The organism is Streptosporangium jomthongense (assembly GCF_042650425.1).
Taxonomy (GTDB): domain Bacteria; phylum Actinomycetota; class Actinomycetes; order Streptosporangiales; family Streptosporangiaceae; genus Streptosporangium.
This window is the reverse complement of sequence record NZ_JBHSBC010000014.1, coordinates 380375-491584: the sequence shown is the minus strand read 5'-3', so window position 1 is coordinate 491584 and position 111210 is coordinate 380375. Positions and strand designations below refer to the sequence as shown.

Below are 111210 nucleotides of genomic sequence, written 5' to 3'. Positions count from 1 at the left end.
ACGAGCGGATCAACGGCGCCTTGCCACCCGCCGTCCTGAGGGGAACCGCGGGGGGCGCGTCCTTGCCGACGAGTCTTTCGGGGACGGCCCGCCGGTCGTCGCCGCGAAACCTCGCCCGGCCCGCGCCCCGCGGACCGGCCGGTCGCGGGCACGCCGAAGCAGCCCGCATGATCGGGGGTCACAGGGTACGGGCGCCGGAACCGCCCGCGCGCTTGAACCCTACCGCGCCCGGGACGCCCCCGCGTGAGGCAGGTGGGGTACGGCCCCCTGCCGCACCCCGGAGACCGTCACAGCACCGGAAGGTAACGGCCGAGTTCGAACTCGGTGACCTGGCGGCGGTACTCGCTCCACTCGGCGCGCTTGTTGCGCAGGAAGTAGTCGAAGACGTGCTCGCCCAGGGTCTCGGCGACCAGTTCGCTGCGCTCCATCACAGCGATGGCCTCGTCGAGCGACTGCGGCAGCGGCTGGATGCCCAGCGCCCGGCGCTCGGCCGAGGTCAGCGCCCAGACGTCGTCCTCGGCGCCGGGAGGCATCTCGTATCCCTGCTCGATGCCCTTCAGGCCCGCCGCGAGGATCACCGCGAAGGCGAGGTAGGGGTTGCAGGCCGAGTCGAGCGAGCGGAACTCGATGCGGGTCGAGCCGCTCTTGTGGGGCTTGTACATCGGCACCCTGACCAGGGCGGAGCGGTTGTTGTGCCCCCAGGAGATGTAGCTCGGCGCCTCGCCGCCCGCCCCGGCGATGGCCTCGGCTCCGCCCCACAGCCGCTTGTAGGAGTTGACCCACTGGTTGCAGACGGCGGTGATCTCGGCGGCGTGCGCGAGCAGCCCGCCGATGAAGGACCGGCCGACCTTGGAGAGCTGGTAGTCGGCCCCCGGCTCGTAGAAGGCGTTGCGGTCTCCCTCGAACAGCGACATGTGGGTGTGCATGCCGGAGCCGGGGTGCTCGGTGAACGGCTTGGGCATGAAGCTCGCCCAGATGCCCTGCTCCAGCGCGACCTCCTTCATGACCAGCCGGAAGGTCATGATGTTGTCGGCCGTGGTGAGCGCGTCGGCGTAGCGCAGGTCGATCTCCTGCTGACCGGGGGCGCCCTCGTGGTGGCTGTACTCGACCGAGATGCCCATCGACTCCAGCATCATGATCGCGCTGCGCCGGAAGTCGTGTCCCGAACTGTGCGGGGTGTGGTCGAAGTAACCGCCGTCGTCGATCGGCTCGGGCCGCCTGCCCGCCTCCGGCCTGTCCTTCAGCAGGAAGAACTCGACCTCGGGGTGGGTGTAGAAGCTGAAGCCCATGTCGGAGGCCTTCGCCAGGGTCCGCTTGAGCACCCAGCGCGGGTCGGCGTGCGACGGTGAGCCGTCCGGCATGAGGATGTCGCAGAACATCCTGGCCACACCGGGTGTCTCGCTGCGCCAGGGCAGGATCTGGAAGGTCGAGGGGTCGGGCTTGGCGAGCATGTCCGACTCGTAGACGCGGGCGAAGCCCTCGATCGCCGAACCGTCGAAGCCGATGCCCTCCGCGAAGGCCCCCTCAAGCTCGGCGGGGGCGATGGCGACCGACTTCAGGAACCCGAGCACGTCGGTGAACCACAACCGGATGAACCGGATGTCGCGCTCCTCAAGGGTACGGAGAACGAACTCCTGCTGGCGGTCCAAAGCCTCTCTCCTCCACTGCCGAGGCCGACACGGTGCACGTCTGCGGGCACACGCCTGGCCTTCTACCAGTCTGCCCGCTCAGTGTTTCGGACACGTTACGGAGAAGGCGGCGAGACGCCGTTTCGCCCCTTTCCTGCCCTTCCTGTGTCACCCGTTGTGTCCCTTCGTGTCCCCGCCCCCGCCGTACGGCCCCGCAGAGGCGGCGAGAGGTCGCCGCGAGAGCGGGACACGCCCGGCGCGAGAGGTACTGGAACCTGCGGTGACCAGGCGAAACAATGCGGGCCACCGGCCCGCGCGCACCGGCGGGCCGGGATCGGGGACACCGTACGGCCGATCATCCGAACGGCCGTCCCGATGGCCCGCGGCGGCCGCGCCACGGCGAGGTGGGACACCCCGGGCCGTGACGGGCTCCCGGCTCCGCCCTCCGGCGGCCCTGCCCTCGCACACCACGTCCCGCCGACGTCCTTCTGGGGGAGAACGATGCGTACCCGGCTCAACGCGCCACGGGGGGCGGTCCCGCCCGGAGTCCCGCTCAGAGAACGGCTGGCGGCGCTGTCCGCGCCCTGCCCCATGCACCCGTCCGCGCACCGGATCGAGGCGGCGGTCATCGACTGGGCGCGCAGGACCGGCCTGGACGCCGACCCCGCGGAGGAGGTCCACCGGCTGGCCGGGCGGGCGTTCGCCCGGCACGACACCGGCACGGCCACGCTGTTCGCCCGCTGGCTGACCCTGCTGACCCGGCTGCGCCGCCAACCCGCGGCTCTTCCCGGGGTGCTCGCGGTCGCCGGGGGCGGCGAGCCGGGGCACGCTCCGGTCGAACGGGCCTTCGCCGACCTGTGGGGGTCCTGCGCTCCCGGGATGAGCCGGAGGTGGCGCGAGCGGTTCGTCTCGGGGCTCGCCGTACCGGCCGGGGCGGGGTTCGGGCGGCAGCTGCTGGACCTGGCCGAACCGTGTCTCGGGGTCGAGGTGCCCGCCACGCTCCAGGAGAGCCGCCGATGGCGCGCGGCGACCGAGGCGGGCGGTGACGTGGTGACCTGGTGTGACGCCCTGCTGACTGGCCGCCTGCCGGTCGTGGCCGCCCCGCCCTCCCCGCCCGTTCCTCCGGTTCCCGCCGCGCGGGCGGAGGCCTTCCCGCAGGGCGCCCAGGCCCGGGCGGTCGACCGCGTGGTCGAGCGCATGGAGGAGTTGTGGGCCGCCGCCCGCGTCCTGCCCCCGCTCGTCGGACGCCACGGCCTCGGCCTGGACGCCTCCCGTGAGGTGATCCAGGTGGCCTGTGCCTTCTTGACGATTCCAAGGGCTTACCTGGAGGGACTTCTGGAATCCCGTCGCTATCGTCACCTAGAGTAACCGCCTGTGTCCCACAAGTAACGTGGAGGTGTAGGATGAGCACAGAGCTTCTCAAGAGCAGGTTGGATCATGCCTTCGGGCAACTGGACGCCGATGGCAACGGGCGGGTCGAGCGTGACGACCTACTCGGCCTGGGTGCCCTGATCCTGGTCGGTTTCGGCGAGTCGCCGACCTCGGCCGCGGGCAGCAAACTGGTCGACGGGTTCGAGTCGGTCTGGCGAGCCCTCTCCGGTGAGGTCGGCGACGGCGCCATCTCCCCGGAGGAGTTCAGAACCGGCATGTCCTCGGTCCTCTCCGAGGACGCGCGGTTCGACGCGGTGCTCCGCCCCGCCGCGGAGGCGGTCGCGGAGATGTGCGACACCGACGGCGACGGTGTCGTCGAGGCAGCCGAGCTCCGGCTTCTGCTGAGCGCGTTCGGCGCCCCGTGCGGTGAGGCGGAAACCGCCTTCGAGCGGCTGGAGCACGAGCGCGGGGTCTCGGTCGGCGAGCTGGTCGAGGCGACCAGGGCCTACTACACGCTCCCCTCCCGGCCCGGCGGTTCGCTGTAGTGTCCGTCATCGACACGGCGACCAGGACCGGTGGACGGGCCTCCTCGGTCGCCGCGGCTCTGCTGCTGCCCCTCGTCGACCGGGTTCCGGTCATGGCCGCCCCGTGCCGCATGCACGCCTCGATCGACCGGATCACGGCCTCACTGGCGGACTGGACCCGCGAGATCGGGCTTGAGACTCCCGTGCTCGCGCGCTTCGACCGGATGGCGGGCCGCGCCTTCGCCGGGTTCGGCACCGATTCGACACTCCTGTTCGCCAAATGGCTGACCTGGCTGTTCCACTTCGACGACGAGTGGGACGAGAAACCCGCCGGGCGGGCGGCCGGGATCGTGGAGGCCACCTTCTCCCGTCTGGTCCGCCACACCGCGGAGGCCGTTCACGGTGAGACGCAGGCGGCCAGAACGGCCATGACGGCGTCGCTCACCGCCGCACGGCCGAGGCCTTCGGCACCGGTCATGACGCGGATCCCGTCCCCGCTCCCGGTCAGGACGCCGAGGCCGGAGGGGGTCTCCCCGGTCGAGGCGGCCTTCCGCGACCTGTGGGGGGCGACCGCCCCCAGGATGAGCCGCCGCTGGCGGGAACGTTTCGCCCACGGGCTGGCGGCCCAGGGAGTGGCGTGCCGTACCGAGGCGGAGAACCGGTGCGCGGGGCGGGTGCCCTCGATCACGGAGTACCCCGTGCTGCGCAGGGGAACGGTCGGCCCCTACCTGTTCGACCTGGTCGAACCGTGCCTGGGGGTCGAGGTCCCGGCCGAGCTGCGGGAGTGCCGGACCTGGCGGACGCTGGTCGACGCCTGCAACGACGTCACCGCCTGGTGCAACGACGTCGCCTCGCACCACAAGGAGCGGGCCAACGGTGACGTGCACAACTACGTGATGGTCGCCGCGCACGCCTTCGGCCTGTCCGACGCCGAGGCCGTGGCCTGGGTGAACGACCGGATCGCCGAGCGCTCCGAGGACCTGCGGGCCGCCGCGCGCCGGCTGCCCGGACTGTTCGACGAGTTCGGGCTCACACCCGTCGAGGCGAGGAACGCCAGCAAGGTCGCCTGCGCCTTCCTCACCGCGCCCAGGGCCCAGCTCGAATGGCTCCTTGAGTCAGAGAGATACGACGTCACGGCGTGAGGTTCGCGCCGCCCTCGCCCGCGTCCGCACCCGCGTGGCGAAAGGCGGCCTTCCCCTCACCCGGCGCGCCGGGGCGTGAAGGTGAGGTTCTCACGTTGATCATTGGTTGATTCTTTTGTGGTTCGTGCCGGTTAAGGTCCTTTTGAGCACGACATGGAAGGGCCGAGGCGATGCGCGGGCTGAGCCGGGTTTTCCCGACGGTGACGCCCGTCAGGGCGCGGATCTCGGCGGTACTGATCGCCGCCGTCTCCGTGGCCATGGAATGGGGCAACATCTGGGTGACGGCGCAACTGCCGCAGCCCTCCTACACGCCACTGCCGTTCGCGCCCGAGGACGTCACGGGCAGTGCCTTCCCGATCTTCGGGGCGCTGCTGGTGTTCCAGCGGCCCCGGCTGATGATCGGCTGGCTGCTGTGCCTGGGCGGGCTGTGCTCGGCGCTGAACAGCCTGACGACGAACCTCGCGCTGCTGAACGCGGTCGGGCACCTCGGCCTTCCCGAGCAGATCTGGACGGTCGCCGGTGTGAGCGGGAAGCTCACGATCCTGCAGCTGGGTGTGCTGCTGCCGCTGCTGTACCCGGACGGGCGTCTGCCCTCCCGCCGCTGGCGGCCGCTGATCTGGTTCACCGTCGTCGTGCTGACCGTCGACACGCTGCGCGCCGAGTTCCTGATCCCTCAGACACGGGACCGTTCCACCTTCCCCTGGCAGGCCCATCTGCTGATGGAGTACCTCGGCAACGTGGCGATGGTCCTGGCCTTCGTCTCGCTGGCCGTACGGTTCCGGCGGGCGGGGCTGGAGGAGCGCAGGCAGATCCTGTGGCCGCTGCTGGCGATGGCCACCGTGATCATCCCCTGGGTGGTCGGCAACCCCCTGTGGTGGCTGACCTCGTTCACGGTCCTGCTCATCCCCGCCGCGATCACCTTCTCCGTGCTGCGCCACCGGCTCTACGGCATCGACACACTGGTCACCCGGACGCTGGTCGGCGCGGGACTGGTCGGTGTGATCGGCGGCGTCTACATGGCGGCGGGCGCGGCCTCCAGCCTGTTCCTGTCCGACGTCTACCCGGTCGGCGGACTGCTCGCCGCGCTCTGCGCCGGGGCGTTCTTCCATCCGCTGCGCCGTCTGCTGCAACGCGGCGCGGACAACCTGCTCTACGGCAGCAGGGGCGACCCGGTGGCGCTGGCCGAGGGGCTACGGCGGCGCCTGCAGCGTGTCGATCCCGCCGGCGGGCTGGTCGCCGCGCTGGAGGTGCTCCGGGAGGGCCTGGCGGTGACCGGGGTCGCGGTGCGCTTCCCGGGCGGCGGGCCCGCGGAGGTGACGGTCGGCGAGCTGCGGGAGGTGGTGCGCGACGTCGAGCTGGTCTGGCACGGCGGGCACGTCGGCGACCTGCTGATCGGACCGCCCGGGGCCAGGCGGCTGCCCGCCGCGCACAACGGACGGGTGATCGCCGCGCTCACGCCGTACGTGGCCGACGCCGCCCACGCGGTCAGGCTGGTCGGCGCGCTGCGGCGCTCCCGCGAGCGGATCGTCGCCACCCGGGAGGAGGAGCGCCGCCGCCTGCGGCGGGACCTGCACGACGGGCTCGGCCAGTCGCTCAGCGGGATGGCCATGTCCATCACCATGGCCAGGCATTCGCTGCGCACCTCCCCCGAGGCCGCCGAACGCGTGCTCAGCGACCTTCGCTCCGGCATGGACGCGGTGACCAGCGACATCAGGCACCTGGTCTACGGCCTGCGCCCGCCCGCCCTGGACGACCTCGGGCTCGCCGGGGCCGTCAGGCAGATGGCGGGCCCCGGGGTCGAGGTGAGCGGGGAACCGGCCGGGCTGCCCGCCGCGGTCGAGGTCGCCGCCTACCGGATCGTCCAGGAGGCGCTCACCAACGTCCGCAAGCACGCCGGGGCCCAGGTGGTGCGGGTCGTCCTCGAACGGGTCGCACCGGACCGGGACGGGCAAGAGCACCTGAACGTCAGGGTGAGCGACGACGGCATCGGCCTGCCCGCGAGCAGGCGCTCCGGGGTCGGACTCTCGTCGATGCGGGAGAGGGCCGCCGAACTCGGCGGCACCTGCGTGATCACCTCACCACCGGAGGGCGGGACGGTGGTCGAGGCGGTGCTCCCGTTGAACGCGAACGCGGAGACCTGATCTTTGGTGATTTCTCACAGGATGCGAACGATGGTGGGTATTACCGTATGACGTTAGCCCTGCTAGCCCTACGCTTACCCTGCGATGCTGATATTTCGTGCTCTCGGACCGTTCCAGGCTCGCCACGGCGACACGGTGATCGATCTAGGCGGCCAACGCCAGATGGCCGTGCTGGCCCGCCTCCTCGTCGCGGGCGGTCGCGCCGTGCCCGTAAGCATGCTCATCGACGAGCTCTGGCCGGGCGAACCCCCCACTCAGGCCCTGTCAACCGTACAGGGATACGTCTCGCGGCTGCGGCGCGCCCTCGAACCGGGCCGCGCCCCCAGGGAGGAGGCGGAGGTGCTGGTCTCGGCGCCGCCGGGGTACGCGCTGCGCGCCGACGCCCAGCAGGTGGACGCCTGGATGTTCGAGGACGCCGTCAAGACCGAGGGCGACCCCGCGACGGTGTGGAAACGGCTGGGAGAGGCCCTGTCGCTGTGGCGGGGACCGGCGCTGGCCGAGTTCTCCGACCTGCCCTGGGCGATGACCGAGGCGGGCCGCCTTGAGGAACTGCGGCTGATCGCGTTCGAACGCCGCGCGGACGCGGGGCTGGCGCTCGGCCGCTCCGGCGCGCTGGTCGCCGACCTGGAGGCGCACGTCTCGGCGCACCCGCTGCGGGAGGAGGCCTGGCGGCTGCTGGCGCTCGCGCTCTACCGGGGCGGCAGGCAGGGCGACGCCCTGGGAGCGCTCCGGCGCGCCAGGACGACGCTCCGCGAGGAGCTCGGCCTCGATCTCGGCGCGACCCTGCAACGGCTCGAATCGGACATGCTCTCGCAGGCCGCCCACCTGGATCCGCACGGGGACGCGCCGTCCGTCAGGGAGACCGTCACCGTACGGCCCGCCGCCCCCGTCCTTCCCGCCGCCCCCACGCTGCGCGTGGTCGTGGCCGACGACCAGGCCCTGGTCCGCACGGGTCTGCGCGTCGTGCTCGACAGCGAGCCCGGTTTCCACCTCGTCGGTGAGGCGGAGAACGGCGAACAGGCCATCACGGTCGTCCGTGAGACCCACCCGGACCTGGTGCTGATGGACATCCAGATGCCCCGTCTCGACGGCCTGACCGCCGCGCGGCGCATCCTGTCCGACGAGGCCCCGCCGAAGGTGATCATGATGACCACGTTCGGCACGGACGACAACCTCTACGCGGCGCTACGGGCCGGGGTGAGCGGGTTCGTGCTCAAGACCTCCGCGCCGGAGCAGCTCATCAGCGCGATGCGCGCCGCGCAGGCCGGTGACGCGCTGATCGACCCCGCCGTCACGACCCGCCTGATCGCGGGCTTCGCCGGGCGGGCCAACCCCTCGGCTCCTCCCGGCCTCGCCGGTCTCGGCGACGCCGACCTCGACCTGATGAAGCTGATCGCCAGGGGGCTCACCAACCGGCAGATCGCGGCGACCCTGGCCGTCCAGGAACGGTCGGTCGCCCAGTCGGTGGCCAGGCTCCTCGACCACCTGGGACTGTTCGACCGCGCCCAGCTCGTCGTCGCCGCATACGAGTCGGGCCTGGTCAACCCGGGTGACGTGGGCAGGTGACGATGCCGGTCGAGACACCTCCCGGCCGCCCCCCCGACGTCCCCGGAACGGCCCCCGCCGTGGACGTGCCCGGGCGGGCGGCGCGGGGGCGGCGGGCCATCTCCCGGCCGCGCCTGGTGGTCATCGCGCTCTCGGCCGCCGCCTCCGCGCTGACGGTGGCCGCGCTGGTGGTCACCTGGGACCTGCCGTCCGAGTGGGGCGTCGGGCTGCTCGTCTCCCCCGACCTGTCGTGTGCCCTGACCTTCCCGCTGGTCGGCGCCTTCCTGCTGGCCCACCGGTCCCGCCCGCCCGCGGCGTGGCTGATGTGCGTAGGCGGGATCGCCTGCGCCGTCAACGTCCTGGGCACCGCCCTGATGCTGCGCTCGGGGGCCCAGGGCGACCTGATGGCGGCCGGGACATACCGCTACGCCGCCGGGATCGGCTGGGCCGTCGGCGGGCTGACGCTGGCGGTCCTGCTGCCGCTCTACTCCCCCGACGGCAGGCTGCCCTCCCGGCGCTGGCGTCCTGTCGTGGTCCTGACGGGCGTGGTGATGGCCGTCGAGGCGTTCCGCCTGGTCGTACGGCCCACACCGCCCCTGGACGGCTACCCGCTGCCCGCCCGGCTGCCCAACCCGCTGGCGATCGAGGCGCTGAGGCCGTACAACGCGGCGCTGCAGAACGTCATGCTGGGGATGATCATGGGCATGGCGGTGCTGGCGATGCTCTCCCTGGTGCTGCGCCTGCGCCGGGCCGACCCGGTGATGCGCCGCCAGATCGCCTGGCCGCTGGGCGCGTTCGCCGTCTACATCGTCTGCATGCTCGCCGGGAAGGACTGGGTCCTGACGGCCACCGTGTGGACCGGGCTGATCCCGATCGCCATCACCTTCTCCGTATTGCGTCACCGCCTGTACGGCATCGACACCGTGATCAGCCGTGCCTTCGTGGCCGCCGGGCTGATCGCCGCGGTCAGCGTGGTCTACTTCGGGGCCGGGGCCATCGCCGGGTTCGCCCTGTCCGGCTACGACCGGATCGGCGGCCTGGCCGCCGCCCTGCTCGCCGGGGTGTTCTTCCACCCGCTGCGCGGGATGCTCAGGCGCTGGGCCGACCGTCTCATGTACGGCACGCACGGAGATCCGGCGGCCCTGGCCGCCCGGCTGACCAGGGAGGTCGGCCAGGCCGAGCCCGCCAACGCGCTGGCCGCCGTGGCCGCGGCCGTCAAGGACGGCCTGAGCGTCACCGGTGTGGCGGTCGAGGCGCGGGCCCCGGGAAGCAGGAGGGTCGAGATCGGCCTGCTGGGACCCGCCCCCCGCGTGGTACCGCTGGTCTGGCACGGCGAGCCCGTCGGACGGCTGCTGCTGGGCGCGCCCGGCCCCCGCAGGTTCGCCGCGGCCCACAACGACCGGCTGATCGCCGTGGTCACGCCGTACGTGGCGGACGTGGTGCACGCCGTGACGATGACCGCCGACCTGCGGCGCTCCCGCGAGCGCATCCTCACCGCCCGTGAGGAGGAGCGCAGGCGCCTGCGGCGGGACCTGCACGACGGGCTCGGCCACGCGCTGACCGACATGGCGATGTCGATCAACATGGCCAGGATCAGCCTGCGCTCCGCCCCGGCCTCGGCCGACCGGCTCCTGGCCGAGTTGCGCGAGGGCATGGACACGGTCGGTCAGGAGATCAGGGAGCTGGTCTACGGCCTGCGCCCGCCGACCCTCGACGAGCTCGGCCTGGCCGGGGCCGTACGGGCGCTGGCCGCCGACGGCGGGCCCGAGGTGGCCGTGGAGACCGAGGGCGACCTGTCCGACCTGCCCGCGGCCACCGAGGTCGCCGCCTACCGGATCGCGCAGGAGGGGCTCACCAACGTCCGCAAGCACGCGGGCGCCAGCTCCGCCGTGGTCTCGCTGCGCCGGGGCGAGTCGCTGGTCGTCCGCGTCCAGGACGACGGAGGCGGGCTGCCCGAGGGGCGCCGTGCGGGCGTCGGCCTGCTGTCGATGCGTGAGCGCGCCGCGGAGCTGGGCGGGACGTGCGTGATCGGCGCCGCGCCGGGAGGCGGTACGGTCGTCGAGGCCGTGCTGCCGATCTCCGCCGCCTGAGTGTGAACTTTCCGGTGCTCCCGCGTGTCTGACATGGCGTTGCTGAAATTATCCGAGGAGTTTCGCGTGAAGCACCTGGCCCTGGCCGTCGGCGCCGTACTCGCCGCGTCCACCGTCGTGTCCGTCGCCGCCGTCCCCGCCCCCGCCCGGGCCGCCACCACTCCGGGGGCCGTCTTCTTCGGCTACAAGGGCGCGGGGGTCGAGGTGGTCACCCAGCAGGGGGGCCTGAGCAAGCTGGCCGTCGGCGGCTCCTCCTTCGCCGGGCAGTTCGCCGCGGCGCCCGGCGGCGGGAAGGTCGCCTGGATCGACGGCAAGGGGCGCCTGCACGTCAAGAGCGCGGCCGGCGACAAGGTGGTCGCCACGAACGCCGCCTACGTGGGGCCGTGCCTGACCCCCGCCTGGAGCGCGGACGGCAAGCGGATCGCCTACGTGACCAGGGGCGGTTCGGACAAGGCGACCGTCGCGCTGGTCGGCGCCGGCGGCGGCAGGCCGGTGATCGCGGGCAAGACCGCGGGCGTGTGCCACCTGGCCTGGTCGGCCGACGGCAGGACGCTCGCCGGATACGCCGGGAACACCGACGGCGTCTACCTGCTGAACACCGTCTCGCACGTCTCGACCAGGGTCCCCGGGATCCGGCTCGCCAACCACGTCGACGGTCTGTCCCCCAACGGCGACCGGGTCGTGGTGAACACGATCGGCAAGAACGCCCCCGGCGGGGACGGCTCCTGGCCGCTGTCCTACACCCCGTCGCTCTACGACACCAGGACCGGCAGGAAGATCCCCATCCCGGTGCGGGGCACACTGATCGGCGCCAGGTTCCTGACCGACGGCACCCTCGTGGTCCGGGTCAAGGGCAAGAGCGCCAACACCTGGGTCGTGCTCGACCCCGACACCTACAAGGTGAGCCAGCGCGTGGGCGAGATCCCGCAGGCCAAGAACCTCGGCCTGCTCAGCGTCATCGGCTGACCCACCCGTACGGCCCCCGCCGCGCCGGAGGGCGGGGCCCCAATAGGGTGGGACACGTGGCTCAACTGCGCATCGCCCTTGCCCAGACCAACCCCGAGGTCGGCGACCTGGCGGCCAACGCCGACAGGATCGTCGAGTGGACCAGGCGCGCCACCGAGCGTGGCGCGCATCTGACGGTCTTCACCGAGATGTCCCTGGTCGGATACCCGGTCGAGGACCTGGTGCTGCGGGCGTCCTTCGTCGACGCCTCGCTCGCCGCCGTCGAGGCCCTCGCGACGCGGCTGGCCGAGGAGGGGCTCGGCGAGATGCCGGTCGTGGTCGGCTACGTGGACCGGGCGAACCTCTCCCCGAGGCTCGGCCTGCCGAAGGGGGCCCCGCTGGACGCCGCGGCCCTCATCCACCGGGGCCGGGTCGTGGTCAGGACCGCCAAGCACCACCTGCCCAACTACGGGGTCTTCGACGAGTACCGCTACTTCGTGCGCGGTGACCGGCTGCCGATCTTCCGGCTGCACGGGGTGGACGTGGCCATCGCCGTCTGTGAGGACCTGTGGCAGGAGGGCGGGCCGGTCGCCGTGGTCGCCGAGGCGGGCGCCGGGCTGCTGATCACGCCGAACGCCTCGCCGTACGAGCGGGAGAAGGACGACGTGCGGCTTGAGCTCGTCGCACGGCGGGCCAGGGAGGCGGGCTGCGCCCTCCTCTACGTCAACCAGGTCGGCGGCCAGGACGAGCTGGTCTTCGACGGTGACTCGCTGGTCGTCTCGGCCTCGGGTGAGCTGGTCGCGCGGGGCGCGAAGTTCGCCGAGGAGCTGCTGGTCGTCGATCTCGACCTGCCCGAGGCGCGGTTCGGCGGCCTGGGGACCTTCGAGACCGAGGCGGGCGACGGGACGGTCATCACGGTCGAGCGGATCGAGCTGTCCGCCCGCTCGCTCGAACCGTACGAGCCGCTGGCGCCCTCGGTCGCCGAGCCCATGGAGGACACCGCGGAGGTCTACTCGGCACTGGTTCTCGCGGTGCGCGACTACGTGCGCAAGAACGGCTTCCAGTCGGTCATCCTCGGCCTGTCCGGGGGGATCGACTCGGCGCTGACCGCGACGATCGCCTCAGACGCGATCGGCCCCGAGCGGGTGCACGCGGTGCTGATGCCCTCCCGCTACTCCTCGGACCACTCCCTGAGCGACGCCAGGGAGCTGGTCGAACGGCAGGGCATCAACTCCAGGGTCGTCCCGATCTCCGGTGTGGTCGACGCCTTCGAGAAGGAGATCGAGCTGTCCGGGCTGGCCGCGGAGAACCTCCAGGCCAGGGTACGCGGCATGATCCTGATGGGCCTGTCCAACCAGCACGGTCACCTGGTGCTGACGACCGGCAACAAGAGCGAGCTCGCGGTCGGATACTCCACCCTCTACGGCGACTCCGCCGGTGGCTTCGCGCCCATCAAGGACGTGCTCAAGACCCTGGTCTGGGAGCTGTCGCGCTGGCGGAACGCCCAGGCGGGCAGGTCGGGCGAGTTCCTGTACGGCTTCGCGCGCCCGCCCATCCCGGAGAACTCCATCGAGAAGGAGCCGAGCGCGGAGCTGCGCCCCGGCCAGCGTGACACCGACTCCCTGCCCGAGTACGACGTGCTCGACCCCCTCCTGCACGACTACGTCGAGGAGGACATGGGATCGGCCGAGCTGGTCGCCGCCGGTCACGACCCCGCTCTGGTCGCCAGGATCATCCGCCTGGTCGACCTGGCCGAGTACAAGCGCCGCCAGTATCCCCCGGGTCCCAAGATCACGGCCAAGAACTTCGGCCGCGACCGTCGTCTGCCGATCACCAACCGCTGGCGCGAGACTCCCCTCTGACCTGCCTGAACGACTCCGGTGGGGCCGTGCATGAGCTTTGCGGGGTGGGTATCACCGCAGGGAGGGTCACCGGCGGCCGGGGAGGGGGCTGAGATCGGCCGCGGTGGTCCGGCGGGCGGCGAGCGGGCGCCGTCGACTCCCCTCCACCCGTCCGCCCGCGCTCGGCGGCCCGCCGGAATCCAGGAGACAGGGGGAGATCAGATGAAGGCAAAGGTAGGTGACAGGCTCGTCGTCGAGGGCACCCGGCACGGGGAGACCCGGCGGATCGGTGTGGTCGTGGGGCTTGTCCACGAGGACGGCTCCCCGCCCTACATGGTGCACTGGGAGCACGACGAGCACGAGACCATGGTGTTCCCCGGCCCGGACGCCCACGTGGTCTCCGAGGACCGGAAGGAGACCCCGCTCACCACCTCGTGACGTGAGGGGGGTCGTTCGCCGTCGTCCCGGCCCGGGGCGGCGGCGAACTCGTCTCCGCATCCCGGGCAGCAACTCTTTACGGCATAAGCTATTCTTGCGCCCATCAACTCCTTACGGCGTACGGAATTCCCGCGCCGCTGGAAGAACCGGAGAGACGCCCATGCCCACGGTGACCCTGCACGACGCGAGTCCCATCGAGGTGGAGGTCCACGGCGAGGGACCCGTCCTGCTGCTGCCCGTCAACCCCCTCCCCGCCGAGGGGCCCCAGGCCGAGGCGATGCGCGCCTGGGGCACGGACCCCGCGCTCGGCCGCTCCCTCGTCGAGGGCCTGCGCGACGCCTTCACGGTGGTCGCCTTCGACTACGAGAACCATGTCCTGGCCAACCCCAAGCCCGGCACCCTGACCCCCGCCAACATCGCCCGCGACCTGCTCGCCGTCGCCGACGCCGCGGGGGCCGACCGCTTCGCCTACTACGGCTACTCCTGGCTCGCGTTGAGCGGACTCCAGCTCGCGCTCAGGACCGACCGGCTGTCCGCCCTGGTCATGGGTGGTTTCCCGCCACTCGGCGGGCCGTACGCGGAGATGCTGCGGGTGACCATGGCGACCCATGAGATGGCGCTCGCCGGGGCCTCGAAAAAAGCCGTGGAAAAAGCCACCGGAGAGGCCGCCGAGAAGCCCTCCGGGCCGCCGGAGAAGGACGACTGGTCGTCGGTCGAGGTGACGTTGTCGCCGGACCAGACCAGGCAGTTCGTCACGCTGTACGAGGAACTGCGGGGGTTCGACGACCTGGCCGCCCAGGCCCGGATCACCTGCCCCAGGCTCTGTTTCGTCGGATCGGCCGACGACATCGAGTACGGCGAGCGCTGGGGCGGGGTGCGTGTGGGCATCGCGAGCGCGGTCGTCGGGCGGCGGGCCGAGATCGAGGCCCTCGGCTGGGACGTGACGGTCCTGGACGGCCTCGACCACATGGGGGCCATGCAGCCTCCCACGGTCCTGCCCCTGGTGCGCCCGTGGCTGCGGGCACGGATCGGCGCCCTGCCCGCCGGGTGAGGCCTGAGCGGTGAGGCGGGGATCAGCGAGGGGACATGCCGACGAGCAGATGGTCGATGACCCGCTCGGCGGTCCCCTCGGGAAGATCCTCCTGATCGGGGCCGAAACCCCTGACGTACCAGACCACGGTCCCGATCAGCGAGGCGATGGAGACCGGCACGTCGAGGTCGGCCCTCAGCTCGCCGGTCGCGATGCCACGCTGCAGCAGCGCGGTCAGCACGGCCCTGCGCGGCGCGATGGTCGCCTGGTGGATGCGCTGCACGAGGCGGGGATGCCGTTCGGTCTCGTTCATCGCGATGTTCATCACGCACCGCGACCGCGCGTTGCGCGCCTCCTGCAGGAAGACCTCGGCGCAGGCGACCAGGTCCTCGCGCAGCGACCTGCCCGCCAGCGCGGGCAGTGGCGCCTTGAGGGCGGCGAGGGCGTCAACGAGCAGATCTTCCTTGTTGGACCATCGGCGGTAGATCGTCGTCTTGCCGACGCCCGCGCGGGCGGCGATCGCCTCGATCGACAGCTCACCGAGGCCGCTGCTCTCGCTGATCAGATCGAGGGTCGCCTCAATGATCGCCTTCTCTGCCCTGGCGCTGCGGGGGCGGCCCGCGGGACGGGCCGCCTGAGTCTCATCCGTCGTGGTCATCGTATGTCCACATTACCTACACGCCGGCCGGTTCCTTATCGAGATCGTGCTGTTCCGCGACCGTCACCGGGGCGTTCTTTCCCGGCAGCCACCTGAGCACCACCAGAGCGCCGAGGAGCGCGATGGCGGCGGAGACCAGCGAGGTGACGTGCATGCCGTCGAGGAAGGCGTGCTTGGCGGGCTCTATCAGCGCGGCACCGCGCTCGCCGAGGGCCTTGGCCGCGCCGATCGTGGCCGTCAGGGACTCACCCGCCACGTGCTGGAGCTCGGCGGGCAGACCGGTCAGGCTGGGGGCGATCTCGTCGCGGTAGGTCGCCGAGAGCAGCGAGCCGAGCAGGGCGACGCCGAGCGCGCCCGCGACCTGGCGGATGGTGTTGCTCATGGCCGAGCCGACGCCCGCCTTCTCCCTGGGCAGCGCCTCCATGATCGTGGTGGTCGCGGGCGGCATGATGTTGGCCATCGCCGCGCCCTGGACGAAGAAGACGATCTCGATCAGCAGGACGGGGGTGTTCTGGTCCATCAGCGCGTACGAACCGAGGGCCGCGGCCACCACGACCATGCTCACGGTCGCGCTCACCTTGCTGCCGAAGCGCCTGACCATCTGCTGGCTGAGCGGGGCGAAGATGATCTGCGCCGCGGCGAACGGGATCATCAGCGCGCCCGACTCCATCGGGGTGAAGCCGAGGACGATCTGCAGGTAGAAGATCAAGAAGAACATCGCGCCCATCATCGCGAAGAACACGATGCCGATCATGCCGACCGCGGTGGAGAAACGGACGTTGGAGAAGTAGCGGACGTCGAAGGCCGGGTGGTCGATGCGGCGCTCGTACCAGACGAAGGCCGCGAGCACGGCCACACCGAGGATCGTCGGGACCAGCACCTCGGCGCTGGCGACCGTGGCCAGCTCACCGCCCCTGATGATGCCGTAGGTGATCGCCACGAGGCCGATGATGGACAGCAGCACGCCGACCGGGTCGAGCCTGGAGGGCTTGGGGTCACGCGACTCGGGCACGACGAGGGCGATGAGCACCATGCTGACCAGCACGATCGGCAGGTTGACCAGGAAGACCGAACCCCACCAGAAGTGCTCGATGAGCAGGCCACCGGTGATCGGGCCGATCGCCACGGCGATGCCGACGCCTCCCGCCCAGACGCCGATCGCCTTGCCGCGTTCCTGCGGGGGGAAGACGTTGGAGATGATCGCGAGGGTGGCCGGCATGATCGCGGCGCCCCCGACGCCCATGAAGGCGCGCGCGACGATCAGCTGGGTCGGGTCCTGGGCGTAGGCGCTGGCCAGCGACGCCAGGCCGAAGAGCACCATGCCGATGAACAGCATGCGCTTACGGCCGGTACGGTCGCCGATCACACCGAAGGTGAACAGCAGACCGGCGAAGACGAGCGTGTAGGAGTTGATCGCCCACTCAAGCTGGCTCTGCGTGGCCCCCAGACCCTCCTGAGGGTCGGCGATCGTCTTCAGCGCGACGTTGAGGATCGTGTTGTCCAGCACGACCGCCAGGAGGCTGAAGACCAGCACCCCCAGGATCTGCCACCGTCTCGGGTGGCCGGTTTGGTGTTCCATGGATGCCCCGTTTCGATACACAAAAGTTTCGAAACAGTACCGTATCGGTAGATCATACGATACGCAACCGTTGCGTTTCGTATTTGCCGGATATTTCCGGCAGATTCACGCGGAAACCGGCACAGATTCCTCAACCTGGACACCGGTTCGTCGCCAGAACGGCAGGGCGAGCAGCACCATCGCCACCCCCACGAGGCCCGCTACGGCGAAGGCCCAGCCCGGCCCCCAGGAGTCGATGAGCGCCCCGCCCATCGGCGCCGACACGGCGCCGCCGATCAGCAGTGCCGTACCGTGCAGGCCCATCGCCTCACCGCGTGCCCCCGCGGGAACCCAGCGGCTCAAGGTATCGACCGTGGCCGACAATCCCGGCGCGCACAGCACCCCGGCCGGGACGAGCGCCACCATCAGCCAGCGCCAGTCGTCGCCGACCAGCCCGACGGGGATGGTGAGCGCGCCCATGGCGCCGATCAGCAGCAGCGGGGAGAAGCCCCGCGGCAGGCCACCGTACACGAAGCCACCGAGCAGGGAGTAAGCGCACCAGACGCCGATCGCCAGGCCCGTCCAGGCGGTGTCGCCCGCCTGCTTCATGACCGCGACCAGCGAGAGCTCGGTCGTGGTGAGCACGAAGGTCGCGGCGCACACGGTGCCGAGCAGGCCGACGAACGCCGGGGTCAGCCAGGCTCGCCTGGACACCCGCTCCCCGGCCTCCGCCATCTCCCGCGCCTCCTCCGCCGAGCGCACGGGCGGGTTCAGCGCGAACAACGTCGCACCCGCCCCGACGAGCCCGACACCGACCACGCACATCGTCCACGTGCTGCCCATCAGGGTGACGCCGAGGACGCCGAGCGCGGGACCCGTCATGTAGGACAGTTCGATGATCATCGAGTCGAGGGAGAAGCCGAGCCTGCGCTGTTCGAGAGGGACCATCGCCGCGACGCACTGCCTGATCACGCTGAACAGCGGCAGGCTGAGCAGCCCGGCCAGCACCGTCGCGGCCAGCAGCGCGGGGAACGGCAGCGCCCAGGCCGTCGCCCAGAACGCCAGCTGCGCCAGCGAGGTCACCAGGATCACGGGCCGCAGCCCCCTGCGGTCGACGAACCGTCCCGCGAGCGGTGAGCCGACGGCCGTGCCGACGGCGCTCGCCATCGCGGCCAGTCCCGCCTGGGCGAATCCGAGTCCCAGCCCGTTGACCACGTGCAGGGTCAGAGTGATCCCGGTCGCGGTCGCCGGAATCCGGGCGACCATCCCCACCAGCAACAACGACCGCACACCGGGAACGGACAGCAGACGACGGTAAGGCTCCAATGCCATTTGATTGCTTACCTCCCCACGTATTGTGTCGTATGGCACTGACACGCTCCGCACCGGATTACGGTCGGGGCCGGGGGTGTTTATCAAGACGTCCGCGTGCAATCATCGGAAGCAGTCCGGGGACGTCACAGGGACGCCTCGAGACTTCACTGGAGGCTTTCCATGCCCTCTTCTGTGTCTTCGTCCATGCCCTCCTCCGGGCCCTCCTCCGCGCCCTCCACGGCCGGCCAGCCGACCGCCCTCTACGGCGGCAAGGCCGGGCGAAGGGTCACCGTCCGCGACATCGCCGCGGCCAAGGAACGGGGCGAGAGGTGGCCGATGGTCACCGCCTACGACGCCATGACGGCGAGGGTCTTCGACGAGGCAGGCATCCCGGTGCTGCTCGTCGGCGACTCAGCCGCCATGGTCGTCTACGGCCACGACTCCACGTTGCCGGTCTCGGTCGACGAGCTCCTCCCGCTCACCTCGGCCGTGGTGCGCGGCTCCTCCCGCGCGATGGTGGTCGCCGACCTGCCGTTCGGCTCCTACCAGGCCTCTCCCCAGCAGGCGCTGGAGACGGCCGCCCGCTTCATGAAGGAGGCCGGCGCCCACGCGATCAAGCTCGAAGGCGGGCGCCGGGTCCTCCCCCAGGTCGAGACCCTGGTCTCGGCGGGCATCCCGGTGATGGCCCACCTGGGCCTGACCCCGCAGTCGGTCAACGCCTTCGGCGGCTACCGGGTGCAGGGGCGCGGCCAGTCGGGTGACGAGCTGATGGCCGACGCCAAGGACCTGGAGTACGCCGGGGCCTTCGCCGTGGTCCTGGAGTGCGTCCCCGGCGACCTCGCCGAGCGGGTCACCGCCTCCCTGTCGATCCCGACGGTCGGCATCGGCGCCGGTCCCGCGACCGACGCCCAGGTCCTCGTCTGGCAGGACCTGATGGGGCTGACCCCCAACCCGCCGAAGTTCGTCAAGCGGTACGCCGACCTCGCGGGCGAGATGGACCGGGCGGTACGCGCCTTCGCCGACGAGGTGACCGGCGGCGCCTTCCCCACCGTCGAGCACAGCTACCGCTGACCCGCTGCTAGTCCACCGCTGACCCACTGTGTACGGCCCGGTGTTCGCCGGGCCGTACACCCCTCAGCGGATCGTCATGAGAGCGCCTGGGAGAAGTCGTCCCACAGGTCCTCGATGTGCTCGATGCCGACCGCGACCCGGACCGTGCCCTCGCCGATCCCGTGCCGGGCCAGTTCCTCCGGCGTCAGCGACCGGTGCGAGGTGGTCGCCGGGTGCAGGACGAGGGTCTCGACGCCGCCGAGTGACGGGGCCAGCAGCGCCAGCCGTACCGAGCTCATGAACTTCTCGCCCGCCGCCCGCCCGCCGACGAGGTCGAAGGAGAAGACCCCGCCGAAGTCGGGCAGCAGCTTCCTGGCCAGGGCGTGCGAGGGGTGGGAGGGCAGGCCGGGCCAGTGCACCGCGACGACCGCGGGGTGGTTGTCCAGGCGCAGGGCCAGCTCCCGGGTGTTGGCGCAGTGGCGTTCCATGCGCAGCGGCAGCGTCTGCATGCCGCGCAGGGTGAGCCAGGCCGCGAACGGGTCGGCGGTTGCGCCCAGTTCGACCGCGAAGTGCCACACCTTGCGGTACAGCTCCTCCGAGGCGAAGACCGCGACGCCGCCGAGCACGTCGGTGTGCCCGCTCAGGTACTTGGTCGTCGAGTGGACCACGATGTCGGCCCCGTGCTCGATCGGACGGCACAGCACCGGTGAGGCGAAGGTGTTGTCCACCACGGAGACCAGCCCCGCCTCACGGGCGGCGGCGCACATCCCCGGCAGGTCGGCCACCTGGGTCACCGGGTTGGCGATGGTCTCCAGATAGACCAGCCTGCTCTGCGGCCGTACGGCGGCGCGCAACGCCTGCGGGTCGTCCTCCGAGACGTAGGAGACCTCGATGCCGAAGCGCGAGGCCAGGTCGTTGAGCATCGCCGCGGTGCCGCCGTACAGGGGCTTCTGCGCGATCAGGTGGTCGCCGGGCTTGAGCAGCCCGAGCAGCACCGAGTTGATCGCCCCCATGCCCGAGGCGGTCGCGACCGCCCCGACGCCGCCTTCCAGCCCGGCGACGGCCTCCTCTAGGGAGCGGACGGTCGGGTTGGACAGCCTGCCGTACACGAAGGCCCCGTCGGGACGGTTCATCCCGTCGGCGAAGACGGCCGGGTCCTCGAAGGAGAAGCCCGAGGTCTGGTAGATCGGCACGGCGATGGGGCGGCTGCCGTTCAGCGACGGCCTGGGCAGGTGGACGGTGCGCGTCTCCGGGCGAAGTTCAGTCATGTGTCAAGGATGTCCACCACGCCGTGGACCTAGTCGAGGAGGGTCCGAGGACTTTGCCCTGATGCGCCAGACATGTGAATTCCTCACTGCCGCGGCGGCAGCCGGAACCGCATGCTTTGAGCTGTGACAGCGATTCAGGTGGACGGGCTCAGGAAGAGCTACGGGGAATTCACGGCCGTCAGGGACGTCTCGTTCGAGGTGGCGCAGGGAGAGATCTTCGCCCTGCTCGGGCGCAACGGCGCCGGGAAGACCACCACGGTCGAGGTGCTGGCCGGGTTCCAGGAGGCCGACGAGGGCACGGTCCGGGTGCTCGGCCTCGACCCGGTCAAGGACCGGGTCAAGATGCGCCGCAGCAGCGGCATCATGCTCCAGGAGGCGGGGTTCTTCCCCGACCTGACCGTGGCGCAGACGGTGGACGCCTGGCGGGACTTCGTGGCCGCCCCGAGGCCCAGGGACGAGGCGCTCGGGCTGGCGGGGCTCGACGCGAAGGCGGGCACCAGGGTGCGCCAGCTCTCCGGCGGGGAGAAGCGCCGTCTCGACCTCGCTCTGGCCATTCTGAGCAGGCCGGACGTGCTCTTCCTCGACGAGCCGACCACCGGGATGGATCCGAGGGCCCGCCGGGACACCTGGGAGATCATCCTGGAGCTGGCCGGGCAGGGCACGACCATCCTGCTCACCACGCACTACCTGGAGGAGGCGCAGCGCCTGGCCTCCAGCATGGTGATCATGGACCGTGGGACGGTCGTCGCGGGCGGCGGGATGGCCGAGACCCTGGCCGCCCAGACGGGCCGGGTCGCCTTCGAGCTGCCCCCCTCGACCCGCCTGGAGGACCTGCCCGTCCCCGGCGCGACGGCGGAGGGCGACCTCGCCGTCTACCGCGTCCCCGACCCCGACCTCACCGCCCACGCCCTGCTGAACTGGGCGGCCGGTCACGGCCTGCGCCTGCGCGGCTTCGAGGTCCGTACGGCGACGCTCGAAGACCTGTTCCTCGACCTCGCGACCGGCGAGAAGACCGACGAGACGAAGAAGAAGGAGGTGGTGTGACCGTGTCCGCACGCGACCTGGCGGTCGTCGCCCGCTTCAACGGCCGCCTGTTCTGGCGGGACCGTACGGCGCTGAGCACGTCCGTGGCGTTGTTCCTCCTGCTCGGCACCGGGATGCCGCTGCTGATGGACCGGCTGGGGGCCGGCAGCCAGGAGCTCCTGGTCAACATGCACCTGGGGATGCTGACCACGGTCCTCGTCATCTCGACGTTCCAGCAGACCACGGTCACCCTGTGCGTCCGGCGCGACCAGCTCCTGCTCAAGCGCCTGCGGGCCACCGGCCTCAGCGACCGCGACATCCTCGGCGGGGAGATCGCCAACCTCGTCCTGCAGAGCACGGCGCTGACCGTGCTGGTCTCGGTCGCGCTGTACGGGCTGACGAGCCTGCCGGTGCCACGTGATCCGCTGCTGTACCTGTTCGCCGTGGTCGCGGGCGCCCTCGTACTGTGCCTGCTGGGCGCGGCCTTCACCGTGGCCGTGCCGCGCAGCGAGCTGGCCGCCCCGATGGCGATGCCGTTCTTCCTGCTGGCGGGACTCGGCGCGGGCGGCTTCGGCCCCATCATGCAGGTGCTGCCCGGCTGGGTGGGCACGGTCCTCGGCCTGTTGCCGACCGACGCCATCGTGGACATGGCCCGCACCGCCTACGCGGCGCGCGGCAGCCTGGGCGGAGACCTGCGGGCGGCCGCCGTACCGACGCTGAAGCTGGCGGTCTGGGCGGCGATCGGGGCGCTCGTCATCGTCCGCAGGTTCCGCTGGGAGAGCAGGAAATCGTAGGTTGGTAGGTTCCTGACATGCGGATCACCCCCCAGCACGTGGCCGTGGGCACCGTCTACGTCATAGCCGTCGGCTTCACCCTGGTCATCTTCTCTCTGGTCACGACCCCCCTGGAGGCCGTGATCCTGACGGTGGCCGCCCTCGCCTTCCTGGTTCCGCATCACCTGGTGGTACGGCGGGCACTGCGGGGGCGGGAGCCGCGCGGCGTGCCGGTCGCCCTGATCGTCGAGATCGCCGTCACCTACGGGACGATCCCCGTGCTGTTCTCGCTCTCGCCCTTCCTCGGCTACAACTGGGCGTCGAGCATGCAGACGATCCTGGCCTCCGCGGTGCTCCTCAGGCTGCGGCTCGGAGCGGCGATCCCCGTGATGGCCGTGATCGGGGTGATCGACCTGGGGATGGGGTTCGTCGTCTCCGGCGGCAGCGTGCCGCTCGCCCTGTACAACCTGGTCACCGTCGTCGTGACGAGCGGGGTGACCTACGGGGCGGTGCGGCTGGCCGTCGTCAGCGAGCAGCTCGCCAAGGCCAGGACGGAGCTGGCCGAGGCCGCGGTGCTGCGGGAACGGCTGCGGATCTCCCGTGACCTGCACGACGGCCTGGGCAGCAGCCTGACCGCCATCGCCCTCAAGGGCGACCTCGCCCACCGGCTCGTGGACGCCGACCCCGGGGCGGCCAAGACGGAGCTGGCCGAGCTGGCGGCCGTGGCCAGGGACGCCGCGCAGGAGGTGCGGCAGGTGGCCAGGGGATACCGGGAGATGTCACTGGCGCAGGAGGTCCACCGGGCGGTCGCGCTGCTTGAGGCCTCCGGCGTGAGCTGCCGGACCGACCTGGCCGAACTGGCGGTCCCCCGCCCGGTGGACGAGGCCCTCGCCTGGGCCGTGCGCGAGGGGGTCACCAACGTCGTACGGCACAGCCAGGCCACGACCTGTTCGATCAGCACCTCGGCGGACGAGGGCGCGGTGCGCCTTGAACTGGTCAACGACCGCGCCCGCAGAGGGGCCGGGCGCGGCAACGGGCTGACCGGCCTGCGGGAGCGGGCGGAGGGACTCGGCGGCTCGGTCAGCGCAGGCCGGACCGAGGGCGGCGGGTTCCGGCTCGCGATGGAGGTGCCCGCGTGATCAGGGTGCTGCTGGCCGAGGACATGCACATGATCAGGGCGGCGCTGGTCGCGCTGCTGCGGCTCGAACCGGACATCGAGGTGGTCGCCGAGGTCACCGGGGGCGACGAGATCGTGCCCGCCGCGCTGCGGACCCGTCCTGACGTCGCGGTGCTGGACATCGAGCTTCCCGTCGTCGACGGCATCACCGCCTCCGTCGAGTTGCGGGAACGGCTGCCCGGCTGCCGGGTGCTCGTCCTCACCGCGATGGGTCAGCCGGGGCAGGTGCGCAGGGCGCTGGCCGAGGGCATCGAGGCGTTCCTGGTCAAGGACGCCCCCGGCGACCGGCTGGCGGACGCGATCCGCCGGACCGCCCAGGGCCTGCGGGTACTCGACCCCGAACTGGTCGCCACCGCCCTCGCCTACGGCGCCAGCCCGCTGACCCCGCGGGAGACGACCGTGCTGAGGGAGGCCGCGCTCGGCGCCCCCGCCGAGGAGATCGCCGCGAGGCTGCACCTGTCGGCGGGGACGGTCCGCAACTATCTGACCGGGGCGATCGCCAAGACCGGCGCCAGGAACAAGGTCGAGGCCATCAGGATCGCCCAGGACGTCGGCTGGATCTGAAGCCTGTCCGTGGATCTCCACGCCTGCCGCGGTCGCCCGGGGGCGCCCCCGGGCGACAGGACCCGGCCGGTGACGAGACTCAGACGTCGGTGACGCGCAACCCGGCGTGGGCCTTGTAGCGGCGGTTGATCGAGATGAGGTTGGCGGTCAGCGCCTCGATCTGGTGCGCGTTGCGCAGGCGGCCGCCGTACACGCCGCGCACACCGTTGATCCGGGAGGCCAGCGCCTGCACGGTGTCGGTCGCCTCGCGGTCGTCACCCAGGACGAGCACGTCCAGGTCGATCTCCTCGACCTCCGGGTCGAGCAGCAGGACGGCGGAGACGTGGTGGAAGGCGGCGACGACCCGGCTGTCGGGGAGCACGGCGGCGGCCTGCTGGGCGGCGCTGCCCTCCTCCACGGGCAGCGCGTAGGCCCCCTGCTTGTCGAAGCCGAGCGGGTTGACGCAGTCGACGACGATCTTCCCCGCCAGCTCGGCGCGCAGGGACTCAAGGGTGGAACGGTGGCCGTCCCAGGGGATGGCCACGATCACCACGTCGGCCTGGGCCGCCACGGTCGCGTTGTCCGCGCCGCTCACCTGGCCGCCGAGACCCGCCGCGGCCTCCTGGGCGCGTTCGGCGCTGCGCGAGCCGATCAGCACCGGATTGCCCGCCAGGGCGAACCGCCTGGCCAGTCCCTTGCCCTGGTCACCGGTGCCGCCAAGGATTCCGATGGAGATGCCGCTCACGTCTGGAAGATCGGTGCTCACTGGTCGCTCCCCGCTCACTGTCTGCCCTCACGGCAGCCCTGCCCGGCGTTGTCTGTCCAGATCATGCCAGGGTCGTGTTCCTCGGGCCGTACCGGGGCGACGGGGGGCACCATGGAGGGATGGACTCTCGGTCAGCGGAAATCCTACGTGAGATCCTTTCCTCCTCCGGCTGGGTCGAGCGCACCCGCGAGTTCGGTCTCACGCTGCGCGCGACGCGCTCACCCGGCGGACTGCTGGTCGTCGGCACGCCCGGCGAGGAGCCCTGGCACCTGGCCGCGCACCTGGGTGACGAGGCCAGGCTCGCCGGGCTTCCCCAGCTCGCTCCGACCCTGGTGCGCTGGGCCCCCGCCCCCGACGCCCCCGAGCACCTGCGTGTGGGGCTCGACCGGATCGAGCGGGCGAGGCGGGGCGAGACGCTGTTCGTCGTGGCCGAGGAGCGGGCCCCGGCGCCCCTGCTCGAACGGGTCAGCGACGCCCGGCGTGTCGGGGCGACCGTCCTGGCGCTCGACGGCGGCGACCCCGAGCTTGAGGGCCTCGCCCACGACGCGCTGGCCGTCACCGAGCGGGCACCGCTCTCCTTCGACGGCGCCCAGCACCTCATCAGCCTGGCCGCGGGTGAGACCGGGAGGCGGCCCGGCCTGCGCGACAGGCTGGCCAGGCTGCTCGAACGGGTCAGCGGCCCCCGGGTCCCCTCCTACTGACCGCCCCTGCCCCTCCACCGACCGCGCCCCAGGTGAAGCGCCGTCGTCGCGGCGTCCCGTAGCGCTTGCCGACCCGGGCGCCGAGAGCCTGCGCCGCCTCCCTGAGCGCGGCGATGACCACCGCCTGCACCGGTCCCGGCTCTCCCGAGCGGGCGCGGCTGATCCGGGTCACGACGCTGAGACTGCGGGCTCCCACGTTGGAGATGCCGGTCACCACGACCTCCCCCGCGGGGACCTCCAGCAGGGCCAGCGAGGGGACGATCGCCACCCCGTGCCCCGCCGCGACCATGGAGAGGGTGGGCGGGAACTCCTCGATGACGTGCGCCCTGCGCGGGGTGAACCCGTGCAGGGCGGCCAGCCGTTCGAGCGCCTGCCCGCAGGCCTGGTCGGCCGGTCCGGCGATCCACGGCATCCCGCCCAGGTCCGTGACGGCACGGGGGATCTCCGCCCAGCCGGGAGGCGCCACGATGCGGTACTCATCCACGTAGAGCGGGTGCGAGACGAGCGCGGAGTGCGTGGGGACGGGCTCGTCGGCGTCCTGCTCGGTGATGGCCAGGTCGATCCCGCCGAGCCTGAGCTCCCGCAGGGCGGGCGCGCCGTACAGCTCGTGGACGCGGGGGGCGACCTGGGGGTGGCGCTCGGCGAGGGTGACCAGGGCGGGCAGCACCAGGTGCCGGATGACCGTGGGGAAGGCGGCGATCGAGACGGGACCGGCCAGCAGTTCGGTGAAGCGGGTCAGCTCCCGCCTGGCCTCGCTGAGCTCCTCCTCGATCCGCCCGGCGTATCCGGCCAGCACCCGGCCCGCCGGGGTGAGGGCGACCCGGCGCTGCGAACGGTCGATGAGCGCGAGACCGACCTCCCGTTCGAGCTGGGCGAGTTGCTGGGAGACCGCGGAGGCGGTCAGGTGCAGCGCCTCGGCCGCCCGCATGACACCGCCGCGGACCGCCACCTCGTGGAGCACCAGCAGCCGCCGCGGATCGATTTCCATGCAGCTCAGCTTACGCTCCTGTTTAGAAGACTTTATTTGCGCTTCAACAAGGGAGGCCGGGACCATGGAGGCATGAGCACCCTCCCCACCGGGGCGTGATCCGGTGCCCCTCCTCGTCGACGTCCTCGGCTGGTCCGGCGCCGCCGTCATGCTGTACGGCTACGCCATGGTGTCCTCGTCCCGGATGGCCGGGGACGGCCTGCCGTACCAGGTGATCAACCTCGCCGGGTCGGCCGCCCTGATGGTCAACGCGGCCTGGCACTCCGCGTGGCCCTCGGCGATCCTCAACGTCGTCTGGGCCGCGATCGGGCTGACCGCCGTGCTCAGAAACGCCCGAAACGACAGAAAGACGATGAGTCTCCCATGACACGGCTGATCGAGCTGAGCCACCGCATCACCGACGGCATGCTCACCTACCCGGGCGTCCCCGGACCCCGGCTCGGTGTGCACCTGAGCAGGGAGGCCTCACGCGAGGTCTACGCCCCGGGCACCGAGTTCCACATCGGCACCGTCGAGCTGGCCGCCAACACCGGCACCTACCTCGACACCCCCCACCACCGTTACCCGGACGGCCCCGACCTGTCGGGGGTGCCGCTGGAGGCGGTCGCCGACCTTCCCGGACTGGTCGTCAGGGCCGAGGGGGAACGGTCCGTCGGAGCCGACCGGTTCACCGGTCTTGAGGTGCGCGGCAGGGCCGTGCTCGTCCACACCGGCTGGGACCGGCACTTCGGCACCGAGGCCTACTTCCACGGCCACCCCTACCTCGAACCGGAGGCGGCGCGGTGGCTGCAGGAGCAGGGGGCGGCCCTCGTCGGGATCGACTCGCTGAACATCGACGACACCCCGCCGAGGGGCGAGCGCCCGGCTCACACGCTTCTGCTCGGCGCGGGCGTCCCGATCGTCGAGCACATGACCGGCCTGTCCGCGCTTCCCGACACCGGGTTCCGCCTCCACGCCGCTCCCCCGATGGTCGTGGGCCTGGGCACCTTCCCGGTCCGCGCCTACGCCGTCGTCGAGGAGCGGTAGCGTCCGCTCAGTCGTCGTCCCAGGCCTTGTCCTGCGCACGCCAGGACTCGTTGCGCTCGGCCGCGGTCTTCAGGGCGTTGGCCGCGGCCTCCCGGGTCTCGTAGGGACCCATGCGGTCCTTGTTCGGGCAGCCCTCGTCGGGCTCGACCGCCATGTGCGTGAGACAGAACCACCATCGATCGCTCATACGATCAATCCTGCCCAGTGAGAACCGCAACTAGACTGGGGGACCATGACGACACTGCTCCAGCCCGGGCGGATCTCGCCCACCCGAAAGGTTCCCGCCCACATCGAACGGCCGGAGTACGTAGGGAAGAAATCCCCCAAGACCGGGGAGCCCGACGTCAAGACCCCCGAGATCATCGAGCGGATGCGGGTCGCGGGCAAGCTGGCCGCCCAGGCGCTCGAAGAGGTCGGCAGGCACGTGGCGCCCGGCGTCACGACCGACGAGCTCGACCGGATCGGCCACGAGTTCCTCTGCGACCACGGCGCCTACCCCAGCACTCTCGGCTACCGCGGCTACCCCAAGTCGCTGTGCACCTCGATCAACGAGGTGATCTGTCACGGCATCCCCGACGACACCGTGCTGCGCGACGGCGACATCGTCAACGTCGACATCACCGCGTTCATCGGCGGCGTGCACGGCGACACCGACGCGACCTTCCTGGTCGGCGAGGTCGACGAGGAGTCCCGGCTGCTGGTCGAGCGCACCCGCGAGGCGACCAACCGGGCCATCAAGGCCGTCGCCCCCGGACGCCAGCTCAACGTGGCGGGCCGTGTGATCGAGGCCTACGCCAAGCGGTTCGGCTACGGCGTGGTGCGCGACTTCACCGGGCACGGCATCGGCACGACCTTCCACTCCGGGCTGATCGTCCCGCACTACGACGACCCGTCGCTGGCGGTCACCCTCGAACCCGGCATGACGTTCACCATCGAGCCCATGCTGACGCTCGGCACGATCGACTACGAGATCTGGCCCGACGGGTGGACCGCGGTGACCCGGGACCGTAAGCGGACCGCCCAATTCGAGCACACCATCCTGGTCACCGAGAGCGGCCACGAGATCCTCACGCTTCCCTGACGGCCGCGCCCGGCGTCTCCCGGGCGGCCCGCTCAGCGTCCCAGGCGTCCGATGGGAACGGTCCCGGTGACGGTGGTTCCCCCGCCCGGGACGCCCTTGACGCTGAGCGTCCCGCCGACGCCGGCGAAGTGCCCGCGCATGGCGGCGACCCCCCTGCCGACGGCGGAGCCGTACAATCCGGCCCCGTTGTCGCTGACCGTCATGCGCAGGCCCGCCTGCCCCAGGGTCACCGCGACGGAGACGACGTCGGCCCCGCTGTGCCGCAGGACGTTGGACAGCGCCTCCTCAAGGGTGGCCAGGAGGGCGCCGGTGACCTCGGCCGGCACGTCGCGGGCGGGCAGCGCCCAGATCTCGACGGTGACGTCGTTGTCGCGCGCCCACCCGGTCAGGTGTTCCTCAAGGACCCGGGCAAGGGTTCGGTCCGCGTGCATGCTCAGTTCCTTGGCCACTGCTCACCCCTTCCGCCGCGTACGGCGGTCACCGGCCTCCCTGTCGGACACGTGGACCCCCGTATGTGTCCGGGTACGGCGCGTGGCGATCGGTGTGCCGTCGCGGTGGTGCTGATCCCCGTTTCCTCCAGGTTACTTGCCGGAGCCGCCAATGGCCTTGGTGGACAGGATCACCTGACGTCCGGGCGACCGGACTCGGCCGCCGTGAGGCATACCGCGGAGCGGGCCGTGGAGACGGCCGCGGTTCACTGGGAGCTGTCGCGCTGGTTGAGCTTGGCCAGATAGTCGTTGTAGGCGTCGAGTTGCGCGTCGCCGGTGCCCCCGGTGCGGGCCGCGGCCGCGTCGGCCCTGCGGTCGGCTCTGCGGGCCTTGCGGTCGTCGTCGCGCCACCACTGGAAGGCCAGCGCGATCAGCACGATCAGCGTCGGGATCTCCCCGAAGCCCCAGGCGATGGCGCCGCCGGTCTGCTGGTCGGCCACCGAGGAGGCGCCCCACGTACGGCCGAGCTGGTCGTACCACTCGGCGGCGATGACCGTCCCCATGCTCATCAGCGCGATACCGAAGAACGCGTGGAACGGCATCGTGACGAACAGGACGATCAGCCGGGCCACGTGGGGCAGCGTGTGGGGTGAGGGATCGATCCCGATGATCACCCAGAAGAACAGGCAGCCGCTCAGCAGGAAGTGCGCCGTCATGGCCATGTGGCCGAGGTGCTCCTCCATCGCGGCGGTGAACAGCGGGGTGAAGTACAGCGCGTAGGTCGAGACCACGAAGATCGCGGTGGCGATCGCCGGATGGGTGACGAACCGGACGAACCTACTGTGCAGGATCGTGGTCAGCCACTCGCGGGGACCCCGGTCGCCCCTGCGGGCGGCGGGCTTGAGGGCGCGCAGCGCCAGCGTGACGGGAGCCCCGAGGACGAGGAAGATCGGCACCAGCATGGCCAGCGTCATGTGCTCGGCCATGTGCGCGCTGAACAGCACCTTGGCGTAGCGGGCGACCCCGGTCTGGGTGGCCAGGACCAGGATCAGCAGGCCGACGAACCAGGCGGCCGTACGGCCCGCGGGCCAGTGGTCGCCGCGCCTGGACAGCCGTACGACCCCGGCGAGGTAGAAGCCGCCGAGCAGGGCGATCATGGTGCCGGTGAACAGGTCGAACCACCACAGCGACGCCAGGTTCGCCACCGAGATCTCCGGCGGCAGGGGGTAGCCGAGCAGGTCGACGACCGGGTCGGTCCGCAGGACCTCCTCGGGCGGGGCGGTGCGGGCGAGCACGACGGCCACGCCGACGGTCGCGAACATGATGAGCAGTTCGACGGAGGCGAACCGGGCGAACACCCTGGGCGTCCCCGCGGAGAGCTGCGGCAGCGTGTGCTTCCTGTGCCACCAGCCGAACACGCCGAGCACCGCGAACGCCGCGGTCTTGGCCAGCAGCATCAGGCCGTAGGCGGAGGTGAACAGCTCCTCGACCGAGGTGAGCCTGGCCACCGTGCTGAACAGGCCGGACAGGCCGACGGCGACGAAGCACCACAGTGCCAGCGTGGAGAAGCGCGTGGCCGCGGTCTCCAGGAGCGGCTGCCGCCGCAGCGCGTGCAAGCACAGCACCGCCAGGCCGCCGACCCACAGGGCCAGGGCGAGCAGGTGCGCGGCCACCCCGGTGGTCGCGAGGTCGTGGTTGGGGGCCGAGGAGGAGTGCCCGGTCAGCGCCGGGGGCAGCAGCGTGGCCATGGCCAGCACCAGCAGCCCTCCGCAGGCCCCCACGGTGATCGTCCCCCGGGCGAACAGCGCGATCGCTATCGAGAACAGCACCACGAGGGTGAGCGCGATGCCCTGGGAGATCTGGCTGGCGTAGCTGGTCAGCTCGTCGCCGCCGAGCACGTCGGCGACGGGGACCCTGAGCGCCTCGGACAGGCTGAAGATCATCGTCGCGGCGGCCGAGGCCGCCCAGGCGAGCGCGAGCCACGAGGCGCCCTTGACGTAGGCGAGGGCCGGCTTGCCGAGCAGTCCCTTGTCGCTGGGCAGGAAGACCGTCGCGGCCAGCAGCACGCCGACGGTGAGCACCCCCGACACGTCCATCAGCATCTTCGACAGCGGCAGGCCCCAGCGGGTGAACGCGCCCTCGTCCGGCAGACCGGGGATGACGCGCGGGGTCGCGGCGCCTCCGGCGATCATGGCGATCACCAGTGCGACGACGGCGACACCCGCGCTCGCGAGGGCGATCCTGACGACCTTCCCGTTGTCCGCCGTCTCCTCCACGGCGGGCACGGCCCGCTCCCGCCTGCTCATGACCGCCTCTTCCCGCGCAGGCTGAACATCAGCCCGATGCCGATTCCGACGAGACCGCCGACGACGATCCACACCCAGCCGGGGATGCCCCTCGAAGGCTCCTGCGCCGCCTGGGCGACGGGGGCGGCCTCCTGTGACGAGGGAGCGGCCTCGGCGGCCGGCGCGGCACTCGGCTCGGTGCCGGGGTCGGCGGCCGGGGCGCTCCGCGAGGGCGACGGATCACCGGAGCCGCTCAGCGTGAAGGGGATCTCCCCGTCGATCGGGTGCCCGTCCGAGGAGACCACCTGGTAGGCGATGACGTACTCCCCGGGCGGCAGGCCCGGCTTGAGCCGCTGGGTGACGACCGGCCCGTCGATGACGGGCTTGCCCTCCTGGTAGGCGGCGCCTTCCTTGGCGTGCACCACGACGATCGGGAAGTTGACCTTGGAGGTGAAGGTCAGCTTCACCCGGTCCAGGCCGTCCACCGTGGCGCCCTTGGCGGGGTCGCTGCTCTTCAGCGAGTCGTGCGCCAGGGCGGGTGAGGCGAGAGCCGTACCGAGGAGGAGAGCGGCCAGGAGCGTGAGGGCTGCCGCGGCAGGGGAAGTCTTCATGGCACCCCCAAGGCTACCGACGCCCTCATGCGGTCCCTACCTCCGTGTCTGCACGCGCCGGCGACCCGCCTCTGCGGCCGTCCGTAAAACGTCCGAGGCCATGCCCGGCAATCCCCGGGCATGGCCTTTCGGATGTCACCTTTTCCATTCCGCTCCGCCGAACCCGTGAGCCCGGCGGAACGGAGCGGTTCCTACAGCCCCACGCAGGCCAGCGCCCTCTTGTAGGCGTCCACGCTGCGGACGGGCTCGTCGATGCGCTCCAGGACCCGCGCCGCCGTCAGCCAGGCGTGGGCGGTGTAGCGGGTCGCGGGCAGCTTGTCGAGCGCCTCGGCCGCGGCCTGCAGCTCGTGCAGGGCCCGCTGCTGACCGTCCAGCTCGGCGGAGGTCTGGCCGTGCAGCAGGCGTGCCTCCATCTGCAGCGGCCTGGGCATCCCGTCGAGCATGTCGCAGACGGCCTTGATGTGCTCTCCGGCCCGCTGGGGGTTAGCGAGCAGCAGCTCGGCGCGGGCGAGGTTCATCGCGCAGCGCATCTTGTCCATGGGGTTGGCCGAGCTCTCCGAGAGCTCCTTCTCGACCTTGGCCAGCAGCTCACGCCAGGCGCCCGCCTGCATGGGCCGTACGGTCAGCATGACCTGGGCGTAGTCGTTGCGGAGACGGGCCAGTCTGCGGGGGTCGCCGTACTCGGACTGGATGGCCAGGGCGCGCTCGACGTGGGTGACGGCCTCGTCGCCGCGCCCGCTCTCGACCGCGACGATGGCCGCGCCCCAGTGCGCCAGGGTGAGCGCCTGCGGGGTGCCGAGGACCTCGGCCGCGGCGAGCACCTCGGCGGAGAACTGCCTGGCCCGCAGCAGGTCGCCCCGCTCGACGTAGGCGGCCAGCAGCTGGCCGCCCAGTCTCATCAGGCCGTCGGTCCAGGCGGGCCTGACCGCGCCGCCGAGGATCTCCTCGACGACGTTCACCGCCTGGGCCAGGTCTCCCTGCTCGCGGTAGCAGCGCGACAGGGCGACGGCCACGGCGATGTGGCGTTCGGGGCTCATCGTGGCGGGGTCGTTCTCGCGCAGGCCGTTGAGCAGGGCGATCGCGCCGTCGAGGTCGCCGCAGGCCTCCGTGGCCAGGGCCAGGCCGTACTCGGCGTCCTGTCTGTGCTGGGGCAGGCCCGCCAGGCCGCTGTCGGCGAGAAGCTCGGCGTAACGCGTGCGCGCCTCGCCGACCTCGCCGTTCTCCATGGCCAGCCGGGCGTAGCCGAGGCCCAGCTCGATCTCCTGCATCTGCTCGGCGGTCACGCCGTTGATCAGGTAGGTGAGGGAGCAGTCGAGCTTCTCGGCCAGCAGCTCAAGGACCGCCGGAGTGGGCGTACGCTTGCCGCTCTCGATCAGCGACACATAACTGTCGGATAGTTCCGGATGGGCGAGTTGCGCCTGGGAAAGACCACGTTGACGTCGGACGGTCTTGATGCGTTGCCCCACCAAGTCTTGACCAGCCACGTTACCCCTTGAAAGATATCGTTCGAGCAGCAGAACCCACGACAGGAGCCTCCCCCGTGCGCCGACGCCTCGCTTTGTCTGCCCTCGCCGTCCTATTTACGGCCACATTTGCAGCCATGAGCAATGCTACGACTGCAAGTGCTGATTCGTCTTCCCCCTCGCAGAGCACCAGTCAGTATTCTTTGCAGCTCAACCAGGAGAACAAGACGAGCTGGAGCTATCCCGACTAGCAGCGGGTCAGCCCGCCTGTAAAGCCGGTACCAGACCGGCACGGCCCGTCACCGTGGAGAGATCCCGACCGGTGAGCATCGCGATCCGGCGGATACGGCGGCGGGCCGTTCCGGTTCCCGGAAGAGGAACGCCCGGCCGAGGCCCCGTCGTATGTCGCACGGCGAAGGAACGCTCCAGCGCCTGGAATCGGTGCGCCGATCCTAACCCACCCGAACCCCCCTGCACAGGGCGAATCATCTCCGCACGTCACCTTCCGTCCATCCCCGCTTCCCGCCCGGACCGTACGGCTCCGCGATGAAATGGAACGGTCCAGGCCGTGGCCCATGACATCGCGCCGGAACCGCGGGGGTAGGAACCCGATCGTCCTTCAGGGCGATGGGAGGCTCATGGACCGGTTCTTCGAACTGTCGGCGCGTGGTTCGACGGTCGGCCGCGAGGTCAGGGGTGGGATCACCACCTTCATGGCCATGGCCTACATCATCCTGCTCAACCCGATCATCCTGGGCGGGGCGACGGACGTCACCGGCGCGAAGCTGACGATCACGCAGCTGACCACCTCGACGGTCCTCGCGGCGGCGGTGAGCACGCTGCTGATGGGAGTGGTCGGCAACGCCCCCTTCGGCCTGGCTGCCGGGCTCGGGCTGAACGCCGTCGTCGCCTACCAGGCCGCCCCGCACATGACCTGGGCCCAGGCGATGGGTCTGGTCGTGCTGGAGGGCCTGGTCATCGTGCTCCTCGCGGTCTCCGGGTTGCGCAGGCTCATCATGAACTCCATCCCGCTGGCCCTGAAGCACGCGATCAGCGTGGGCATCGGAATGTTCATCGCGCTGATCGGGCTGGTCGACGCCGGGTTCGTGGCACGCGGCACGGGAACGCCGGTGCAGCTGGGCAGGACGGGACACCTGACGGGCTGGCCGGTCACGGTCTTCTGCTTCGGCCTGCTGCTGATGATCGTGCTCTACGTGCGCAGGACCAGGGGCGCCATCCTGATCGGCATCGCGATCACCGCCGTGCTGGCGATCGTCGTCAACTCCGTCGCCAGGATCGACCCGGCGAGCTGGGGCGTCGTGGTGCCCCGGGTGCCCGAGGGCGTGGTCGCGGCGCCGGACTTCGGACTGGTCGGGCAGTTCGACCTCTTCGGTGGCTTCTCCCAGGCGGGGCCGGTGACCGCGACGGTCGTGCTGTTCACGTTGGTCCTGTCCGGGTTCTTCGACGCGATGGGCACGATCATCGGGGTGAGCGACGAGGCGGGACTGGTCGACGAGCAGGGCCGGGTGCCCCGCCTCGGCGCGATCCTGACCGTGGACGGCGTGGCCGGGGCCGTCGGCGGCCTGTCCAGCGCCTCGGCCAACACGGTGTTCGTCGAGTCGGCGGCCGGGGTCGGCGAGGGCGCGAAGACCGGCCTGGCGGCGCTGGTGACCGGTGCCCTGTTCACGCTGAGCCTGTTCTTCACCCCGATCGCCTCCGTCGTGCCCGCCGCGGCGGCGGCCCCGGCGCTGGTGCTCGTCGGCGCGCTGATGATGACCCAGGCCAGGAACATCCCCTGGGAGGACCTGACGCTGGCCGTACCGGCGTTCCTGACGATCGCGCTGATGCCCTTCACCTACAGCATCACCAACGGCGTGGGCGCCGGGGTGATCTCCTACACGGTCGTCCAGGCGGCCGTCGGGCGGGCCGGGCGGATTCCGTGGCTGCTGTGGGCGGTCACCCTGGTCTTCGCCCTCTACTTCGCGATAGAGGCCGTCCAGGGATTGCTCTAGCGGGCCTGGAGGTATCCCTCCTCACAGGCCACGCCGTCGCCGTCCTTGTCGGGGTACCAGTGGTACTCCTTGTGGGTCTCCTTGAAGTAGGGGCCGCGTCCCGCCCTGGCCACGCTCGCGCAGTCCGGATAGCGGGGATCGGTCCCCCGCGCCCCGGCGGCGGGCGCCGCGGCTCCCGTCGTGGGCCCCGTCGTGGGCCCGGTGGTGGTTCCCGTGGTGGCGGCCGGGGTCTGTGGTGCCTGACCGGTGGGCGCGTTCGTGGCCGGTGGGGTGATGGGCGCCGTCGTGGGAGGCGTCGTGGTTCCCGGGGTCGCCGAGGGCTGCGCGTTCGCGGCACCGAGCAGCCGGGCGACCATGGCGTCGGCCTGCTCCTTGGTGAAGGAGCCCGCGATGCTCAGACTGTCCTCGGTGATCACCTGGGCGACCCTGGGGGCCGCGACCACCCGTTCCCCGACGACGATCGCCATCTGCTGCGTGACCGTCTCCTGGGTCAGGTCGTTGATCTGGTCGCGGAAGGTGGGCGCGAACACGATCTTCACCGAGTAGGAGCCGCCCCGGTCCTGGACCGCCTCGATCCTGCGCACCGCGTCCACGCTGACCCCGGCGGCCAGTGTGTAGCAGACCTGCCCGAGGTCGTCGGGCCTGGCGTCGGGGTCGGTGCACGGCCCCTGCTGGGCGCCCGTCACCGGCGCGAAGTGGATGGGTACGGCCAGCCGCCGGGGCGGCGTCGCGCCCAGCGGCAGGTCGGGGTTGCGGGTCATCAGCACCGCGAGGGTACCGAGCACGCCCGCGGTCAGCACGACGATGACCAGGGCGACGACCAGGGCGATCGTGGTGATCCTGGTGGCGCGGGGCGGCTGCGGGGCGTATCCGGCCGCTCGGGGGTCGCGGGGCCCTCCGGGGGGCGTGGGACGGCCTCGGCCGCCCGGCGGGCCGGACCTGGCCCCGTTCCCGCGCCCCGGTCCCGTCGGGTCAGGCCGGACGCCCTGGTGACGGCCCTGGTGATGGCCGTGACGGGCGGGTGGAGGCCCCTGCGGCACCGGCGGGTCGCCCGTGCCGCCAGGACCGGTGCGCATCTCCATCGTCTTCGTCCCCGTATCGTCGCGTCCCTCGCGAACGAGCCTACCGATCACTCAAAATCCCCGGTAATCGGACGGTCAATCGGGCATCCAGAAAGATGACGACTTCCGCAGTTTGACAGCGTGTTATCAACGATGAGCGATTCATTGCACCTTGCGCGTAGTGCCCTCTTTCTCGGGAACGCAGAGTGAAGGTGACATAGGTGCACGAATCTGGAGGAGCCGTGAAGATCGCTGTTCCCCGCGAGGTCAAGAACCACGAGTACCGTGTGGCCCTGACCCCAGCCGGCGCCCAGGAGCTGGTCCGGCATGGTCATCAGGTGTTCATCGAGAAGGACGCCGGAGCGGGGTCGTCGATTCCCGACTCCGACTTCCAGAGCGTCGGCGCCGTCATCATCGACTCGGCCGACGACGTGTGGGCCGAGGGGGACCTCGTCCTGAAGGTCAAGGAGCCCGTCGCCGAGGAGTACCACCGGATGAGCAAGGGGCAGGTGCTCTTCACCTACCTGCACCTGGCCGCCTCCGAGGCCTGCACCCGGGCCATGCTGGAGTCCGGGGTCACCGGCATCGCCTACGAGACCGTGCAGAACGCCAACGGCTCCCTGCCACTGCTCGCCCCGATGTCCGAGGTCGCCGGGCGCCTCGCCCCCCAGGTCGGGGCCTACCACCTGATGCGGCCCGAGGGCGGCCGCGGGGTGCTGATGGGCGGCGTCTCCGGCGTGCACGCCGCGAGCGTGGTCGTGATCGGTGCCGGGGTCTCCGGCATGAACGCCGCGGTGATCGCGCTCGGCATGCAGGCCGAGGTGGTCCTGCTGGACAAGAACATCGACAGGCTCCGCCAGGCCGACGTCATCTACCAGGGCCACTGCCAGACGGTCGCCTCCAACAGCTTCGAGGTCGAGCGCGCGGTCCTCAACGCCGACCTGGTCATCGGCGCGGTGCTGGTGCCGGGCGCCAAGGCCCCGAAACTGGTCAGCAACGAACTGGTCTCACGGATGAGGCCGGGCTCGGTCCTGGTGGACATCGCCATCGACCAGGGCGGCTGCTTCGAGGACTCCCGGCCGACGACCCACGCCGACCCGACCTACCGGGTGCACGACTCGATCTTCTACTGCGTGGCCAACATGCCGGGCGCCGTCCCGCACACCTCGACCTACGCGCTGACCAACGTGACCCTGCCCTACGTCCTGGCCATCGCCGACCTCGGCTGGCGCCAGGCGCTGCGCGAGGACCCCGTACTGGCTCCCGGCCTCAACACACACGCGGGGCACCTGACCAACCAGCCGGTGGCCGAGGCCCACGGCCTGGAGGCGGTTCCGCTGGAGCGGGTACTCCGATAGTCCGGTGGTTCAGGACCACCCCCGGCACGCCGTGCGGGGCTGTTCGGCGCCCTGTCAGCCCCGCCGTCCCGGAAACCGGCACCGCGTTACCCCCTCCCAAAGCGGTCAATCTGTGAACCATTTCACATTGCACAAATGCTTGACCGACCCGCCCATTCATCGGACAATGCGCTCACATAAAGTAATGATTTCCATACGGAAATGCTTTCCAAGCTATTCACAGAAACGTCACAGAAATGGCACGTCCGGTGACACTCCGCCCATCCGTCAAACGGGCAGAGAAAACAGCAGGAAGTGATGCCCCAAAAGGGCGGAACAGTCCGAATCGGCGGGCCGAAAAGCTGGAAAAACGCGACCGGTTCGGACGGCCGGGTCACACCCCGGGGAGGGCGGGAGCCCGTCATGACACGGAAAGGCCACGGAAAGGCCGTGCTCGCCACGCGGGGCACCCCGGGAGGCGAGCGAATGTTCGCAGCTCACGACCCCCGGCCAGGCCGGACGAAGGCCTCCTGCGGGGCCCCCCGCGGCCCCGAGGCTCACGTCCGCCCAGGTTACCCGACAGGAGAGTCGGGAATTCGAAACCATACCCTTCCAAATCAATGAATAACCGGCCTCCCGGAATTGCAATTGCCATTCTTCGGCAAGAATCTATTGTTTTGCCGATAAGCGGCGGTTAGCGTGAACAACGTGCCGCCCCGGAGACCACTCCGGCCGCATATTAATCTCTCACGCGCGGAACCGGCGGCCGGAGGAAGGGTCTGCGACATGCTTAACAAATTGGGAATCCTTGGGGACCGGCTGCTGAGCCGGTTCGTGCCCGCGTCGAGCGCGGCCGCGAGCTGCCCCTGTGGCTCCTACCCCTACACGGGGCCGTGTCTCTATGAGATTCCCTGCGGAGGTGGCCTGACCAAGCTGTGCCTCTGCGAGGACAGCGCCCGCCGTATCACGTGCAGCGTCTGCTCCTAGTCCCCGCCTAAACGACCAATGGCACTCGTCACCCTGGGCTGCCAGGTGCTCGTGGCGAGCACTTTCGCCGTAGCGGCGATCAGCAAACGGCCCGGTAAGGCGTTTGCCGAATTCACGAGATCGACCGGCCGGCTGTTGCCTCCCCGCGTGGGCAGGTGGCGGCGGCCGGTCGCCCTCGGAGTGTTCGCCGCCGAACTGGCCGTCGTCGTCCTGACCCTCCTTCCCGCGACCGCCGCGGCGGGATTCGCCCTCGCCACCGTGACGACCACCGGGTTCACGATCGCGATCGCCGCGGCGCTGCGCCGGGGTGAACGTGCCCCGTGCCGCTGTTTCGGGGCCGGAGGCACACCGCTGGGACCGGTGCACCTGGCGCGCAACCTCGTCCTGATCGTGGTGGCGGTGGCCGGCCTGCTGACGGCCCTGCTCTCCCCCGCCGGGCCGATGGAGCCGGCCCTCGCCGTGGTCACGGTGATCGCCGCCCTCACCGTCGCGTCCCTGGTGATCCGCCTGGACGATCTGGTCGCCCTGTTCGCCTCGTCTCCGTACCACCCGAACAAATCGAAGTGAAGAAAGCAGTGGACATGTTTGTTGCCGCAGCCGTGATTCTCTGTGTCGTCGTCACCGTCTTGAATCTGGTCCTCACGCTGGGCGTGATCCGCCGGCTACGGGACCACACAGAACGTCTCGACGGCCTGACCCACCCGAAGTCCATGATCGAGCCGATCACCGGTCCCGGGACCCGCCCCGGTCCCTTCACCGCCCGCACCGTGGACGCCGAGGCGGTCACCGGGGCACAGCTGGCCGGTGGGCTGGTGGGGTTCTTCTCCCCGACCTGCGACGCGTGCCACGAGTGGCTTCCCAGGTTCGCCGCGGCGGCGCGGGCGCTGCCCGAGGGCCGTCGGCAGGCGCTGGCCGTGATCGTGGCGCCGACGGACGAGGTCGCCGCCGACATGGTGTCGCAGCTCCGGGAGAACGTCATGGTCGTCATCGAACGGGATCGCGGGCCGCTGGCCGCCGCCTTCAAGACCTCCGCCTACCCCGCCATGTGCCGTCTCGGCGCGGACGGCGCGGTGACCCACACCGGGCGAGGTGCCGTGGCCGTACCGGCGGAGATGTGAGGCAGGCCGGAGCGACGGCCGGGCTCACCCCCAAAGCGGCGTTCGGCCACACCCTCATGGCGGCGCGGCTGACGCTGGCGGCCGCTCCGGCGGCGCTGGGCGTGCTGGTGCTGCTCTCGGCCGCCGCAGGGCTCGCGCCGGTGGCGGTCGCCTGGCTCACCCGGCTGACGTTGGACGGCCTGGTCGGCGGCGTCTCCGGAACGGCCCTGGTCTGGGCCGCCGTGGCGCTCGCCCTCGCGGGGGTCTGCGCCGTGGTCGTGCCACGGCTGTCCCAGTACACCGAGGCCGAGGTGGGGAGGCGGGTGCGGACGGTCGCGGTCGACCGGCTCTACACCGCGATGAACGACCGGTTGCGGGGGCTGGCGACCCTGGAGAACCCGGACTTCCACAATCGGATCAGCCTGGCGCAGCAGGCGGGCAGCACCGGCCCCGTGCACCTGCTGAACAGCGCCACCGGCATCGGAAGAAGTCTGCTGACCCTGACCGGTTTCCTGGTCACCCTGCTGTTGATCAACCCCTGGCTGGTGCTGGCCGTCTCGGTCACCGCGATCCCCACCACGCGGGCGGAGGTCCTGCTGGGCCGGCGCCGGGTGGGGGCGATGTGGCGGACCGGCTACGCCGAGCGGCGGCAGTACTTCTACGCGAACCTGCTCAGCGCCCCGCGGGAGGCCAAGGAGGTCCGTCTCTTCGGACTGGGGGACTTCTTCAGGAACCGGATGCTCTCCGAGCTGCGCTCGACCAACGCCGTCAACCGCGCCCTGGACCGGCGCGAGCTGGGAGTGCAGATCCTCCTGGCCATCCTGGGGGCCGGAGTCGCGGGCGGCGGGCTGATCTGGGCCGTCCTGGCCTCCCGGGCCGGACGACTCACCGTGGGCGACGTGACGGTGCTCGTGGCCGCGGTCGCCGGGGTCCAGAGCTCCCTGTCCGCGATCATCAGTCAGCTGGGAGCCTCCTACCAGGCGCTGCTCATGCTGGACCACTACCACGTGGCGACCACGGTCGAACCCGACCTGCCGGTCCCGGCCTCTCCCCGCCCGGTACCGGCGCTGACGGGAGGGGTCGAGTTCCGGGACGTCTGGTTCCGCTACGGTCCCGACCAGCCGTGGGTGCTGCGTGGTGTGAACCTCACCATTCCCGCGGGCCGGGCCACCGCGCTGGTCGGGCTGAACGGCGCGGGCAAGAGCACACTGGTGAAGCTGCTCTGCAGGCTCTACGACCCCACCCGCGGCCAGGTCCGCTGGGACGGAGTCGACCTGCGGGACACCGACCCCGCCCAGCTGCGGGAACGGATCGGCACGGTGTTCCAGGACTACGTGGAGTACGAGCTCTCCGCGGCGGAGAACATCGGCCTCGGTGACCTCGCCCGGCTGGAGGACCGAGATCGGATCGAGGCCGCCGCGCGGCGCGCCGGGGTGCACGAGGTGCTGGCCGCGCTGCCGAACGGCTACGACACCATGCTGACCCGGATGTTCCTGGCCGGGATCGACGAGGAGCACCCCGAGATGGGCATGCTGCTGTCCGGCGGGCAGGGGCAGCGGCTGGCGCTGGCGAGGGCGCTGCTTCGGGACGACCGGGACATGCTCGTCCTCGACGAGCCCAGCTCCGGTCTCGACGCGGAGGCCGAGGCCGAGGTTCACGCCCGGCTCCGCGAGCACCGCGGCGGCCGTACCAGCCTGCTGATCTCCCATCGCCTCAACACGGTCCGCGACGCGGACCAGATCGCGGTCCTCTCCGACGGGGAGATCATCGAGTGCGGCGACCACGCCCGGCTCGTCGCCGAGGGCGGCGTCTACTCCCGGCTCTTCTCCCTGCAGGCCCGCGGCTACGAGACGACGCTCACATGATCCGGACCGCGCTGGCCCTTGTCGCGCTGGCCTGCCTCGCGGGCTGGCTGAACCGGCTTCGCCGGGGATACCTGGTGGTCACGGTGCGGGGCCCCAGCATGACGCCCACCTACCGTCACGGCGACCGGCTACTGGTACGGCGCCGCCGGGGAGGCCGGATCCGGGCGGGTGAGGTGGCCGTCGTCGACCTGCCTGAGTGGATACGGCCCGTTCCCGGAGAGCTGGGTCCCCGGGAGGCACTGCGCGCCCGGCGGGTCATCAAACGGGTCGCGGCGATCCCCGGAGATCCGGTGCCCTTTCCCTTCGAAGGGGCCGGGGCGGTGGTCCCCCCGGCCAGTCTGGTGCTCCTGGGAGACAATCCCGACGGCAGCGGAGACTCGCGACAGTACGGTTACGTACCCGCCGACGCCGTGGTGGGAGTGGTCCTGCGCCCCCTGAGAGACCACTCGTGACCCTCGGCGCCCGCGTGGCGGGAGGGCGGCGAGGTCGCCGCCCTCCCTGTCGTCAGGAGGCGCTTGAGGAGGGAGCGGGCGTGGCGTCGGGAATGGGGTTCTGCGACGCGGGCTTGTCGACGCTGTTCGGACCCTCGCAGGAGGCGCCGAGCTCGGGGGTCTCAGGACTGTTCTTGTACTTCGCGACGAACTTGGCCAGTCGCGGATCGTCCGCGCTGTCGAGCTGCAGCTGCTTGTTCCAGGAGCTCAGCACGACGGGCTTGGGGAGACCCGGGTAGGGGCTGAGAAGCATGTAGTCGCTCGATGCGGCCTTCTTCAACGTCTCGACCTGGTCCTTGGGAAGGTCGGGCCGATAGGTGATCCACACCGCGCCGTGCTCCAGGGAGTGCACGGCGTTCTCGTTGTTCACGGGCTCGTCGTAGATGCCACAGCGCTGCCATACGGAGTTGTGCTCCCCGCCCATCGGGGGGTTCTCCGCATATTTGATCTTGGTTTCCTTGTGCGATCCGCCCGCGTATTTGGCGCTTGTCACCGAATCCAGTGAGGTCTGCGCCCGCTCGTTGACGAGGTAGAAGCCGACCACTCCGACGAGCAGCAGAACGACCAGGCCTCCGGCCCCCCACATGATGATCCCGGCACGGCGCTCACGGCGCTTCTGCTGTTCACGCATCTGGTTGAGACGCTCACGTCTCGACCGTGCCTCTTCCTTGATCATCAATCCTCCAGGGGGCAAACCATGTCCGAGTCACCTTATGCGCTACCTACGTATAGCGGGAATAAGTACCGCACTCCCTCCCCACAGCTGGTAACCGGTAGGCTGACTAGGCGATGGAGACCCCCGTAGAACGCCCCAGATCACGTCGACCGTGGACGATCCTTGCGATAGTCATCGTTTTCGCGCTCGTCGGCTCCGTGCTGTTCCTGGGGGGTAGGCAGTCCCCCACCGACTCCTCTGCCGAAGCCGGCTATGCCCGTGACATGGCCACGCACCACTCGCAGGCCGTCGAGATGGCCTTCATCATGCGGGACGACACGACGAACGATCCCCTGCGGGTGCTCACCTACGACATCATCGTCACGCAGACCGCCCAGCGCGGGATGTTCGGCGGCTGGCTCCAGCAGTGGGGGCTCAACCAGTCGACCGAGCGCCCGCCGATGGCCTGGATGTCCGGTCACGGCCACGGCGTAACGGCGGCGGCCCCGGGTGCGATGCCCGGTATGGCCAGCCAGGAGGAGCTCAAGAGGCTCCGCGAGGCCACGGGCAAGGAGCAGGAGATCCTCTTCCTTCAGCTCATGATCCGCCACCACGAGGGCGGCGTGCAGATGAGCGAGGGGCTGCTGAAACTGTCGGACCGCGACGAGGTGGCCACCCTGGCGCGGCACATCGTCGCGGGCCAGACGGGAGAGATCAAGCTGATGACCGACATGCTGGCCCAGCGCGGGGCCAGGCCACTGCCCTCGATCCTCTAGCTCTCCCCGGTCGTTCCCGGGCCCACCCCCTGTACGGCGTCCGCCTCGACGAGGTCGGCGCGCCCCTGCGCCGCCCGTTCCCCCGGCCAGGGCAGCATTGAGCAACCTGGCCGGAGGAGATAGAACAGAAATGGTGAACGACGAACCGGAGAACCGCCTGGAGGTGAGCATCTCCGCCGAGGTCGAGGCCGGGCAGTACGCCAACTTCGCATCGGTGTGGCACACCGAGGATGGCTTCGTCCTGGACTTCGCGGTGATCACCAGGCCGCCCCAGCTCGCCAACGACCCCTCGTCGGGCCAGCACTTCGTCAGTGTGCCGACCAGGATCGTCAGCCGGATCCGCATCCCCCCGAGCCAGGTGTTCGAACTCATGAAGGCTCTGGAACAGCAGCTGACCGCATACGAGAAGGAGACGGGCAGGAAGTCCTGACCCGTCCCCGCGCGGCTCTCCCCCCGGCGTCAGCCGTACGGGACCGGGCCGCGTGTCCTCACGCCTGCGCGCTCATCTCCTCGGCCACGGCGGCGGCGAAGGCGTCCACATCCGCCTCCGTGGTGTCGAAGGCGGTCATCCAGCGGACCTCCCCGGCGGCCTCGTTCCAGGTGTAGAAGCGGAAACGCTTCTGCAGCCGCTGCGTCACCTCGGCGGGCAGGACCGCGAAGACGGCGTTGGCCTGCACGGGCCTGGGCACCTCGACCCCGGGGATCTCCCGTACGGCGTCGGCCAGTCTGCGGGCCATGGCGTTGGCGTTGCGCGCGTTGCGCAGCCACAGGTCACCGGCGAGCAGCGCCTCGAACTGCACCGAGACGAATCTCATCTTGGAGGCGAGCTGCATCGCGCTCTTGCGCAGGTAGCGCAGCCCCCTGACGGCGTCGGGGTTGAGAACCACGATCGCCTCGCCGAACATCAGCCCGGCCTTGGTGCCGCCGAAGGACAGCACGTCCACCCCGGCGTCCGTGGTGAAGGCGCGCAGCGGCACCCCGAGCGCGGCGGCCGCGTTGGCCGCGCGGGCGCCGTCGAGGTGGACGAGCATGCCGAGCTGGTGGGCGTGCTCGCAGATCGCCCTGACCTCGTCGGGGGTGTAGAGGGTGCCCAGCTCCGTCGCCTGGGTGATCGAGACGACTCTGGGCTGGGCGCGGTGCTCGTCGCCGAAACCCCAGGCCTGGGTGTCGACCAGCTCGGGGGTGAGCTTGCCGTCCGGGGTGGCGACGGTGAGCAGCTTGAGGCCGGCCGACCGTTCCGGGGCCCCGCCCTCGTCGGTGTGGATGTGCGCGGACTCCGCGCAGACGACCGCCTCCCAGGGGGCGGTCATCGCGCGCAGCGCGACCACGTTGGCCCCGGTGCCGTTGAAGACCGGCCACGCCTGCGCCAGGGGGCCGAAGTGGCCGCGGAAGACCTCCTGGAGGGCCTCGGTGTAGACGTCCTCGCCGTAGGAGATCTGGTGCCCCTCGTTGGCCAGGGCGAGGGCCTGGAGGATCTCCGGGTGCACTCCGGCGTAGTTGTCGCTGGCGAATCCCTTGACCAGCGGGTCGTGTCTGCGGATGGCGTCTGTCACTTCTTCCCCTTGGTCGGGCGGCCGCCTTTCGGTGTCCGGCCGCCCGCGTCGTTCTCGCCGTCCCGCCTCACGGGGCCAGGACGATCCTTTCGCCGTTCCTGTCGGTGTCCCACAGGCCGTCGATCGCCTCGGCGAGGTCGTCGACGTCGGTGAACCCGGGGAAGGTCCGCTCGGGGGCGGCCTCCCGCATGGCCTGGTTCACCAGGGCCTTGACGACCAGGACGTTCGCCGTCGAGCCCGAGCCCTCAAGGGCGTCGGCGAAGGCCAGGGTCCAGGCCTCGGCCGCGGCCTTGGCGGCGCCGTAGGCGGCGTTGCCCTGGGTCGGCCGTTCGGCGGCCAGCGCGGAGACGATGGCGAACCTGCCCCGTCCGCTCGCCCTCAGCAGCGGCTCGAAGGCGAGGGTGACGTGCTGCAGGGTGCGGACCAGCAGGTCGTGCAGCAGGTCCCAGTCCTCAAGCCTGGTCTCGGCGAAAGTCTTCGAGCCGCGCCAGCCGCCGACCAGGTGCACGACGCCGTCCAGCCGGCCGTGCTCGGCCTGGACGTCGGCGGCCAGCCGCCTGACCGCCTCGGCGTCGAGCAGGTCGACCGGGAGGGTGCCCTCCGCGCCTGACCTGTCGACACCGATGACGGTGTGTCCCTTGTCCGTGAAGCGGCGTACGACCGCCCTGCCCGCGGGCCCGGCCGCGCCCGTCACCAGAATGATCATGCCCGGATTCCCCTCGTGGACTCGACGACATCGCCGAGCTTACGGCGCAGGGCCTCGTAGAACATGCTCAGGGGGAACTCGTCGGGCAGCACCGCGTCCACCACGGCCTTGGGGAAGCCCTCGACCGGCAGCGCGTCCACCCCCCGGTGCCAGACGGAGGCCGGGTGCGGCTCCACGTAGGCGGCGACGAGCTGGTGGGCGGCCAGCCAGTGGGCGAGCTTGGAGCGGTCGATTCCGTCCCGGTAGAGCTTCTCCACCTCGCCCCGCAGGTCGGCGACGCCGTCGGCGACCCGGTCCCAGGCGACGCTGAGCCGGTTGTCCGTCCACCTGACGATGTCGTTGCGGTGCAGGTAGGCGAAGAGCAGCTGCCCGCCGAGACCGTCGTAGTTGCGGACCCGGTCACCGGTGATCGGGAAGCGGAACAGCCGGTCGAACAGGATGGCGATCTGGACGTAGCGGGCGTGCGGGACGCCCTCCCGCTCCAGTTTCACGGCCTCGCCGAACGCGGTCAGGTCGCAGCGCAGCTCCTCAAGGGAGTAGAGCCAGTACGGCATGCGCTGCTTGATCATGAACGGGTCGAACGGCAGGTCGCCGTGGCTGTGCGTGCGGTCGTGGATCAGGTCCCAGAGCACGAAGGTGTCCTGGGCCAGTTCCTGCGAGGCGACCAGCCGCGCCGCGTCCGGCGGCAGCGCGAGTTTGAGCGTCTCGGCGGCGGCCCCGCTGACCGCGCGGAAGCGGGCGGCCTCCCGGTCGCAGAAGATGCCGCCCCAGGTGAAACGGGCCGGGGTCTGGCGCACCGCGACGGTCTCGGGGAACAGGACGGCGGAGTTGGTGTCGTAGCCGGAGGTGAAGTCCTCGAAGGCGATCGGCACGAAGAGCGGGTTGTCGTAGCGCTCGTTCTCCAGGTTCGCCAGCCACTCGGGCCAGACCGTGCGGATCAGCACGGCCTCCAGGTGGCGGCGGACGCTTCCGTTCTGGGTGTACATCGGGAAGACGACCAGGTGTTCGAGGCCGTCGATCCGCTGGGTGTCAGGGTGGAAGGCGTCGAGGGAGTCCAGGAAGTCGGGGACGCCCAGGCCCTGCTCGACCCACTTGCGCAGGTCGGCGACCACCGCGGTGAGGTAGGCCTCGTCGTGGGGGAAGCACGGGGCGAGCCGTGCGACGTGTTCGACGATCTCGGCGATCAGCTCGACCGCCCTGTCCCGGTCGCCCTCGACGGAGCCGTCCTTGGCCTGCAGCGGCTGGAGCGCCTCGACGGCCGCCTTGAGTGCCTGGAAGGACTCGCGGACCACGGAGACCTCCTGGACCTCCTGGATCTCCCGGCGCCCGGCGGGGACGGGCACCCGGGCGGCCCAGGTGACGAGGTTGCCCCAGAGCACGGCGTGGTCGTAGTCGCCGATCGAGTCGTCACCGAACAGGTCGGAGTCGGCGACGACCACGACCCTGCCCTCGCCGTGCCGTACGGCCAGCGCCAGGGGCGCGTCGGCGGGGTCGGCGGTCCGCGAGGTCCGGAACAGCACGTTCGCGTGCTCGGGGCCGGTCAGGGCACCCGCCCGGTAGAAGCACGCCCTGCGCGCCCCGGCCAGCGGGTCCTCCCGCTGCGAGGGGTCGCCGGGGACGCCGAGGACCCAGGAGGCCACGCCGTTGTGGGAGTTCCCGGGGTCCTGGACGGTGGTGTGCTCGACGGTGACGCCGAAGCGGCCGAGCAGTTCGGCGAGGTTGCTGCCGTACTTCTCCTGCTCGCACTCGGCGAGCACGACCAGGCCGCCTCCGGCCGTGACGTGGTCCTCGATCGCGTCGAGTTCCTCGACCGGCAGGACGGGGCTGCCCAGGCCCGTGGTGCGCTCCCAGCGGTCGGCGGAGGGGTGGGCGATCACGAGGACGTCCTGCCCGGCGAGGAGGGCCGGGGTGATCGGTCCGCCGGTGTGCGCGGCCACGGTGTGCCCGAGGCGGCGCAGCGTCTCGGCGGCGCGGGCGTAGCTGTTGTCGTCGGGATGCCCCGGATTCATCGTTTCGGCCACGTCCCTGCGGATGGTCCATGACTCGTTGTGCGCCTCGTCGAAGAGCACCCGTGGGAACGCTCGCACGATAAATCCTCCCTCAGATGTGAGCCAATGACGGAAAATATACACAAGATGCCCGAATATTGACACACCTCTTACGGCAGGAGCGGTGTGGATCACCCGGGCAAGGGCACGGCGAGGCCCCCGGGGAGGAGGTTTCGGACGGACCAATACACGTGGCCGTACGGGATGGGGGGCGGGCCCGACGCGGCGGGCCCGCCCCGGGAGGTCACCTAGCGGCGAAGTAGTCCGCCACGACCCTGGTGTGCAGCGGGAAGGCCAGCTCGCGTGGCCCGTCGATCGTCAGCCACTCCGTCGTCTCATCGGTCGGCACGACCGGCGGGAGCGCGGCGGAGGAGGTCTCCGGCCCCATGGCGAAGATCAGCACGGTGCCGTCGGGGGCGCTGAGCACGTCGAGGAGCCGGACGTCGTCCGCGCCGACGACGACCCCCGTCTCCTCGCGGAGCTCCCTGACCGCCGCCTGCTGCCAGGACTCCCCCACGTCGACGAAGCCGCCCGGCAGGGCGAGGCCGCCCCGGTGCGGTTCGACGCCGCGGCGGATCACCAGCACACCGTCGTCGACGGGCAACAGCATCACGGCGACCGGCAGCGGGTTGAGGTAGGCGGTGTTGCCGCAGAAGGAGCAGGTGCGCGGCCACGCCTGGTCGAGGGCGTATGCACTGCCGCAGAAGGAGCAGTGCGAGTTCCTGGTCATCACGCCGCGAGACTACGGCTCACAACCGCTTCAGCGGCCCGTGCCTTTCCAGCCAGTTCCGGTAGGCGGGAGCCCGTTGCGACTCCGTCCAGTAGGTGGTGGTCAGCGCCCGCACCAGGGCGTCGGCGTGCGCGGTGATCGGCCCGGGAGCGGTCCATCCGATGAGGTGCCGGAAGCGCAGGGGCGAGCCGGCCAGCGGGCGGATCGCGATGCCCTCCCTGGCCGGGACGGTCGCCTGGAACAGGCTGACGCAGCGTCCCTCCGCGACCAGGTCGACCCCGACCTCCAGGTTGACGCCGTAGGCCACGCGCGGGGCGAAGCCGTGCGCGGCACAGGTGTTCCAGAAGTACTCCCTGGGCCCCGACTCAAGCGGGGTCGGCAGCGCCCAGTCCTCCTCGGCGAGGTCGCGCAGCTCGACCTCCTCGTGCTCGGCCAGCGGGTGGCCCGCGGGCAGGCCGACGAAGAGCGGCTCCACCGCGATGGCGGTGTACACCGCGCCGGGCGGCGCGCAGAGCCGGTGGTCCGGATAGTCGTCGAGGGTCGCCAGCTCGATCCGCTCCGATTCGAGCAGGCCGGGCAACGTGTCGATCGTCTGCTCGGTGAGCAGCCTGATCTCCGCGCCGGGCAGCAGCCTGCGGAGGGTCTTGGCCAGGTAGATCCGCAGCCGGGTCGGGGCGCAGCCGACCCGGATCGGCGCCGTCTCCACCTGCGGGGGCGCGTAACGCCTGGCCGTCCGCTCCAACTCGTCGACGGCCGAGACCAGGGAGCGGGAGCGGACGAGCAGCCACTCGCCGAGCATGGTCGGGCGGGCGCCCTCGGGGCCCCTGTCGAACAGGGGGTCGCCGAACATCTGCTCGATACGGCGCAGCTGAGCGGTGAGCGCGGGCTGGGACATCTTCAGGGTCACGGCCGCCCTGGAGATGCTCCCGCTGTCCGCGATCGCACACAGCACCCTCAGATGACGAACCTGGAGATCCACGCATCGAGAGTAAAAGCAAAGAAGCTTTCCAGTAAGACCTAATCGGCGAAGAGCCCGGGGCACGTGCGGTTGACACCCTCCCGCTCCGCGCCCCATCATGAACGAACGTTCATGAACGTTCGTTCATATCAGTTCGGGAGGAAGCATGGGCTCCGTCGTCAACGTCCGCCAGTCCGAGGCCTGGAACGGCTACGAGGGCAACCACTGGGCCGACCACCAGGACCGCTACGACGCCGTGAACGACGCCTTCAACGAACCCCTGCTCGCGGCGGCGGCCGTCGGGGAGCGGGACACGGTGCTGGACGTCGGCTGCGGCAACGGGCGGGTGACCAGGCTGGCCGCCCGGCTGGCCCGGCACGGCCACGCGACCGGCCTCGACCTGTCGGCCCCCATGCTCGCGCGGGCCCGCGCGAGCGCGGACGCCGAGGGCGTCGCCAACGTGACCTTCGAGCGGGGCGACGCCCAGGTCCACCCGCTGCCCTCCGGCCGGTTCGACGTGGCGACGAGCCGGTTCGGGATCATGTTCTTCGCCGACCCTGTCGCCGCGTTCGCCAACATCGGCCGCGCGCTGCGCCCCGGCGGGCGCCTGGCCATGCTGTCGCTGCGGAACCTGGACGACCAGGACCTGGGCCGCGTCCTCGCCGCGATGACCCCGCACCTGCCGCGTCGCCCCGCCACGACAGAACCCGGCGGGCCCGGCCCCGAGTCACTGGCCGACCCCGTCCGCGTCCACGAGGTGCTCACCGCCGCGGGCTTCGAGAACGTGGCCGCGACCCCCGTGGACGCTCCCCAGACATGGGGGGCGGACACCGAGGACGCGGCGGCCTTCCTGGGAGCCTGGGGTCCCGTCCGTTTCATGCTCGGCCAGGTCGATCAGGAGTCGGCCTCCCGCGCCCTCGACGCCCTCACCGAGGCGATGCGCCCCTTCGAACGGGCCGGTGCCGTACGGCTGCGCGGCGCCGCCTGGCTGATCACCGCCACCCGGCCGTGACCCACCCGGCTCACTAGGATGCGGGGTGATGTCACCGAGAAAAGCGGCCGCCCTGCGTGACGGCACCGACGGCCTGAGCCTGCGCGAACACCTCGTCGCCACCGCCGGACGGCTCATCGCCGAACGCGGCACCACCGGACTCACCGTCCGCGACATCGCCCGTGCGGCACGGGTCGCGGACGGCGTGCTGTACAACCACTTCGAGGGCAAGGAGGAGTTGCTGGCGCTGGCGCTGCACGCCCACGTCCGCTCGGTCGAGCGCGACCTCGGCCCGCTGCCCGCCAGGCCGGGTGAGGGCACCGTCGCCGGCAACCTGCGCGCCTGCCTCACCTACGGTCTCGCCCTGCACAGGGCCTTCCTGCCCGCCTTCGCGGGCCTGCTCCCCCAGCCCGAGGTGCTCGCCCGCTTCGACGCGCTGCCCAACCCCCTCGGCGAGGGCAGGGGGCTGCAGGCGATGCTCGCCGGCTATCTGCGCGCGGAACGCGACCTCGGCCGCCTGACCCCCTCGGCCGACCCCGAGGCCGCCGCCACGCTACTCGTCGGCGTCTGCCACGAACTGGTCCTCCCCCGCCTCCTGCGCGGCGCCCCCGTCCCCGCCGACGTTCCCCCCGCCACGGCCGACGCCCTGATAGCCACCCTGATGAACGGCCTCGCCCCCTCCGGGGTGGCATGCACGTCGTGAACGAGGCCAGGAGCGGCGCCCCGGCCCTTCCTCCGCTCCCTCCGGCCGGCGACACCGGCTCGGGCAACGCGGGATACGTCATCCGGGCACGTTCCGGACAGGTGAGCGACGGAGGCGGGAACCAGGGCCCCTGTCTGCCGGGCAGCGCTCCGACCTGTTTCTAAGGAACGGCGTCGCGGGATGATACGCCGCCGGGTGGAGAGTGGGTCCCTCCCCCGGCGGACGACCCGGCGCCGGGGACGGGCCTACCTTCCTTGCATTGGTTCCGCACAGCAAGGCACAGCAAGGAATTCCCGATGTTCAAGGACTCAGCCGACTTCAGGCGTATCGCGTCCGGCACACTGCTGATCGTCGCGCCCCTCCTGCAGACGATCGCCGTCATCATCGACCCCGGCACCTGGGGCGACGACCGGGAGGCCGTCAGCTACGGCGACAACCCGGCCCTGGCCCAGGCCCAGTCGGCTCTGTACCACTGGTCCTACCTGCTCATGGCCCTGGCCGCCATCGCCCTGTTGCATGTGATGCGCCGCAGGGCCGTGGTCTTCGGCCACATCGTGGGCCCACTCACCGCGCTCGGCTACATCAACCTGTCGGGCATGCTCATGATCGATCCGGTGGAGTGGTGGCTGGGGCAGCGCAACACCCCCGAACAGGCCGCCAAGATCCTCGACGAGATGCTGAACCTGCCCGGCGTCGTCTTCGGCTTCCAGATGCCCTGGCTCTTCTTCGCCATCTTCGGCATGCCGGTCCTGCTGGCCGGCGTGTGGCGGGCCGGGTTCGCGCACTGGTGGGTGCCGCTCGTCGTCGCGATCGGCTACGGCACCTCCCTGGTCGTTCCGTACGGCCCCGCCTCGGTCGCGCTGTGGGGCGCCAGCGCGGTCGCGATCGGCTCGCTCGGCGTCAAGATGCTCAGGATGAGCCGCACGGAGTGGGTCTCCCACTACCCCACGGACGCGCCCGGCCGTACCACGCCCGACTCGTACGCGAACACCACGGCCTGAGCCCGATCCCGCAGATGAAGCTTCATGAGCACCCGCGCGACGTGCGTCTTGACCGTGGCCTCACCGACGAAGAGCTCCCCGGCGATCTCGGCGTTGGTCATGCCTCTGGCCAGGAAGCGCAGCACCTCAAGTTCGCGCGGGGTCAGCTCGGCCAGCTGCGGCGGGGGCGCCGGGTCGTGGCGGCCCGCGAAGGAGGCGATGACCCGGGTGGTGACCGCCGGATCGAGCAGCGCGTCACCGCCGACGACGACCCGGATGGCCTCGACGAGCTGCTCGGGGGGCGAGACCTTCAGCAGGAACCCGCTGGTCCCGGCGCGCAGCGCGGCGTAGAGGTTCTCGTCGGTGTCGAAGGTGGTCAGCATCACCACCTTCGGCGGGGCGGGCTGGCCGAGGAGCTGCCTGGCCGCGGTGAGGCCGTCCATGCGCGGCATGGAGATGTCCATCAGCACGATGTCAGGCCGGGTACGGCGGGCGACGGAGACGGCTTCGAGCCCGTCCGCCGCCTCCCCGACGACCTCCATGCCCGCCTCGCTCTCCACGACGAGCTTCAGCCCGGCGCGGACCATGGCCTGGTCGTCGGCGATCACGACACGAATGCTCGTCTCAGTTGATCCGTTCATCGGCGAACACCTCCTGGTGGGAGATAGGCAGGGATGCGTGGACACGGAAACCGCCCTCCGGGCGGGGGCCCGCTTCGAAGCGGCCGCCGAAGAGCGCGGCGCGCTCGCGCATGCCGACGAGGCCGTTGCCCGTCGACAGCTCGGACGGGGCTCCGCCGCCGCCGTCCAGGACCTCAAGTTCGATGTGGTCACCGTGGTAGGTGATGGTGATCGTGATCTCGGACTCGCCGCCGTGCTTGACCGCGTTGGTCAGGGCCTCCTGCGCGATGCGGTAGGCCGACAGGTCGAGGCCGGGGGGCAGCCGTACCGGATCGCCGACCACGTCGAGGCTGATCCGCAGCCCGGAGGAGGCCAGCGAGGTGACCGTGCCGGCCAGCAGGTCGAGTCCCGGCTGCGGGATGGCCTCGTCGAGCGGCATGCGCAGCGCGCCGAGCATGACGCGCAGTTCGTCCACCGCCTCCCGGCCCATCCGCTCGATGCCGAGCAGCATGTCCTCGTGCGGGCTTCCCATCCGGCGCATCACCCCGGCCTGCATGACCATCATGCTGACGCTGTGGGCGACCACGTCGTGCAGCTCGCGGGCGATGCGGGTGCGTTCCTGGGCGACGGCCTCGGCGGCCTGGCGTTCCCTGTCACGTTCCAGTTGTACGGCGTGGGCGGCCAGACGGTGCGCCCTGGTGGCGTAGGCGCGCACGGCCAGGCCGGTGAGGTAGGCGGCACCGAAGACGACGGTGAGGAAGATGACCTCGTCGAAGGGCAGCAGGCGGTGGTCGACGGCACCGGAGTCGAAGACCAGGATGCCGGTCACGGCCCAGGCCAGGCCCGGCTTGACGGGCAGCTCGGCGGCGACCGTGTGGAAGACGATCAGCAGGGAGGCCAGCTGCCAGGTCTGGCAGCCTTCGTAGCCCTGCCGGTGCCAGGCGTACTGGGCGAGGATCATCAGGATGAAGACCGCGACCGGCGCCTTGCGCCGGAACCACACCAGTACCCCGGTGACGAGCGCCTGACCGATCCACCACAGTTCGGGGGTCTGCGCCGCGCCGTGGTCGGCGGCGACGGTGAAGGCCTCCAGCGTGCCGAGTGCGATGACGGCCAGGCCGATCAGCAGATCAGCCCTGGGCACCGTGCGGAGGTGCCGGGCGAGGAAAGCGGCGCCGGAGCGTCGCAGGAGGGGAGAGGGAACCGCCATGCGGGGAGACTAATCCCTTCCGCCCTCCGTGCATACAGGACAAAACGCCCAGGCAAGTGGCTTACAAGTGGGCCACAAGTCAGGAGGTCCCGAAGGACACGCTCCGCACGAACCGATTGGCCAGCGAGCTGTCACAGGTGCCCGGCGCGCAGAAGTAAATCATGAGGGCGGGTTTGCCCGGTCGTTCCACGGCCCATCCGGTGAAGTCCAGTCTGCCGCCGCGCTGCGGGTCGGTGATCGAGCCTTCGAGCCGTACGGCCGGCTTGCCGCCCACCAGCACCTGGACGACCTCGGAGGAGACGTTGACCGTGCCCGGCAGCGAGGACTGCAGGGTCTCCTGGAGCTGCTGGGCCCCGCTCCGCGGGTCGAGGGTGTCGAGGGTCTGCGCGTAGATCCCGGTCGCCTCCGCCGGGGAGGCCTTGATGATCTCGTTGACCGCCGCCCAGTCGGCGGTGACCGGCGTGCCGAACAGCGCGTCGAACTCCCCGGCCTTCGGGGAGGTGACCACGAAGACGTCGGCGTGCGCGCGGGGGGTCCAGCTCGGCGGATGCTCAAAGGCGACCGGCACCGCGGACGATCCCGCGTACGGCGTCCACTCGCCGCCGCCCCTCAGGACGGTGGCGAGCACCGCGACCAGCGCGACGACGGCCGCCACGGCGACGCCCGCGCCGACGACGATCCCCCGCCCCTTCCCGCGTTTGCGCGGGGAGGCCTTCCGCGAGGCTTCCGGCGCGGGCCTCCTCGTGGGTGCCTCCGGCTCGGCCTGGGAGGTCCGGGAGGCCTGAAGGTCCTGGGGGGCCGCCTCCGCGAGCCGGTAGGACTGGCCGCTGATCGCGTCCCGCAGCTCGGTGACGAACTGCGTGCAGGTGTCGTAGCGCTGCTCGGGTGACTTGGCCAGCGCCCGCGCCATGACGCCGTCCACCTCCATCGGCAGCTCGGGCCGCAGCGAGCTGAGCGGGGTCGGCGTCTCGGCCAGGTGTGCCCACAGCAGCGCGATCTCGTTGTCCCGCCGGAACGGCAGCCGCCCGGCCAGCGCCTCGTAGACCACGCACGCCAGGCCGTACTGGTCGCAGCGGCCGTCGACGCGCTCCTTGTTGATCTGCTCGGGGGACATGTAGCGGGGCGTGCCGATGAACTGGTCGGTCTGGGTCAGCCCGGAGAGCGAGGTGAGGTGCTTGGTGATGCCGAAGTCGGTGAGGTAGGCGTGGTCGCCCTCGGTGTGGCCCGCGATCAGGATGTTGGCCGGTTTGACGTCGCGGTGGATGAGGTCGTGCGCGTGCGCGGTGTCCAGCGCCGCCGCCACCTGGGCGAAGATCCTGTTGGCCTGGCCGACCGGCATCAGCCCCCGGTCGTAGAACAGGCGCCGCAGGTCGGGGCCGTCCACGTAGCGCATCGCGATGTAGAGCGTGCCGTCCTCGGCCGCGTCGGCCTCGTAGACCGGGATGATGTTGGGGTGGTCGATGCTCGCGACCGTCCGCGACTCCAGCACGAAGCGCTGGCGGAAGCGCTCGTCCTCGCCCAGCAGCGGGTTGAGGACCTTCAGCGCCACCTTGCGGTTCAGCCGGGAGTCGATGGCGAGGTAGACCACCGCCATGCCGCCCTTGCCGATCAGGTCCTCGACGCGGTATCCGGCCACCTCCTGGCCGATCAGGGCTCTGTCGTTCTGGGCCATCACGCCTCCGTGGGGTGGCCGCAGTAGCCACAGAAGCGGTGCGCGGGCCCCAGCCGCATCCCGCAGGCGGTGCAGTACTTCTGTTTGACGGGGACGGTGTCCGGCCTGGTCGCGGTCTCCCTGGTGCCGGGCCCGCCGCCCGGGTCCCGCGCGACCAGCACGGGAGTGCCCGGCGCGGTGGTCGTCCTGGGCAGCGCGGGGAAGGAACGGCCGACCACGACGGTGGCGTCGGCCGTCTCGTCCGGTGCCCCGTGCCTGTCCGCCTGTGCCCCGGGGCGAGGCTCAGGGCGGGGTGCGGGCCGCGGTCCGGGGGGCGGCGGCGTGTTCCGTACCGGCTCCTCCTCGGCCTCCTCCTCTTCGTTCCCCCTCCGGCGCCACAGCAGGAAGGCCCCGGCCAGCACGGCCAGCACCAGCACGCCTCCCACGACGAGGAAGGGCCACAGGGGAGGTCCGGCGGCGCTGTCACCGGCGGCGGCCGCGGCCCGTCTGGCCCCCTCGTCCTCGGCGGTCCCGCGTTTCTGCTGGGACGTCTTCAGGTGCGCCGCCGCCAGGACGTGCCCCGGGTAGAGGTCGAGGACACGCTGGAAGGCGGGGACCGCGTCACCGTAGTAGTGGGTGTGGAAGCGGGTCAGCGCCTGCTCGAAGGCCGCGTCGATCGGCCCTCTCCTGGGAATGACCCTGGCCTCGGCCAGGGCCTTGGTGACCTCCCGGACCCCGATCATGCGGCCGTCCTCGCCTCCTCCGACGAGCAGGCCGACGACCTCCCCCTTCTTGTCCTCGATCACCGGGCCGCCGCGCAGGCCCCGGTCGACGAGCGCCCCCAGTTTGCGTGGCTCGTCCACCTTGTTCTCCGGGTCCCGGAACCCTCTGCCGCCCTCGCCCGCGCCTCCGGCGCTCAGGTGGGCGATGTCCACGGTCTCCGGCAGGCCCGCCGCGGGCCGTCTGGTGAATCCGGCGACCGCGACCGGCCAGGAGTCCTTGTCCGGCACCTGGGCCGCCAGCGGCGCCGTCGGCAGGCCCGCGCTGGCGTCCGCGCGTCCGACCGGCACGAGCACGGCGGGACTGTCCGGCTTGTCCCCCACACGGGTGATCTCAGCCTTGAAGCCCTCGTCGTCCGGCCTGGAGATGTTGGGGAAGACACGGATCTCGGTGGTGACGTCGACGATGCAGGTGGCCGTCGGCAGCTTCGGCGGGTAGCACTCCTGCAGGTGGTGGTTGAGCAGTTTGTCCTTCAGGGTGTGCCGCTTGAAGTCGTCAGGGATCTTGACCTTGTGGTGCTCGGCGAAGATCTTGTTGGCGGCGTGGACCGCCACGTCCTTGTCCGTCCTGACCACCCTGGTGAGGGTGACGACGGCGCCCTCGGGGTTGACCACGGTGCCGGTGCCCTCACCGATCGGCACGTCGTAGGAGCGTTCGACGTGGACCAGTTCGCCGATGTGGTCGAGCAGGGTGATGTCGACGCGTGCCTTGGCCTCGACCCTGACGACCGCCGGGGTCACCAGGTCGGTGATGCCACTCGGATGTTCGTGCGCGAACGCGGGGACCGTCGCGGCGGCCACGGGGACGACGACGCCGAGGAGCGCGAGAGCCAAGACGAATCGCCGCATAGCCACTCCATAGGGGGGATTAGGACAAGCGTGGCAACCGTAGTGCAGAAGTCAATAGAACATCACCCGGATAAGTATTCAGTAGACAAACAATCACCGTTCGACCAGGACACATCCCGCCAGACCCCCGAAAACAGCGCCTAGATCAACTACCAATCCCTACATTTCGGACAGCCCTGAAGATGGTTCCCGAGCCGCCTGGCCGTTCCTGCCCATCCAGTCACGGGCGCCCTGCCGTACGGCGGCGTGCACCGCGCGGGCGACGCGGGCGCCCCAGGTCGAGCGCGGGCCGCCGAACAGCTCGGCCCGCCCCTCTTCCCGTACGGCGACGCAGACCGCGTCCGAGGCGGTGCCCGTGCCCGGGAAGCCCTCCTCGGCCAGCGCCTGGGACTTGGCCTCGGTGACCGTCATGACGGCGTTGACCAGGGCGGCGTCGGTCATCGCCACCGGGACGGCGACGACGATGTTGATCGTCCCCGGCAGGTACATCGGCGCCAGCTCGGGGTCGGGGGTTCCCTCGGGGGCCGCCGCCCAGGTCGGCACGCGCAGGCCGACGGTCGCCGCGACCTCGACTCCCCCGTCTGCGGCCGTGGTGAACCGGTCCACGGCCGCCGCGGTCAGCATGCCGACCCCGGGCCCCGGCGGGGCCATCTCCAGCAGGTGCGCCACCGGGTCCATCCGCGAGTAGCCCCCGGCCACCTGGGCGTTGAGCACCCACCCGACCGGCCCGATGCCGCCGCCCAGCATCGCCGAGGAGATCGCCCGCCAGCCGGGGCCGCACTCCCACAGCAGCGAGGCCAGCCTGGCCCCGTCCTCCTCACGACGGCTCAGTCCGAGTCTCACGGGCGCTCCAGGTGGACCTGTGGTCTGCCGCCCGCGTCGGCCACCACACGGACCCGGGCGTCGAAGTGCTCACCGATCAGCTCCTCGGTGAGGACGTGCGCGGGAGTGCCCGCCGCTGCGGCCCCACCGCCGGCGACCAGCGTCATCGTGTCGGCGTACTGCCCGGCGACGCTCAGGTCGTGCAGCGTCGTGACCACGGTCAGGCCGTCGGCCAGCCTGAGCCGGTCGAGGAGTTCGAGGACCTGCTGCTGGTGTCCCAGGTCCAGGGCCGTGGTCGGCTCGTCGAGCAGCAGCACCGACGCCCGCTGGGTCAGCGCCCTGGCGAGCACGACCCGCTGGCGCTCCCCGCCCGACAGGTGGCCGAGCGCGCGGGCGGCCAGCGGGGACAGGTCGAGCCGGTCGAGCACCGAGGCGGTCACCTCCCGGTCCTCCCGGCTCTCCCTGCCCAGGTGCGGGATGTACGGCGTGCGGCCGAGCATCGCGTAGTCGAAGACCGTCATGTCCCCGGGGAGCGCCGGGGTCTGCGGGGCGTAGGCCAGCAGTCGCGCCCGTTCCCTCGGCTTGAGCCCGCGCACCGGCGCGCCGTCCACGAGCACCTCACCCGAGTGGGGCAGCAGCCCGGCCAACGCCCTGAGCAGGGTGGACTTGCCCGCGCCGTTGGCCCCGATGACGGCGAGCCACTCCCCCGCGCCCGCCCGCAGGTCCACACCGGACAGCACGGCCCGCCCGCCGAGGACGACGCCGAGCCCCCTGGCCTCGACGCGGCTCATGTCTCCACCCGCCGGGTGAGGCGGAGCACGGCCACGAAGAACGGCGCCCCCGCGAAGGCGGTGACCACCCCGATGGGCAGCTCGGCCGGGGCGATCACGGTCCTGGCGGCCAGGTCGGCCAGGACCAGGAAGACGGCCCCGCCGACCAGGGACAACGGCAGCACCACCCGGTAGGACCCCCCGGCCAGGCGACGGACCACATGTGGGACGACGATGCCGACGAAGCCGATGAGCCCGCTGACCGCCACGGCGGAGGCGGTGGCCAGCGAGGCGGCCAGCAGCACCACGAGCCTGACCCTGGCGACGTTCACGCCGAGGCTGGCCGCCTCGTCGTCGCCGACCGACAGTACGTCGAGCAGCCTGCCGTACAGCAGCATGACCACGACGGAGACCGCCGCGTACGGCAGGATCAGCCTGACCTGCTCCCAGCCGCCGCCGACGTTGCCGAGGATCCAGCCGTAGACGCGCTGGAGCTCCTCCACGTCGAGCTGCTGGAGGAACGTCTGGACCGCGGTGAGGAAGGAGGTCACGGCGACCCCGGCCAGGACCAGCGTCGCGGTGCCGCCGCCCCTCCCCGCGACGTTGCCCAGCGCGTAGGCGAGCAGGACACCGCCGATCGCCCCGGCGAACGCCGCGCCGGGCACCAGGAGCGTGTCCCCCTCGCCGGTCGTGAACACGATCACCGCCGTCGTCGTCAGGCCCGCCCCGGCGGCGGCCCCCAGCAGGTAGGGGTCGGCCAGTGGATTGCGGAACACGCCCTGGTATCCGGCGCCCGCACAGGCCAGCAGTCCGCCGACGATCGCGGCGAGCAGGACCCTGGGCAGCCTGAGTTCCAGCAGCAACGCCCGCTCGACCGGCGCGAGCCCGGAGTCGGCGGAGACGAACGGCAGCCAGTCGAGCAACTGCAGCGCGGCGCCGCGCGGCGCGATGTCCGCCGCGCCGACCAGCAGGGCGGCGAGCATGCTCGCCAGCAGCAGCAGGCAGGCCGCCAGTGTGACGAACGGGCGCGGTCCCGCGGTCCGGTGGGGAAGCCGCTTGCCCGCCGTCCGGAGAAGGCCGGGGGCCACCTCGGGCGAGGACGAGCCCGTTGAGGGACGGGAGAGATCGGTCACCTAACTGGTCGCGGTCTTCCGGACGGCCTCGCCGACCTGCTTGACGAGGTCGACGACGCGGGGACCCCAGCGGGAGGCGAGGTCGTCGTCGAGGGCGACGACCCGGTCCTTCTTGATCGCCGAGAGCCCGGACCAGCCGGGACGCTTGGCGAGGGTCTCCCGCGACTGGCCGCAGCACTTGGTGTCGGCGAGGAAGACGATGTCCGGGTCGGCCTTGACGACGAACTCGGCGGAGAGCTTGGGGTAGCCGCCCGCCGCGTCGGGGGCCTTGTCCGCGATGTTGGTCAGCCCGAACAGCCCGTAGATCTGGCCGATGAAGGTGGTCGAGGTCGCCGAGTACGGCGTGCTGTCCAGTTCGTGGTAGTAGGTCAGTTTCTTGTCCTTGGGAGCCTCGGCGGCGAGGGCCTCGATCTGCTTCCTCATGCCGTCGGCGACCTCCTCGGCCCGGTCCACGTTGCCGGTGGCCAGGCCCAGGTCGGTGATCTGGTCGTAGGCGTCGTCGAGTTTGGCCGCCGCGGGCTCGACCAGCACGGGGACGCCGAGCGCGCCCAGCTTGCCGACGACGCCGTCGATGTCGTTGGCGAGCACGACCAGGTCGGGCTTCTTGGCGACGATCGCCTCGACGTTCGGCTTGAACCCGGACAAGGTGGTCTTCGGCGCCTGCGCGGGGTGGTTCGACTGGTCGTCCACCGCGACGACCTGGGGGCCGGCGCCGACGGCGAAGAGGTTCTCGGTCGCGGTCGGCGACAGCGAGACGATGCGCTCCGGGCGCTTCTGGACGACGACCGGGCCGTTGCCCGCCTGAACGGTGACGGGGAAGGCCGCCCCCTGCGGCGACTGCGCCGTCGTCGCGGACGGGTCGGCCGTGCTCCCGGTGTTTCCGGCGCCTTCGGTGTTCCCGGCGCATCCGGACAGGGCAAGCACACCGGACAGCGCGCCGACGAGGGCGATACGTACGGGCCTCACTCGGGGGGATCCTTTCGGTCATCGGAACAGGAGAGACCCGTGAAGGGACGGGGTCACCCTTTCCACGAGGGCAGACAGCGTCGGCACAGCGGAAGGCGACCTGGCTCGATCAGGGAGAACGCTCCCCTGACCATGACAGTTGCGGGACAGCGCCGGGCTCGCACCGGACTTCGCTACACGCTGTGCAACAAACCAACGCTATCAATCCCCCCGATCCTCTCCTCCGTCAAGCCCGCCCTCCCAACCTCCGCGAACCCGGTGCCGTGCGTGAGGGGTGTCGGCTTGGGCGCGTCGGTGTCTGGACTGAGGAACGCAGGAGCGAAGCGACGGAGTGACGAGGGAAGACGCCGACCCGAAGCGCCCAAGCCCGCGACGCCGCCAGGCGGAGCAAAGAGACACAGCCTGGACGCGTCGGTGCTTGGACCGAGGAGCGAAGGAGCGCAGCGGATGAGTGACGAGGGAAAGCACCGACCCGAAGCGCCCAAGCCCGCGACGCCGCCAGGCGGAGCAAAGAGACACAGTCAAGCCTGGTCCTCCAGCTCCCGTTCGGCCTCGGCGATCACCTCCTGGAGGCGTAGGCCGTGTGCCGCGTCAAGGGGATGGCCGCCGCCGCGGGCGACGGTCTCGGCGAACTCGGAGAGCATGACGGCGAACGAGTCGGAGCCGAGGCGGTTCCCGTCGAGGTGCTCGCTGCCGAGCCTGCCGTACACGTCGACCCTGGAGGGCGACGTCTCGCCGGGGACGCTCATGCACAGCGACGCCTCGCTGACCGCGCCCGTCTCGTGTTCGAGCAGCAGGCCGACCCAGCCGCGCGGGTTGCCGTGGGCGCGCACGCCGGTGATCCGGCCGAGCGCGGCGTCCAACATGTCGATCATGTGCGGGCCGATGTCGAGGATCGCGCCTCGTTCGAGTCGCCAGGGGGTGGCGAAGTCGCCGCCCAGCATGGAGCCGGAGACGCTGACCGCGTTGCCGCCGAAGGGCTCGATGGCCGAGACCCTGGCCAGGAAGGCCCTGGTCGCCGCGGAGTAACGCCAGGTCAGGACCATCTGGGAGGGCACGCCTGCCTCGGCGACCGCCTCGGCGAGCCGTCTGGCACCGTCGAGGTCGGCGGCGAGTGGCTTCTCCAGCAGCAGCGCCTTGCCCGCCCGCGCAGCGAGCACCCCCAGTTCGGCCTGTACGGCGGGCGGCACGGAGAAGGCGACCGCCTCGCAGTTGTCGAACAGTTCCTCGATCCGCTCGTAGACCGGGACCCCGAACCGGGCCGCGGCCTCGGGGCGCCGCGCCCACACACCGACCAGGCGCGTGTCCGGTCCGGCCGCGAGAACCGGTGCGTGCACCATCTCCGCCCACGGCCCCGCGCCCACCAAACCCACAGATATCGTCACGGCCCCAGCTTCTCACGACCCCTTCCGCCGGTCGCGCGCTCATCAGGGACCCACCCCACCAGAACCAGGAGGCCGTACCGGCATGATGGATCACATATGGACGAGATGATTCTGCTGCGGCACGGTGAGACCGAGTGGAGCAGGGACGGGCGTCACACGGGACGTACCGACCTGCCGCTGACCCCCAAAGGTGAGGAGCAGGCGCGGGCGCTCGCGCCGCTGGTCGGGGGCAGGTCCTTCGGGCTGGCCCTGGTCAGCCCCGCGTCGCGGGCCCGCCGTACGGCGGAGCTGGCCGGACTGACGGATTACGAGGTCGACCCGGACCTGTGGGAGTGGGACTACGGCGGCTACGAGGGCATCACGACCGTGGACATCCGGCGCACGCGCCCCGGCTGGTACCTGTGGCGCGACGGGGTCGTCCCCGGGGACGCCGAGCATCCCGGTGAGAGCGCGCAGGAGGTCGCGGAGCGCGCCGACCGGGTGATCTCCCGGGCCCGTGCCGCGGACGGCACGGTCGCCGTGGTGGCGCACGGTCACCTGCTGCGGGTGCTGTGCGCCCGCTGGCTGGGACTTCCCGCGCGGGACGGCCGCCTGTTCCGCCTGGACACCGGGACCTACTCCCGGCTGGGCTTCGAACACGGCGAACCGGTGGCGCTCACCTGGAACGCCCCCGTCTGAGAGCCGGGCCGCGGTCCACGGCCCGTCAACCACATCAGCACTTCCTGGTGGCCCGCGCGGGCCTCCTCGCAGTGCCTCCATCTCCAGTGGCAGGGCTGGTCGCGTACTCCGGTGACCCATGTGCGGTAGGACACCGGAGTGGTCGCACCGTCGCCTGTGGCCTGCGAGGCGACACCATATGTGCGGATCACGACGCGACCGCCTGGTGCGAACAGCACGTCGTCGGCCACGGGATACAGGGTCATCCGGTCGAGCATGGCTTGAGCCCCCATTCGCTGTTGGCTCACACTCTTCCCCGCCGACCCGCTCCCCGGGTTACGTCATCGACACGGCGAGGTTAACCACTCGCCCCGATGTGAAAACGGCGTTACACCGTAAGGCTGTCGAACTCCCCGTCTTTCACCCCGAGCACCAGCGCACGGATCTCGTCGCGGGTGTAAATCAGTGCCGGACCCCCGGGAAAGCGGGAGTTCCGGACCGCGATACTGCCGTCGGGCAGTTCCGCCAGCTCGACGCAGTTGCCCGTCGAGTTGCTGTGACGACTCTTACGCCAACTCGCCCCGGCCAGGTCCGTGGCGGGCATGCCGTTGTAGGTGTGGTTCATTTAGATCTCTCTGAGAAGGTCGCCGAGGATCTCGGCGGTGCCCCCAGGCGTGGTGCTTTCCACGCACAGCTGCTCCATGGCCGTGAGGTATGGATCAATGTCCTCACGTTTGTCCAGGTAGAGGGCACCCCAGAGCTGCTCGACATAAACGACGTCCGACAGGTCGGACTCGGGAAACCGCAAGATGCTGAACGCACCACCCTCGGCCGCGTGCATGCCGAAGCGGAAGGGCATCACCTGGATGGTGATGTTGGTCAGCGCGGCCACCTCCAGCAGGTGCTGGAGCTGTTCGCGCATGATCTCCCGTCCTCCGATAGGGCGCTTCAGGGCCGCCTCGTCGATGACGGCCCACAGGCGGGGGCCGTCCTTCTTCGTCAGGCGCTCCTGACGCTGCATGCGCATATGCACACGACGCTCGATCTCCGCCTCCGGCACGTCCGGGTAGCCCAACCGGATCACGGTGCGCGCGTAGGCCGCCGTCTGCAGCAGGCCGGGAACGAACTGCACCTCGTAGGTGCGGATCACGTTCGCCGCCTCCTCCAGCCCCACGTAGGTGGTGAACCAGTTCGGCAGGAGATCGCCGTACTTGTGCCACCAGCCGGGGGTGTTCGCCTCGCGGACCATCTCCAGCAGGCCGCGCCGTTCTGCGTCGTCGAGCACGCCGTACAGGGTGAGCAGGTCTTCCACGTCTCGTGTCTTGAAACCGACGCGACCCAGTTCCATCCGGCTGATCTTGGACTCCGAGGCCCGGATGTGGAATCCGGCCACCTCACGGGGAAGCCCCTTCTCCTCACGCAGGCGACGCAGGCTTGCGCCGAGCATGATGCGCCGAACGGTGGAACCGGTACCGGGCGGGTCCATGGACACGTGGTTGCTCCTCGCTCGCTTTCCTGATCGACAGTCTGTCACTTCGCGGCCCAAGATTTCCCAGCCGCGGACAAGATCCCCTTTCTGTCCGATTGCCGATTTCATGGGTAACCGTAGCGGTTGCACGCACCTTATGCACGTGCATTCGCTCTTGCACCTGCACGGGAGTTTGCACCATGATGATCGCTGTGCAGTCCGCCCACACCGCGCTCTCCCGGACCTCCTGGACGGCGCTCGACTGGTGGCCCCCCGTCGGCTGGTGGCCCGATACGGCACGCGATCTGCTCTCCGGATCAGCGGCCATGGCGAGCGCCACCTTCGTGCTTCCCCCGCAGGCGGAGTCGGTGCACTCCGCCCGCAGCTTCGCCACGGGGACACTCACCGGCTGGAAGCTCACCGACCTGGTCGAGAACATGGAGCTCATCGTCTCCGAGCTGGCCACCAACGCCTTCAGACACGGCCTGCGCCTGGCCGAGTCACGCGCCAAGGAACCCATCAGGCTCTCGTTGCTACGCCGGGGAGGCCTGGTCACCTGCGCGCTCAACGACCCGGGATCGGGTTTTCCCGCGCTGCGCGATCCGTCACCCCTGGACATCGGCGGGCTCGGACTGCACATCGTCGAGTCGCTGAGCGTGCGCTGGGGCTGGGCTCCCCTGGCCCCCTACGGCAAGATCGTCTGGGCCGTCCTCGGCTGACGCCCCCGTAGTACCCCCGCCAAGACCATCCCGGACGGCGCCGCCTCTTCCCTCATTGGCGCCGGCCGGTCCCGGGCCCGTGACGCACCCCCGCGAGCGGCCCCGGGACCGGCCAAACCCGTGCCGATCCCGGCCTCCCGCCCGTCGCCGATCCACCGCCGATCCACCGCCGGCCCGACGGTGACCTGGCGGTGACCATGTGCTGACCTGGCGGTGACACGGTGAACATCCTGTGAACCTGTCGCATTCTGCGCGGTGCGTCCCCTGGCGACGCCCTCTGCATTACCGTGGATGTTCATGGCTCACGGAGAGTCCCCGTGTGAGATTCCTGCAGAGAGCTGCGAGATGGACGATCACCTGCTCGGCTGGTTGAAGACCCTCGACGAAGAACGGCTCACCCGAATCCTGGCCAACCGGCCGGACGCCATCGCCGCACCGTGGCCGCGGCGCCTCGACACCCTGGCGCAGCGGCTGGGCAACGGATCCGCGATCTCCGCGGTCATGCGCGCTCTTCCACTGCCCTCCTTCGAGGTCGCGCAGGCGGCCCTGGCCCTGGGCGACCGCGTCGACCTTGAGACACTGGCCGGGTTCATGGGCGTCTCGGAGGCCGAGACCGCCCCCTGGATCGACCTGCTGTCCGACCACGCCCTGGCCTGGCCCGACGACGAGGGACGCATCCGGCTCGCCGGGGGCCTGGCCCGCTGCTGGACGGCCCCGTGCGGCCTCGGCGAATCGCTGGCCCACTACCTGAACTCGTGGACCGTCAGCGCCGACGCCCTGCGCGCGCTGGCCAGGGCCCTCGGCCTGCCCAACGGCCAGAAGCGCCAGACGGTCAGCAAGATCATCGAGGTGCTCTCCGACCCGGGCCGCCTCGCCGCCCTGCTGGAACGGGCTCCCGAGGGAGCCAGGAGACTGCTCGACGAGTTCGCCTGGGACGGCCCGTCCCGTGGCGTCGACGGCGGCCGGTTCGTGGTCCCCGGCTCCCCGGAGAAGTGGGCGGGCGACCACGGCCTGCTCTTCCGGCCGAGCTGGAACACCGCCGAGATGCCCAGGGAGGTGGCGCTCGCGCTGCGCGGGGCCGACTACCACCCCCCGTTCACCCCCGTCCCGCCCGACCTGGCGACCGTCCCCGTCGACCCCGAGGCCGTCGACCACCTGATGACCCTGGCGGCACCCCACGTGGTCGAACGCTGCGCCGCGATGCTGGAGAACACCGCGAAGATCCCGTTGCCGCTGCTGAAGGCGGGCGGGGTCGGCGTACGCGAGGTGCGCAGGCTGGCCAAGGACATCGGCTGCGACGAGGACGAGACCCGGCTGCTGCTGGAGATCTGCGCGGTCGCCCGGCTGCTGGCCTGGGACGACACGGCGGGCGGCCTGGTGCCGACCGAGAAGTTCGACCGCTGGCGGCTGGACGACGCGGCGGCCAGGCTCCGGGTGCTGCTCGCCGCCTGGTGGCGCATGGAACGCTCGTCGCTGCGCCGGATCGACGGCAGATACGGCACGGTGCTCGGCGACGACCCCGCGGGGATCATGGTCGCCCGCGCCAGACGGGCGGTGCTGGGCGTGCTGGCCCGCCTGCCCGCCAGTACGGCGTGCGCCGACCAGGCCGGGCTCGTCGAGGCGGCCCACTGGCACGCCCCGCTGCTCGAACGCCCGCTGCTGGGCGAGTGCGCCCCCGCCGCACTTGAGGAGGCCAGGATGCTCGGCCTGGTCGCCTACGACACGATCACCGACCTGGGGCGCGCGCTGGCCGCGTTGCAGACGGCCGGTGACGAGAACGACGACTCGGTGCCGCTCGTCGAGAACGACCCGCTCCTGGTCGAGTGCTCGATCAGGGCCCTGGCCAGCGTACGGCGCAGCGCGCTGTTCGGCGCCGACCTGACCGCCGTGGTGACGGGTCCCCCCTCCGCCGAACTGGCCGAACTGCTCGACCGGACCGCCGACCGCGAGTCCAGGGGCGCCGCCTCCGTGTGGCGCTTCAGCCCGGCGAGCATACGGCGGGCGATGGACGCCGGATGTTCCGCCGACGACCTGCTGGCCGATCTCGCCGAGGTCGGCACGGTGCCGCAGCCGCTCGACTATCTCGTGCGCGACATCGCCAGGCGGCACGGCGAGGTCACCGTGACCACGGTCGCCTGCATCGTCCAGGCCTCCGACCCGGTGCTGCTGGCCGAGATCGCCGGTCACCGGCGGCTGGGCAGGCTGGGGCTCAGGCTGCTCGCGCCGACCGTGCTCGCCAGCTCCGTGCCCGCGGCCAAGACCCTGGCCGCGCTGCGGGAGAACGGTTACGCCCCGGTCCCGGTCGAGGACACCGGGGAGATCACCGTCCGCCGTGCCCGGATCGAGGAGCCCCAGGGCGGGCGGCTGATCCTGCTGCCCGGGGGGCGGGTGGCCGAGTTCGAGCAACCGCCCTACCCGGTCCTCGACACCCCGCCGGACCCGGGTGAGCACGCCAGACGGCTGCTGGCCACCGGGGACGGCGCCCGGGGCAACGGCAGGACGTGGGCGGTGATCGGCCGCATGGCCTCCCGCCTGCCCACCGCCCAGCAGTCGCTGCTCGGTTTCGTGGTCGACCGGGGCGTGCGGGCCGCGATCACGCTGGCCGACGGACTGACCGCGACCATCAGCCACGGTGAGCTGCGCGGCGGGACACTGGACGCCTGGTGCGAGGAGGCCGGCGACTATCTGGAGTTCCCGCTCGCCGACATCGTCGAGGTCCGCGGCACCTACGTCTGACACCGCTTCTCCGACAGTCCAGGGCGAATCGGGCATCTGCACGTTCGCCTGCACGTTCGGCTGCACGATTCTCACCCTGTGACGAGCGCGCGCACGGCCTTTCTGGCGCGCGCCGGACCGTACTCGGCGACCAGGGCCGTCATGTGCTCGGCGGCCAGCGGCGCGAGCAGGGCGTGGGCCAGGGGGTCGGCGTCGCAGCCGGGACGGGCCTCGGCGAGCAGGATCGCCACGTGCCGGTGCCAGAACCGGTAGGCGCCGATGCGGTAGCGGGCGCCGGGACTCGCGGTCTCCGACATCCTGACCAGGTCGAGGTGGGCCAGCAGATAGTCGAGGTAGGCCTCGACGAACGCGGTCAGCCGTTCGGCGGCCCGCGCGCCGGGCCCGAGGGGTGCGGGACCGGCCAGGATCGCCTCCTGCAGTTCGCGTTCCCGTTCGTCGAGGAGCGCGACGGCCAGGCCCGACCTGTCGCCGAACCTGCGGAACAGCGTCCCCTTGCCCACGCCCGCCTCGGCCGCGACCGCGTCCATCGAGACGCCGTCCACACCTCGTTCGCGGAACAGCCGCGCCGCGGCGGCCAGCACCTTCGTACGGTTGCGCGCGGCGTCGGCGCGTTCCCTGGGCGGCTCGCCCATCAGCACGCGCAGCGGCTCGTTTGACGAAGCGGACTGCGGTCCGCTAATTTCTCTCCTGTTCACACAAACGGACTATAGTCCATTTATCCTTCGGGAGGCCGTTCATGACCCAGTTGATCACCCGCGACGAGCTGAGGACCGCGATCGAGGCGGGCTCCGTAATCGTTCTGGACACCCTCGGCGGCGAGTACTACGCGCAGCAGCACCTGCCGGGGGCGATCGCCCTGGTCGAGAGCGAGGTCGCCGAGCGCGCCGCCGGGCTGCTCCCCGACAAGGACGCCGCCATCGTCACCTACTGCTCCAACCCCTCCTGCGGCAACAGCGAGGCGGTGGCCAGGCGACTGGCCGCGCTCGGCTACACCCACGTCCGCAAGTACCGCGAGGGCATCCAGGACTGGGCCGAGGCGGGCCTGCCCATCGAGTCCGGCCTGCCCGCCTGACACCCACGTCGGCCGGATCCCCTGCCTCGCCGAGGACCCGGCCGACGTCCTACCCCTCCAGGGCGACCCTGCGGGCCAGGCCGAGGGGGAGGCCGCCGGAACCCGCCAGCCTGTCGTGGAAGGCGCGCAGGTCACCCCGTCCCGCGGCCAGGTAGTCGTCCCGGATGCGGTCGATCTCCAGGGCGCCCGTCAGGTAGGACGGCGCCTGGGTGGGCCAGGCGCAGTAGCGGTCCACCTCGCCCTTGGCGGTCCCCGGGGTGAGCGTGGACCTCGTCGTCATGAACTCCTCGGCCTCCTCGACGGTCATGTCACCGCAGTGCAGCGAGGTGTCCACGATGATGCGGGCCGCCCTGAAGAGCCGGAAGTCCAGATGGGCGAGCTCCTGGGCCGCCGTGGTGAAGTAGCCCTGCTCCCGCATGACCTTCTCCACGTACAGGCCCCAGCCCTCGACGAAGTACGGCGTGCGGAACAGCTTGCGGACCCGGCGGGGGCTGCCTGCCACCCAGGACAGGTGCCAGTGGTGACCGGGGTAGGCCTCGTGGACGGCGATGGAGGGCATCTGCGCCCTGGCGTTCGTGCGCAGCCGCTGGCGGACCTGCTCCCCGGTGAAGGAGTCGGGGGTGAAGGGCACGAAGAAGTGCCCGATCCGGGAGGCGGACAGCGGCGGAGGCTGCAGATAGGAGGCGACGGCGAGGATGGGCCGCTGGAACTCCGGAGAGGGCACGACGCGGCACTCCTCCCCCTCCGCGAACGTCACCAGGCCGCGTTCGCGCACGAACCGCCTGGCCCGCTCGGTCTCGGCCTCGTACTCGGCCCGCATGTCCTCAAGGGTCGGCGCGTGGTCGTCCTGGAGCGCGGTGACGGCCGCGTGCCAGTCTTCGGTGCCGCCGGGCAGCCGAAGCGCGACCTCCCGCATCTGCGCGTCCAGTTCCTCGTAGGCCTCCTGGCCGCGCTTGAGCAGTTCGGCCGCGCCGTACCCCAGTGTCTCCCGCTCGTACAGCAGCCTGGAGTACAGCTCCTCCCCCATCCGCCAGGTGCCGCCCGCCCGGAAGTCCTCAAGGAAGACGACCAGGTCGTCGAAGGCCGCGGCGGCGGGCTCCGCCGCCTCGGCCAGGCGGGCGCGCAGCCGTTCGTCCTCGACCAGGCCGGGGACCGTCACGGTGAGGAAGTTACGCGCGGTGCGCGCCTGACCGAGCCCCCGCCTGACCAGCAGCTCGGAGGCCAGCGCCGGGTCGAGGTTGGCCCGGCAGGCGGCCAGGACGCCGGGGACCTCGGCCAGCCGGGCCACCGCCGCCTCGACCAGCTCGGCCTCGGGCGCCAGGCGCTGCAGGAACGGGCTGAACATCGAGCCGAAGACCGTGCCCACGTAGACCGCGGGGTCACGCCGCCAGGTCGGCCAGTCCTCGTACGCCAGGGCGCCCCGCAGCGTCGAGACGACGAGTTCGCGGTCGATCTCCTCCTCGAACCCCTCCTCCTGGGGGGCCCGGGCGAGGCGTTCGAGCCAGCGCCGGGACTCGCCCTCCCTGGCCAGGAAGCCCGCCTCGGAGAGGTCGCCGAGGGTCCGGTCGTAGCCCTCGGCCCCCAGCAGGGTGGCCTGGACGGGGTTGCTCTCCAGGTGCCAGGCGACGAAGTCGTTCACGAGCTCAGAGGACGTCATAGCGGAAAATCCTACTTTCGGCCCCTCGGGGAACTTCAAGGCTCGCCTGGGCCCTGCGCCTGACGGGTCCGCCGGATCACCGGTGGCCCGGGGGCGCCGTTCCCATAAGCTTCTACTGTGGGTGACCCGAAATTCGAGATTCAGATGCTCCACGACCGTGTCATGGTCAAGATCGAGCAGGAGTCAGAGGAGCGCCGCAGCACCGCGGGCATCGTCATTCCCGCGACGGTGAAGATGGCCAACCGGCTGGTCTGGGGTGAGGTCTGCGGCGCGGGGGCGAACGCCCGTTCCGTCAAGGTCGGCGACAAGGTCCTGTTCAACCCCGAGGAGCAGTACGAGGTCGAGGTGCACGGGCAGCTCTATCTCGTCATGCGCGAGCGTGACCTGCACGCCATCGCCACTCCGCAGACCGACAACGGCACCGGCCTGTACCTCTGAGCCATCAGGCGCGCCGCGCCGCCAGGACTCGCCGGACGGCGCCCATGCGTCCCGGGACGGTCCCGTACGGCCGGGCACCGCGAGGCGGCGCCCGGCGGAGCGGTCAGCTACGGGTGTAGCTCAGATAGATCTTCCTGTTCCAGTCGCGCGCCGAGACGTCGGCCAGGACCCGCAGGCCCTTGCCCTTGACGTCCACGACCACGACCTTGTAGACGCCGGAGCCGGGCAGGACGGCCACGAAGCTGCGCTCGTCCCACCAGCCGAGCAGGGCCTTCGGCTTGACGCCCTTCACCTTGACCGCGATCTTGCCCGAGCTGCGGTCCCAGACGCAGACGTCCTCGGCGTAGCTCGCCGGGCACCAGGTCATCAGCCCCTTGCCTGAGGGGGAGAAGACGTCCTCTCCTCCGCCCGGGGCGCCGGTCTTGGCCAGGGTGCGCCTGGCCGTACCGTCCTGGCCGTAGAAGCGGACGCCACCCTGGTGGGCGGCGACCAGCTGGGCGTTGTCCGGGGTCCAGCGGAACGTGGCGGCGGGGTCGACCCCGGAGACGGTCACGGTGCGGGCGGTCTTCGCGGCCACGTCGACGATCACGAACCCCGTCGTCGTCCAGCCTCCGGCCGCCTTGCGCTGGACGGTCAGGACCACCTTGCGGCCGTCGCGGGACCAGTGGGCGAAGTGGGCGACGAACGGCTTCTGCACCGTCTGGATCTTGACGGCCTTCTCCGAGACCAGGTCGGCCAGCAGCACCGAGTCGTGCCCCGAGCTGTAGGAGCTGGGCACCGCGAGCGCCTTGGTCCCGCCCGGCGCCACCGTGATCTCCTGGTACCCCTTCTGCTTGGCGAACGCCTCACCTCTGCGCAGGTAGGCGAGATTGCCGAGGGTGTAGGAGGAAACCGTTAGCGGGTCCGCGGAGCTCTCCCTGACGGTCACCCCGGTGTCGGGCAGGGTGACGTCCGCAGGCAGGGCGGCGTGGGCCGCGGACGGGGGGAGCACGGTCAGGCAGGCCGCGATGACAGCGCCACCGAGCGTTTTGTTGATTCCAGGAGTCACAGGCACGGGCGCAGCCTAGGGCGGGAGCTACTCATAGTTTGTGATCTATACCGAATCGGTTTCCCTGACAAGGGCGGCCTTCGGGAACGGACTGCCGGGATTCGCCCAAAGAGGACCGAGAAGAGGATGGTTGGGGGTGATTCCAATGGGGAACGGGAGAAATCGGAGACACGCGGGCCGGGCGGGGCTGATCGTCGCCATCCCCGTCCGGCCGGGCGTGTACCCCGAGCGCGACCGGAGGTCAGCGGCTCAGGAAGGCGCGCGCCTCGGCGATCAGGTCGATGTGGAGGCTGAGCCTCAGACCGTAGTAGACGATCACCGTCGCGGTCGCGGCGGCGGCCAGGACCACCAGGATCTTGACCGTCCAGCCCTGGCGCCCGAGCCAGGCGGTCCAGGCGGCCAGCGTCCGCCTGCCGAACTGCAGCAGGCGGTGCGCCCAGTGGAACTCCGTCGCCAGCACGGCCAGGCCCGCGAAGACGACCAGCCAGCCGGGCCCGGGGAAGGGCACCATGATGAGGCCGGCGACGACCAGCACCGATCCGATGACCCCGATGACGATCTTGAGGGTGAGGCGGCCGGTTCTGGTGGACCTGACACCGTCGAGCCAGCCGTGAATGCCCGAACGCCGGGCCGCCTCGTCCTTCAGGACGTCGGCGTCTCCGGTCTCGGACGGACGCCCGGAGGCGTCACGTTCGTCATGCATCCCGTTGGAAGTGGCCACTCGATCCCCTGGACGTTGGTTTCGTCAAAGAATAGGCGCCTTCGAGTGGATCGCGCTCAATCCTCAGCCCTTGAGCTCGGCGACGATCAGCGTGTTGCCGTCAGGATCGGCCAGGTGCAGCGAACGACTCTCGGCGTCCTCCCGCTCGTTCCACACCCGCACGCCGTACTCACCCAGACGCCGGGAGAGGCGGCCGAGGTCGGTGGTGTAGAGCACGAGCGACGGCCTGCCGCCGGATGCCCGCTCCCGGCCGGCGGCGGGCATGAGCCACACCCCGACCGGCTCCTGCCCCGGCAGCCCGACGTGCAGGTAGCGGTAGCCGTCGTCGGTCCGGTCGTGGAGCACGGCGAAGCCGAGGACGTCGCGGTAGAAGGAGAGCGCCACGTCGAGGTCGCCGACGGGCAGGACCATCCGGCCGACGGCGGAGAGCGGGGTTTCCGGTGAGGTCGCGATCACGGGAGGGACCCTAGCCGGGGTGACCGACGTTTTCCGGCCGCGACCGGGCGTTACGCGCCCTTGGGGATGACGAGACCTCGAAACAGCCCCGACAAGTCAAAGGTAAAAACCCTGGTGAATTGGGTGATTTTAGCCCCAAAAGTGGGTTAATGTCCGTCCATGTCTGAGGCTCCCCTTGTCAAGACCGTCAGTGTGAGGACCGTGAGCGGCCCCTGCGCCGTGTCCGCCATCACCGGTTCGGTCCTGCCCCGCGAGCGCCTTCGTGCCGACCTGCGTTGGGCGGCGGGTGTCCCGTCCGACCCGCACCGCTGGCTGGACGAGGAGGACGCGGCCTCCGTGGAACTGCGCGAGCTGCGCAGGTCCGACGGGCTCGGCCTGGTGGTCGAGCTCAGTTCCATCGGAACCGGTCGCGACGCCGCGACCCTGTCCAGGATCTCGGCGTGCAGCCGGGTGTCCGTGATCGCCGGAACCGGCTTCTTCGCCGGGCCGTTCAGCCCGCCGTGGGCGTTGACCGCCGACGTGGACACGCTCACCGCCCACCTGATGGACGAGATCGACAACGGCCTCGACGGGACCGGTTCCCGTCCCGGGGTGATCGGCGAGATCGGCTCCTGGGACGAGGAGCCGACCCCCGCCGAGGAGCGGTTCGCGGTCGCCGCCGCCAGGGCCTCCCTGGCCTCCGGCCTGCCCCTGGCCGTCTCCGAGCGCGGTGGCCTGCCCCTGCTGGAGATCCTCCTGTCCGAGGGGGTCCCCGCGCACCGGATCAGCGTCGCCGACGCGGGCACCGACCCCATGACCGCGCACAAGGTCGTCGAGTCGGGCGGTTACGTCTGTCTCACCTCCATGGGCGGCGACCGGCTGCGGGACGCCCTCGACCTCATCGAGGACGGCTACGCCTCCAGGCTGCTGCTCAGCAGCGGCCTGTCCAGGGTCTCCGAGATCGAGCGGTACGGCGGCGCCGGCTACAGCCACCTGTTCCGCACCCTCCTGCCCAGGCTCCGCGAGGCGGGCATCGGTGAGGGCGCCATCCGCATGATCACCCATGACAACCCCCTCCGCTGGCTGACCTGCACGACATAGGCCATGTCGATCAAGGTCGCGAACGCGCCCGTCAACTTCGGGATCAACCGGGCAGGGGGCGGTACACCGAGCCCCGACCTCCTGCTCGACGGGCTGGCTGAGGCCGGTTACGAGGGAATCGACTCGGGGCCGATCGGCTACCTGGGCACCGGCGGCGGACTGCTCGACCGGCTGGCCAGGACCGGGATGGGCCTGGCGGGCGGCCAGGTGGACCTGCGTTACGACGACGAGGACGCCTTCGCCGCCGGACTGGCCGGGCTGTACACGGCGCTGGCGATCTTCGCGAGCGTTCCGGTGGCCGACCCGCGCTTCGCCCCCCGCCTGACCCTGGCCTGTCCGCCGCACCGCAGGCGGTTCGCCCAGGGTGTCGCCCCCGGCCTGCCCGGCGAGGCGTGGGCCGACTTCGCCTCACGGGTGCAGGAGGCCGCCGACCGCTGCCGGGACCGCGGTCTCGAACCCGTCTTCCACCACCACCTGGGCACTCTCGTGGAGACCCCCGAGGAGGTCGAGAGGCTGCTCGACCTCACCGACGTCTCGATCTGCCTGGACACCGGCCACTTCTGGCTCGCCGGAGGTGACCCCGTGACCGCGCTGCGGCTGTGGGGCGACCGGATCAGGCAGGTCCACCTGAAGGACGCCAGCAGGCGGGCCCGTGACCGGGCGCGGGCCACGGGCGGCGACCTGGCCGCGGTCATCGCGGGCGACGCCTTCCCCCCGCTCGGGGCGGGCGAGGTCGACCTCGCGGGTGTCCTGCGCGAGCTGCGCGACTACGAGGGCTGGCTGGTCGTCGAGCAGGACGCGCCCGGCCCCGGCCAGGACGTCGGGCGCGCCATGGCCGACCAGCGCGCCAACCGGCTCTGGCTGAGCGCGCACGGCCTCTGAGGACGGTCCTCAGGCGGCCCCGGCCTTCGGCGGGTCGCAGTCCACCGGGCACTCCCGTGGGCGCAGCATCAGCCGTGAGCCGGGGCCGCCGGCCGCCGCCTTGTCGTCGGGGTTGATCAGCGCGCAGCGGTCGAGGGACAGGCAGCCGCAGCCGATGCAGTCGGTCAGACCGTCCCTGAGCAACTGCAGCTGCCTGATGCGGTCGTCCAGCTCGCTCTGCCAGGCCGCCGAGAGCCTGGCCCAGTCGTCGCGGGTCGGGGTGCGCTCGTCCGGCAGAGCCGACAACGCGTCCTGGATCGTCCTCAGCGGGATGCCGACCCGCTGCGAGACCCGGATGAAGGCGATCCTGCGCAGCGTGTCACGGCTGAAACGGCGTTGGTTGCCGGCCGTACGGCGGCTGCTGATCAGGCCTCTGGCCTCGTAGAAGTGAAGGGCGGAGACGGCGACCCCGCTGCGCGAGGCGAGCTGGCCGACGGTGAGCTCCATGTTCGCGGACACATTCCACTCTAACGCGACCTTCACCTTGATTGAGGTTGCGCGCTGGAATCACGACCTTTCCCCATCCGGCGTGGATCGTCCTCCCGGGGGCTCGAACCGGCCGGGGATGCGCGACACAGGCGGACACTCCCCGCGACCGCGACAATGGGGACATGACGAGAGCACTGGTGCTTGGCGGCGGAGGAATCGCGGGAATCGCGTGGGAGGCGGGCATCGTGACCGGCCTGCGGCGGGCGGGCCTTGACCTGGGTGAGGCCGATCTCGTGATCGGCACGTCCGCCGGATCGGTCGTGGGGACCCTCATGACCACCGGCGTCGACCTGGAGGAGGCGGTCGTCGCGCAGGCGGAGGCCGAGCCCGCCGCGTCCCCGCAGGTCGACCCCGAGGCGGTGATGACCGTCTTCGGCCTGCTCCACGACTCCTCCCTCGACCCGGAGGAGGCCAGGCGGCGGGTCGGCGCGCTCGCCCTCGGCACCGGGGACACCGGGGCCAGGACCGAGGAGATCGGCAGGCGGCTGCCCGTGCAGGAGTGGCCGGAGCGCCGGCTGCTGGTCACCGCGGTCGACACCGCGACCGGCGGGTTCGTGGTCTGGGACCGTCACTCGGGTGTCCCGCTGCCCTCGGCCGTCGCGTCGAGTTGCGCCGTGCCGTGCGTGTTCCCGCCCGTGGAGATCGGCGGGCGCCACTACATGGACGGCGGAGTCCGCTCGGTGACCAACGCCGACCTGGCCGCGGGCAGCTCCGCGGTGGTCGTCGTCGAGCCGCTGGCGCATCTGGAGACCAGGGAGCGCTTCGAGGCGGAGGTCACCACGCTCGGGGACGCGGCGGTCGCCCACGTGGCGCCCGACCAGGCGGCGATCTCCGTCTTCGGGATCGACATCCTCAACCCCACCCTGTGGCGGCCGGCCTTCGCCGCGGGCCTCGCCCAGGCCCCCGACGTCGCCGAGGTCGTGGCCAAGGTCTGGCGGTTCTGACCGTACGGCCCGGCGGGCGCGGACCCGTCGGGGAGGTCAGCGCTCGACGCTCCAGTCGTGACGGCCGATGGCGTAGGACCCGCCGTCGGCTGTCAGCCAGCCCGCCTTGGTGAGGGTCTCGACGCTGTGCCGTACGGCCTGCTCCGGCAGGCCGGTGGCGTGGACGATCTCCTCGACGTTCGCGGTCCTGGTGTCGACCGCGAGCACGGCCACCGCCTCGTAGACGCGGGTGTCGGTCGTGGACAGCGCCTGGACGTCCGCCTGTCGTTCCTCGCTCATGCTCCGCTCTCCTTCCCGGATCGGCTTACGGCCCCAGGACCTTGTCTCACCCCTTTCGGGCGTGTTACTCCGGGTGATCCCCGAAAGCCTTTCCACGGCCCCCTGTGGCCCCCTGTGGGCCCCCTGCGGGCCTTCCAGGAGCCCTGGCCGGGACCCGCGGCGTCGTGTACGGCCTACGCCCCGGTCCGTATGGCGACGGAGATATTCATGTTCGTGTTTCTCTGGTGTGATCTATCGACACTTCGCCCGATGCGTGCATAAACGTCCCATTGCGAGTAACGTGCGGATGACAGGGCTCTCGGAGCAGGTCTTCCCCGGTGGGACCGCGTGGATCGGCTCCCGTTGTCACGGGCCTCCACCTGCCCCGTCCCGCCTGCGCCGCACCTCTCGGCATTCCTTGTTCCCTTCCCATTGGAGCGCTTTCACGAAATTGAGTCAGATTTCGTGACACGGTTTGCATTGCGGCCATAACGTCTTAGCCTTACCTTCCCGGTATGGATCTCGAGCTCCGACACCTCAGGATCGTGCGCGCGGTCGCAGAGGCCGGGAGCGTCACCAAAGCTGCCAGCCATCTCGGGCTGGCACAGCCCGCGCTGACCGCGCAGCTCAAACGGATTGAGCGAGTGCTCGGGGGAGCTCTTTTCGAACGCGACCACAACGGTGCGCGGCCCACACCTCTCGGGGAACTGGTGTTGTCCAGGGCGATGGTCTTGTTGCCGGCCGCCAGGGAACTCCAGGAGGAGGCGGTCCGCTTCGCCAACGCCACCGGTGACATCCCCCGTTACCGGCTGGGAGCCACCAACGGTCCCATTCTCGGCGGGCTGGTCGACCGGCTCGCCAGGGCGTGGCCGTCGACACCGGTCAGCACGTACACGTCGTGGTCGGCCAGGGAGCTGACCACGATGGTGATGCTCGGCCGGATCGACTTCGCGCTCATCGGCGCCTGCGGGGAGAGCGCCCCGCCGGTCGAGGGACCGGTGGTGTGGCTGACCGTGGGCATGGACCCGGTCTTCGTCCTGCTCAACGAGGACCATCCCCTCGTGGATCGGAAGGAGGTGACACTGGCCGAACTGGCAGGCGAGAGCTGGGCGGTCACCCCGGGTGACAGTTGCTTCGGGGACTGCTTCGCCACGGCGTGCGCCCGCGCGGGCTTCACGCCGCAGACCATCTACGAGACGGACGTGGCGACATGCATGCACCTGGCCAAGGTCGGCCGCGCGGTCGTGCTGTGCCAGGCGACCTTCCAGCCGACACCGGGAGTGGCGCTGGTACCGCTCGTGGACGCGCCGCTGCGGTGGCGGCAACTGCTCGGCTGGCATCCGGAAGGCCCGGGTGCGCGAGCCGCCGCCTCGATCGTCGAGCACGCCAAGGCGGCCCACGCCGACGCGGTACGGCAGAGCGTCCGCTACGCCGCGTGGCTCGCCGACAACCCGCGTTTCGGCACCTCTCCGTGACGCGACGATGAGACATCCGGCGCGGAGCCCGCGGAGAACCCGTACCCCCCGCGTTCACCACCCGCCCGGCCAGAACGGCCGGGTCCCGACCCCCCGTCCCCGAACGCCGCCGCCCCTTTCCGAAGGGACGGCGGCGTCCTGACGTTCCGGCCCCGGCCGGGGCCCGGTGCGGCGGAGCGGGAACGTCGAGAACAATGGACGGGTGAGTGAGCTTCTTACGCTGAGCGAGGGCGCGGTGCTGACGCACCTGGCCACCAGGGCCGAGCTGACGGACGGCACGCTGCGGGCCGTGGACGACCTGCGGCTGTGGGCCCGTCTCGCCGACGGCGACGGGCTGCCGCTCGCGGGGGGCGGCACGGTGCGCACCGTGGTCGAGGCCGGCGAGCCGTACCTCACCGGGCCTGAGGGCTGGCTCTCGGCGGTGCGGCCGGAGGAGGTGGTCGCGCTGCGCCTGCGCGGGGGCGGGTTCGAGCTGTCCACCACGACGCTGGCCGGGTTCTCCGCCGAGCGGGCGGTCCGGGTCACCGAGGAGTTCGCCCAGCGGGCCTTCGAGGCGCTTCGCGCCTTCGCCGAGGGACTTGAGCCGAGCCCCGGGGTCTCGATCGACGTCGCGGTCCTCGGTCTGCTGGCCAAGGACCCCGAGACGTTCGCCGATCCGCTGCCGCCGCTCGCCCCGCTGCTGAACGGCGCCTCGCTGGAGGTCCGGGGCGGCCGGGTCGGCATCGTGGGCGCGCCGTGGGAGCCTGACTCCGTCGCCGACCTCGCCCCGCTCGACGTCGTCAGGCTGGCCCTGGTGCGCAGCGCGCTGCGCACCTACGGGGAGGGCGCCGACCTGTCGCGGGCGCTGACCTACCTGGGCCGCTCGGCGGCGGTGCTCACCAGGATCGCCGACGAGGTCGAACGGGAGCCGCTGCCCGCGCGGCTCGTCGAGGCCCTGCCGCGCACCGACCCCGCGGCGCTGCTGCTGGCCGCCAGGTCGGCCGAGGGTGAGGGCCGCTCGTTCGAGGCGTCCGGGATCATCGCCGAGGTGCTGGCGCTGTCGCCGGGGCTGGCTCCCGCCGAGCGGGACGCGGCCGAGTACGCCGCGTGCCGTACCGACCCGGGCGATCCGCTGCCCGCGCGGGCCGCGCACCTGTTCCGCGGCCTGCTGGCCTACGGAGACCGCCCGGCCAGGCGCCGCCTGATCGACGACCTGGTCGGGTTGAGCGTCCGGGTCGCCGAGCCCGCCCTGGCCGACCTGGCGCTGTTCGAGAACGACGTCGTCGGCGAGTTCCTCGACGCGCGGGGCGAGTGGCTGCGCGAGGACGAGGTCCGGCTGCTCGATTCGTGGCGCGGGACGCCGCTGCGCCTGTGGGAGGTGCTGGGCGTCCACGACGACCGGATCACCCTGCGCGACGCGGCGGACGAGGCCGGGCGGCCGGTCACGCTGGCCGACGAGCTGCTGCCCTCCCAGGCGCGTCCGGGCGACCTGATGCTGACCAGGCTGCTGGACGACGGGACCGGGCCGCACGTGTTCGGCCATCCCTTCAAGGTGGACCCGGCACGCCGGGAGGAGATGCTCGCCCTGCTCACCGACCCGGTCGACCCCTACGCGATCGCGGCCTTCTTCCGGCGCGCCGCCCGTCCCGCGCCGCCCCGGTGACCCCGGCCGGGATCTCCCGCCGGGGTGTCAGCCGCCGTTCTGCGGGACGATCGGGCCCTCGCTCGCCTGGACCAGGACGAACCCCTGCCCCTGGAAGGCGAGCTGGACCGCCTCGCCGCTGCCGCGCCCGATGAGCGCCGAGGCCTTGAAGGTGCGGTTGACGCCGACGCGCAGACCCGTGCTCCAGCACACCGCGGACTGGCTGTCGGCGTAGGTGGGCATACGGGAGGCGTCGAGCAGGACCGGAGCCCCGTGCGCGGTCACGGCCACCCACCCGGTGCCCTGGACGGTGGTGTTGAACAGACCGCCGGTGGCGATGCCCGCGCCCTGCACCCGCTGGATGTCCCAGGTGAGTTGCGGATCGAAGGCCAGCAGGTTCCTGCCGTTGACGGTGATCGCCTCGTTCTCCAGGTAGAACAGGTGGACGTCGTCGGCGTTGTCGGCCAGGAAGAGCAGGCCCTGGCCCCGCACGCGCATCAGGGGCGCGCCCTCCCCGGTGACCATCTTCTTCAGCAGGCGGCCCACGCCGCCGCCCTCGTAGTCGAAGTCCATCTGCCCCTGGAAGGCGACCATCGACCCCTGCCGGGCCAGAACCTCCCCGTTCAGGTGCACCCGCAGCACCTTGGCGTTCTGCAGGGCGAAGTGACCGGGAACCTGCCCCTGGTCGAGGTTTCCGAAGAACGAGCTACGCACAGGCGATGCCTCTCGGTGTCGGGGGATTCACACCGGAATGACGCGTGGGACGACAGAGGAGTTCCCCCCGAGCCCAAAATGCCCAACCATCAGGCGAATCACCGAAAAATCACTACATCTGGTCGTTACGCTACCGCCTCGTGAGCGAGTCCGGACGGGCGGGTGGCGAAGACCGGCCATCGGCCCGTCCCGCCGGGCCCGTCCTGCCGTGACGGTGGGCGACCCGCCCCCTGTCGACAGGACCGGAATTGCGATTAATGATCGTAAATAATCGCGACTGCCGCCGGGGCAGCGCATGTCCAAGGAGATGACGTGACCGCCGAGATCGCGGGCTGGCTGTTCCACACCATCAGGCGCGAGGTCGCCGGAGCCGAAGCCCTCGCCGCGGAGACCGACCTCGTCGCCACCCTCGGGGAGAGGACCCTCGGCCCGGGAAGCGGCCGAGGGTTCATCGACCACATCCGCTCGAACAGCGAGGCGAAGATCAGGATCGTCGAGATGTTCACCAGGAACCGGGCCGTCCTCGACGGGCTCGAAGGCCGCATCCGCGAGGGCGAGAGCCTCACCGCGGGTGAGGCGCACGCCCTGGCCGTCGCCGCCATCCGCGACGAGGTGCTCACCGAGGCGCTCACCGAGACGGCGTACGGCTACCGCCTGCGTCCCGGCTGGAAGGAGGAGTGGAAGCCCTGACCGGGCCCCGGCCGCCCGTCAGGTGAACGCGTAGCACTCGACCTCGGCGCGGCGGTAGGTCAACCCCTTGGCGACCGAGTCCCGCACGCACGCCCGCTCGGCGGGGCTCAGCCGCAACCTGCCGCACACGGAGACCCCGGAGTACTCACGGCAGTCCAGGTCCGGGTTCTCCTCGCCGCCCGCCCGGTAGTCCTGCCTGACCGTGTCCCGGCACTCGGCCCTGCGCCGCGCCGTCGCGGCGTAGGAGCACTGGTTGAGGAGCGTCTCGTACTGTGACCGGCTCACCGGTGTCCTGCCGTTGTCCTTCGGCAGCGCCCGCGCCGCGGTCCCGGTGCCGGTCCCGGTGACGACGAGCCCGACCGTGGTGACCATGACAAGAGCCGTGACGGCGATGATGCGTTTCATGGCGCCCCCCTGTGACCAGTCATGACATCCCTCTGTGACCAGCTCTCAATCCACAGTAACGGGCGCATGGCAAAGAACACTTCCGGGGCGTGAGACATCGGCTGGGGCCGCCGTGAACCGCCGTCCGGTCAGCCGGCCCCGACGGCTCCTGCGGCCCTGCCGCTCCCGGTGACGGCGTTCCTCGGGGAGCGCCTCCCCCGGCCGCCGACGACGACCAGGATCGAGGCCAGGACGAGCGGGCCCATCACGATCAGGTCGGTCGCCGAACCGCCGAACCGCGCGCCCTCCTTCCCCAGCAACATGCCGACCAGCAGGAACAGGACCATGTTGTTGCCCGCGTGCGCCAGGCTCGACGGCCAGATGCTGCCGCTGCGCTGGCGGAGCCAGCCGAGAAGGATCTCCTGGAACTGGAAGGAGACGGTCCAGATCAGCAGCCCGGCCACGACGTCGGCGTACTCGACGTACCCGAGGAAGGCCAGGGGGTAGTGCCAGGCGCCCCAGATGAGGCCGGTCACGACGGAGGCCAGCACCGGGCGGCCGGGAAAAAGGCGCAGCCGCAGGTAGCCGGTCCAGCCGAACTCCTCCCCCCAGTAGAGGGGGGACAGCAGGGGGATCAGGCCGACCAGCAGCAGCAGGAAGGCCCACCCCGGCAGGCCGGGAAGCACGTCGTCGAACGACGCCAGGCTCGGGTCGGCCAGTCCCGTGGCCGCGGCGACCCCGGCGGACATGACCACCAGCGCGGGCGGGCCGAACCAGGCGGCCAGGTAGTAGGGCCAGGCACTTCGCAGCCGGAGCGCCAGGCCCGCGTCGCCGAACCCCTCCCCTGTCACCCAGCGGCGTACGACGAACGCCGCGATCGCCGGGACGAAGGCCATCGACAACTGCGCCAGCGGGTCTGCCAGGGACATCCCCAGCAGCAGCCGTACGGCGAACATCCCCGCCCAGGAGACCCCGAAGGTGATGAGCAGGTAGGCGAGCACGCCCCTGTCCTTCCACGCCACCGCCGTTCCGCCTTTCTCTCGTTTCCGTTCACATCCGGGACCGTCCCGGACGCCGCGTCAGCACATCACCCGCCCCGAGCCACGGTCACTACGCCGGAACACCCGATCCGGGGGTGGCCGGCCGTACCCGGGAACTACCGCCAGACGGATGGGACGGGACGAGCGGGCGGGCTAGCGTGGGGCGCGTGCCGTCCCGAGAACCGAGAACCCCGCTTGAGGCGGTCACCGACCGCCGTTTCCTGGCCACGGGCTGGCCGTGGCGCTCCGCGGGCTACCTGCTGACCGGGATCCCGCTGACGGCGGGGGCCGTGCTGGCGCTGGGGGCGCTCGCGTGGCCGTGGGGCCTGGTGCTGCTGCGGCAGGCGCGCGGGCGGCCGCTGTCCCCCGGCTCCGCCGTCGCGCTCATCCTGCTCGGCGCCGGGCTCGTGGCCCTCTGGCCGGTCGTGGCGACCGCCCTGGCCAGGGTCGAACGGCTGCGCACACGCATGGTCGGCTCCCCGCCGCTGGTCTCCGGGCACCGCGCGCCGCCCGCGCCGGGGGCGTGGCCGTGGCTGCGGACCCGTTACACCGAGGCGGCGACCTGGCGCGAGCTGGGTTACGCCCTCCTGCTCGCCACGGCCGGGCCCGTGGTCTACGCCGTCGTGCTGCTGCTGGCGCTGCTGACGGTCTCGTTCCTGACCGCCCCCTTCCTGGTGGCCGGGGAGATGGACCCGGTCTCCCTGGGCTTCACCGAGGTCGGCGGCCTCGGTGAGGCGCTGCCGTACGCGTTGGCCGGCCTGGTGCTGCTGCCGCTGCTGCCCTACCCGATCGCGGTGCTCGCGGGCGCGCAGGCGGCGCTCGCGCGGGCGCTGCTCCAGGGCGGCCCCGGCGAACGGCTGCGCGCCCAGCTGGTGCAGGTCTCACGCTCCCGCGCACGGCTGGTCGACGCCTTCGAGGCCGAACGGCGGCGCATCGAGCGCGACCTGCACGACGGCGCCCAGCAACGGCTCGTCGGCCTCACCCTGCAGATCGGCATGGCCAGGCTCGACGTCCCGCCCGGCTCCCCCGCCGCCGAGGCCATGGCGCAGGCCCACGGCCAGGCGAAACAGTTCATGGCCGAGCTGCGGGAGCTCATCCACGGCATCCACCCCCGGGTGCTGTCCGACCAGGGGCTCGCCGCCGCCTTCGACGAACTCGCCGACCGCTGCCCGGTGCCGGTGACCGTCCGCGCCGACCTGCCGGAACGGCTGCCCGCCCACGTCGAGGGGACGGCCTACTTCGTGGCGGCGGAGGCGCTGACCAACATCGCCAGGCACAGCGGCGCCACGCGCGCCGCCCTCACCGCGAGCGCGCCGGGCGGCCTCCTCGTGGTCGAGATCTCCGACGACGGCCGGGGCGGGGCGGACCCGCAGGAGGGAACCGGTCTGACCGGCCTGGCGGACCGGGTCTCCGTCGCCGGCGGCAGAATGCTGATGTCCAGCCCGCCCGGCGGACCGACCCTGCTACGTGTGGAGATCCCTTGCGGTCAGAACGACCCGTCCGAGTAGTCGTCGCCGAGGACGCCGTGCTCCTGCGGGAGGGGCTCGCCGGGCTGCTCGCCAGGTTCGGCTTCGAGGTCGTCGCCGGGGTCGGCGACGCCGAGGCGCTCGTGGCCGCCGTCGCCGAGCACTCCCCCGACCTGGTGGTGACCGACATCCGGATGCCTCCCGGCTTCACCGACGAGGGGCTGCGCGCCGCCGTCGAGCTGCGCCGCGCCCGTCCCGGGCTGGCGGTGGTCGCGCTCAGCCAGTACGTCGAGCAGAGTTACGCCTACGAGCTCATCGACTCCGGGGAGGGCAGGGGGATCGGCTACCTGCTGAAGGACCGGATCGTCGACGTCGAGGAGTTCTCCGCCGTACTGCGCCAGGTGGCCGACGGCGGCACCGTGGTCGATCCGTACGTCGTGCGCAGGTTGTTGCGCCGCCACCACGACCCGCTCTCGGCACTGTCCGAGCGTGAGCGCGAGGTCCTGGCGCTCGTCGCGGAGGGCCACTCGAACACCGCGATCGCCAGGATGATGTCCATCTCGGAGACGGGCGTGGGCAAACACGTCGGCAACATCCTCGCCAAGCTCTCACTCCCGCCGGACGAGGGGACCAACCGCAGGGTCCTCGCGGTGCTGGCCTACCTCAGGAGCCAGGAGGACCGCCCGGGAACCTGAGCACCACGGACAGGGCCGGTAGCGTTGCGGGGACGGGTTCCACCGGAGGGGGAGAGTTGGACGACCACGAGTGGCTGCGGCTCGCGTGTGACCTGGCCGGGCTCTGCCCGCCCTCCTCGACCGCCTTCTCGGTCGGCGCCGTGGTGGTCGGCGCGGACGGCGTGGAGATCGCCAGGGGGCACTCCCGGGAGACCGGCCCCCACCTGCACGCCGAGGAGGTCGCGCTCTCCAGGGTCTCCCCCGGTGACCCCCGGTTGCCCGGCGCGACCGTCTACAGCAGCCTGGAGCCGTGCAGCGTGCGCCACTCCCGCCCGGTGCCCTGCAGCACGCTGATCATCGGCAGCGGGGTGCGGCGGGTCGTGCTGGCCTGGCGGGAGCCCCTGCTGTTCGTCGACTGCCGCGGCGCCGAGGAACTCACCGCGGCGGGCGTCACGGTGCTGGAGATCCCGGGGCTGGCCGAGGCCGCGCGCAGGCCGAACGCGCACCTCCTGGCGTCCTGAGGACGGGCGAGCTGTACGGCCTGCCGGAGGGGCCGCGGGGTCAGGCCAGGCAGCGCAGGGCGGCTCTGACCTTGCGGTCGATCGGGTAGTCGTCGGGGAGCCTGCCGACGGTCGCCTCGACGAAGATCGGTACGGGCAGCTGGGTGGCCGTGCCGTAGGCGTACACCCAGATCCGTTCCGCGGTCGGCTCGACCTGGGCCTGCGAGCCCTGCTCGGCGAGCACGAAGACCGCGACCCTGGCCCGCCACCAGGCCCGGTCGTCGGCCTCCTCCTCCGAGACGGGCGCCCCGACGTCGTCGGCGTGGGTGGCGTACTCGGAGTCGTAGTGGAAGGTCTGCAGCCCGACGGGGTACGGCCCGGCCAGGGTCGGCAGCGACGCCTCCCGGCCGAGTGCCCGCATGCGCGCGCGGGTCTCGCCGTTGGCCTCGCGCCACTCCTGGAGCACCTCCTCGACGGGCAGGTCCCTGCGGCGGCGCACGCACCAGTCGTTGAAGGCGTTGAACCCGCCCTCGACCCCCTCGCGCCTGAGCATCGCCGAGAACCCGTCGAGGTCGTCGTCGAGGCAGGCGTGGTTGTACAGCTCCTCCCCCGCCAGGTGCCCGAGGACGTCGCGCACCGACCAGCCCGCCGCGCGGGAGGGGCGGTTCCAGCCCTCCTCGTCGAGCCCGGAGAAGTACCGGTCGAGGCGGGCCGCCTCGGTGTCGAAGATGTCGAAGGGGTCGAGATCCGGCAGGGGATCCTTGGGTGATGAGCTCATGTCATGAGCGATACCCCGCCCGGCGCGAGGGGCAACAGGCGGCATCACCGCAGGTCAGCACCTGTGGTGATGCCTGTGGTCACGCCGCTCACGGCCGGGTGCCCGGTTCCGTGCCAGGGCTTGGGACCCCGTCGCGGCCCGGACCGCGCCGCCGGGCCCGTGGGGTTCGGCGCCCTCAGCCGGACGCTCCCCGATCCGGCCCTCGGCGGTGACACGGCCCGGCTCGCCGGCGCTCCGGTCGCGGGCCCGATGACGTGGTCTACGACCGGGGAGCCGGGGAGGTGAGGTGGGCGAGACCGGCTCGGGCCAGTTCGTCGCGCAGGTGCGCCGCCGACTTCGGCAGCCCCGGCCCGCCGCCGAGGTCGTAGGCGGTCAGGAAGCTGCTCAGGCACATGTGGAAGACCGTCAGCAGGGCCGCCTCCGGGTCTTCGTGCCTGATCTCGTCCTCGTGGCGCAGCACCGCCAGCCTGAAGGAGGCGAACATGCGCTCACGGGCGCGGAGTTTGCGCGCCCTGAGCGGCTCGTCGTCCGTCGAGTGCTCGGCGAGGGGGTGCACGGCCTGGGAGGCGACGTCCTCGGACAGGCAGGTGACGAACGCGAGCACCACGTCCGCCAGGGTCGTCTCGGCCCGCCCCAGCCGTTCGGTGAGGTCGTCCTCAAGGCGGGTGAGGATCATGTCCCCGACCGCCCGCATCAGGCCCTGCTTGCCGTCGAAGCGGCCGTAGATCCCGCCGATGGAGATGCCCGAGGCCTCGGAGACCGCGGCCATCGTGAAGCCGTCGACGCCGTCGCGTGCCAGCACCGTTCTGGCGGCGTCGAGGATCTGCAGGGCGGAGCGGCGGCTGCGGCGCTGCTGGGGCTCCTCAAGCAGACCCTCGTGCAGGCCGGGCAGCCAGCTGCCCCCCGCGTGGTCCTCGGGGCCGCCCTTCCCGGGGGCGGTCGCCGGGCCTCCCGACATGCCATTCCCTCCGCCCAGCGTGGACGCGCGAGGGGCCCCGTCAGTGCTGCCGTCAGTGCTGCCGCCAGTGCTGCCGACGGTGTCGCCGTCAGCGGTGCCGTCGCCCCTCGGTCCGGTTGTCAGCGCGTTCCCACCGTAGCAGTATCCGAAGATCCGTTCTGATGTGCGCCGCGTACCCCCCGCGGCGGGGGGACGACGCCGCGCCCGCAGACCTCGAATCCCACGGTGCGCAGCTGGGTGAGCACCCGCTCGTCGGGCCTCCAGCCGCGCCCGTCACGACCCTCGGCGACGTTGAGGGCCGCGCCGAGGGGGGTGGGCCAGCCCCGCAGCGCGTGCACGATGGTGCGCAGTGCCTGCAGCGTCGTGACGGCCGCCTGCCAGCCGTACGCGGTGGTGACGCAGCCGACCGCGCGGCCCGTCAGGTAGGGACGGGCGTCGTCCCTGAGGTCCTCGGCGTAGTCGAGGGCGTTCTTGACCAGACCGGAGACCGACCCGTGATAGCCGGGAGAGCAGACGATCACACCGTCCGCCGAGCGCAGCGCCTCGACCAGGCGCCTCCCCGGGCCTCCCGGTGGGCGCGCCGGGTCGTACATCGGCAGGCCGGACAGGTAGTCGGCGCCGAACAGCTCGGTCCTGGCCCCGGCGGAGGCCGCGGCGTCGAGGGCGAGGCGCAGGGCGTTCTCGCTGCTTGAGGAGGCGCGTGTCGTGCCCCCGAGTCCGACGACGAAGGGCTGCATTCCACTGTCTCCTCTGTGGGGAGGGGGTTCGGCCAGTCGTGCGGCGGGGACCCGGACCGACGACATCAGTCAATCCGAATCAGTATTCTTTTTCGAGTATCCGGCGCTCTCCTCGCTCCGTCAATACCGCGCAACCGACAGCCCGGGCACTTCGGTCAAGCCTTGACTTAGAATCCGAATACGGATTTTACTTAATTCGAAGCGCGGGTACGGCTCTCGCGCGGCAGGTCCGGCGGACGGTCGCCTCGACGTCCGGTCCGGACCCCACCGGGCGGCGCGGCCCGGCCGGTTGACGGACGTCCCGGCGCGGCGGTGCGCGCAGGTCGAAGGCCCGGGTTCCAGCTGCTCGTCGGGTACACGACCGCAAGACGGGAGAGGTCATGACTTTTCAGGAAAACGGGGCGACTTCCGCTATGAATGGTGAGGACACCGTCAGACAACGGATAACCGACCTCACCCGCAGAGCCGCGCTCCTGCGCAAGGAGCTGCCGGAGAGCGCCGCCGAGGTGGACGCGGCCAACGTCGACACCACGTTCGCAATGCGGCGGATCTGGGAGGAGGGCCTGTTCGCCTTCTGCCTGCCCCACAGGTTCGGCGGGATCAACGACGCCAGGCCCGAGCTGTACACCGAGGACTTCTTCAGGATCGCCCTGGACATCATGGCGGGCGACTCCTCGGCCGGGATGAACTTCGTGGTCCAGGCGCTCGTGACCTTCGAGATCTTCCGGGAGGGCAACACGCTGCCCGAGTCGACGAAGGTGGAGATGGCCCGCCTGATCCGCGACGAGGGCGTCAGGCTCTGCGCCTCGAACTCCGAGGCGGGGGCGCCGGGACCCGTGACGGCCAGGCGCGTCGAGGGCGGTCTCGTCGTCAACGGCACGAAGGCGTTCAACACCAACAGCGGCGGGGGCGGGTGGGCCTCCGTCGGCCTCACCCTTGAGGGAAGGAGGGGCCGCTACAACGCGCTGCTCCCCCTCGACCAGCCGGGCGTGACCATGAAGCACGACTGGGACACCATGGGCCAGCGGGGCACCCACAGCCAGACCATCGTCTACGACGAGGTGTTCGTCCCCGACGGCTACCACTTCAACGGCAACGGCGCCTCCCCGTCCTTCCTGTCCTACGTCTTCCTGATGCACGCGGCGATCATGCTCGGGCCCGGTCTCGGCGCGTTCGACGCCGCCCTCGACTACGTGCGCAAGCTGGACCGTCCGAGCTTCCCCGAGTTCGAGAGCGCGACGGAGGACGTCCTCGTCCGCCGCCGTATCGGCGGTTGCGCGGTCGACCTGCGCGCCGCCCGCGCCTTCCTCCTGGACACCGCCCGCAGGATCGAGCGGTGCGACCTCGACGAGGATCCGACGGAGCTGTTCGTGGAGGCGTTCGGCGTCAAGGTCGCCTGCATCCGGGCGGCGCTGAGCGTGACCCAGGAGATCTTCGATCTCACGGGCGCGCGCAGCACGGCCAACAAGTACCGCTTCGACCGTTTCTGGCGTAACGCCCGCACCTTCGCCACCCACGACCCGACCGACGCCAAGGAAGTCTGGATCGGCGACTGGTACCTCACCGGCAAGGAACCGCCGATGGCGGCGATGCTGCGAGTCTGAGCCCGCAGGCCGTACCGCCGTGCTCTGTGAACTATGTTTGGCGGGAGCGAACAAGGCGGAGGAGGAGAGCCGGTGGCCGTGCCGGAGCACCAGGGCGACGCGAGAGCGGGGGTCCACGGCGACGTCGGCGCCAGGATGCGGCGCTTCCGCAAGGAGCGCGGCCTGACGCTGCGCGGGCTCGCCGCCGCCTCCGGTCTCTCGATCGGGTTCCTGTCCCAGGTCGAACGGGGCATCTCCGCCATCGGCCTGACCGCCCTGAACGGCGTCGCGGCGGCGCTCGGCCGCAGCGTCGGGGACTTCTTCGGCGAGGAGCCCCGGCAGGAGGAGCCGCAGGCCCCGCAGCCGCCCGGCCACTTCACCCTGACCCGGGCGCAGGCCGGGGCCACCGAGTACATCTCGGGACAGCAGACCTACCGCATGCTCTCCGCCCGTGGCCGGAACCTCGTCCTCGAACCGCTGCTGGTGCGCATCGCCCCCGGCGGGCGGCGCGAGGACGCCTACGGCCACCCGGGTGAGGAGTTCGCCTTCGTGCTGGAGGGCGAGCTGATCTACGAGGTCGACGGCGTCGAGCACCGCCTGTACCCGGGTGACAGCGTGCACCTGAGGTCCGCGGTCCCGCACAGCATGTACAACGACACCGACCGGGTCACCACCGTGGTCTCGGTGGTCACCCCCCGGCTCTTCTGAACCGCTACATCGCCGTCCTGGCCGACCACAGCTCGGGGAAGACCTCCCGGCGCAGGCTGCGCTCAAGCCAGCTCAGCCCGCTCGAACCGCCCGAGCCCGGCTTGGCCCCCATGGACCTGCGCACCGCCATGAGGTGACGGTAACGCCAGTCGGAGAAGCGCTCGGACAGGTCGGTGAGCGCCTCGCCCAGGGCCCACAGCTCATCGCCCGGCCCCCGCTCGGCGTAGACCCTGACCCAGGCCGCCTCGACCAGCGGGCTGGGGACGTACTCCGCGGTGAGGTCGTGCCGCACGGGGATGTCGAAGCCCCTCCTGGCCAGCAGGGCCAGCGTGCTGTCGTAGAGGCTCGGGGCCCGCAGGGCGTCGAGCAGTTCCTGGTGGACCTTCGGGTCCCGGCGGTGCGGGCGGATCAGCGACTCCGACTTGTTGCCCAGCAGGAACTCCAGGTGCCGGTACATCGCCGACTGGAATCCCGAGGCCTCGCCAAGCTCGTCGCGGAAGGAGTTGAACTGGGCGGGGGTCATCCAGCCGAGCGCCGTCCAGGCCGCGTTGAGCGCCTCGAAGTGGCGCACGCTCCTGACGATCACCGTGGTGGCCCCGGTCACGTCGTCCTCGTCGAGCAGCCCCCTGGCCAGGGTCCACTCCGCGCGCAGCAGGCCGAAGTAGAGCTCCATGACCTGGGTGGTCACCAGGAACGCCAGTTCCTCGGGCACGTCGGTGACCGTCCGCTGCAGACCGTGCAGGACCTCGGTGCCGACGTACTCGTCGTAGGGGGTCCGCGCCGTGAACTCCAGTGTGGGCGCGCCCGCGTTGGCCGCCGCCCGGTCGGCGCGCCCGCGTTTGTCCATCACCCCGACCCGGCCTGCCCCCGGGCCTCTGGTGCGCCTCGTCGTCATGTGGCCTCCTTCGTTCAGCTATATGTTCACGCTTGCTGAACGTTCCTGAAATCAGGACTGTGAGGTGATTAGCGCCTTTCGCCTTATGCACCGAAGGTTATCGGCGGATCGGGTTTCGACATGACGGAACGTGACCCCCTCGTGCTCAACCGGCCACGACACGCGGGGAACGGTCGAGCAGCGGAAGCACCGCGCCGCCGAGCAGATCGACGCCGCCGTCGTCGGTGAGGCCGTGCGGGGTGCCGAACTCCACGCGCCGCACCCCGGCGTCGATGAGCGCCTGCGCCTGCGCGGCGACGTGCTCGGGATCGCCGGAGAAGGCGAACAGGTCGAGCAGGTCGCCGGGGATCAGCCGCCCGGCCTCCTCGTGCCGTCCGGCGTCGACCAGCTCCTTGACCCGGGCCAGCAGGTCGGCGGGGACGTTCGCGGTCGGGTCGAGGTCCGCGACGACCGCGAGGTACATGGCGACCTCGGTGCGGGCCCTGGCCCTGGCCGCCGCCCCGTCCCGGTCGACGACGGTCACCGCGCCGAACACCAGCCCGACGTCGGCGGGGTCGCGCCCCGCATCCGCCGCGCCGCGCGCGACCCGCTCGCGCATCACCGGGACCATCGCCGGGTTGGCGCTGCCGCCGACCTTCAGCTCGTCGGCGATCCGCCCGGCCAGGGCGGCCCCCTTCGGCCCCCACGCGCCCAGCAGCAGGGGCGGGCGCGGCCTGTGCACGGCGTAGCGCAGCGCGGTGCCCGGGGCCAGGCGGAACATCTCCCCCTCGAACCCCTCCCGGTCGCCCGCGAGCAGCAGGTGGACCACCTTCACCGCCTCGTCGAGCGCGGTCAGCGGTCTGGGCTGGGCGATGCCGACGGCACCGAGCCAGGTGCCCCTGGCCAGTCCCAGGTAGGCCCGGCCGTGCGAGGCCAGGTCGAGCGCCGCCACCTGCCCCGCGATCTCGTACGGCGCCGCCGAGTAGGGGTTGAGGCAGGCCGGGCCGAGCCGTACCCGGCGGGTGGCGGCGGCCATCTCAAGCAGCGGGAAGATCGGGGGCTGGTACATCAGGTCGCCGAACACGCTCAGCACGTCGAAGCCGTGCTCCTCCGCGCGGCGGGCGAGCCTGGCGTAGTCGCCCGCCCTCTTGTCGCTCTGCAGGCCGAGGCCGATCTCGGCGACGGTCATGGGGGCTCCTTCAGGTCAGGTCGGCGGAGTTCATCCTGCGGCGGCCGGTGCGCTCGACCCGCATCACCAGCCGTTCCTCGGGGTCGGGACAGGCGAACAGGGAGTCCTGGGCCAGCCAGTCCCCCGAGGCGAGGTCACGCTGCTTGGCCGCGAGGAAGGGCAGCACCGAGGCGAGCGCGTACACGCAGAAGTGCCCTCCGTCGGGCAGCCGCAGGTGCGCGCTGTTCTCCAGGGTGAAACAGTCGCCGACCTCCATCCCGCAGACGGACCTGCCCTCGATGCGGTCGACCACGACCCGCAGGTCGTAGAGCTCCATGTCGCCGTCTTCCGTGTTCTCCACGGGGTTCTCCACGGTGACGTCTCCTTTCAGGGCCTCAGGGTCCGAGCAGTTCGGCGTGGTGGTGGACGATGAGCCACGTGTCACCGGTACGGCGCAGCACGTCGGTCACCCTGCTGTACTCGGCGGGGGCGCCCGGCGGTTCGGCGACGAGCACGTAGCGGGCGACGCCGGTGTCCCCCCACACGTCGATCCGTCTGTCCTGCGCGCGCAGCCCGTCGAGGACGGGCCGGGCGCCCGATTGGTCCCTTTCTTCACGATATGCATCCAGCTCGGCGCGGGTGCGCAGCGGCCCCGGCAGATGGGTCTCCCAGACGGTGACCTCGGCGTGCAGATGGGCGTCGAAGCGCGCCCGGTCGCCCCGCAGGAACGCCTCGTACATGTCGTCGATGCCCGTCGAGATCGCCTCGACGTCGGCGCTCGCGGTCCCGGACGCGCTCTCAGACATGGTTCGCCTCTCCGGCCCGGTCGTCGCGGACGACCCGGCCTCCCTTCATCACCCAGCGGATCGTGCGGAAGGCCGACGCCGAGTCCAGCGGGTCGGCGTCCATGGCGACGAGGTCGGCGTAGCGGCCCTCCTCGACGGTGCCGATGTCCTGCGCGGCGCCGAGCCAGCGGGCGGGGCCCAGCGTGGCCGCGTACAGCGCGCGGGCCGGGCCGAGGCCGCCCTCCGACATGTGCTCAAGCTCCCGCACCGTCGCGTTGGTGCCCTCGAAGTCCCAGAAGGGCGGCATGTCGCTGCCCAGCAGCATCTCGACGCCCGCCTCCAGGGCCATGGCGTAGCTCTCCAGGTGGCGCGGGCCGGCCCCCAGGGAGCGGCACTGCATCCACTCGGGCACGCCGAGTTCGTCGAAGAACTCCTTGCACCTGGTGACGATGAGGGTCGGCACCAGGGCGGTGCCGCGCGCCGCCATCGCCGCCGCGACCTCCGGAGTGAGCTGGTAGCCGTGTTCGACGCAGTCGAGGCCGAGTTCCACGGCCTCGGCGATCACCGGGGCGGGGCCGGCGTGCGCGGTGACCTTGCGCCCCCAGGCGTGGGCGGTGGCGAGCACCGCGGCCATCTCGTCGGAGAACAGCTGCGGGGTGTCGATGCGCTCGTGCTCCCCGGCGATCCCGCCGGAGATCATCACCTTGATCAGGTCGGCGCCCGCCCTGAGCTGCGTGCGGACGCCACGCCTGAACCCGTCGGCGCCGTCGCACTCCAGGGTGTCCGAGCCCTCGTGGCCGTGGCCGCCGGTGCAGACCAGCGCCTGCCCCGCGGTGAAGATGCGCGGTCCCGTCGCGGTGCCCGCCTCGATGGCGCGGCGCAGGGCGAAGTCGGCGTGGTCCTTCTCCGCCACGCACCGCACGGTGGTGACGCCGCAGCGCAGGGTGCGCCGGGCCCCGTCGGCCATGTGCAGGGCCAGTTCGTGGGGGTTGAGGTTCTTGACGCCCTCCCCGGCGCCGCCGGGCAGCGACAGCGAGAAGTGGGTGTGCATGTTGACCAGGCCCGGCGTGAGGTGGGCGCCGTCCAGGTCGATCACCCTCGCCCCCTCGGCGTGGGGCAGGACCTCCTCCCGGGGGCCGGTGAGCACGATGCGCTCTCCCCTGACCAGCACGGCCGCGTCGGTGAGCACTCGCGCGCCCTCGGCGGTCGTGCCGTCCGCCCTGCTGTCGACCACGGTGCAGTTGACGATGACGAGGTCGCCCATCGGCCGTCCTTTCCGTCGCCGGGCCTTCCTGGCCACGGCCCGTCCGTTCTATCAGGCATAAGTTTCATGAACAAGGGATGGCATGTCGTTCACGGGTAAAGCCCGATCCGAGGTGAGCCTTGCCGGACGACGTTCACCGTTTTTCACACGGGCGTTACGCCCCTCCGACGCTTGACGCCGCGTGTGGCGGGCAGGGCCGATAGGGCGGGATTCACCACCGGAGGAGGCCGGACATGGGCAAGCGGCAACGGATCGTCGTGGTGGGAGGGGGCTTCGCGGGCTTCGGCGCGGCCCGGACCCTCTCCCGGATGGCGCGCGGCGCGATCGAGATCGTCCTGATCAACCCGACCGACTACTTCCTCTATCTCCCGCTGCTGCCGGAGGTCGCGGCCGGGATCCTCGACCCACGCAAGATCGCGATTCCCCTGACGAGCGTCTGCCCCGGGGTACGGCACCTGCTCGCCTCGGTCGAGGCGATCGACGTGGCGGGCAGGCGGGTGCGGTGCGTCGACCCCGAGGGGCGAAGCCGTGAGATCGGCTACGACCGCCTGGTGCTCTCGGTCGGCAGCGTCAACAAGCTGCTGCCCGTTCCCGGGGTGGCCGAGCACGCCCACGGTTTCCGCAGCCTCGCCGAGGCCCTCTACCTGCGTGACCATCTCATCCGGCAGATCGAGCTCGCCGACGCCTCCGACGACCGGGAGGAGCGCCGGGCGCGATGCACGTTCGTCGTCGTCGGCGCCGGATACACCGGGACCGAGGTCACCGCCCAGGGGCAGCTGCTGGCGCTGGACACCTGGCGGCGCCGCCCCGGGCTGCGCGAACAGCCGGTCCGCTGGATTCTGGCCGATCTCGCCCCGCGCATCCTGCCCGACCTGGACGAGCGGCTCTCCCGGGTCGCCCACCGCACCCTGGCCGAACGCGGCGTCGAGATCCGCACCGGCACCAGCGTGGCCGAGGCGACCTCGGACGGGGTCAGGCTCTCCGACGGGGAGTTCGTGCCGACCCGCTCGCTGATCTGGTGCGTCGGCGTCCGGCCGGACCCGCTGGTCGAGTCGCTCGGGCTGCCGACGGAGCGGGGCAGGCTGCTGGTCGACGAGTATCTCGGCGTCCCCGGCCACCCCGAGATCCTCGCCTGCGGGGACGCGGCGGCCGTACCCGATCTGACCAGGCCGGGCGAGTACACCGCGATGACCGCCCAGCACGCCGTACGGCAGGGCGCGCGGGCCGCGCTCAACCTGGCCGCCTCCTACGGCAGGGCGGAGCGGGAGCCGTACCGGCACCACGACCTCGGGTTCGTCGTCGATCTCGGCGGGGTCAAGGCCGCCGCCGACCCACTGGGGGTGCCCCTTTCCGGGCTGCCCGCAAAGGTGGTCACCAGGGGGTATCACCTGCTGGCGATCCCCGGGGGCAGGACGCGCATCGCGGGCGACTGGCTGCTGGACGCGCTGCTGCCGCGCCAGACGGTCCAGCTCGACCTGGTACGCGGACAGCAGGTCCCGCTGGACTCCGCCTCACCGCTTCCCACGCTCTCCGGGCAGCGGCCGAGGGAACACGTCCGATAGCCGGTTCCGGGAGGGGGTTCACGGTCGGCCGAAACTACTGTGCCGTCGGCCCTTGACTCATCTTCCCAGGCAAGTATCTTCCTATTTAGGAAACTTTCCTAAAGGAAAGGCCCGATCGGCGCTTCCGACACTCCAAGTCCCCCCGCGGAGGAAGAAGACGTGAAAGCCAGAACATGGGCGATCGCTCCCCTGAAGCCCGCCGGGCGGATCTCCTCCATCACGAACTCCAGCACGGCCGTCTCCGTCGGCGCGCCCGCGCGCTGACCCTCCAGCCTCCGTTCCCTGGTGTGTGCCACCCCAGGAGAGCGGACACCGGAGCACACGCTCCGGCCGCCACGCGGGCGGCTCCGCCGTACCCGCGAATCACCCCTCACCTCTCCACCCCCTCGGAGGAAACGCTCTTGAAACCCCGTATCCGGGCACTGTCCCTGTCCGCGGCGACCCTGCTCACCGGCGCGCTCCTGATCGGCGGGGCCTCCGGCGCCAGCGCGGCCCCCGAGAGCTGCAACGTCTCCACCTCGGGGTCCTACGCCTCCAGCTACTGCGCCTCGGGCACCGGTCAGCACCGGGTCGGCGTCACCATCCTGCACGCCAACCCCTCCGTCGGTTACGTCTACAGCGTGGGGCCGTGGGTCTCCGCGGGCGCCACCTCGACGGCCTACCTCCCGCCGGGGACCATCGTCTCTCTCAGGACCGAGAAGCGCTGACCCGCTGTCCGTACGGCTGACGCACCCCCTGGACCATCACGATCCCGCCAGCCGGGACACCACATAGAGAAAGGGACGGCCACCCACGGCCGCCCGGCACCCGCCGGACGGCCACCGGGTGGCCGTTCTGTCGTCCTAGGCGTCCTCGTCCGCCAGCCAGAGGTCGGGACCGAAGACCTCGTAGTGGACGTCACGCGCCGCCACCCCGGCGTGGATGAGCTGGGTACGCGCCCGGCGCATGAAGGGCAGCGGCCCGCACAGGTAGGCGACCGCGCCCTCGGGCACCTCGACTCCGGCCAGGTCCATCAGCCCGGTCCTGGCCCCCTCCGGTGCCCCGTCCTCGTACCACAGGAGGCTCTCGGCGCGGGACAGCGACCCGAGGTGCTCGGCCGTCTCCTCGCGCAGCGCGTGGTTGGCCGGGGAGCGGTCGGCGTGCAGCAGCAGGATCTGACGCTCGGAACCGGTCTCGGCCAGGTGCCCCAGCATCGCGGCGATCGGGGTGCACCCGATGCCCGCCGAGGCGAGCACGAGCGGGCGGTCGCCGTCCTCAAGCGTGACCTCCCCGAACGGCGCGGACAGCGTCAGCTCGTCACCGGCTCGCACCGTCTCGTGCAGCAGACCGGACACCTCGCCCGCGGGCGAGCCGTCACCGCGCACCCGCTTGACCGTGATCCGCCGCAGGCCGTCCCGCCCACCGGACAGGGTGTACTGACGGAGCTGACGGACGCCGTCCGGCATCAGCACCCGGACGCTGACATACTGTCCCGGCCGCGCGGGCGGCACCGGTTCCCCGTCGAGCGGCCTCAGCAGGAAGGAGGCCACGTCGGGTGTCTCCTCGCGGCGTTCGACGACGCTCCAGCGCCGCCAGGTCCTCTCCCCCTCGCCGGCTCCGGCCTCGGCGTACAGGCGTGCCTCCATGGCGATCAACGCGCCCGCCATCAACCAGTAGACCTCGTCCCACGCCTGCGCGACCTCGGGGGTCACCGCGTCGCCGAGCACGTCGGCGATCGCCCCGAAGAGGTATTTGTGCACGATGACGTACTGGTCCTGGGTCACCCCGACCGCGGCGTGCTTGTGCGCGATCCTGGCGAGCAGCCGGTCGGGGCGCTCGTCGGGGTGGTCGAGCAGCGCGGTCGCGAAGGAGGCGATGGACCCGGCCAGTGCCCTTCGCTGCTCACCGCTGGCCTGGTTGCCGCGGTTGAAAAGACCGTCGAGCAACTCGGGACGGTCGGCGAACATCGTGGCGTAGAACCGCGTGGTGATCGCGTCGAGCGAGGCTCCGATGACGGGAAGCGTGGCGCGGACGGTCTCGGCGGACTCCGGGGAAAGCACGTGGCCTCCAGGGGAGGGGATGGGAGAGAACGGGAGGAAGTTAAATATTCATCTGACATGCAAATTAAAGCCCGTGATCTCCACCGGCCACTGGGGCCGAAAGCCATCTCCTCTAGGGACGAAGGTCCCCCTCCCGCCCTTCCTGCCCCGGACCCCGTCCGAGCAGGACGAGCGCGGGGCCGGTCGGGGAGGCCACCAGGGACTCGACGGTGATCCGGTCGAGCGAGGCGAAGAACGCCTCCCTGGCCTCGGCCAGCGCCGTACGGAGCCTGCACGCCGCCCGCAGCGGGCACGGCGGGTCGTCCTCGCATCCGGCCAGGTCTCCCCCGCTCTCCAGCGCGCGGGCGATGCCGCCGATCGAGGCGTCCCGGCCCGCGCCGGTGAGCCGGAGCCCGCCTCCGCGTCCCCGCCTGGTCTCGACCAGGCCGAGCTCGACCAGGCGCGCCACCGCCTTCGCCGCGTGCGAGTACGGCACCGCCAGCCCCAGCGCGACCGTACGGGTGGTGAGCAGGTCCTCTTCCCGGGCCACGGCCAACCGCATCACGATACGAAGTGATATGTCGGTGAAGGCGGTCAGGCGCATGTCCTCACCGTAGGCCTTCGGGAGGCCTGCGGACCCGTTCCCCGGACACGACCGGGGAACGGCGGAGACGGGGGAGAATCGGGGTGTGGAACGCACCAGAGGCCGCATTCCTGGACGCACCGGATGCTGAGGCTGGACCGGCTGGTCAACGTGCTCGGCGGGTACGGCGCCCGGCTGTGCTGCGCCCCGGCCTCCCGGGACGTCGAGCTGCGCAGTGTGGTCGTGCACGACCCGACCGACGCCCGTCCCGCGACGGGTGAGGTGTTCCTGGCCGTCGGCGTGGACTCGGCGGCCGAGGCGGTCCGCCTGGCGCGGGCGGCGCGCGCCGTCGCCATGCTGGTGCGGGTGAGCCCGCCGCTCGACGAGGCCGTGCTCGCCGAGGCCGTGGGCGCCGGCATCGCCGTGCTGCTGGTCGAGCCCGAGGTCTCCTGGAGCCAGCTGTCCGGGGTGGTCTACGGCCTGGTGCTCGAAGGGCGCGAGACCGACGCCGGGCGGGGGCCAACCGACCTGTTCGCCTTCGCCGACACCCTCGCCGACGAGGTCGGCTCCGCGGTGACGATCGAGGACCAGATGTCCCGCGTCCTGGCCTACTCGGGCTCGCAGCAGACCGCGGACCCGGCCCGGCTTGAGACCATCCTGGGCAGGCGGGTGCCGGATGCCGTACGACGGCTGTTCGAGGGCAAGGGGGTCTTCGCGCACCTGGCGACCTCCGACGAGCCCCTGTTCGTCGGCCCCTCCCCCGAGCACGGCCTCAGGGGCCGCATGGTGGTCGCCGTGCGGGCGGGGCGTGAGCTGCTGGGGTCGATCTGGGTCGAGTGCGAACGGCCCCTGCCGGAACGGCACAGGACGGTCCTCGGTGACGGGGCCCGGGCGGTGGCGCTGCACCTGCTGCGCTCCCGGGTCAGCGCCGACCTGGAGCGCCAGGTGGAGTCCGACCTGGTCATCCGCCTGCTGGAGGGTACGGCCGACGCCCACGCGGTGATCACCAGGCTCGGCCTGCTGAGGGGACGGTTCCGGGTGATCGCGCTCCAGGCGCACATCGCCGAGGAGCGGCACGCCGCGGTGCTGCTGGCGTTCGAGCGGGCCACCACCGGTTTCGGCTGGTCACGGCCCGGGCGCAGCACGCTGTTCGGCAACACCCTGTACACGCTGCTGCCCTGCGGCAACGACGTGACCCCCGCCCTGGACTGGCTGGCCGCGATGGTGCGGGTGCTGCCCCGGCAGGTCACCGTGCTCGCGGGCGTCGGCGGCGCCGCGGACCCGGCGCAGCTGCCCTCCTGCAGGCAGGAGGCCGACGAGAGCCTCGCCCTGCGGGCGGCCCGGCCCGGGGGCGGCGTCGCGGTCGTCTACGACGAGTCGTGGGATGAGATCCTGCTGCAGCGGCTACGGGCCGCGGCCTCGGCGGGGCGCGTCCCCTCCCGGGGCCCCGTCGCCGACCTGACCAGGCACGACGCCGAGCACGGCACCCGCCACATCGCGACGCTGCGCGCCTGGCTTGAGGCGCAGGGGGACCTGGCCGCCGCCGCCGAACGTCTCGGCGTGCACCCGAACACGGTGAGATACCGGCTCAGGAGGATGGCCGAGATCACCGATCTGCGGCTCGACGTGCCGGAGAAGCGGCTGGCGATGATCATCGCCCTGGCCGTCGGCCGCCCCTGATCTTCGGTCTTTGTCGTTGTCCGTCAAACCTCCCCGATCCACTTGTCCGCGGCATACAGTTCATTTCCCCTCTGTTCCGACGATGCTCGAATGGTAGGAACCCCTCAAGAAGCGAAAGAAGTGGTCATGGGTGTCGACGGTGGGCCGCGCTCGGTCGTGGTGATCGGTGCCGGTGTGGTGGGCCTGTCCACCGCGTGGTTCCTGCGGGAGCACGGGGTCGAGGTCACCGTGGTCGACCGCGACGGCGTCGCGGCGGGCGCCTCGTGGGGCAACGCGGGCTGGCTCTCCCCCGGCCTGGCGATCCCGTTGAACGAGCCCGGCGTCCTGAAGTACGGCCTGCGCTCCCTGCTCGACCCCGGCGCGCCGCTGCACGTGCCTGCCACCCCCGACGTCAGGCTGTGGACCTTCCTCACCCGGTTCGCGGCGAACTGCACCTGGAGGTCGTGGAACCGCGCCGTTCGCGCCAACCTCGCCTTCAACGAGGAGTGCCTCGCGGCGTTCGACACCCTGACCTCCAACGGTGTCGAGGCCCCGACCATCAAGGCCCCCATCACCGCGGCCTTCGAGAACGTACGGCAGGCCACCGGCCTGCTGCACGAGCTCAGGCGTATCGACGGCTCCGGCCTGAAGATCGACTACACCGCACTCGACGGCGACGCCCTGCGCGAGCAGATGCCGCAGCTGTCCTCCAAGGTGCGGGCGGGCATCCGGCTCGACGACCAGCGTTACGTCGACCCGGGACGGTTCACCCACTCGCTGGCCGAGTCGGTCGTCGCCAAGGGCGCCGTCATCCGCTCCGGCTTCCGGGTGACCGGGGTGCACGAGGAGGCGGGCGGCCTGGCCGTACGGTCGGGGGCCGGGGAGACGGTCGTCGCGGACGCCGTTGTCCTGGCGACCGGCGCCTGGCTGAACGATCTCGGCGCCGCCTGGGGGGTCCGGGTCCCGGTGCGCGCGGGACGTGGATACTCCTTCACCGTCCCCACCGACAAGCCCGTCCCCGGGCCGGTCTACCTGCCCGCCGTCCGGGTGGCGTGCACGCCGTACCAGGACAAGCTGCGGGTCGCGGGGACGATGGAGTTCCGTGACGCGGACGCCCCGCTCGACCGGGCACGCATCGACGCGATCATCGCCTCGGCCAAGCCGCTGCTGTCCGGCGTCTCGTGGGACGGGCTCACCGACGCGTGGGTCGGCCCGCGTCCCGTCACCCCCGACGGCCGTCCCCTCGTCGGGGCGACGAACGCGCCCGGCAGGTTCGTCGCGGGCGGGCACGGCATGTGGGGGCTCACCCACGGCCCGGTCACCGGGCGCCTGCTCGCCGAGCAGATCGTCACGGGCAGGCAGCCCGCCGCCCTGCGGGACTTCGACCCTGTCCGCTGAAGGTCCGCTGAAGGGTCCGCTGCAGGACCCCCTCCGTGAGGCCCGGTGGATCCGGGCCTCACGGAGTGGTCGTCAGGCCAGGGTGACCGTGACCGGCAGGGTCTTGATGCCGTTGACGAAGTTCGAGCGGACGCGGCGCGACTCGCCGGCCGGCCTGATGTCGGAGATCCGGGGCAGCAGTTCCTCGAACATGACCCGCATCTCCAGCCTGGCGAGCGCGTTGCCCAGGCAGAAGTGCGGGCTGCCCTTGCCGAAGGTGATGTGGTCGTTGTCGGCGCGGGTGACGTCGAACCGGTAGGGGTCGTCGAAGACCCGCTCGTCCCGGTTGCCCGAGGCGAACCACATGACGACCTTGTCCCCCTCGCGAATCCGCCTGCCGTGCATCTCCACCTCACGCGTGGCCGTACGGCGGAAGTGGTAGACCGGGGAGGCCCAGCGCAGGAACTCCTCGACGGCGCCCGGCATCAGCGACGGGTCCCGGCGGAGCCGCTCGGCCTCGCCCGGGTTGTCGATCAGCGCGCGCATGGAGTGCGTGATCGCGTGCCTGGTGGTCTCGTTGCCCGCGACCACCAGCAGCAGGAAGTAGTTGTCGAAGTCGCGCTCCGACAGCGGGACCCCGTCCGCGGTCGGCTCGTTGACGAGCTTGCTGACCAGGTCGGTGCCGTCGCCGCCCCGGCGCTTGCGGGCCAGCTCCCGGCCGTACTCGAAGACCTCAAGGGAGGCGGGGCTGCGGAAGGGCAGGTCGCGGTACTTCTCGCTCTCCTGGCTGTGCAGCAGCACGTCGGCGTAGTCGGGATCGGTGTTGCCGATGATGCGGTTGCCCCAGTCGATGAGTTGCTGGGTGTCGTCCTCGGGGACGTCGAGCATCTTGGCGAGCACGTTGATCGGGAAGTCCGCCGAGACCTCCTTCACGAAGTCGAAGGTGCCCTTGGCCAGGGCGGCGTCCAGGGTCCTGGCGGTCAGGCCACGCAGGAACACCTCGTATCCGGCGATCGCGCGGGGCGTGAACTGGCGCTGCAGGATCCGGCGGAGCACGCCGTGCCGGGGGCCGTCGGTCTCCAGCAGGGAGCGCCGGATGGTCGCCTGGCGCTCGTCCACCTCTTCGAGGTTGGTGAACTTCGTCGAAGTGAAGGTCTCGGCGTCGCGGTCGACGGCCACGATGTCGGCGTGCCGGGTCACCGACCAGAAGCCGCTGCCGTACTCGCCCTCGTCCTGCCAGTGCACCGGCGCCTCGGCCCTGAGCACGTCGAACATGCGCCAGGGGGTGTCGCCGTCCAGGAACTTGTCGTTGTCCGCCAGGTCGACCTCGTCGAGGCGCATGGATCTCCTCCGGATGGTGTTCGGATGACGTCCCGTCACTCCTGGACGGGGTCGGTTTCGAGCAGGTAGTAGGGACCGGCGCCGAGCAGGTAGCTGTCGAGCTCGGCGCCGGTCGGGAAGCTGTTGAGGACGGCGGCGTCCCGCTCCCCCGGATGGCCGGCGGCGCCTTCCACGGAATCCATGCTCATGGTGTCTCCCTCGACTCGCCTCATTTGGCCTCGAACCATATGTTCGACGTCAGTCCCGAAAAGGACGCAAAGGCCAGGAAAAAACCACCTCTGAGCGGACTTTTCACAGCTCAGGATGGATCGTACGGGTCCGAACAAGTATAGGTCACCCTTGCCGGAGCCCCGATCCCCCGATCGGCGCCGCCGCACACGGCCGTCAGTCCCGCACGGGCGCCCCCTGCCCGATCCGCGCGTAGGCCCGCGGATCGGCGGACCTCAGGTAGGCGCCGTAGACCAGGCCGACGACGCCGACCAGCACCACGACTGCGGGCAGCGCCCAGTTGAGCGCCGAGTCCGGCGGGGTGCCGAGCAGGGCGGAGAAGTTGGTGAACGCGACGTACAGGACGGCGAACAGCGCCAGCCCGGCCAGCACCGGGGCGATCGCCACGTTCCAGGCGCTCTCCCCCCGTCGTTCCCTGCGGAAGAAGCCGACGACCGCGACCGAGGTGGCGACCAGCAGCAGGATCACACCCAGCGCGCCGAGGTTGGTGAACCAGTTGAACAGCGTGCCCATCGGGTCCCCGCCGAACAGGCCGAAGGCGAGCACGACGACCGCCGCGAAGACGGTCTGGCTGACCGACCCCATGTACGGCGAGCCGTGCCTGGGGTGCGACAGTCCCAGCTTCTGCGGCAGCACGCCCTCACGGCCGAGCGCGAAGAAGTACCGCGCGACCGCGTTGTGGAAGGAGAGCGTGGCGGCGAACACCGCCGTGATCAGGAAGACCTGGCCGAGGGTCGAGAAGGCCGGGCCGAGCGCCCGTTCACCGAGCACGAAGACCAGTTCGGGGCCGTGTTCGCGGGAGGCGGCGATGACGTCGCCCGGCCCGGCCCCCATCGCGGTCGCCCAGGCGGTGAAGGCGTAGAAGACACCGATCACGGCGACGGCGATGTAGGTGGCCCGGCTGACGGTCCTGCGCGGGTCCCGGCACTCCTCGCTGTAGATCGCCCCGGACTCGAAACCCATGAAGGCCGCCATCGTCCACAGGAACGCGGCGCCGACCGCTCCCGTGGTCAGCGCGCTCCAGCCGAACGGCTCCAGCGACAGCCCCTGTGGGGCGGTGGAGATCTGGGAGATGTCGAAGACCAGGACGAGCAGGCCCTCGCACACCAGCAGGACGGCGAGCACCCTGGCGTTGAGGTCGATCCTGCGGTAGCCGAGGAGGGCGATGACCGCCAGGAAGACGAGCGAGACGATCCACCAGGGCACCTCGACACCCAGGGTGCCGGAGAGGAATCCCGAGGTGCTGAAGCCGAGCAGGCCGTACAGCCCGACCTGCATGGCGTTGTAGGCCACCAGCGCCACGAAGGCGGCGCCGACACCGGGGACACGGCCGAGACCGTGGGTGATGTAGGCGTAGAAGGCGCCCGCGTTGGAGATGTGACGGCTCATCGCGGCGTATCCCGCCGAGAAGAGGGCGAGCACGGCGGCCAGGATGAGGAACATCAACGGCACGCCGAGCACACCGGTGGTCGCGAAGTTCTGTGGGGTTCCACCCGCCGCGACGGTCAGCGGGGAGGACGCGGCGACCACGAAGAACACGATGTCCGGCACGCCGATCCGTCGGCGTGACAGCGTGGCCGGGGTGGCTGCCGATTCGTTGACGGCCATGGCGACCCTCCATTGGGACAGAACAGAAGCATGGGGCGGCACGGAGACATGTTTCGTTCGTACCCGTACGAACCACGTGGCCGGGATCGTATGTGCTCAAATGAAGTTGACGCAAGAGCCCATTCCCACGGATCGAAAATCCGGCCCGCATGTCGTCGGTGAAACCAGGGCGAACGGCGGAACCTCCCCCCACCCCTCCTGCCGACCTGCGAGTTCACCGACATACCACGAAAAATCGCGACATTGTTCGAACAGTTCGTTTGACTCCAAACGAACTGTCGCCGGCCTTGACCGTCGCCATTGGCAGGTCCTAGTTTGTTTGGAGTCAAACGGTTAGGAGAAGCGGATGGCCACTGTCGCCGGTATCCCCGTCCGCAACGACCACCGGATCGGCGGCGAGCGGGTCGGTGCCCGCCCGACGGCGGGGACGGTGTGGGTGGACCACCTCTCCGTGCGGGGTCTCAAGGCGCCGATCGGCGGAGCCCGGGGCCTGCCGTGCGGGCGGTTTCCCGGCGCCGCACCGACCCCTGTCCCTCCCCGTATCACCAGGAGTAGTGAAATGAAGGTCATCGTCGACATGGGCGTCTGCAAGGACCACGGGCAGTGCGTCTTCTCCGCGCCCGAGGTCTTCCGGCTCGACGAGAACGGCCGGCTGGCCTACGAGCCCGACGTGGACGAGGCGCTGCGCGACGCCGTCGAGGAGGCCGCCGACGTGTGCCCGCTGCAGGCCATCACGGTCGAGGGGTGACGGTGGCAGCGAGCCGGATCGTGATCGCGGGCGCCTCCATGGGCGGCCTGCGAGCGGCGGAACGACTGCGGGCGGGCGGTTTCACCGGGGAGATCGTCGCGGTCGGCGACGAGCGGCACCTGCCGTACAACCGGCCGCCGCTGTCGAAGGAGGCGCTGGCCTCGGAGGTCACGCACGAGGCGGTCGCCTTCAGGCTCCGCCCGGCGGTGGCCGACGTGATATGGCGGCTCGGCGTCCCGATCGCCTCGGCCGACCTGGCCGCGCGCGCCGTACGGCTCGCCGACGGCACCGAGATCGGCTACGACGGGCTGGTGGTGGCGACCGGGATGCGTCCGAGGCGGCTGTCCGTGCCCGGCCCCGAGGGGCGGCACGTGGTGCGGACGCTTGAGGACGCGGCGGCGCTGCGCGCGCGGCTGCTGCCGGGGACCAGGGTGCTGGTCGTCGGAGCCGGGTTCATCGGCTGTGAGGTCGCGGCGACCGCCCGCGTGCTCGGCTGCCGGGTCACCGTGGTCGCCCCCGAGACCGAGCCGATGCTCCGCCCGCTCGGCGCCGGGTTGGGGGCCGCGCTCCGGCGCCGTCACGAGGAGGAGGGGGTGCGGTTCCTGCTGGGCCGTACGGTCAGGCGCTTCCTCGGGGAGGGTTCCCCCGCGGGGGCCGAGTTGTCCGACGGGACCGTGGCCGAGGCCGACGTGGTCGTCGAGGCGGTCGGCTCCGCGGCCAACACCGAGTGGCTCGGGGGCAACGGCCTGGACCTGTCCGACGGTGTGCTCTGTGACAACGCGCTGCGGGTCGAGGGCCGTCCCGGCGTGGTCGCGGTCGGCGACGTGGCGCGCTTCCCCAACCCCCGCTACGACGACGTCGCCCGGCGGGTCGAGCACTGGAGCGTTCCTACGGACACGGCCAAGCGCGCGGTGCCGACCCTGCTGGCCGACCTCGGGCAGGCCGGGCACGATCCGGCCCCGTTCACGCCGCTGCCGACCTTCTGGAGCGACCAGTACGACCTGCGCATCCAGTCCTTCGGCGCCCCGGGGCTCGGCGGCGACGACATCCGGGTGCTGGAAGGCGATCTCGGCGGGGAGGTCGCGGTCGGTTACCACGACGGCGGCGGACTCGTCGGTGTGGTCATGATCGGCCTGCCCTCGGCCCTGGCCCGCTACCGCGCCGAGCTGATGCGGGCGCCCGCGGCGGTCTGACCCCGCGTCCCGCGGGACGCTCACCCGTGCGTCGGCACCGCTGTGCGGCCGTGCCTTCCGGAGGCCGGGAACACACGGATGCCCGGCGGGGCACGGCTGGCGCCGGGCGGCGTGACGTTGTTCAGTGAGGGCATGAGCGCGGGCAGGGGCCGGGTCGCCGTCGTCGTGATGACGCCGGGCGGTACCCGGCCGCCCGTGGACGGCGACGTCTCATGGAGGCCTCAATGAGTGACACCCCCGTCCTGGCCGACTCCGTCAGGATCACCGACGACGCGGTGGAGATCCTCGACCGGCGCGTCTACCCGTTCGAGGTGCGCTGGGTGCGCTGCACGACCAGCGAGGAGGTCGCGACGGCCATCGAACGGATGGTCACGCAGAGCTCGGGACCGTTGTTCGCGGCGACCGCCGGACTCGTCCTGGCCGCCCGCGAGGCCCGGCGGGAACCGCCCGAGGAGGCCGTCGCCCACCTGCGCCAGGCGGGTGCCAGGCTCATCGCGACGCGGCCGACGAACAACCACATCCGCGACGCCGTACAGGGAGTGCTCGGGGTGGTGCTCGACGGGCCGGAGGCGGCCTCGGGCACGGAGCTGGTCGAGGCGGTCACCCGGGCCGCCCACGCGCACGACGCCGCCTACCGGGAGCGCAGCGCCGCCCTGGGCCGTCACGCGGCGAGCCTGCTCGGTGACGGCGCGCGGGTGCTCACCCACTGCTGGGCCGACGCCTTCCTCATCGCGACCGTGCGGGCGGCGCGGTCCGCGGGCAAGCACCTGGAGTTCGTCTGCACCGAGACCCGCCCCTACCTGCAGGGGGCCAGGCTCACCGCGGCCACGCTCGTCGAGATGGGCTACCGGCCGACCCTGATCACCGACGGGATGGTCGCGGCCGCGCTGGCCGACGGGCTCGCCGACGTGACGCTGACCGCGGCCGACCGGGTCACGCTCGACGGTCACGTGGTCAACAAGGTCGGCACACTGGGGGTCGCCCTGGCCGCGAACGCCTTCGGCGTGCCGTACCACGCGCTGATCGACGCGCCGGACCCGCAGGCTCGCACGATCGACGACGTCGTGATCGAACGGCGTGACGGCGACGAGGTGCTGCACGTGCTGGGGCGGCGCACCGCGGCGGAGGGGGTCGTCGGCTACTACCCGGCCTTCGACGCCACCCCGCCGCGCCTGGTGACCAGAATCGTGACCGAGCACGGCGTCTACGAGCCGTCCCGTGTCCGCGACCACTTCGCCGTTTCCGGCCACACCGAGGAGAGCTGATGGTTCACGGCATCGAAACCGACGCCCCGTCGCACGCCCCCGACCTCGTGGAGGTGCTCGCCCGATGACCGGATGGACCGTGCTCGACATCGAGGGGACGACGAGTTCCACCGAGTCCGTACACGTGGGGCTCTACGCCTTCGCCAGGCCCAGGCTCGGGCCGTGGATCGAGGCGAACCGGGACGACCCCGAGGTCCGTGCCGCCGTCGAGGAGATCGGCGGCGCCACGACCGAGGAGGTCGTGAAGGTGCTGCACGACTGGATGGACCACGACGTCAAGGCGACGCCGTTGAAGACGCTGCAGGGGCGGATCTGGGCGGAGGGGTTCGCGGCGGGCGAGCTGACCGCGCACTTCTTCCCCGACGTGGCCCCGGCCCTGCGCGCCTGGCACGCCGAGGGGAGGCGTCTGGCGGTCTTCTCCTCCGGCTCGGTCTCCGCCCAGCGCCCGTGGTTCGCGCACACCGGGGACGGGGACCTGTCCGTCCTCATCGAGGGGTGGTTCGACACGGTGAACGCGGGGCCGAAACGGGAGGCGTCGTCCTACCGGCGCATCGCCGCCGAACTCGGCGGGACGGACCTGCTCTTCCTGTCCGACGTGCCCGCCGAACTGGACGCGGCCGCCACCGCGGGCTGGCGGACCACGGGCCTGCGCCGTCCTGGCGAGCCAAGTGAGAACGCCGACTTCGGCCCGCACCCGGTCGTGGCGTCCTTCGGGGAGCTGAGTTCCGGGGAGCCGGGCTTCGGGGGGCCGCGATGAGCGCCGGGCGGGACTTCCGTACGGCGGAGCTGGTCCTCGGGGCCGGTGCCCGCCTGGCGGCCGAGTCGGCGCGTTTCGCCGGGCTCGGCTGGATGCGCGGCACCTCGGGCAACCTCTCCGAGGTCGTCAGCCGTGACCCGCTGCGGCTGGCGGTCACCGCCAGCGGGCTGGACAAGGGTGAGCTGACCGCCGCCGACGTCTCGGTCGTCGGCCCCTCGGGTGAGACGGTGCCGGTCGAGGGCGTCGAACCGCGCAGGCCCTCGGCCGAGGCGGGCCTGCACGCCCGGGTCGCGGCGCTGACCGGCGCGGGCGCGGTCGTGCACGTCCACACCGTCAACGCCGTCGTCGCCGGGCACCACTGGCCCGCAGGCGTGCCGCTGCGCGACATCGAGATGCTCAAGGGCATCGGACGGCTGGCGCACGACGACGAGGTGGTCGTCCCGGTGATCGCCAACAGCCAGGACATGGCCGAGCTCGGAGACCGTTTCGAGGAGGCCCACGACGCGGCCGTCCCGGCGGTGATCGTGGCCCGGCACGGCCTGTACGCCTGGGGCCGGGACCTGACGCACGCCAGGCACGTCACCGAGTGCGTCGAGTGGCTGCTCGCCTACGCCGTCGCCGTACGCTGAGGCACCGCGCCGGCCCCTCGGCGTACGGGGCCTGCGGCCGTGCCACGGCGCGGCACGGGCGGAGGCCGTCGCCCTACCCGGCCGGTCGCCAGCGCGGATAACCGCTGGCCGCGTGCCGACCCTGCGTGGCAGGGTGTGACGGTGCCCGACCTGACCGGACTGCCGCGTTCCGTCGCCGAGGCCGTCGCCGCCGAGCGTGACGGCGGACGGCTGCGTTACCTGTTCTTCTGGGGTCACCGGCCGCCGCGCGGGGGCGGCGCCGGTGCCGGATGCCTCAGCCAGTGGTGGCGGGCGCCCTTCCCTGCGGAGAACGCCTTCGGCGGCGGCGAGCACCTCTTCCCCTCGGCGGAGCACCACATGATGGCGCACAAGGCGTGGCTGTTCGGCGACGACGAGACGGCGGCGGCGATCCTCACGGCCACGCACCCCGGCGAGGCCAAACGACTCGGCCGCGAGGTCCGCGGCTTCGACGAGGCCGTGTGGGCGGAGCACCGGTACGCGACCGTCGTGCGCGGCAACACCGCCAAGTTCGGCGCGCACCCGGAGCTGGGGGACTTCCTGCTCGGCACCCGGGACCGGGTTCTGGTCGAGGCCAGTCCCGTCGACCCGATCTGGGGCATCGGACTGACCGCCGACGACGAACGCGCCGCCTCCCCGGCCACCTGGCGGGGTCTGAACCTGCTCGGCTTCGCCCTCATGGACGCCCGCGACGTCCTTGCGGGAACCCGCTGAGGGCGAGTCCGTGAAAGCGATCCGGTGGATCGGGTGAGAAGGGGTGACCGCCGACCGCGTTGGAAACGGGAGACCTTCGTGACCTCGATCTCATGGGCCGTCCGTACGGGGAGCCCCGAGGCCGTGCCTCACTCCCTCGACGAGGCCGAGTGGTTCGGCGCGATCTTCGACGCCCACTTCGCCGAGATCCACCGCTACGCCGCCCAGCGGCTGGGCGACGACGTCGCGGAGGACATCGTCTCGGAGACCTTCCTCACGGCGTTCCGCAAACGGTCGCGTTACGACCCGTCCCGCGCCGGGGTCCGCGCCTGGCTGTACGGCATCGCGACCAACCTCATCGGCAGGCAGCGCCGCGTCGAGGTGCGCACGCTGCGCGCGCTCGGCCGGCACGGCCCCGCCCCCGACGCCCCCGGGCACGAGGATCGCGTCGCGGCGCGGGTCAGCGCGGAGAGCCTGCGGCCGAGTCTCGCCGCCGCCGTCGCCGAACTCCACCAGCGTGACCGCGACGTGCTGCTCCTGGTCGCCCTCGCCGACCTCAGCCACGAGGAGGTCGCGGCGGCCCTGGGCATCCCCTACGGAACCGTGGGATCACGCCTGAACCGGGCCAGGCGGAAGCTGCGCGCCGTCCTGGGTGAGACCAATCCGATGCTCGACCCCGAGGAGACCCGCCGTGGATGAGCTGGAGACGCTCCGCGAGCTGTACGGCGAGCCACGGCCCGACCCGATCCTCAAGGCCAAAGTGCGCCAGGCCCTGGACGCCGAGGCCAGGCGGCCACGCCTGAGGTTCGTCAAGGGGATCACCGGGGCGCTCGCCGCCACGGCGACGGTGGGCACGGTGGTGGCCACGGCGGTGGCGGTGGCGGTCGTGGTCACGGGGGCCACGA

General features: G+C 71.3%; 111 protein-coding genes. 58 read left to right on the top strand and 53 right to left on the bottom strand.

Going from position 1 to position 111210, the window contains the following annotated elements; translation table 11 throughout:
• Positions 1-287: 287 nt before the first annotated feature.
• Positions 288-1649 (bottom strand): type I glutamate--ammonia ligase, encoded by a 1362-nt coding sequence (glnA, locus tag ACFOYY_RS17030; RefSeq protein ID WP_352008797.1) that lies wholly within the window; start codon positions 1647-1649, stop codon positions 288-290.
• Between the two features lie 480 nt (positions 1650-2129).
• Here glnA and ACFOYY_RS17025 point away from each other — a divergent pair, with 480 nt between their 5' ends.
• The 10 genes from ACFOYY_RS17025 to ACFOYY_RS16980 all read left to right on the top strand — a co-directional run bounded on the left by ACFOYY_RS17025 (position 2130) and on the right by ACFOYY_RS16980 (position 14716).
• On the top strand, positions 2130-2996 hold the full coding sequence (locus ACFOYY_RS17025; RefSeq protein WP_386190267.1) for a hypothetical protein: 867 nt from the start codon (positions 2130-2132) through the stop codon (positions 2994-2996).
• 35 nt (positions 2997-3031) lie between these two features.
• The gene (locus ACFOYY_RS17020) at positions 3032-3544 is read left to right on the top strand and encodes an EF-hand domain-containing protein (protein WP_352008795.1); all 513 of its coding nucleotides are present in this window, start codon (positions 3032-3034) and stop codon (positions 3542-3544) included.
• Positions 3544-4665 (top strand): terpene synthase family protein, encoded by a 1122-nt coding sequence (locus tag ACFOYY_RS17015; RefSeq protein WP_386190266.1) that lies wholly within the window; start codon positions 3544-3546, stop codon positions 4663-4665. The genes ACFOYY_RS17020 and ACFOYY_RS17015 overlap by 1 nt, the downstream gene beginning before the upstream one ends.
• A gap of 170 nt (positions 4666-4835) precedes the next feature.
• Positions 4836-6806 (top strand): sensor histidine kinase, encoded by a 1971-nt coding sequence (locus tag ACFOYY_RS17010; RefSeq protein ID WP_352008793.1) that lies wholly within the window; start codon positions 4836-4838, stop codon positions 6804-6806.
• A 135-nt stretch (positions 6807-6941) separates the two neighbouring features.
• Positions 6942-8372: a BTAD domain-containing putative transcriptional regulator gene (locus tag ACFOYY_RS17005; RefSeq protein ID WP_352008792.1), complete on the top strand. Its 1431-nt coding sequence runs from the start codon at positions 6942-6944 to the stop codon at positions 8370-8372.
• A 2-nt stretch (positions 8373-8374) separates the two neighbouring features.
• The gene (locus ACFOYY_RS17000; protein ID WP_352008791.1) at positions 8375-10441 is read left to right on the top strand and encodes a sensor histidine kinase; all 2067 of its coding nucleotides are present in this window, start codon (positions 8375-8377) and stop codon (positions 10439-10441) included.
• 66 nt (positions 10442-10507) lie between these two features.
• Positions 10508-11407: a TolB family protein gene (locus ACFOYY_RS16995; RefSeq protein ID WP_352008790.1), complete on the top strand. Its 900-nt coding sequence runs from the start codon at positions 10508-10510 to the stop codon at positions 11405-11407.
• Between the two features lie 56 nt (positions 11408-11463).
• Positions 11464-13248 carry an NAD+ synthase gene (locus tag ACFOYY_RS16990; protein WP_352008789.1) on the top strand — a complete coding sequence of 595 codons (1785 nt, stop codon included), beginning with the start codon at positions 11464-11466 and terminating at the stop codon, positions 13246-13248.
• A 201-nt stretch (positions 13249-13449) separates the two neighbouring features.
• Positions 13450-13665 carry a DUF1918 domain-containing protein gene (locus tag ACFOYY_RS16985; protein WP_352008788.1) on the top strand — a complete coding sequence of 72 codons (216 nt, stop codon included), beginning with the start codon at positions 13450-13452 and terminating at the stop codon, positions 13663-13665.
• A 160-nt stretch (positions 13666-13825) separates the two neighbouring features.
• On the top strand, positions 13826-14716 hold the full coding sequence (locus ACFOYY_RS16980) for an alpha/beta fold hydrolase (RefSeq protein ID WP_386190265.1): 891 nt from the start codon (positions 13826-13828) through the stop codon (positions 14714-14716).
• Positions 14717-14738: 22 nt separating this feature from the next.
• On the opposite strand, the gene ACFOYY_RS16975 is transcribed toward ACFOYY_RS16980, so the two are convergent.
• The 3 genes from ACFOYY_RS16975 to ACFOYY_RS16965 all read right to left on the bottom strand — a co-directional run bounded on the left by ACFOYY_RS16975 (position 14739) and on the right by ACFOYY_RS16965 (position 18243).
• Positions 14739-15353 carry a TetR/AcrR family transcriptional regulator gene (locus tag ACFOYY_RS16975; protein ID WP_352008786.1) on the bottom strand — a complete coding sequence of 205 codons (615 nt, stop codon included), beginning with the start codon at positions 15351-15353 and terminating at the stop codon, positions 14739-14741.
• Between the two features lie 16 nt (positions 15354-15369).
• Positions 15370-16932: an MFS transporter gene (locus ACFOYY_RS16970; protein WP_362910579.1), complete on the bottom strand. Its 1563-nt coding sequence runs from the start codon at positions 16930-16932 to the stop codon at positions 15370-15372.
• Between the two features lie 105 nt (positions 16933-17037).
• Positions 17038-18243 carry an MFS transporter gene (locus ACFOYY_RS16965; RefSeq protein ID WP_386190264.1) on the bottom strand — a complete coding sequence of 402 codons (1206 nt, stop codon included), beginning with the start codon at positions 18241-18243 and terminating at the stop codon, positions 17038-17040.
• Positions 18244-18429: 186 nt separating this feature from the next.
• Between ACFOYY_RS16965 and panB the strand changes: the two genes are divergently transcribed.
• Positions 18430-19296, top strand: coding sequence for a 3-methyl-2-oxobutanoate hydroxymethyltransferase (gene panB, locus ACFOYY_RS16960; RefSeq protein WP_386190275.1), 867 nt, complete (start codon positions 18430-18432; stop codon positions 19294-19296).
• A gap of 74 nt (positions 19297-19370) precedes the next feature.
• On the opposite strand, the gene ACFOYY_RS16955 is transcribed toward panB, so the two are convergent.
• Positions 19371-20543, bottom strand: coding sequence for a trans-sulfuration enzyme family protein (locus ACFOYY_RS16955; protein WP_386190263.1), 1173 nt, complete (start codon positions 20541-20543; stop codon positions 19371-19373).
• A 123-nt stretch (positions 20544-20666) separates the two neighbouring features.
• Here ACFOYY_RS16955 and ACFOYY_RS16950 point away from each other — a divergent pair, with 123 nt between their 5' ends.
• From ACFOYY_RS16950 to ACFOYY_RS16935, 4 genes are read left to right on the top strand one after another with little or no spacing between them, the layout of a single operon-like run.
• Positions 20667-21587 (top strand): ABC transporter ATP-binding protein, encoded by a 921-nt coding sequence (locus tag ACFOYY_RS16950; protein WP_386190262.1) that lies wholly within the window; start codon positions 20667-20669, stop codon positions 21585-21587.
• Positions 21584-22360, top strand: coding sequence for an ABC transporter permease (locus tag ACFOYY_RS16945; protein ID WP_386190261.1), 777 nt, complete (start codon positions 21584-21586; stop codon positions 22358-22360). Before ACFOYY_RS16950 ends, ACFOYY_RS16945 begins: the two co-directional genes overlap by 4 nt.
• 17 nt (positions 22361-22377) lie before the next feature.
• Complete coding sequence (locus tag ACFOYY_RS16940) at positions 22378-23478, top strand: sensor histidine kinase (protein ID WP_362910589.1); 1101 nt, start codon at positions 22378-22380, stop codon at positions 23476-23478.
• Positions 23475-24080 (top strand): response regulator transcription factor, encoded by a 606-nt coding sequence (locus ACFOYY_RS16935; protein WP_352008779.1) that lies wholly within the window; start codon positions 23475-23477, stop codon positions 24078-24080. Before ACFOYY_RS16940 ends, ACFOYY_RS16935 begins: the two co-directional genes overlap by 4 nt.
• 79 nt (positions 24081-24159) lie before the next feature.
• Here the strand turns inward: ACFOYY_RS16935 and npdG are convergent, their stop codons facing one another.
• Positions 24160-24825 (bottom strand): NADPH-dependent F420 reductase, encoded by a 666-nt coding sequence (npdG, locus tag ACFOYY_RS16930; protein WP_352008778.1) that lies wholly within the window; start codon positions 24823-24825, stop codon positions 24160-24162.
• A gap of 119 nt (positions 24826-24944) precedes the next feature.
• Here npdG and ACFOYY_RS16925 point away from each other — a divergent pair, with 119 nt between their 5' ends.
• A complete protein-coding gene (locus ACFOYY_RS16925; protein ID WP_352008777.1) occupies positions 24945-25526 on the top strand; it encodes a hypothetical protein in 582 nt (193 codons plus the stop codon).
• On the opposite strand, the gene ACFOYY_RS16920 is transcribed toward ACFOYY_RS16925, so the two are convergent.
• Positions 25498-26514, bottom strand: coding sequence for a LysR family transcriptional regulator (locus ACFOYY_RS16920; RefSeq protein WP_386190260.1), 1017 nt, complete (start codon positions 26512-26514; stop codon positions 25498-25500). The genes ACFOYY_RS16925 and ACFOYY_RS16920 overlap by 29 nt on opposite strands.
• 103 nt (positions 26515-26617) lie before the next feature.
• Between ACFOYY_RS16920 and ACFOYY_RS16915 the strand changes: the two genes are divergently transcribed.
• Both ACFOYY_RS16915 and ACFOYY_RS16910 read left to right on the top strand, forming a co-directional pair.
• A complete protein-coding gene (locus ACFOYY_RS16915; protein WP_386190259.1) occupies positions 26618-26881 on the top strand; it encodes a CBU_0592 family membrane protein in 264 nt (87 codons plus the stop codon).
• On the top strand, positions 26878-27540 hold the full coding sequence (locus ACFOYY_RS16910; protein ID WP_386190258.1) for a cyclase family protein: 663 nt from the start codon (positions 26878-26880) through the stop codon (positions 27538-27540). Before ACFOYY_RS16915 ends, ACFOYY_RS16910 begins: the two co-directional genes overlap by 4 nt.
• Before the next feature lie 7 nt (positions 27541-27547).
• Here ACFOYY_RS16910 and ACFOYY_RS16905 read toward each other — a convergent pair whose 3' ends face one another.
• Complete coding sequence (locus ACFOYY_RS16905) at positions 27548-27727, bottom strand: hypothetical protein (RefSeq protein ID WP_352008773.1); 180 nt, start codon at positions 27725-27727, stop codon at positions 27548-27550.
• A gap of 45 nt (positions 27728-27772) precedes the next feature.
• Here ACFOYY_RS16905 and map point away from each other — a divergent pair, with 45 nt between their 5' ends.
• Positions 27773-28621: a type I methionyl aminopeptidase gene (gene map, locus ACFOYY_RS16900; RefSeq protein ID WP_352008772.1), complete on the top strand. Its 849-nt coding sequence runs from the start codon at positions 27773-27775 to the stop codon at positions 28619-28621.
• Positions 28622-28653: 32 nt separating this feature from the next.
• Here the strand turns inward: map and ACFOYY_RS16895 are convergent, their stop codons facing one another.
• From ACFOYY_RS16895 to ACFOYY_RS16880, 4 genes are all read right to left on the bottom strand, one after another.
• Positions 28654-29052 (bottom strand): ATP-binding protein, encoded by a 399-nt coding sequence (locus ACFOYY_RS16895; RefSeq protein ID WP_386190257.1) that lies wholly within the window; start codon positions 29050-29052, stop codon positions 28654-28656.
• Between the two features lie 263 nt (positions 29053-29315).
• On the bottom strand, positions 29316-31355 hold the full coding sequence (locus ACFOYY_RS16890; RefSeq protein WP_362775174.1) for a cytochrome c oxidase assembly protein: 2040 nt from the start codon (positions 31353-31355) through the stop codon (positions 29316-29318).
• Positions 31352-31945: a copper resistance CopC family protein gene (locus ACFOYY_RS16885; protein ID WP_352008769.1), complete on the bottom strand. Its 594-nt coding sequence runs from the start codon at positions 31943-31945 to the stop codon at positions 31352-31354. The genes ACFOYY_RS16890 and ACFOYY_RS16885 overlap by 4 nt, the downstream gene beginning before the upstream one ends.
• 191 nt (positions 31946-32136) lie before the next feature.
• Positions 32137-33411: a helix-turn-helix domain-containing protein gene (locus ACFOYY_RS16880; protein WP_352008768.1), complete on the bottom strand. Its 1275-nt coding sequence runs from the start codon at positions 33409-33411 to the stop codon at positions 32137-32139.
• A gap of 635 nt (positions 33412-34046) precedes the next feature.
• Here ACFOYY_RS16880 and ACFOYY_RS16875 point away from each other — a divergent pair.
• The gene (locus tag ACFOYY_RS16875; protein ID WP_352008767.1) at positions 34047-35420 is read left to right on the top strand and encodes an NCS2 family permease; all 1374 of its coding nucleotides are present in this window, start codon (positions 34047-34049) and stop codon (positions 35418-35420) included.
• Here ACFOYY_RS16875 and ACFOYY_RS16870 read toward each other — a convergent pair.
• On the bottom strand, positions 35417-36496 hold the full coding sequence (locus ACFOYY_RS16870) for an excalibur calcium-binding domain-containing protein (protein WP_386190256.1): 1080 nt from the start codon (positions 36494-36496) through the stop codon (positions 35417-35419). The genes ACFOYY_RS16875 and ACFOYY_RS16870 overlap by 4 nt on opposite strands.
• A 227-nt stretch (positions 36497-36723) precedes the next feature.
• On the opposite strand from ACFOYY_RS16870, the gene ald reads away from it, so the two are divergent.
• The 5 genes from ald (at position 36724) to ACFOYY_RS16845 (ending at position 42219) form a co-directional block, all read left to right on the top strand.
• Positions 36724-37839 carry an alanine dehydrogenase gene (gene ald, locus ACFOYY_RS16865; protein ID WP_386190255.1) on the top strand — a complete coding sequence of 372 codons (1116 nt, stop codon included), beginning with the start codon at positions 36724-36726 and terminating at the stop codon, positions 37837-37839.
• Between the two features lie 984 nt (positions 37840-38823).
• Positions 38824-39372, top strand: coding sequence for a MauE/DoxX family redox-associated membrane protein (locus ACFOYY_RS16860; RefSeq protein ID WP_362775163.1), 549 nt, complete (start codon positions 38824-38826; stop codon positions 39370-39372).
• Positions 39373-39431: 59 nt separating this feature from the next.
• Positions 39432-39923, top strand: coding sequence for a hypothetical protein (locus ACFOYY_RS16855; RefSeq protein ID WP_362775160.1), 492 nt, complete (start codon positions 39432-39434; stop codon positions 39921-39923).
• Positions 39920-41767, top strand: coding sequence for an ABC transporter ATP-binding protein (locus tag ACFOYY_RS16850; protein WP_386190254.1), 1848 nt, complete (start codon positions 39920-39922; stop codon positions 41765-41767). Before ACFOYY_RS16855 ends, ACFOYY_RS16850 begins: the two co-directional genes overlap by 4 nt.
• A complete protein-coding gene (locus ACFOYY_RS16845; protein WP_386190253.1) occupies positions 41764-42219 on the top strand; it encodes a S26 family signal peptidase in 456 nt (151 codons plus the stop codon). Before ACFOYY_RS16850 ends, ACFOYY_RS16845 begins: the two co-directional genes overlap by 4 nt.
• 52 nt (positions 42220-42271) lie before the next feature.
• Here the strand turns inward: ACFOYY_RS16845 and ACFOYY_RS16840 are convergent, their stop codons facing one another.
• On the bottom strand, positions 42272-42934 hold the full coding sequence (locus ACFOYY_RS16840) for a DUF3105 domain-containing protein (RefSeq protein ID WP_352008759.1): 663 nt from the start codon (positions 42932-42934) through the stop codon (positions 42272-42274).
• Between the two features lie 113 nt (positions 42935-43047).
• Here ACFOYY_RS16840 and ACFOYY_RS16835 point away from each other — a divergent pair, with 113 nt between their 5' ends.
• Together ACFOYY_RS16835 and ACFOYY_RS16830 are read left to right on the top strand one after the other, a co-directional pair.
• Entirely contained in the window at positions 43048-43689 is a 642-nt protein-coding gene (locus ACFOYY_RS16835; RefSeq protein ID WP_386190252.1) for a DUF305 domain-containing protein, read from the top strand.
• Positions 43690-43819: 130 nt separating this feature from the next.
• Entirely contained in the window at positions 43820-44119 is a 300-nt protein-coding gene (locus ACFOYY_RS16830) for a DUF3467 domain-containing protein (protein ID WP_352008757.1), read from the top strand.
• 58 nt (positions 44120-44177) lie between these two features.
• Here the strand turns inward: ACFOYY_RS16830 and ACFOYY_RS16825 are convergent, their stop codons facing one another.
• The 5 genes from ACFOYY_RS16825 to ACFOYY_RS16805 all read right to left on the bottom strand — a co-directional run bounded on the left by ACFOYY_RS16825 (position 44178) and on the right by ACFOYY_RS16805 (position 49705).
• Positions 44178-45242 carry a threonine aldolase family protein gene (locus ACFOYY_RS16825; protein ID WP_386190251.1) on the bottom strand — a complete coding sequence of 355 codons (1065 nt, stop codon included), beginning with the start codon at positions 45240-45242 and terminating at the stop codon, positions 44178-44180.
• 67 nt (positions 45243-45309) lie between these two features.
• The gene (locus tag ACFOYY_RS16820) at positions 45310-45948 is read right to left on the bottom strand and encodes an SDR family NAD(P)-dependent oxidoreductase (RefSeq protein ID WP_352008755.1); all 639 of its coding nucleotides are present in this window, start codon (positions 45946-45948) and stop codon (positions 45310-45312) included.
• On the bottom strand, positions 45945-48035 hold the full coding sequence (locus tag ACFOYY_RS16815; RefSeq protein ID WP_386190250.1) for a DUF6421 family protein: 2091 nt from the start codon (positions 48033-48035) through the stop codon (positions 45945-45947). The genes ACFOYY_RS16820 and ACFOYY_RS16815 overlap by 4 nt, the downstream gene beginning before the upstream one ends.
• Before the next feature lie 205 nt (positions 48036-48240).
• On the bottom strand, positions 48241-48726 hold the full coding sequence (locus ACFOYY_RS16810) for an NUDIX domain-containing protein (RefSeq protein ID WP_352009448.1): 486 nt from the start codon (positions 48724-48726) through the stop codon (positions 48241-48243).
• A 19-nt stretch (positions 48727-48745) separates the two neighbouring features.
• Positions 48746-49705 (bottom strand): LysR family transcriptional regulator, encoded by a 960-nt coding sequence (locus ACFOYY_RS16805; RefSeq protein WP_362775139.1) that lies wholly within the window; start codon positions 49703-49705, stop codon positions 48746-48748.
• Positions 49706-49850: 145 nt separating this feature from the next.
• On the opposite strand from ACFOYY_RS16805, the gene ACFOYY_RS16800 reads away from it, so the two are divergent.
• The 3 genes from ACFOYY_RS16800 to ACFOYY_RS16790 all read left to right on the top strand — a co-directional run bounded on the left by ACFOYY_RS16800 (position 49851) and on the right by ACFOYY_RS16790 (position 52379).
• Complete coding sequence (locus ACFOYY_RS16800; protein WP_386190249.1) at positions 49851-50696, top strand: class I SAM-dependent methyltransferase; 846 nt, start codon at positions 49851-49853, stop codon at positions 50694-50696.
• A gap of 28 nt (positions 50697-50724) precedes the next feature.
• Entirely contained in the window at positions 50725-51378 is a 654-nt protein-coding gene (locus ACFOYY_RS16795; RefSeq protein ID WP_352008751.1) for a TetR/AcrR family transcriptional regulator, read from the top strand.
• A 296-nt stretch (positions 51379-51674) separates the two neighbouring features.
• Positions 51675-52379, top strand: coding sequence for a hypothetical protein (locus ACFOYY_RS16790; protein ID WP_352008750.1), 705 nt, complete (start codon positions 51675-51677; stop codon positions 52377-52379).
• Here the strand turns inward: ACFOYY_RS16790 and ACFOYY_RS16785 are convergent.
• From ACFOYY_RS16785 to ACFOYY_RS16745, 9 genes are all read right to left on the bottom strand, one after another.
• Complete coding sequence (locus ACFOYY_RS16785; protein WP_352008749.1) at positions 52319-52999, bottom strand: response regulator transcription factor; 681 nt, start codon at positions 52997-52999, stop codon at positions 52319-52321. The two genes, ACFOYY_RS16790 and ACFOYY_RS16785, sit on opposite strands and share 61 nt — an antisense overlap.
• Entirely contained in the window at positions 52983-54188 is a 1206-nt protein-coding gene (locus ACFOYY_RS16780) for a sensor histidine kinase (protein WP_386190248.1), read from the bottom strand. Before ACFOYY_RS16780 ends, ACFOYY_RS16785 begins: the two co-directional genes overlap by 17 nt.
• Before the next feature lie 79 nt (positions 54189-54267).
• Positions 54268-55860 (bottom strand): serine/threonine-protein kinase, encoded by a 1593-nt coding sequence (locus tag ACFOYY_RS16775; RefSeq protein WP_386190247.1) that lies wholly within the window; start codon positions 55858-55860, stop codon positions 54268-54270.
• A complete protein-coding gene (locus ACFOYY_RS16770) occupies positions 55860-57467 on the bottom strand; it encodes a hypothetical protein (RefSeq protein ID WP_386190246.1) in 1608 nt (535 codons plus the stop codon). The genes ACFOYY_RS16775 and ACFOYY_RS16770 overlap by 1 nt, the downstream gene beginning before the upstream one ends.
• A gap of 159 nt (positions 57468-57626) precedes the next feature.
• A complete protein-coding gene (locus ACFOYY_RS16765; protein WP_362775123.1) occupies positions 57627-58310 on the bottom strand; it encodes an adenosylcobinamide amidohydrolase in 684 nt (227 codons plus the stop codon).
• Positions 58307-59080 (bottom strand): ABC transporter ATP-binding protein, encoded by a 774-nt coding sequence (locus ACFOYY_RS16760; RefSeq protein WP_362775120.1) that lies wholly within the window; start codon positions 59078-59080, stop codon positions 58307-58309. Before ACFOYY_RS16760 ends, ACFOYY_RS16765 begins: the two co-directional genes overlap by 4 nt.
• Positions 59077-60042, bottom strand: a complete 966-nt coding sequence (locus ACFOYY_RS16755) for a FecCD family ABC transporter permease (protein ID WP_386190274.1) — start codon at positions 60040-60042, stop codon at positions 59077-59079. The genes ACFOYY_RS16760 and ACFOYY_RS16755 overlap by 4 nt, the downstream gene beginning before the upstream one ends.
• 150 nt (positions 60043-60192) lie before the next feature.
• Complete coding sequence (locus tag ACFOYY_RS16750; protein ID WP_362910638.1) at positions 60193-61158, bottom strand: ABC transporter substrate-binding protein; 966 nt, start codon at positions 61156-61158, stop codon at positions 60193-60195.
• Positions 61159-61679: 521 nt separating this feature from the next.
• Positions 61680-62543, bottom strand: a complete 864-nt coding sequence (locus ACFOYY_RS16745) for a Gfo/Idh/MocA family protein (RefSeq protein WP_386190245.1) — start codon at positions 62541-62543, stop codon at positions 61680-61682.
• A gap of 96 nt (positions 62544-62639) precedes the next feature.
• Here ACFOYY_RS16745 and ACFOYY_RS16740 point away from each other — a divergent pair, with 96 nt between their 5' ends.
• Positions 62640-63221: a histidine phosphatase family protein gene (locus ACFOYY_RS16740; RefSeq protein ID WP_386190244.1), complete on the top strand. Its 582-nt coding sequence runs from the start codon at positions 62640-62642 to the stop codon at positions 63219-63221.
• 367 nt (positions 63222-63588) lie between these two features.
• On the opposite strand, the gene ACFOYY_RS16735 is transcribed toward ACFOYY_RS16740, so the two are convergent.
• Complete coding sequence (locus ACFOYY_RS16735) at positions 63589-63825, bottom strand: DUF397 domain-containing protein (protein WP_184715044.1); 237 nt, start codon at positions 63823-63825, stop codon at positions 63589-63591.
• The gene (locus ACFOYY_RS16730) at positions 63826-64647 is read right to left on the bottom strand and encodes a helix-turn-helix domain-containing protein (protein WP_352009446.1); all 822 of its coding nucleotides are present in this window, start codon (positions 64645-64647) and stop codon (positions 63826-63828) included.
• A gap of 221 nt (positions 64648-64868) precedes the next feature.
• Between ACFOYY_RS16730 and ACFOYY_RS16725 the strand changes: the two genes are divergently transcribed.
• A complete protein-coding gene (locus ACFOYY_RS16725) occupies positions 64869-65387 on the top strand; it encodes an ATP-binding protein (protein WP_352008740.1) in 519 nt (172 codons plus the stop codon).
• Positions 65388-65732: 345 nt separating this feature from the next.
• Positions 65733-68123, top strand: coding sequence for a helicase-associated domain-containing protein (locus tag ACFOYY_RS16720; RefSeq protein ID WP_386190243.1), 2391 nt, complete (start codon positions 65733-65735; stop codon positions 68121-68123).
• Positions 68124-68194: 71 nt separating this feature from the next.
• Here ACFOYY_RS16720 and ACFOYY_RS16715 read toward each other — a convergent pair whose 3' ends face one another.
• Positions 68195-68755 (bottom strand): TetR/AcrR family transcriptional regulator, encoded by a 561-nt coding sequence (locus tag ACFOYY_RS16715; protein ID WP_352009445.1) that lies wholly within the window; start codon positions 68753-68755, stop codon positions 68195-68197.
• A gap of 104 nt (positions 68756-68859) precedes the next feature.
• Between ACFOYY_RS16715 and ACFOYY_RS16710 the strand changes: the two genes are divergently transcribed.
• A complete protein-coding gene (locus ACFOYY_RS16710) occupies positions 68860-69195 on the top strand; it encodes a rhodanese-like domain-containing protein (protein WP_386190242.1) in 336 nt (111 codons plus the stop codon).
• Positions 69196-69244: 49 nt separating this feature from the next.
• Here ACFOYY_RS16710 and ACFOYY_RS16705 read toward each other — a convergent pair whose 3' ends face one another.
• On the bottom strand, positions 69245-70852 hold the full coding sequence (locus ACFOYY_RS16705) for a DUF885 domain-containing protein (RefSeq protein WP_386190241.1): 1608 nt from the start codon (positions 70850-70852) through the stop codon (positions 69245-69247).
• A 117-nt stretch (positions 70853-70969) separates the two neighbouring features.
• Between ACFOYY_RS16705 and ACFOYY_RS16700 the strand changes: the two genes are divergently transcribed.
• Complete coding sequence (locus ACFOYY_RS16700; protein WP_352008736.1) at positions 70970-71290, top strand: GroES family chaperonin; 321 nt, start codon at positions 70970-70972, stop codon at positions 71288-71290.
• A gap of 103 nt (positions 71291-71393) precedes the next feature.
• Here the strand turns inward: ACFOYY_RS16700 and ACFOYY_RS16695 are convergent, their stop codons facing one another.
• The 3 genes from ACFOYY_RS16695 to ACFOYY_RS16685 all read right to left on the bottom strand — a co-directional run bounded on the left by ACFOYY_RS16695 (position 71394) and on the right by ACFOYY_RS16685 (position 73515).
• Positions 71394-72344 (bottom strand): TolB family protein, encoded by a 951-nt coding sequence (locus ACFOYY_RS16695; protein ID WP_386190240.1) that lies wholly within the window; start codon positions 72342-72344, stop codon positions 71394-71396.
• A 235-nt stretch (positions 72345-72579) separates the two neighbouring features.
• Positions 72580-73041: a TIGR02611 family protein gene (locus ACFOYY_RS16690; protein ID WP_362910649.1), complete on the bottom strand. Its 462-nt coding sequence runs from the start codon at positions 73039-73041 to the stop codon at positions 72580-72582.
• Positions 73042-73122: 81 nt separating this feature from the next.
• Complete coding sequence (locus ACFOYY_RS16685) at positions 73123-73515, bottom strand: VOC family protein (RefSeq protein ID WP_386190239.1); 393 nt, start codon at positions 73513-73515, stop codon at positions 73123-73125.
• Between the two features lie 159 nt (positions 73516-73674).
• Here ACFOYY_RS16685 and ACFOYY_RS16680 point away from each other — a divergent pair, with 159 nt between their 5' ends.
• Positions 73675-74595, top strand: coding sequence for a phosphotriesterase family protein (locus ACFOYY_RS16680; protein WP_352008732.1), 921 nt, complete (start codon positions 73675-73677; stop codon positions 74593-74595).
• Positions 74596-74598: 3 nt separating this feature from the next.
• Positions 74599-75477, top strand: a complete 879-nt coding sequence (locus ACFOYY_RS16675; protein ID WP_386190238.1) for a sugar phosphate isomerase/epimerase family protein — start codon at positions 74599-74601, stop codon at positions 75475-75477.
• Between the two features lie 9 nt (positions 75478-75486).
• Here ACFOYY_RS16675 and soxR read toward each other — a convergent pair whose 3' ends face one another.
• Positions 75487-75963 (bottom strand): redox-sensitive transcriptional activator SoxR, encoded by a 477-nt coding sequence (soxR, locus tag ACFOYY_RS16670; protein ID WP_362910656.1) that lies wholly within the window; start codon positions 75961-75963, stop codon positions 75487-75489.
• Between the two features lie 164 nt (positions 75964-76127).
• Between soxR and ACFOYY_RS16665 the strand changes: the two genes are divergently transcribed.
• Positions 76128-76949 (top strand): patatin-like phospholipase family protein, encoded by an 822-nt coding sequence (locus tag ACFOYY_RS16665; protein WP_386190237.1) that lies wholly within the window; start codon positions 76128-76130, stop codon positions 76947-76949.
• 36 nt (positions 76950-76985) lie between these two features.
• On the opposite strand, the gene ACFOYY_RS16660 is transcribed toward ACFOYY_RS16665, so the two are convergent.
• Complete coding sequence (locus ACFOYY_RS16660; RefSeq protein ID WP_386190236.1) at positions 76986-77228, bottom strand: hypothetical protein; 243 nt, start codon at positions 77226-77228, stop codon at positions 76986-76988.
• 494 nt (positions 77229-77722) lie between these two features.
• Between ACFOYY_RS16660 and ACFOYY_RS16655 the strand changes: the two genes are divergently transcribed.
• Together ACFOYY_RS16655 and ACFOYY_RS16650 are read left to right on the top strand one after the other, a co-directional pair.
• On the top strand, positions 77723-78682 hold the full coding sequence (locus ACFOYY_RS16655; protein WP_352008728.1) for a LysR family transcriptional regulator: 960 nt from the start codon (positions 77723-77725) through the stop codon (positions 78680-78682).
• Positions 78683-78884: 202 nt separating this feature from the next.
• Positions 78885-80324 (top strand): hypothetical protein, encoded by a 1440-nt coding sequence (locus ACFOYY_RS16650; protein ID WP_352008727.1) that lies wholly within the window; start codon positions 78885-78887, stop codon positions 80322-80324.
• 27 nt (positions 80325-80351) lie between these two features.
• On the opposite strand, the gene ACFOYY_RS16645 is transcribed toward ACFOYY_RS16650, so the two are convergent.
• Entirely contained in the window at positions 80352-81017 is a 666-nt protein-coding gene (locus ACFOYY_RS16645) for an AIM24 family protein (RefSeq protein WP_386190235.1), read from the bottom strand.
• A gap of 312 nt (positions 81018-81329) precedes the next feature.
• Between ACFOYY_RS16645 and ACFOYY_RS16640 the strand changes: the two genes are divergently transcribed.
• Positions 81330-81707: a hypothetical protein gene (locus ACFOYY_RS16640; protein ID WP_352008725.1), complete on the top strand. Its 378-nt coding sequence runs from the start codon at positions 81330-81332 to the stop codon at positions 81705-81707.
• Between the two features lie 18 nt (positions 81708-81725).
• Here the strand turns inward: ACFOYY_RS16640 and ACFOYY_RS16635 are convergent, their stop codons facing one another.
• Both ACFOYY_RS16635 and ACFOYY_RS16630 read right to left on the bottom strand, forming a co-directional pair.
• Entirely contained in the window at positions 81726-82112 is a 387-nt protein-coding gene (locus tag ACFOYY_RS16635; RefSeq protein ID WP_352008724.1) for a hypothetical protein, read from the bottom strand.
• Between the two features lie 128 nt (positions 82113-82240).
• Positions 82241-83113 carry a CPBP family intramembrane glutamic endopeptidase gene (locus ACFOYY_RS16630; RefSeq protein ID WP_386190234.1) on the bottom strand — a complete coding sequence of 291 codons (873 nt, stop codon included), beginning with the start codon at positions 83111-83113 and terminating at the stop codon, positions 82241-82243.
• A 185-nt stretch (positions 83114-83298) separates the two neighbouring features.
• Here ACFOYY_RS16630 and ACFOYY_RS16625 point away from each other — a divergent pair, with 185 nt between their 5' ends.
• The 3 genes from ACFOYY_RS16625 to ACFOYY_RS16615 are packed head-to-tail and all read left to right on the top strand — an operon-like array spanning position 83299 to position 85792.
• Complete coding sequence (locus ACFOYY_RS16625) at positions 83299-84639, top strand: sensor histidine kinase (protein ID WP_352008722.1); 1341 nt, start codon at positions 83299-83301, stop codon at positions 84637-84639.
• Positions 84612-85292: a response regulator gene (locus ACFOYY_RS16620; RefSeq protein ID WP_386190233.1), complete on the top strand. Its 681-nt coding sequence runs from the start codon at positions 84612-84614 to the stop codon at positions 85290-85292. Before ACFOYY_RS16625 ends, ACFOYY_RS16620 begins: the two co-directional genes overlap by 28 nt.
• Before the next feature lie 56 nt (positions 85293-85348).
• Positions 85349-85792: a dCMP deaminase gene (locus ACFOYY_RS16615; protein WP_352008720.1), complete on the top strand. Its 444-nt coding sequence runs from the start codon at positions 85349-85351 to the stop codon at positions 85790-85792.
• 40 nt (positions 85793-85832) lie between these two features.
• Here the strand turns inward: ACFOYY_RS16615 and ACFOYY_RS16610 are convergent, their stop codons facing one another.
• From ACFOYY_RS16610 to ACFOYY_RS16600, 3 genes are all read right to left on the bottom strand, one after another.
• On the bottom strand, positions 85833-86549 hold the full coding sequence (locus tag ACFOYY_RS16610) for a maleylpyruvate isomerase family mycothiol-dependent enzyme (RefSeq protein WP_352008719.1): 717 nt from the start codon (positions 86547-86549) through the stop codon (positions 85833-85835).
• Between the two features lie 259 nt (positions 86550-86808).
• Entirely contained in the window at positions 86809-87507 is a 699-nt protein-coding gene (locus tag ACFOYY_RS16605; protein WP_352008718.1) for a TetR/AcrR family transcriptional regulator, read from the bottom strand.
• 119 nt (positions 87508-87626) lie between these two features.
• Positions 87627-88244: an NADPH-dependent FMN reductase gene (locus tag ACFOYY_RS16600; protein WP_386190232.1), complete on the bottom strand. Its 618-nt coding sequence runs from the start codon at positions 88242-88244 to the stop codon at positions 87627-87629.
• A gap of 413 nt (positions 88245-88657) precedes the next feature.
• On the opposite strand from ACFOYY_RS16600, the gene ACFOYY_RS16595 reads away from it, so the two are divergent.
• The gene (locus tag ACFOYY_RS16595) at positions 88658-89848 is read left to right on the top strand and encodes an acyl-CoA dehydrogenase family protein (RefSeq protein WP_352008716.1); all 1191 of its coding nucleotides are present in this window, start codon (positions 88658-88660) and stop codon (positions 89846-89848) included.
• 72 nt (positions 89849-89920) lie between these two features.
• Positions 89921-90535 (top strand): helix-turn-helix domain-containing protein, encoded by a 615-nt coding sequence (locus ACFOYY_RS16590; RefSeq protein WP_352008715.1) that lies wholly within the window; start codon positions 89921-89923, stop codon positions 90533-90535.
• Between the two features lie 4 nt (positions 90536-90539).
• Here ACFOYY_RS16590 and ACFOYY_RS16585 read toward each other — a convergent pair whose 3' ends face one another.
• From ACFOYY_RS16585 to ACFOYY_RS16565, 5 genes are all read right to left on the bottom strand, one after another.
• Complete coding sequence (locus tag ACFOYY_RS16585) at positions 90540-91430, bottom strand: tryptophan 2,3-dioxygenase (RefSeq protein WP_362775068.1); 891 nt, start codon at positions 91428-91430, stop codon at positions 90540-90542.
• A gap of 145 nt (positions 91431-91575) precedes the next feature.
• Positions 91576-92598 carry an LLM class flavin-dependent oxidoreductase gene (locus ACFOYY_RS16580; RefSeq protein WP_352008713.1) on the bottom strand — a complete coding sequence of 341 codons (1023 nt, stop codon included), beginning with the start codon at positions 92596-92598 and terminating at the stop codon, positions 91576-91578.
• A gap of 10 nt (positions 92599-92608) precedes the next feature.
• Positions 92609-92950, bottom strand: coding sequence for a TIGR04076 family protein (locus tag ACFOYY_RS16575; RefSeq protein ID WP_362910672.1), 342 nt, complete (start codon positions 92948-92950; stop codon positions 92609-92611).
• A gap of 22 nt (positions 92951-92972) precedes the next feature.
• Positions 92973-93383 carry a DUF4440 domain-containing protein gene (locus ACFOYY_RS16570; protein ID WP_352008711.1) on the bottom strand — a complete coding sequence of 137 codons (411 nt, stop codon included), beginning with the start codon at positions 93381-93383 and terminating at the stop codon, positions 92973-92975.
• Positions 93376-94626, bottom strand: a complete 1251-nt coding sequence (locus ACFOYY_RS16565; RefSeq protein ID WP_362910676.1) for an amidohydrolase family protein — start codon at positions 94624-94626, stop codon at positions 93376-93378. The genes ACFOYY_RS16570 and ACFOYY_RS16565 overlap by 8 nt, the downstream gene beginning before the upstream one ends.
• Positions 94627-94859: 233 nt before the next feature.
• Between ACFOYY_RS16565 and ACFOYY_RS16560 the strand changes: the two genes are divergently transcribed.
• Entirely contained in the window at positions 94860-96188 is a 1329-nt protein-coding gene (locus ACFOYY_RS16560) for an NAD(P)/FAD-dependent oxidoreductase (protein WP_386190231.1), read from the top strand.
• Between the two features lie 401 nt (positions 96189-96589).
• The gene (locus tag ACFOYY_RS16555) at positions 96590-96895 is read left to right on the top strand and encodes a hypothetical protein (RefSeq protein ID WP_352008708.1); all 306 of its coding nucleotides are present in this window, start codon (positions 96590-96592) and stop codon (positions 96893-96895) included.
• 135 nt (positions 96896-97030) lie between these two features.
• Here ACFOYY_RS16555 and ACFOYY_RS16550 read toward each other — a convergent pair whose 3' ends face one another.
• Positions 97031-98227: a globin domain-containing protein gene (locus ACFOYY_RS16550; protein ID WP_386190230.1), complete on the bottom strand. Its 1197-nt coding sequence runs from the start codon at positions 98225-98227 to the stop codon at positions 97031-97033.
• A 112-nt stretch (positions 98228-98339) separates the two neighbouring features.
• Positions 98340-98810, bottom strand: coding sequence for an RrF2 family transcriptional regulator (locus ACFOYY_RS16545; protein WP_352008706.1), 471 nt, complete (start codon positions 98808-98810; stop codon positions 98340-98342).
• Positions 98811-98933: 123 nt separating this feature from the next.
• On the opposite strand from ACFOYY_RS16545, the gene ACFOYY_RS16540 reads away from it, so the two are divergent.
• Together ACFOYY_RS16540 and ACFOYY_RS16535 are read left to right on the top strand one after the other, a co-directional pair.
• Entirely contained in the window at positions 98934-100469 is a 1536-nt protein-coding gene (locus ACFOYY_RS16540; RefSeq protein WP_386190229.1) for a PucR family transcriptional regulator, read from the top strand.
• 126 nt (positions 100470-100595) lie between these two features.
• Positions 100596-101846: an NAD(P)/FAD-dependent oxidoreductase gene (locus ACFOYY_RS16535; RefSeq protein ID WP_352008704.1), complete on the top strand. Its 1251-nt coding sequence runs from the start codon at positions 100596-100598 to the stop codon at positions 101844-101846.
• Positions 101847-101918: 72 nt separating this feature from the next.
• Here ACFOYY_RS16535 and ACFOYY_RS16530 read toward each other — a convergent pair whose 3' ends face one another.
• The 3 genes from ACFOYY_RS16530 to ACFOYY_RS16520 form a co-directional block, all read right to left on the bottom strand.
• The gene (locus tag ACFOYY_RS16530) at positions 101919-103166 is read right to left on the bottom strand and encodes a cytochrome P450 (RefSeq protein WP_352008703.1); all 1248 of its coding nucleotides are present in this window, start codon (positions 103164-103166) and stop codon (positions 101919-101921) included.
• A gap of 35 nt (positions 103167-103201) precedes the next feature.
• Positions 103202-103354: a hypothetical protein gene (locus ACFOYY_RS16525; RefSeq protein WP_386190228.1), complete on the bottom strand. Its 153-nt coding sequence runs from the start codon at positions 103352-103354 to the stop codon at positions 103202-103204.
• A 196-nt stretch (positions 103355-103550) separates the two neighbouring features.
• On the bottom strand, positions 103551-105002 hold the full coding sequence (locus tag ACFOYY_RS16520; protein ID WP_386190227.1) for an APC family permease: 1452 nt from the start codon (positions 105000-105002) through the stop codon (positions 103551-103553).
• 346 nt (positions 105003-105348) lie between these two features.
• Between ACFOYY_RS16520 and ACFOYY_RS16515 the strand changes: the two genes are divergently transcribed.
• The 8 genes from ACFOYY_RS16515 to ACFOYY_RS16480 all read left to right on the top strand — a co-directional run.
• A complete protein-coding gene (locus ACFOYY_RS16515; protein ID WP_386190226.1) occupies positions 105349-105750 on the top strand; it encodes a ferredoxin in 402 nt (133 codons plus the stop codon).
• On the top strand, positions 105747-106943 hold the full coding sequence (locus ACFOYY_RS16510; RefSeq protein ID WP_386190225.1) for an NAD(P)/FAD-dependent oxidoreductase: 1197 nt from the start codon (positions 105747-105749) through the stop codon (positions 106941-106943). Before ACFOYY_RS16515 ends, ACFOYY_RS16510 begins: the two co-directional genes overlap by 4 nt.
• A 224-nt stretch (positions 106944-107167) precedes the next feature.
• Entirely contained in the window at positions 107168-108208 is a 1041-nt protein-coding gene (locus ACFOYY_RS16505; RefSeq protein WP_386190224.1) for a s-methyl-5-thioribose-1-phosphate isomerase, read from the top strand.
• 64 nt (positions 108209-108272) lie between these two features.
• Positions 108273-108965, top strand: coding sequence for an acireductone synthase (mtnC, locus tag ACFOYY_RS16500; protein ID WP_386190223.1), 693 nt, complete (start codon positions 108273-108275; stop codon positions 108963-108965).
• Positions 108962-109594 carry a methylthioribulose 1-phosphate dehydratase gene (mtnB, locus tag ACFOYY_RS16495; RefSeq protein WP_362775035.1) on the top strand — a complete coding sequence of 211 codons (633 nt, stop codon included), beginning with the start codon at positions 108962-108964 and terminating at the stop codon, positions 109592-109594. The genes mtnC and mtnB overlap by 4 nt, the downstream gene beginning before the upstream one ends.
• Positions 109595-109729: 135 nt before the next feature.
• Positions 109730-110326 (top strand): NADAR family protein, encoded by a 597-nt coding sequence (locus ACFOYY_RS16490; RefSeq protein ID WP_386190222.1) that lies wholly within the window; start codon positions 109730-109732, stop codon positions 110324-110326.
• Positions 110327-110404: 78 nt separating this feature from the next.
• Positions 110405-111004 carry an RNA polymerase sigma factor gene (locus ACFOYY_RS16485; protein ID WP_352008694.1) on the top strand — a complete coding sequence of 200 codons (600 nt, stop codon included), beginning with the start codon at positions 110405-110407 and terminating at the stop codon, positions 111002-111004.
• The coding region (locus tag ACFOYY_RS16480; protein WP_386190221.1) for a hypothetical protein at positions 110997-111210 on the top strand (214 nt) is incomplete at its 3' end. The genes ACFOYY_RS16485 and ACFOYY_RS16480, both read left to right, overlap by 8 nt.

What these genes read in the sequence shown, in the direction of transcription:
- ACFOYY_RS16665 (WP_386190237.1), top strand. Translation starts at nt 76,128, where the DNA reads ATGACGAGAGCACTGGTGCTTGGCGGCGGAGGAATCGCGGGAATCGCG.
- ACFOYY_RS16755 (WP_386190274.1), bottom strand. Translation starts at nt 60,042, where the DNA reads ATGCTCGCCGCCCTGCTGGTCGGCGCGGCGGACATCGCGCCGCGCGGC.
- ACFOYY_RS16820 (WP_352008755.1), bottom strand. Translation starts at nt 45,948, where the DNA reads ATGATCATTCTGGTGACGGGCGCGGCCGGGCCCGCGGGCAGGGCGGTC.
- ACFOYY_RS16875 (WP_352008767.1), top strand. Translation starts at nt 34,047, where the DNA reads ATGGACCGGTTCTTCGAACTGTCGGCGCGTGGTTCGACGGTCGGCCGC.
- ACFOYY_RS16585 (WP_362775068.1), bottom strand. Translation starts at nt 91,430, where the DNA reads ATGACGACGAGGCGCACCAGAGGCCCGGGGGCAGGCCGGGTCGGGGTG.
- ACFOYY_RS16975 (WP_352008786.1), bottom strand. Translation starts at nt 15,353, where the DNA reads ATGACCACGACGGATGAGACTCAGGCGGCCCGTCCCGCGGGCCGCCCC.
- map (WP_352008772.1), top strand. Translation starts at nt 27,773, where the DNA reads ATGACGACACTGCTCCAGCCCGGGCGGATCTCGCCCACCCGAAAGGTT.
- ACFOYY_RS16675 (WP_386190238.1), top strand. Translation starts at nt 74,599, where the DNA reads ATGTCGATCAAGGTCGCGAACGCGCCCGTCAACTTCGGGATCAACCGG.
- ACFOYY_RS16570 (WP_352008711.1), bottom strand. Translation starts at nt 93,383, where the DNA reads ATGTCTGAGAGCGCGTCCGGGACCGCGAGCGCCGACGTCGAGGCGATC.
- ACFOYY_RS16780 (WP_386190248.1), bottom strand. Translation starts at nt 54,188, where the DNA reads ATGGCGGTTCCCTCTCCCCTCCTGCGACGCTCCGGCGCCGCTTTCCTC.
- ACFOYY_RS16895 (WP_386190257.1), bottom strand. Translation starts at nt 29,052, where the DNA reads ATGCACGCGGACCGAACCCTTGCCCGGGTCCTTGAGGAACACCTGACC.
- ACFOYY_RS16940 (WP_362910589.1), top strand. Translation starts at nt 22,378, where the DNA reads ATGCGGATCACCCCCCAGCACGTGGCCGTGGGCACCGTCTACGTCATA.
- ACFOYY_RS16635 (WP_352008724.1), bottom strand. Translation starts at nt 82,112, where the DNA reads ATGAAACGCATCATCGCCGTCACGGCTCTTGTCATGGTCACCACGGTC.
- ACFOYY_RS16605 (WP_352008718.1), bottom strand. Translation starts at nt 87,507, where the DNA reads ATGTCGGGAGGCCCGGCGACCGCCCCCGGGAAGGGCGGCCCCGAGGAC.
- ACFOYY_RS16785 (WP_352008749.1), bottom strand. Translation starts at nt 52,999, where the DNA reads ATGAACGGATCAACTGAGACGAGCATTCGTGTCGTGATCGCCGACGAC.
- ACFOYY_RS16795 (WP_352008751.1), top strand. Translation starts at nt 50,725, where the DNA reads ATGTCACCGAGAAAAGCGGCCGCCCTGCGTGACGGCACCGACGGCCTG.
- ACFOYY_RS16800 (WP_386190249.1), top strand. Translation starts at nt 49,851, where the DNA reads ATGGGCTCCGTCGTCAACGTCCGCCAGTCCGAGGCCTGGAACGGCTAC.
- ACFOYY_RS16870 (WP_386190256.1), bottom strand. Translation starts at nt 36,496, where the DNA reads ATGCGCACCGGTCCTGGCGGCACGGGCGACCCGCCGGTGCCGCAGGGG.
- ACFOYY_RS16725 (WP_352008740.1), top strand. Translation starts at nt 64,869, where the DNA reads ATGATGATCGCTGTGCAGTCCGCCCACACCGCGCTCTCCCGGACCTCC.
- ACFOYY_RS16530 (WP_352008703.1), bottom strand. Translation starts at nt 103,166, where the DNA reads ATGCGCCTCGACGAGGTCGACCTGGCGGACAACGACAAGTTCCTGGAC.
- ACFOYY_RS16535 (WP_352008704.1), top strand. Translation starts at nt 100,596, where the DNA reads ATGGGTGTCGACGGTGGGCCGCGCTCGGTCGTGGTGATCGGTGCCGGT.
- ACFOYY_RS16610 (WP_352008719.1), bottom strand. Translation starts at nt 86,549, where the DNA reads ATGAGCTCATCACCCAAGGATCCCCTGCCGGATCTCGACCCCTTCGAC.
- ACFOYY_RS16740 (WP_386190244.1), top strand. Translation starts at nt 62,640, where the DNA reads ATGGACGAGATGATTCTGCTGCGGCACGGTGAGACCGAGTGGAGCAGG.
- soxR (WP_362910656.1), bottom strand. Translation starts at nt 75,963, where the DNA reads ATGGAGCTCACCGTCGGCCAGCTCGCCTCGCGCAGCGGGGTCGCCGTC.
- ACFOYY_RS16835 (WP_386190252.1), top strand. Translation starts at nt 43,048, where the DNA reads ATGGAGACCCCCGTAGAACGCCCCAGATCACGTCGACCGTGGACGATC.
- ACFOYY_RS16760 (WP_362775120.1), bottom strand. Translation starts at nt 59,080, where the DNA reads ATGAGCCGCGTCGAGGCCAGGGGGCTCGGCGTCGTCCTCGGCGGGCGG.
- ACFOYY_RS16830 (WP_352008757.1), top strand. Translation starts at nt 43,820, where the DNA reads ATGGTGAACGACGAACCGGAGAACCGCCTGGAGGTGAGCATCTCCGCC.
- ACFOYY_RS16905 (WP_352008773.1), bottom strand. Translation starts at nt 27,727, where the DNA reads ATGAGCGATCGATGGTGGTTCTGTCTCACGCACATGGCGGTCGAGCCC.
- ACFOYY_RS16775 (WP_386190247.1), bottom strand. Translation starts at nt 55,860, where the DNA reads ATGGCCCAGAACGACAGAGCCCTGATCGGCCAGGAGGTGGCCGGATAC.
- ACFOYY_RS16980 (WP_386190265.1), top strand. Translation starts at nt 13,826, where the DNA reads ATGCCCACGGTGACCCTGCACGACGCGAGTCCCATCGAGGTGGAGGTC.
- ACFOYY_RS16840 (WP_352008759.1), bottom strand. Translation starts at nt 42,934, where the DNA reads ATGATCAAGGAAGAGGCACGGTCGAGACGTGAGCGTCTCAACCAGATG.
- ACFOYY_RS16770 (WP_386190246.1), bottom strand. Translation starts at nt 57,467, where the DNA reads ATGCGGCGATTCGTCTTGGCTCTCGCGCTCCTCGGCGTCGTCGTCCCC.
- ACFOYY_RS16885 (WP_352008769.1), bottom strand. Translation starts at nt 31,945, where the DNA reads ATGAAGACTTCCCCTGCCGCGGCAGCCCTCACGCTCCTGGCCGCTCTC.
- ACFOYY_RS16910 (WP_386190258.1), top strand. Translation starts at nt 26,878, where the DNA reads ATGACACGGCTGATCGAGCTGAGCCACCGCATCACCGACGGCATGCTC.
- ACFOYY_RS16920 (WP_386190260.1), bottom strand. Translation starts at nt 26,514, where the DNA reads ATGGAAATCGATCCGCGGCGGCTGCTGGTGCTCCACGAGGTGGCGGTC.
- ACFOYY_RS16845 (WP_386190253.1), top strand. Translation starts at nt 41,764, where the DNA reads ATGATCCGGACCGCGCTGGCCCTTGTCGCGCTGGCCTGCCTCGCGGGC.
- ACFOYY_RS16810 (WP_352009448.1), bottom strand. Translation starts at nt 48,726, where the DNA reads ATGACCAGGAACTCGCACTGCTCCTTCTGCGGCAGTGCATACGCCCTC.
- ACFOYY_RS16525 (WP_386190228.1), bottom strand. Translation starts at nt 103,354, where the DNA reads ATGAGCATGGATTCCGTGGAAGGCGCCGCCGGCCATCCGGGGGAGCGG.
- ACFOYY_RS16985 (WP_352008788.1), top strand. Translation starts at nt 13,450, where the DNA reads ATGAAGGCAAAGGTAGGTGACAGGCTCGTCGTCGAGGGCACCCGGCAC.
- ACFOYY_RS16705 (WP_386190241.1), bottom strand. Translation starts at nt 70,852, where the DNA reads ATGACGTCCTCTGAGCTCGTGAACGACTTCGTCGCCTGGCACCTGGAG.
- ACFOYY_RS16505 (WP_386190224.1), top strand. Translation starts at nt 107,168, where the DNA reads ATGAGTGACACCCCCGTCCTGGCCGACTCCGTCAGGATCACCGACGAC.
- ACFOYY_RS16970 (WP_362910579.1), bottom strand. Translation starts at nt 16,932, where the DNA reads ATGGAACACCAAACCGGCCACCCGAGACGGTGGCAGATCCTGGGGGTG.
- ACFOYY_RS16545 (WP_352008706.1), bottom strand. Translation starts at nt 98,810, where the DNA reads ATGCGCCTGACCGCCTTCACCGACATATCACTTCGTATCGTGATGCGG.
- ACFOYY_RS16720 (WP_386190243.1), top strand. Translation starts at nt 65,733, where the DNA reads ATGGACGATCACCTGCTCGGCTGGTTGAAGACCCTCGACGAAGAACGG.
- ACFOYY_RS16580 (WP_352008713.1), bottom strand. Translation starts at nt 92,598, where the DNA reads ATGACCGTCGCCGAGATCGGCCTCGGCCTGCAGAGCGACAAGAGGGCG.
- panB (WP_386190275.1), top strand. Translation starts at nt 18,430, where the DNA reads ATGCCCTCCTCCGGGCCCTCCTCCGCGCCCTCCACGGCCGGCCAGCCG.
- ACFOYY_RS16890 (WP_362775174.1), bottom strand. Translation starts at nt 31,355, where the DNA reads ATGAGCAGGCGGGAGCGGGCCGTGCCCGCCGTGGAGGAGACGGCGGAC.
- ACFOYY_RS16600 (WP_386190232.1), bottom strand. Translation starts at nt 88,244, where the DNA reads ATGCAGCCCTTCGTCGTCGGACTCGGGGGCACGACACGCGCCTCCTCA.
- ACFOYY_RS16715 (WP_352009445.1), bottom strand. Translation starts at nt 68,755, where the DNA reads ATGGGCGAGCCGCCCAGGGAACGCGCCGACGCCGCGCGCAACCGTACG.
- ACFOYY_RS16540 (WP_386190229.1), top strand. Translation starts at nt 98,934, where the DNA reads ATGCTGAGGCTGGACCGGCTGGTCAACGTGCTCGGCGGGTACGGCGCC.
- ACFOYY_RS16560 (WP_386190231.1), top strand. Translation starts at nt 94,860, where the DNA reads ATGGGCAAGCGGCAACGGATCGTCGTGGTGGGAGGGGGCTTCGCGGGC.
- ACFOYY_RS16860 (WP_362775163.1), top strand. Translation starts at nt 38,824, where the DNA reads ATGGCACTCGTCACCCTGGGCTGCCAGGTGCTCGTGGCGAGCACTTTC.
- ACFOYY_RS16690 (WP_362910649.1), bottom strand. Translation starts at nt 73,041, where the DNA reads ATGCATGACGAACGTGACGCCTCCGGGCGTCCGTCCGAGACCGGAGAC.
- ACFOYY_RS16955 (WP_386190263.1), bottom strand. Translation starts at nt 20,543, where the DNA reads ATGACTGAACTTCGCCCGGAGACGCGCACCGTCCACCTGCCCAGGCCG.
- ACFOYY_RS17000 (WP_352008791.1), top strand. Translation starts at nt 8,375, where the DNA reads ATGCCGGTCGAGACACCTCCCGGCCGCCCCCCCGACGTCCCCGGAACG.
- ACFOYY_RS16565 (WP_362910676.1), bottom strand. Translation starts at nt 94,626, where the DNA reads ATGGGCGACCTCGTCATCGTCAACTGCACCGTGGTCGACAGCAGGGCG.
- ACFOYY_RS16655 (WP_352008728.1), top strand. Translation starts at nt 77,723, where the DNA reads ATGGATCTCGAGCTCCGACACCTCAGGATCGTGCGCGCGGTCGCAGAG.
- ACFOYY_RS16965 (WP_386190264.1), bottom strand. Translation starts at nt 18,243, where the DNA reads ATGGCATTGGAGCCTTACCGTCGTCTGCTGTCCGTTCCCGGTGTGCGG.
- ACFOYY_RS16710 (WP_386190242.1), top strand. Translation starts at nt 68,860, where the DNA reads ATGACCCAGTTGATCACCCGCGACGAGCTGAGGACCGCGATCGAGGCG.
- ACFOYY_RS16680 (WP_352008732.1), top strand. Translation starts at nt 73,675, where the DNA reads ATGTCTGAGGCTCCCCTTGTCAAGACCGTCAGTGTGAGGACCGTGAGC.
- ACFOYY_RS17010 (WP_352008793.1), top strand. Translation starts at nt 4,836, where the DNA reads ATGCGCGGGCTGAGCCGGGTTTTCCCGACGGTGACGCCCGTCAGGGCG.
- mtnB (WP_362775035.1), top strand. Translation starts at nt 108,962, where the DNA reads ATGAGCGCCGGGCGGGACTTCCGTACGGCGGAGCTGGTCCTCGGGGCC.
- ACFOYY_RS16515 (WP_386190226.1), top strand. Translation starts at nt 105,349, where the DNA reads ATGGCCACTGTCGCCGGTATCCCCGTCCGCAACGACCACCGGATCGGC.
- ACFOYY_RS16925 (WP_352008777.1), top strand. Translation starts at nt 24,945, where the DNA reads ATGGACTCTCGGTCAGCGGAAATCCTACGTGAGATCCTTTCCTCCTCC.
- ACFOYY_RS16595 (WP_352008716.1), top strand. Translation starts at nt 88,658, where the DNA reads ATGAATGGTGAGGACACCGTCAGACAACGGATAACCGACCTCACCCGC.
- ACFOYY_RS16520 (WP_386190227.1), bottom strand. Translation starts at nt 105,002, where the DNA reads ATGGCCGTCAACGAATCGGCAGCCACCCCGGCCACGCTGTCACGCCGA.
- ACFOYY_RS16730 (WP_352009446.1), bottom strand. Translation starts at nt 64,647, where the DNA reads ATGCTCGGCGCAAGCCTGCGTCGCCTGCGTGAGGAGAAGGGGCTTCCC.
- mtnC (WP_386190223.1), top strand. Translation starts at nt 108,273, where the DNA reads ATGACCGGATGGACCGTGCTCGACATCGAGGGGACGACGAGTTCCACC.
- ACFOYY_RS16790 (WP_352008750.1), top strand. Translation starts at nt 51,675, where the DNA reads ATGTTCAAGGACTCAGCCGACTTCAGGCGTATCGCGTCCGGCACACTG.
- ACFOYY_RS17025 (WP_386190267.1), top strand. Translation starts at nt 2,130, where the DNA reads ATGCGTACCCGGCTCAACGCGCCACGGGGGGCGGTCCCGCCCGGAGTC.
- ACFOYY_RS17020 (WP_352008795.1), top strand. Translation starts at nt 3,032, where the DNA reads ATGAGCACAGAGCTTCTCAAGAGCAGGTTGGATCATGCCTTCGGGCAA.
- ACFOYY_RS16735 (WP_184715044.1), bottom strand. Translation starts at nt 63,825, where the DNA reads ATGAACCACACCTACAACGGCATGCCCGCCACGGACCTGGCCGGGGCG.
- ACFOYY_RS16660 (WP_386190236.1), bottom strand. Translation starts at nt 77,228, where the DNA reads ATGAGCGAGGAACGACAGGCGGACGTCCAGGCGCTGTCCACGACCGAC.